The sequence below is a fragment of the Pseudomonas sp. NBRC 111123 genome (genome assembly GCF_001320205.1).
Lineage (GTDB): Bacteria > Pseudomonadota > Gammaproteobacteria > Pseudomonadales > Pseudomonadaceae > Aquipseudomonas > Aquipseudomonas putida_J.
Genome location: NZ_BCAZ01000001.1, coordinates 169,890 through 261,917 on the forward strand (window position 1 = coordinate 169,890; position 92,028 = coordinate 261,917).

Here is a 92,028-nt window from a genome sequence, read left to right on the forward strand (position 1 = left end):
TCACTGGCGATTGCCATGGCAGCGACCAACTATGCAATTGAAGGGGCGACTGGCGAGTGGTCGGCGGTGGTCTGTGCCGAGGACACCTATGCCCTGGGCTTTCCGGAGGATCAGCGCAAGCGGGCGATGAAGTGGCTGAAGATGCATGCCCAGTACGATGATGCGCACCCGTGGGAGGCGCTGGAGATCATCTGCACCCTGGCCGGCGAGAACCCGACCCTGGGGCTGCGCAACGAGCTGCGCAAGGCGATCTGCAAGAGCTATGACTGCATGTACCTGTTCCTCGAGCGGTGCATGCAACTGGAAGGGCGCCAGCAAGGGCGCCTGCGCCCGGCCTTGGCTGCTGGCTGAAACTTGTACTGGCCTCTTCGCGGGTAAACCCGCTCCCACAGGGATATCACAAGGCTTGAGGGCGGGGATGTTCCTGTGGGAGCGGGTTTACCCGCGAAGAGGCCGGAACGGGCGAAACAAGGCTCACTGAGCGTTGAGCGCCTGCCCGTTCACATCCTTGCTGTCCGGCCCCATCAGGTACAGATAGACCGGCATGATCTCTTCCGGCAGCGGATTGTTCTGCGGGTTTTCGCTCGGGTAGGCCTGCGCCCGCATCGCCGTGCGCGTAGCGCCCGGGTTGATGCTGTTGGAGCGCACTGGCGCCACGCCTTCCAGTTCGTCGGCCAGGGTCTGCATCAGCCCTTCGGTGGCGAACTTCGACACCCCGTAGGCACCCCAGTAGGCACGGCCCTTGCGCCCGACGCTGCTAGAAGTGAACACCACCGAGGCATCTTCGGACAGCTTGAGCAGCGGCAGCAGCGTGCTGGTGAGCATGAAGGTGGCGTCGACGTTGATGTGCATCACACGCATGAAGTTGTCGCCCGAAAGCTGCTCCAGAGGCGTGCGCGGGCCGATGATCGAGGCGTTGTTGAGCAGGCCGTCGAGGCGGCCGAACTGCTCCTCGATCATCACTGCCAGCTCGTCGTACTGGTGGGGCAGGGCGGTTTCCAGGTTGAAAGGGATTACCACGGGCTGTGGGTGGCCGGCGGCCTCGATCTGGTCGTAGACCTCGTTCAGGTTGGCCTCGGTCTTGCCCAGCAGCAGCACGGTGGCGCCCAGTGCGGCATAGGCTTTGGCGGCGGCGGCGCCGATGCCGCGGCCGGCACCGGTGACCAGGATGACGCGGCCGGCGAGCAGGCCAGGGCGGGCGATGTAGTCGAACATGGTACTGTCCTTTGAGTTCGTAAGCGCGACACCGGCCCCTATGGGAGCGGGTTTACCCGCGAATGCGTACGATCAGGCGGCGGTGTTGTCCGATCTGACGCTTTCGCGGGTAAACCCGCTCCCACAGGGGCGTAGTCCGGGGCGTCAATCGGTGTTCAGCAGCCGCACAGGGCGCTGTCGATCACCTTGCGCAGTTCCAGCGGGTGGTCCACCACCACATCGGCGCCCCAGTTGTTCGGGTTGTCCTCTGGATGAATATAACCGTAGCGCACCGCTGCCGTGCGGGTGCCAGCGTCACGGCCGGATTCGATGTCACGCAGGTCGTCGCCGACGAACAGCACGCTGGCCGGGTCCAGGCCCAGGGTCTTGCAGGCGAGGATCAGTGGCTCCGGGTCAGGCTTGCTGTTCTTCACGTGGTCCGGGCAGATGAGCAGGGCCGAGCGCTCGGCCAGGCCCAGTTGCTGCATGATCGGCTCGGCGAAGCGCACTGGCTTGTTGGTCACCACGCCCCACAGCAGGTTGCCCTTTTCGATGTCGGCCAGCAGTTCGCCCATGCCGTCGAACAGTTTGCTGTGCACCGCGCAATCACGCTGGTAGCGCTCGAGGAACTCCAGGCGCAGGGCTTCGAAGCCCTCGGCGTCCGGGCTCATGGCAAAGGTTGCAGCGACCATGGCGCGGGCGCCGCCGGAGATCACGTCACGGATCAGCTGGTCATCGATCGCCGGCAGGCCGCGCTCGGCGAGCATGGCCTGGCAGATGGCGATGAAGTCCGGCGCCGTGTCGAGCAGGGTGCCGTCCATGTCGAAGAGTACCGCTCGCAAACGCATGCTCATTCCTCGCGCAGGGTCTGGATCATGTAGTTGACGTCAACGTCGCTGCTCAGTTTGTAGTGCTTGGTCAGCGGGTTGTAGGTCAGGCCGATGATGTCCTTGACCTCTAGGCCGGCGACGCGGCTCCAGGCGCCGAGCTCGGACGGGCGGATGAATTTCTTGAAGTCGTGGGTGCCGCGCGGCAGCATCTTGAGGATGTACTCGGCGCCGACAATGGCCAGCAGGTAGGCCTTGGGGTTGCGGTTGATGGTCGAGAAGAACACCTGGCCGCCGGGTTTGACCATGCGGTAGCAGGCGCGGATGACCGAGGATGGGTCGGGCACGTGCTCGAGCATCTCCAGGCAGGTGACCACGTCGAACTGCTCGGGCATTTCCTCGGCCAAGGCTTCAGCGGTGATCTGCCGGTACTCGACCTCGACGCCCGATTCCAGTTGGTGCAGTTGGGCTACGGCCAGTGGCGCCTCACCCATGTCGATGCCGGTGACGGTAGCGCCGCGCAAGGCCATGGCCTCGCTGAGGATGCCGCCGCCGCAGCCGACGTCCAGCACTTTCTTGCCAGCCAGGCCGACGCGCTCGTCAATCCAGTTGACGCGCAGCGGGTTGATGTCGTGCAGCGGCTTGAACTCGCTTTCACGGTCCCACCAGCGGTGGGCCAAGGCTTCGAACTTGGCGATTTCGGCGTGATCGACGTTGCTCATTGAACAATCCTCTGGAACTTGCACTTCAAATGGGGCGCAGTATACCCGAGCGTCTGCGGCCGAGGGTCGCTATAATCGCCGGCTTTTGATATCCGAACGACGGGGAGAGGCAATGCGCGAGCGACTTTTGGCGGCGGAGAAGGTGACCGGGATGCGCTGGCAAGGCGGCGCCCTGCACCTGCTCGACCAGCGCCTGCTGCCGTCGGAAGAGCGCTGGCTGACCTGCGACAATGTCGCGCAGGTGGTGGCGGCGATCCGTGACATGGCCGTGCGAGGTGCCGCAGCCATTGGCATTGCCGCGGCCTACGGCCTGGTTCTGGCCCTGGAAGAGCGCCTGGCCGAGGGCGGCGACTGGGAAATGGACCTGGAAGAGGACTTCATCAGCCTGGCCGAAGCGCGCCCCACCGCGGCCAACCTGTTCTGGGCGCTGAACCGCATGCGCGAGCGTCTGCTGCGTGTGCGTGGCGAAGAGGGCGTGCTGGCAGCGCTGGAAGCCGAAGCGATTGCCATCCATGAAAGCGATCGCGAAGCCAACCTGACCATGGCTCAGCATGGCATCGATCTGATCCGTCGCCATCAGGGTAACGCACAGACCTTGCTGACCTACGGCAATGCCGGCGCCCTGGCCAGCGGTGGTATCGGCACGGCCCTTGGGGTGATTCGCGCCGGTTATCTGGAGGGTATGGTCGAGCGGGTGTATGTCGGCGAGACCCGCCCCTGGTTGCAGGGTTCGCGGCTGACGGCCTGGGAACTGGCCAGCGAAGGTATCCCGGTGACCCTGTGCGCCGACTCGGCGCTGGCCCACCTGATGAAGACCAAAGGCATCACCTGGGTGGTGGTCGGCGCCGACTGTATTGCCGCCAACGGCGATGTGGCCAGCAAGATCGGGACCTACCAGTTGGCCGTCAGTGCCATGCACCATGGCGTGCGCTTCATGGTGGTGGCGCCGAGCACCAGCATCGACCTCAATTTGGCCACCGGTGAGGACATCCCGCTGGAAGAGCGTGAAGCCGATGAGCTGCTGGACTACGCCGGAGCCCGCGTTGCGCCGCAGGTCGACGCATTCAACCCGGTGTTCGACGTGACCCCGGCCGACCTGATCGACGTGATCGTCACCGAGCGCGGCATTGTCGAGCGGCCCGATACCGCCAAACTGGCCCAGTTGATGTGCCGCAAGCGGTTGCATTGATCAGGGTGTAGGGCGGAGGATTTTCGGCGCCTGTGAGGTCGAGCGCCGCCCGCGCGGCGCTCGACCTCACAGGCGACACAAAACTCATGGCGAGCCCCCGTGCCAGCTCTCCCCACTGTCCTGCCTTTGTGATAACATTCGGCAGTTTCCAAGACCGCCCATGAAGGCGGCCTTCATTGCGCAAATCCATGCAACAACTCGTTGATTTGTCGTAAGTCGTCGCACCCCTATGCGCTGCGGCGGCGAGCTTCGTTCGGCCCTTGATGGAGCTGCGAAGTTTCACCAGAAAAAGGAATCAGGCTTCTCATGGGCGAACTGGCCAAAGAAATCCTCCCGGTCAATATCGAAGACGAACTGAGACAGTCTTACCTCGACTACGCGATGAGCGTGATTGTCGGGCGAGCGCTGCCCGATGCGCGTGATGGCTTGAAGCCCGTGCATCGCCGCGTCCTCTATGCAATGAGCGAACTGGGCAACGACTGGAACAAGCCGTACAAGAAATCCGCCCGTGTGGTCGGTGACGTGATCGGTAAGTACCACCCGCACGGTGACACTGCGGTCTACGACACCATCGTGCGTATGGCCCAGCCGTTCTCGCTGCGTTACCTGCTGGTCGACGGCCAGGGCAACTTCGGTTCGGTCGACGGTGACAACGCTGCGGCCATGCGATACACCGAAGTGCGCATGACCAAGCTGGCCCACGAGCTGCTGGCCGACCTGCACAAGGAAACCGTCGACTGGGTGCCCAACTACGACGGCACCGAGCAGATCCCGGCGGTCATGCCGACCCGCATCCCCAACCTGTTGGTCAACGGTTCCAGCGGTATCGCCGTGGGCATGGCGACCAACATCCCGCCACACAACCTCGGTGAAGTCATCGACGGTTGCCTGGCGCTGATCGACAACCCGGACGTCACCATCGATGAGCTGATGCAGTTCATCCCGGGTCCGGACTTCCCGACTGCCGGCATCATCAATGGCCGTCAGGGCATCATCGAGGCCTACCGTACCGGCCGTGGCCGCATCTACATGCGCGCCCGCTCCGAGATCGAAGACATCGACAAGGTCGGTGGCCGCCAGCAGATCGTCATCACCGAGCTGCCGTACCAGCTGAACAAGGCCCGCCTGATCGAAAAGATCGCCGAGCTGGTCAAAGAGAAGAAGATCGAAGGCATCACCGAGCTGCGCGACGAGTCCGACAAGGACGGCATGCGCATCGTCATCGAGCTGCGCCGCGGCGAGGTGCCGGAGGTGGTGCTCAACAACCTCTATCAGCAGACCCAGCTGCAGAGCGTGTTCGGTATCAACGTGGTTGCCCTGGTCGACGGTCGTCCGCGCCTGCTCAACCTCAAGGACCTGCTCGAGGCGTTCGTCCGTCACCGTCGTGAAGTGGTGACCCGCCGCACCGTGTTCGAGCTGCGCAAGGCTCGTGAGCGTGGCCATATCCTTGAAGGCCAGGCGGTCGCGCTGTCCAACATCGATCCGGTCATCGCCCTGATCAAGGCCTCGCCGACGCCGTCCGAAGCCAAAGAGGCACTGGTTTCCACGCCGTGGGAATCCAGCGCCGTACAGGTCATGGTCGAGCGCGCTGGCGCCGATTCCTGCCGCCCTGAAGACCTGCCAGAACAGTACGGCCTGCGTGAAGGCAAGTATTACCTGTCGCCGGAACAGGCCCAGGCCATCCTCGACCTGCGCCTGCATCGCCTGACTGGCCTGGAGCACGAGAAGCTGCTGGCTGAGTACCAGGAGATTCTGGAGCAGATCGGCGAGTTGATCCGCATCCTCAGCAGCGCCCAGCGCCTGATGGAAGTGATCCGCGAGGAGCTGGAAGCGATCCGTGCCGAGTACGGCGATGCGCGTCGTACCGAAATCCTCGATGCCCGTCACGACCTCAACTACGGCGACATGATCCCGGAAGAAGAGCGCGTGGTGACCATCTCCCACGGCGGCTATGCCAAGACCCAGCCGTTGTCCGCGTACCAGGCCCAGCGCCGTGGTGGCAAGGGCAAGTCGGCAACCGGCGTGAAGGACGAGGACTACATCGAGCACCTGCTGGTCGCCAACAGCCATGCCACCCTGCTGCTGTTCTCCAGCAAGGGCAAGGTGTACTGGCTGAAAACCTACGACATCCCTGAAGCGTCGCGCGCCGCCCGCGGTCGCCCGCTGGTCAACCTGCTGCCGCTGGAGGAAGGTGAGCGCATCACCGCCATGCTGCAGGTCGACCTTGAGGCCCTGCAGCAGAACGCCGACCCTGAAGAAGAGCTGGAAGACGGTGATGACGGTGTCATCGAAGGCGAAATCGTCGAAGCAGAAGAAATCGACGAGGAAGACGGCGACACCCCTGAGTGGGTGGCCGAGCCTACCGGCGCCTATATCTTCATGGCGACTGCTTCCGGTACCGTCAAGAAGACGCCGCTGGCTCAGTTCGCCCGCCCACGCTCCAGCGGCCTGATCGCCCTGAAGCTGAAGGAAGGCGACACCCTGATCGCCGCGGCGATCACCGACGGCGCCAAGGAGGTCATGATGTTCTCCGACGCCGGCAAGGTGATCCGCTTCGCCGAAAGCGTGGTCCGCGAAATGGGCCGTACCGCCCGTGGTGTGCGCGGCATGAAGTTGGGCAAGGGTCAGCAGATCATTTCTATGCTGATTCCGGAGTCCGGTGCGCAGATCCTCACCGCTTCCGAGCGTGGTTTCGGCAAGCGTACCCCGCTGTCCAAGTTCCCGCGTCGCGGGCGTGGCGGCCAGGGCGTGATCGCCATGGGTACCAAGGGGCGCAACGGCCTGCTGATCGGCGCCATCCAGGTGCAGGAAGGCGAGGAGATCATGCTGATTTCCGACCAGGGTACCCTGGTGCGCACGCGGGTTGGTGAAGTGTCGAGCCTGGGCCGTAACACCCAGGGTGTTACGCTGATCAAACTGGCCACAGACGAAACCCTGGTTGGCCTGGAGCGTATCCAGGAGCCATCCGAGGACGAGCTCGATGATGTGATCGAGACGGACGAGGAGGGCGTCGAGGCGGATGCGCCGGATGATGAAGCTGCAGGCGCCGAAGAGGCTCCGCAGGAATAAGCAAGCGTGAAACCCGAGCGGGGCGACCAAGGTCGCCCCGTTTGACTGATTAGGCCGGGCAATGCCTGGCCCTGTGGGAGCGGGCTTGCCCGCGAATGAGGCACCGCGGTGCATGGCACCGGCTTTGCCGGTGTTCGCGGGCAAGCCCGCTCCCACAGGGTTCCCGCAGAACTAGCTGTTTAGATCTATTAGAGCGAGAGTGGATGTGAGCAAACGAGCCTTTAACTTCTGCGCAGGCCCTGCCGCGCTTCCTGACGCTGTGTTGCAGCGTGCCCAGGCCGAGATGCTGGACTGGAACGGCAAGGGCTTGTCGGTGATGGAAATGAGCCATCGCAGCGACGACTACGTGGCCATCGCCGAAAAGGCCGAGCAGGACCTGCGTGACCTGCTGTCCGTCCCCTCCAACTACAAGGTCCTGTTCCTGCAGGGTGGTGCCAGCCAGCAATTCGCCGAAATTCCGCTGAACCTGCTGCCGGAAAACGGCACGGCCGACTACGTCGAAACTGGCATCTGGTCGAAAAAGGCCATCGAGGAAGCGCGCCGCTTCGGCACCGTCAATGTCGCCGCCAGCGCCAAGCCCTACGACTATCTGGCCATTCCTGGCCAGAACGAGTGGAAGCTGACCAAGAACGCGGCCTACGTGCACTACGCGTCCAACGAGACCATCGGTGGCCTGCAGTTCGACTGGGTTCCAGAGACCGGCGAAGTACCGCTGGTGGTCGATATGTCCTCCGACATCCTCTCGCGCCCGATCGACGTTTCGCAGTACGGCATGATCTACGCTGGCGCACAGAAGAACATCGGCCCGAGCGGCCTGGTGGTGGTGATCGTCCGTGAAGACCTGCTTGGCCGCGCGCGCAGCAGCTGCCCGACCATGCTCGACTACAAGGTCGCGGCTGACAACGGCTCGATGTACAACACCCCGGCCACCTATTCCTGGTACCTCTCGGGCCTGGTGTTCGAGTGGCTCAAGGAGCAGGGGGGTGTCGAGGCCATGGAGCAGCGCAACCGCGCCAAGAAAGACCGCCTGTACGGCTTCATCGACGCCAGCGCGTTCTACACCAACCCGATCAGCCCCAACGCCCGTTCGTGGATGAACGTGCCATTCCGCCTGGCTGACGAGCGCCTGGACAAGGCCTTCCTGGCCGGTGCCGACGCCCGTGGCCTGCTCAACCTCAAGGGCCACCGTTCGGTCGGCGGCATGCGCGCCTCGATCTACAACGCCCTGGGCCTGGAAGCGGTAGAAAGCCTGGTGGCTTACATGGCTGAATTCGAGAAGGAGCACGGCTGATGTCCGAACAGGAACTCAAAGCCCTGCGCGTACGCATCGACAGCCTCGACGAGAAGATCCTCGAGCTGATCAGCGATCGCGCCCGTTGCGCTGAAGAAGTGGCGCGGGTCAAGACCGCCTCCCTGGCTGAGGGCGAAAAGCCGGTGTTCTACCGCCCTGAGCGTGAAGCCGCCGTGCTCAAGCGCGTGATGGAGCGCAACAAGGGGCCGCTGGGCAACGAAGAGATGGCGCGGCTGTTCCGCGAAATCATGTCGTCCTGCCTGGCCCTGGAAGAGCCGCTCAAGGTTGCCTACCTCGGCCCTGAGGGTACCTTCACCCAGGCTGCGGCCATGAAGCACTTCGGTCATGCCGTGGTCAGCCGCCCTATGGCGGCCATCGATGAAGTGTTCCGTGAAGTGGCGGCCGGTGCCGTCAATTTCGGCGTGGTGCCGGTGGAAAACTCCACCGAGGGTGCGGTCAGTCATACCCTGGACAGCTTCCTCGAGCACGACATGGTGATCTGTGGCGAAGTCGAGCTGCGCATCCACCATCACTTGCTGGTGGGTGAGAGCACAAAGACCAACAGCATCACCCGCATCTACTCCCACGCCCAGTCCCTGGCCCAGTGCCGCAAGTGGCTGGACGCGCACTACCCGAACGTTGAACGCGTTGCTGTTTCGAGCAATGCCGAGGCGGCCAAGCGGGTCAAGGGCGAGTGGAACTCGGCGGCGATCGCTGGCGACATGGCGGCCAACCTGTATGGCCTGACCCGCCTGGCTGAAAAGATCGAAGACCGCCCGGACAACTCCACGCGCTTCCTGATGATCGGTCAGCAGGAAGTGCCGCCGACCGGCGATGACAAGACCTCGATCATTGTTTCGATGAGCAACAAGCCAGGTGCGTTGCACGAGCTGCTGGTGCCGTTCCACGAGAACGGTATCGACCTGACCCGTATCGAAACCCGCCCGTCGCGTAGTGGTAAGTGGACCTACGTGTTCTTCATCGACTTCGTTGGCCACCACCGCGACCCGCTGATCAAGGCGGTGCTGGAGAAGATCAGCCAGGAGGCTGTGGCGCTCAAGGTGCTGGGTTCCTATCCAAAGGCAGTGCTTTGATTTGAGAGGGTTGGGGCCGCATCGCGCCCCATCGCGACACAAGGCCGCTCCTACAGGTATTGTGCAGGCCTCGAAACTGTACTGGCCCCTGTAGGAGCGGCCTTGTGTCGCGATGGGCTGCAATGCAGCCCCAATGGGCCTCCCGGACTGCCTAGATTTCAGAACAGGGTTCGCAACAGTGGTAAATGCAGCAAAAACCAAACCCGCGCCAATCATCGATCGCCTGGTCGTGGTCGGTCTCGGCCTGATCGGCGGCTCCTTTGCCAAAGGGTTGCGTGAAAGCGGCCTGTGCCGCGAAGTGGTCGGTGTCGACCTCGATGCCCCGTCGCGCAAGCTGGCAGTGGACCTGGGCGTGGTCGATCGCTGCGAAGCCGACCTCGCCGCCGCTTGTGTCGGCGCCGATGTCATTCAGCTCGCCGTGCCTATCCTTGCTATGGAAAAGGTCCTGGCCCGCCTGGCTCAGCTCGACCTCGGTGACGCGATCATCACCGACGTCGGTAGTGCCAAGGGCAATGTCGTGCGTGAGGCGCGTGCCGTCTTCGGCGAACGCCTGCCGCGCTTCGTTCCCGGCCACCCGATCGCCGGCTCCGAGCAGAGTGGGGTTGAGGCCGCCAATGCCACCCTGTTCCGTCGTCACAAAGTCATCCTCACGCCACTGGAGGAAACCGACCCGGCCGCCCTGGCCCTGGTCGATCGCCTGTGGCGCGCGCTGGATGCCGATGTCGAGCACATGCCGGTGGAGCGCCATGACGAAGTGCTGGCCGCCACCAGCCATCTGCCGCACCTGCTGGCCTTCGGTCTGGTCGATTCGTTGGCCAAACGCAATGAAAACCTCGACATCTTCCGGTACGCTGCGGGAGGTTTCCGCGATTTCACGCGAATCGCCGGTAGCGACCCGACCATGTGGCACGACATCTTTCTCGCCAACCGCGAGGCTGTCCTGCGCACCCTCGACACATTTCGCAGCGACCTCGACGCCTTGCGCGACGCGGTCGATGCTGGGGACGGGCACCAGCTGCTGGGTGTTTTCACCCGTGCACGGGTTGCCCGCGAGCATTTCAGTAAAATCCTGGCCCGCCGGGCCTATGTGGACGCTATGAACGCCAACGATCTGATTTTCCTGGCCCAACCGGGTGGCCGCCTGACCGGGCGAATCCGCGTACCGGGCGACAAGTCGATTTCCCACCGCTCGATCATGCTCGGCTCGCTGGCCGAAGGCACGACCGAAGTCGAAGGTTTCCTCGAGGGCGAGGATGCCCTGGCGACCCTGCAGGCATTCCGTGACATGGGTGTGGTCATCGAGGGCCCGAACCACGGCCGCGTGACCATTCATGGCGTCGGCCTGCACGGCCTCAAGCCGCCACCAGGCCCGCTGTATGTCGGCAACTCTGGCACTTCGATGCGCCTGCTCTCCGGCCTGCTGGCTGGCCAGCCGTTCGATGTCACCATGACCGGCGACGCCTCGCTGTCCAAGCGCCCGATGAACCGTGTGGCCAACCCGCTGCGCGAAATGGGTGCCGTGGTGGAGACTGGCCCGGACGGCCGTCCGCCGCTGACCATTCGCGGTGGTAGCAAGCTGAAAGCGCTGACTTACACGCTGCCGATGGCCAGTGCCCAGGTCAAGTCCTGCCTGCTGCTGGCGGGCCTGTACGCTGAAGGTAAGACCACCGTCACCGAGCCGGCGCCGACCCGTGACCACACCGAGCGCATGCTGCGTGGCTTCGGCTACTCGGTCGAAAGCAACGGCCCGGTCGCTTCGCTGCAGTCTGGTGGCAAGCTCACCGCCACCCGCATCGAAGTGCCGGCGGACATCTCTTCGGCTGCGTTCTTCCTGGTTGCTGCATCGATCGCCGAAGGCTCCGAGCTGGTGCTCGAGCACGTCGGCATTAACCCGACCCGTACCGGCGTCATCGACATCCTGCGCCTGATGGGCGGCGACATCACCCTGGAAAACCAGCGTGAAGTCGGCGGCGAGCCAGTGGCTGACTTGCGTGTGCGGGGCGCCAAGCTCAAGGGCATCGACATCCCTGAAGAACTGGTGCCACTGGCCATCGACGAGTTCCCGGTCCTGTTCGTGGCGGCCGCCTGCGCCGAAGGGCGTACCGTGCTGCGCGGTGCCGAAGAGCTGCGGGTTAAGGAATCCGACCGTATTCAGGTGATGGCTGATGGCCTGATCACCCTGGGTATCAAGTGCGAGCCGACTCCGGATGGCATCATCATCGAGGGCGGCCAGATCGGCGGTGGCGAAGTGCACGGTCATGGTGACCACCGTATCGCCATGGCCTTCAGCGTTGCTTCGCTGCGTGCCAGCGCGCCGATCCGCATCCATGACTGCGCCAACGTCGCCACTTCGTTCCCGAACTTCCTCAAGCTGTGCGCCGATGTCGGTATCCGTGTCGCCGAAGAGGGCAAGTCGTGAATTCGCAAGCACCGGTCATCACCATCGACGGCCCAAGCGGCTCGGGCAAGGGTACCGTTGCCGGCATCCTCGCTCGCGAGCTGGGCTGGAAGCTGCTGGATTCCGGCGCGCTTTACCGTTTGCTGGCGTTCAATGCCAGCAACCACGGGGTCGATCTGACCAACGAAGAGCTGCTCAAGGCCCTGGCCGCCCATCTGGATGTGCAGTTCATCGCCGCCGAGCCGGGTAAGCTTCAGCAAATCATCCTCGAGGGCGAGGACGTCAGTAACGTCATTCGTACCGAGACGGTCGGCGCCGGTGCGTCGATGGTGGCCTCGCTGCCGGCGGTGCGTGAAGCATTGCTGCAACGTCAGCGCGCCTTCCGTGAAGCGCCAGGCCTGATTGCCGACGGCCGCGACATGGGTACCGTGGTGTTCCCGGACGCGCCGCTGAAGGTCTTCCTCACCGCCAGCGCCGAGGAGCGTGCCCGTCGCCGCTACCTGCAGTTGAAGGGCAAGGGTGAAGATGTTAGTCTGTCGAGTCTGCTAGATGAGATTCGTGCGCGCGATGAGCGTGATACCCAGCGTGCAGTGGCCCCGCTGAAACCAGCGGCCGATGCCATTCAGCTGGACTCTACCGAGTTGTCCATCGAGCAGGTGCTGCAACGTATCAGGAGCGAGCTCGCCCAGCGCGACTTGGTCTGATAGCCAGGAGAGCAGGCAGGGGCACCAGTCAACGTCCTGCCGGCTTTCCTTTACTTAAAACAAACCCACATTGTCTGGAATGTGGCGAGGGGCGTCTGTTTCGCCCGAATCTACAGGAATTAAAATGAGCGAAAGCTTTGCAGAACTCTTTGAAGAAAGCCTGAAAACCCTCAATCTTCAGCCGGGTGCCATCATCTCCGGTATCGTTGTCGACATCGACGGCGACTGGGTTACCGTACACGCTGGCCTGAAGTCCGAGGGCGTCATCCCGCTCGAGCAGTTCTACAACGAAGCTGGCGAGCTGACCATCAAGGTCGGTGACGAAGTTCACGTTGCGCTGGACGCGGTCGAAGACGGCTTTGGCGAAACCAAACTGTCCCGTGAAAAAGCCAAGCGCGCCGAGTGCTGGATTGTTCTGGAAGCAGCTTTCGCCGCCGAAGAAGTGGTCAAGGGCGTTATCAACGGTAAGGTTAAGGGCGGCTTCACTGTCGACGTTAACGGCATCCGTGCGTTCCTGCCGGGCTCCCTGGTTGATGTCCGCCCAGTGCGCGACACCACCCACCTGGAAGGCAAAGAGCTGGAATTCAAGGTCATCAAGCTGGACCAGAAGCGCAACAACGTTGTCGTTTCCCGTCGCAGCGTGCTGGAAGCCGAGAACTCCGCCGAGCGCGAAGCCCTGCTGGAAACCCTGCAGGAAGGCCAGCAAGTCAAAGGTATCGTCAAGAACCTCACCGACTACGGCGCATTCGTGGACCTGGGCGGTATCGACGGCCTGCTGCACATCACCGACATGGCTTGGAAGCGCATCAAGCACCCATCGGAAATCGTTAACGTTGGCGACGAAGTCGACGTACGCGTTCTGAAGTTCGACCGTGAGCGCAACCGCGTTTCCCTGGGTCTGAAGCAGATGGGCGAAGATCCGTGGGTAGCTATCACTGCACGTTACCCAGAAGGTACTCGTGTACAGGCTCGCGTTACCAACCTGACCGACTACGGCTGCTTCGCTGAGCTGGAAGAAGGCGTTGAAGGTCTGGTACACGTTTCCGAAATGGACTGGACCAACAAGAACATCCACCCGTCGAAAGTCGTTCAGGTTGGCGACGAAGTGGAAGTCATGGTTCTGGACATCGACGAAGAGCGTCGTCGTATTTCCCTGGGCATCAAGCAGTGCAAGTCCAACCCATGGGAAGACTTCTCCGGCCAGTTCAACAAGGGTGACAAGATCACCGGTACCATCAAGTCGATCACCGACTTCGGTATCTTCATTGGTCTGGACGGCGGCATCGACGGCCTGGTTCACCTGTCCGACATCTCCTGGAACGAAACCGGCGAAGAAGCCGTACGTCGTTTCAAGAAGGGCGACGAGCTGGAAACCGTCATCCTGTCGGTTGACCCAGAGCGCGAGCGCATCTCCCTGGGCATCAAGCAGCTGGAAGACGATCCGTTCTCCAACTTCGTTGCTGTCAACGACAAGGGCGCTATCGTCAAGGGCATCGTGAAAGAAGTTGACGCCAAAGGCGCCATCATCACCCTGGCCGACGACATCGAAGCCACTCTGAAAGCTTCCGAAATCAGCCGTGACCGCGTTGAAGACGCGCGTAACGTCCTGAAGGAAGGCGAAGAGATCGAAGCCAAGATCATCAGCGTTGACCGCAAATCGCGCGTCATCAGCCTGTCGATCAAATCGAAAGACGACGCTGAAGAGCGTGAAGCCATCCAGAGCCTGAAAAACGCTCCGGAAGCGGCTGCCGACACCACCATGGCTGCGCTGCTGCGCGAAGCAATGGCCAAGCAGAACTGAGTTCTGTTTGATCGGTAAAAAAAGGGTGGCCTTCGGGCCACCCTTTTTTTTGCCTGCGATTACAGTTGAGTCTTACAGTTTCTGTGGGAGGGGCAGGCGTCGAGCCGCTGTGAGCGTACGCGAAGCCCGCTCTCACCTCAGGTCAGCGAACGGACGATTGTCCCGGTGGGGTTCCGGCTGCTGAGTTCATTCCCAGTGTTTTGAGGTCCGCTGCCGAGGGAGTGAACGTCACGGTGTAGCGACTCAGGTCGCTTTCGTTTCGCTGGAAATGTACTGCAACTCGTTTGCCTTCCCATGAGATGGTCTTCATTTCATAAGATGCGCCCGAGCTTAGCTGGATTCGACGGCTCAAGCTTGAGCCAGGTTGCCCGAGGGTATCGGTCAAGAAGTCATCGACCAGTTCGAGGCTGTTGGAGTTACCGGTCAACATCAGTTGGCTGATTGCGCCATCTTTCAGGGCTGCGAAAAGCTGATACCCCGAACTGATCGGAAGGTATGGCAGCCCATGAATCTCATAGCGGTCAGGGTCCGCGGTGCTGGTGCGGCACAGTGTTGGCTGGCGTGAGCTGCCGTTGCTGTCGGGGCATTCAGGGACCTGGGCTTTGAAATCGCCCTGAAAAGGAACGCCTAGAAACTCGGACGGTTCATTGTCCCAGGATTGGCGGACGGATTGAGCAAAGGTGCCAGTGGCGGTTACCAGAGTCGCCAGGGCGAGCGAAAGGGGGATTGTTCGCATAAACAGTCCTTGTGAGTACGACTCAACGAGCAAGGTAATTAAGCAATTTGCAATCTGCTTTAGGTCAGATCAAAGCAGATGCGTCCTACTCGCGATTATGACAAATCCTACAAGACTTAGGTGCGTCGCGGTGGCGACTTTTATGTATACGCCAACTAGCTTGCGGGTTTGTGACATGGCGGGCACCTGCGATAAAAGGCGGTGCCATGCCTTGGGGCCGGCTTCCGGCTCTTATTTCTTAACAATCCCTTCTTGAATTTTTTTATTAAGTCAAGAACCACCCTGTTCAAATCCTTCCGAGCGTGCTACAACCTGATTAAGCAATGATCTAGCTGCTTGATAACGAAGGGAAAAATATGACGAAGTCGGAGCTGATCGAACGTATTGTCACCCATCAGGGGCTGCTCTCGTCCAAGGACGTGGAGTTGGCCATCAAGACCATGCTTGAACAGATGTCCCAGTGCCTGGCCACCGGAGATCGCATCGAGATCCGCGGTTTCGGCAGCTTTTCCTTGCACTACCGCGCTCCGCGGGTAGGTCGCAATCCCAAGACCGGCCAGTCGGTGGAGCTCGAAGGCAAGTTCGTGCCGCATTTCAAACCAGGCAAAGAGCTGCGTGATCGGGTCAATGAAGAAGAGCACGAGCACACTTGAGTCAGAAGGAGCAGTCTGATGCGTAACCTGAAGCGCGCCCTGGCGGCGTTGTTCGTGCTGCTGCTGGCGGCTGTAGTGCTGTTCTTCGTGCTGGAGAATCAGCAGGCCGTATCGCTGGTACTTTTCGGATGGTCGGCTCCGGCCTTGCCGGTGGCGGTGCCAGTGCTGGCGGCGCTGGTGGTGGGGTTGGCTGTTGGTCCGCTACTTGGTGCTTATGGCGTGCAGCGTAGCAAGCGCAAGATTCGCGCATCGGCACGCCAGGCGGTGCTTAATAGCAATTGATGAAGGCGCCTACAGCTTTGTAGGAAGGCTTCACCTATGCACGCAGTCGGTGAAATGGAGTAATAGGCATTCATTCAGCAGCCCGGGCGAGCGTGCAGCACTATGCAATTTCCCAGTATTTCCCATCACGGCGGCACCCGCAGCGTAACCGGGTCCTGTCACCAGCTTCATCTGGATTCAACTACAAGCCTGCTAATTGATTGCGGCCTGGAGCAGGGCGCCGAGGCGCCTCCGGGAGAGGGCTTGCTGCCTCCCGATTTTGCAGTTCAGGGTATCCAGGCCCTGGTGATCACGCACGTGCATATCGACCATGTCGGGCGAATCCCGGCACTGCTCGCTGCGGGTTATCGAGGCCCGATCCTTTGCAGTGAACCATCGGCAAAGTTGCTGCCGCTTGTCCTGGAAGATGCCTACAAGCTGACCATTAGCAGCGAGCCTGCTCAGGTGGCGCGATACCTTGAGATTATCGATGGCCTCGTTGTGCCCGTTCCCTTTGGGCATTGGTACTCAGTAGTCGAAAAAACCGAACTCAAGTGCATGATCCGCTTGCAGCGTGCTGGGCATTTGCTGGGCTCCGCTTATGTGGAGTGTGATGTCCAGGTGGCGGGCATCGATCAGCGTATCGTTTTCTCCGGTGATCTTGGTCACGAAGGTAATCCACTGCTGTGCCAGGTACAGCCGCCGGAGCGGGCAGATGTACTGGTGCTGGAAAGCACCTACGGTGACCGCCTTCATCCGGATCGCAGTGATCGCCAGCAGCAGCTCGAGCGGGTCATCGATCGCGCGCTGCAGGATCGCGGCACCATCCTCATTCCCGCATTCAGCCTGGGCCGCACTCAGGAGTTGCTGTTCGAACTCGAAGATATCCTTCACCGTAAGAAATTGCTTGGTGATCCCCCTGTCGTGCAGGGCGAAGACACCTATGCATGGTCGCAGCTACCCATTATTCTCGACTCGCCGCTGGCTCAGCGTATAACGGGTGCATACCGGCAGTTGCATGACTACTGGAATGACGAGGCCAATGCGCGGGTGAGCCAGGGGCGCGATCCCTTGGGGTTTGGTCAGCTGGTGTGCGTCGATACGCACGCCCGCCACCGGCAGGTGGTGAATTACCTGAAAAGCACGGGGCGGCCGGCTATTGTCATTGCTGGTAATGGTATGTGCTCTGGAGGGCGGATTGTCGGCTATCTCAAGGCGATGCTGCCGGACCCGCGGCATGAGGTGGTGTTTGTTGGTTATCAGGCCAAGGGCACTCCGGGAGCTGTGATCCAGGCTAGCGAAGGGGCGGAAGGGTTTGTGCAGATTGATCTGGATGGTGAGCTGTATGAGATCCGGGCCAAGGTGGCTTCGCTTGGCGGCTATTCAGGGCATGCGGATCAGGCGGGGCTGGTGAGATTTGCGCAGGGTTGTCATGCACGGCAGGTGGTTTTGGTGCATGGAGAGGGGCGGGCGAAGCAAGCGCTGGCACGCGTGCTTCGCGAAACGTTCGCGCAGGCGGGAAATGAGGTAAGCGTCACAATTGCAGAATGACCGTTGGGCGGGAATCGCGGAGTCTGGCAAAACGTGAGGAACTTCTATCGGTAAGGTCTCTCTACTACCGATTAATGCGAAGTGATTGAAGGATCGCAAGCAGGTTGGCAAATTGCCGCTACGCTTGACCCGAGAAGGGGGGGAGGGTCTCATGGCCTGGAGGAGGCCCCTCTGTTGACGCAATCAGACGGACCCAAGGAAAAAAAGACTAAATGCGCAATGAACGCGAGCGCCTGAGTGGTGGTGATGAGATTGACCTGGTTGAGCTTGTGCAGGGGATTTGGCGGCAAAGGGTTTGGATGGCGCTGGTTGCGATACCGGTTATTGGCGTTGGGTTGGCTTATGTAATGCTTGCTGCGCCTGTGTATGAGGCGAAACTCTACATCCGGCCGCCCACCCAGAATGAGATTGCGCAGCTCAATTTCGGTCGTGGAGAAGGTACGGGGCTCCCGGCATTAAGCGCAAAGGATGTGTACAGCGTTTATCTCAGGTCGCTTCAGTCGGAGGCGGTACGTGACAAGTTTTTCCGAAACGCCTTCCTGCCAACCTTGACGGAAGATGCTCGCAAGGGTTCGCGTGATGACTTGTATGCCAAGTTCAATGGCATGCTCGGCGTTGCTCAGGCATCCAAGGATATGTCTGATCGATATGTCATTACCGCAAGTGTCGAGGATCCGCGACTTGCAGCGGTCTGGGTCTCGAATTACGCGGAAATGGCTGCGGACCGGGCGAAAGACGAGCTGCTTGGTGGTACACGTAGTGACATATCGATCATGGCGGATAACCTTGAGCAACAAATTCGGGCCTCGCGTGCCAGTGCGGGTAATCAGCGTGCAGACCAGATTGCCCAGCTCGGCGAGGCGTTGCGGATTGCTAAGTCGATAGGTCTGGAAAAGCCGCCAATCATCTCCAATACGTTGTCGAGTGAAGTGTCCGCCGGTATGGGGGGATCTCTCACCTACATGCGTGGCACAAAGGCGCTGGAGGCGGAAATAGCTAACCTTGAATCCCGTCCATCGAATGATCCGTACATTCCAAATCTCCGTGAGCGGCAGGAACGGCTGAATTTTCTACGCAACCTGAAGATCGACCCCTCGCTGGTCGCGATGTATCAACAGGATGGAGCGGTTTCCCCGCCAGACAAACCGATCAGGCCGCGCAAGGCGATGATCATGGCGCTTGCAGTGTTGGCCGGTGTGGCACTGGGGGTATGTGCCGCCTTGGGTCGTGACCTGTGGCTGAGGCGGCGAAGCAGCATTTGAAGGAGCTTTGCTTTCTGAGGTTGGTCGACAAGCGTTGTTGTCAGGTTCGGAAGGTGCAACAATGCACCTTCTACGCCGATGACATGGATAGCTGGAAGAAGGTGCACGAAGCGCTTGCCGACCCTGCCTGTCTTGGGTGTCACCACCGCTAGCAGGCAGGCAAACACAGTGAACATTGATCCTCGCGGCCCCTACATGGCCGCTACTGGTGAAGTAGACCTCTTCGATCTTCTCCGGGCTATCTGGCGCAGGCGCGCGTTTGTCGCTCTCGTAGGCGCGGTCTTTGCGATTTTTGGCGTCGCGATTGCCTATCTGACGCCCTCTGAATATGAAGCCTCCACTACCTTGCGGCCTGTTGAGATCAATCAGCTGGACGCATTGAACCGATCTAAAATCTACTCCCTTCCTCCAGCAGAAGCGCTGAGGAGAGTGGGCGCACGGTTGGATTCCTACAGCGCGCGGCTGGAATATTTTCGTTCCAGGCCAGAACTTGTCGAGGCCTTCCGAAATGAGGGGCAGAGTTTTGAGCAGGCATTTCAGGATTTCAACAATACTGCGCTTAGTGTAGTTCAATCGGATCCGAAGAAGGCCAATCTGTTAAGTGACTTCATCGGCTTGAAAATGCGATACGGGCAAGATATCAATGGGGCGGCTGTCCTTAATGACTTCGTTGATTATGCGATGGAACGGGAGCGTGTCCAGCTTTCAAAGGATATGCAGATTATCCTTGCAAACCGCCTGGCCGAAGTAGATGCGAAACTGAACTCGGCACTCACTGAATATCGTGCAGGGAACGAAGGGCGTATCGCGCGCCTTGAAGAAGATGACGCCATCAAGCGGGCGCAACTGGGTGACGAGCTCAAGGCATTGCGGGTGCAGTTGAAGTTGCAGCGTGAGGCGCGCTTGACAGAGCTCGATGAGGCGATTGCTATTGCCCGTAGCCTGGGGTTGAAAAAACCATCGACACCATCGCAGATGGCTGATGAGAATTCGGGCAATGGCAACATCATTCGCACTGAAGTAAACGGCAGGCCGGTTCCGCTTTACTTTATGGGGACTGAGGTGCTCGAAGCTGAGCGTACGGCCCTGCGTAAGCGTGCCTCTGATGATTTTATAGAGCCAAGAATTGGCCAGATTCGTAAAGAGCTTGTGCTGCTTTCCAATAACCGCAGTGTCGAGGCTATCAAGGCCCGGGCCAATGATCAGGCTTTCCTGGAGGGTGTTGAAGCACTGCGGATTGAGCGGGAACGCTTGAAATCTATTGATACCCAATTGCAAGGCTTGCAGTTGGTGAGTATCGACCAGCGGGCGGTAGCTGCCGCCAAGCCACTGAAGCCGCGCAAAGCGTTGATTGTCATGGCTGCAACAATCGCTGGACTGCTGCTAGGTGTCGTCGCCGCGCTCGTGCGTACGGCGTTCAAAAAGCATCTGCGCCGTTTGCAGGTAGTCGAGGTTAGGGGTGGGGTAGCGCCCGTTTTGCCAGAGAACCTATCGCGCCAGGTAAATGTGGTGTCGCCAGAGGTGCAGGTTAAGGTTGCAAGAGAGTGATATTGTTTTGATTGCTTATAGGCTGGTACCGGCTGAAAACTCTTATGGTGTGTCACAGCTGAAGAGCCTATGATTGTGGCGCCGCGCGTTCCTGGCTGGCCAGCAGGTGCCGGGCCAGGGAAGTGGAATGCGTAGCGCCGATCAGATGGATTTGAGGCGGCTGTCAAATTCGAATAAGGTGGCGTTTCCAGGTCGTGTACCGGGCAGTGGGGCGGTCTCATCATTGGAATTGCCAACTTGATGCTGCGGTAAATGCCTTCGGCTAATGGGTACCGCTCGAGCTTTATGCAAGTTAAGTTGTTTCATGCGCAGGGAAAAAGTTTTTAGAGTCGGTGGGTTCGGTGTGGGTTGGCGAGGTCTTGTGGTAAATCCCGATTTTACCTGGCTTTTTGATCCGGTGTTGCTAACGCTCACGCCAATTGTCGAAATTCATTCTATTTAAAAATGGTAGTTGCATGGCGCTCAAAGTATTAAGCGTATTTGGTACTCGACCCGAAGCAATCAAAATGGCTTCGTTGGCTTTGGGGTTGCAGGCTGATGACCGCTTCGAGGCGAAAATCTGCGTGACCGGTCAGCATCGGCAGATGCTGGATCAGGTGCTTGACCTGTTCGAGCTTACTCCCGATTACGATCTCGAAATCATGCGGCCGGGGCAGGACCTTACCGACGTGACCGTGGCGATTCTGCAAAAGTTGAAGGTCGTGCTAGCTGAATTCAAGCCGGATATCGTGCTTGTTCACGGCGATACGGCAACAACTTTTGCTGCGTCGCTGGCAGCCTACTATCAGCAGATACCCGTTGGGCATGTGGAAGCAGGGCTGCGAACGGGTAATCTTTACTCCCCATGGCCCGAAGAAGCCAATCGCAAGCTGACGGGGGCATTGGCCCATTTGCACTTTGCTCCTACCAGCCAGTCGCAGTCCAATCTCCTGGCTGAAGGGGTGCCGGAGGGGCAGATACATGTCACCGGCAATACGGTTATTGATGCCTTGCTCGAAGTCGTTCGCAAGTTGCAGCGACCCGATTTGGCGAGCGCCCTTGCGGACCAGTTCTCCTACCTCGACCCCTCCCGGCGACTGGTGCTTGTCACTGGGCATCGTCGTGAAAGCTTCGGTGATGGATTCGAAAGGATCTGCCAGGCATTGGTGCAAATTGCCAATGACTGTTCAGATGTGGAAATTGTCTATCCCGTGCATCTGAATCCCAATGTGCGTGAGCCGGTCAATCGCTTGCTTAAAAACGTCAAGAACATTCACTTGATCGAGCCGCTGGACTATTTGCCCTTCGTCTATCTCATGAATCGTTCCTATCTGATTCTTACCGATTCAGGGGGAGTACAAGAAGAAGCGCCTTCCCTGGGCAAGCCCGTTCTGGTCATGCGTGACACGACGGAGCGCCCTGAGGCGGTGAAGGCCGGGACTGTGCGACTGGTGGGAACAGACCTGCAGGCGATCATCGACAATGTTGAAGAATTGCTCGGAAATCAGGACGCCTACCAGTGCATGAGCATTGCTCACAACCCATATGGAGACGGGCAGGCGTGTGCCCGTATCATTGAAGTTCTTGCCAATTTCAAAACAAGGTAGTGCTATGAGTATTTCCAAGGTATCCGTCGTTGGGTTGGGTTATATCGGCCTTCCTACCGCCGCAGTATTTGCCTCTCGCAAAATTGAAGTCATTGGCATCGATGTCAACCAGCACTGCGTTGATACCATCAATCGTGGTCAAATCCATATCGTCGAGCCCGATCTGGATATGGTCGTGCATGCTGCGGTGACAGAGGGGTACTTGCGAGCCAGTACCAAGCCGGAGCCTGCAGATGCGTTTCTCATTGCAGTGCCGACACCTTTCAAGGAAGGCTTCAAGCCGGACCTCAGTTACATCAAGTCGGCAAGTGAAGCGATTGCGCCCGTGCTCAAGGCTGGCGATCTGGTCATTCTGGAGTCCACCTCTCCGGTGGGGGCCACTGAACAGATGGCCGCGTGGCTCGCCGAGGCCCGCCCTGACCTCAGCTTCCCGCAGCAGTCCGGCGAAGGGTCTGACATTCGCGTTGCGCATTGCCCGGAGCGAGTGCTTCCTGGCCATGTTCTGCGAGAGCTGGTACAAAATGACCGGGTCATTGGTGGCATGACCGAGCGATGCTCGCTGGCTGCACGTGCCCTGTACAAGACGTTTGTGGAAGGGGAGTGTGTACTGACCACTGCCCGTACAGCCGAAATGTGCAAGTTGACCGAGAACAGCTTCCGGGATGTCAACATCGCCTTTGCCAACGAACTGTCGATCATCTGCGAAGAGCTCAAGGTCGATGTCTGGGAACTGATTCAGCTGGCCAACCGTCATCCGCGTGTAAACATCCTCCAGCCTGGCCCAGGCGTAGGCGGGCATTGCATCGCAGTCGATCCGTGGTTCATCGTTGACTCCGCCCCAGAACAGGCGCGAATCATCCGCACAGCCCGGGAAGTTAACGACTCCAAACCAGCCTGGGTTATCGACAAGCTCCATGCTGCCATCGGTGAGCATCTGAGCGAGAATCCCGGCAAAACCGCCAAGGATGTCGTCGTCGCGTGCTTTGGCCTGGCTTTCAAACCGGATATCGACGACTTGCGCGAGAGCCCGGCACTGGAGATTACCAAAGAAGTCGGCAAGCGCCATGCTGGCAAAGTGATTGTGGTCGAGCCGAACATCAAGGCACTGCCTAACGCATTGGAAGCGGCGGAACTGTGCTCCGTGAGCCAGGCAATCGAGCGGGCAGATATCCTGTTGCTGCTGGTGGATCACAAGCCGTTCAAGGAGGTCCCGGTACAAGCGCTGCAGGGCCGGAAAATAGTTGATACCCGCGGAATCTGGCGCGTATGAATATTCTCCCGGTAATCATGTCCGGGGGTTCGGGGACGCGTCTCTGGCCACTCAGTCGGACGCTCTATCCGAAGCAATTCCTGGCTATCTTCGGTCGTGAAACCCTGTTTCAGCAGGCTATTGATCGGTTGATGAAGGTCCAGCCGCCAGGTTGCAAATTGTTGGCACCGTGTATTGTCGCCAATGATGAGCATCGTTTTTTGTGCCTGGATCAACTGCGTGAGATCAAGGTCGAGCAGGGCGCGCTTATTCTCGAGCCGGCAGGTCGTAACACCGCGCCGGCTTTGACACTGGCAGCACTGCATGCTCGGGATTCGGTCGAGCCCGGGGCTGATCCGGTGCTGGTGGTCATTCCTGCGGACCAGACCATTCATGATGTAGGGACTTTCACCAAAGTGGTGGAAAAGGCGGTAGAAGCGGCCAGCCAAGGTGCGATTGTCACCCTCGGTATTCAGCCAGACCGCCCGGAAACCGGGTATGGGTACATTCATTCAACGGATGCGACCGAAGTCAAAAACGTCGATTCATTCGTTGAAAAACCGGACCTGGCCACTGCCGAACGATACTTGGCGGCTGGTAGCTATTACTGGAACAGCGGCATCTTCATCTTGCGCGCATCGGTATGGCTACGTGCTCTGGGGCATTATCGTAGCGATATCCTCGAGGCTACCGAGAAGTCCTGGGCTGAACGAACTGCCGACAATGGTTTCGTGCGGCCGCAGGTACAAGCCTTTGAGGCCATTCCGGCGGAGTCCATCGATTATGCAGTAATCGAGCATTGCACGCGTTCACCTTTGGAAGGGTTGGAGCTGAAAATGCTGGCGATGGATGCTGGCTGGTCCGACCTTGGGGCATGGGATGCGGTTTGGCGGTCCGGTGACAAGGATGCCAATCATAACAGCACTCACGGTGACGTTATCCTCGACTCCAGCAACGACACACTGGTGTACGCCTCCCATCGGCTGGTGACAGCAGTGGGCCTGGATAACATGGTCATTGTCGAGACACCTGACGCCGTATTGGTTGCAGACAAGGCGAAATGCCAAGGGGTCAAGGCTATCGTGGAGGCGCTAGGCCGCGATACGCGCAGCGAGTCGAGGCTTCACCGGCGTGTCCACAGGCCCTGGGGATGGTACGACAGTATCGACAGTGGCTCGCGTTTTCAGGTGAAGCGGATCTTGGTCAAGCCTAAGGCAACCCTTAGCTTGCAGAAGCATTACCACCGTGCCGAGCACTGGATCGTCGTATCCGGCACAGCCGAAGTGACGTGCGAAGACCAGGTTTTTCAATTGAACGAGAACCAAAGTACCTACATACCGGTAGGCCATGTCCATCGTCTGGCAAACCGTGGCACCATCCCTCTTGAGATCATCGAGGTGCAGTCGGGGAGCTATCTGGGCGAAGACGATATTGTCAGGTTCGATGACACCTATGGCCGTGTATAAGGCTTGAATTTTGGAGTGGCAAATGCAAAAGAGTGCGCTGGTTACGGGTATCACTGGGCAGGACGGGGCTTATCTCGTCGAGTTGCTGCTCGGCAAGGGTTACAAGGTCTACGGCACCTACCGCCGGACCAGTTCGGTTAATTTCTGGCGCTTGCAGGAACTGGGCGTGCTGGGCCACGAGAACCTGCACCTGGTCGAGTTCGACCTGACGGACCTGGCGGGTACCATCCGCCTGTTGCAGAAGGCTCAACCGGACGAGGTCTACAATCTTGCCGCGCAGAGTTTCGTCGGTGTCTCCTTCGATCAACCGATCACGACGGCGCAGATCACTGGTGTGGGGGCGCTGAACCTGTTGGAAGCCATTCGCCTTGTGAATCCGGGCATTCGCTTCTATCAGGCATCCACGTCTGAGATGTTCGGGTTGGTACAAGCTGTGCCTCAATCCGAATCCACGCCGTTCTATCCGCGCAGCCCCTATGGCGTTGCCAAGCTTTTCGCGCACTGGACGACGATCAACTACCGAGAGTCCTACAATATTTTTGCTACCAGCGGCATCTTGTTCAACCACGAGTCTCCGCTGCGCGGCAAAGAGTTTGTCACGCGCAAGATCACCGACGCGGTGGCCAACATCGAGGTCGGTAACCAGCAGGTGCTCGAGCTCGGCAACATGGATGCCAAGCGTGACTGGGGTTATGCCCGTGAGTATGTCGACGGTATGCACCGGATGCTGCAGGTCGATAAACCGGATACGTTCGTGCTGGCGACCAACCGCACCGAAACTGTCCGTGACTTTGTCAGCATGAGCTTCAAGGCGGTGGGCGTCGACCTTGAGTGGCGCGAAACCGGCGAGAAGGAGTTTGGTGTAGATCGACGTACGGGAGTGACCCGCGTCAAGGTCAACCCGCAGTTCTACCGCCCTGCAGAGGTCGAGCTGCTGATCGGTGATGCCTCTCTGGCCAAGGAACGTCTTGGCTGGCAGCCTGATACCACACTTGAACAACTGTGCCAGTTGATGGTCGAGGCCGATCTGAAGAGGGCCAAGCATGGCACGTCGTTCTGACAAGACTGTCCTGATCACTGGCCTTTCGGGTTTCACTGGTGCGCATCTTGCGCACCGGCTTGCCAGCGACGGCTGGCGTATCGCGGGGCTCGGCGGTCGTCGCCTGGACTGCGAGGTGGCACACCTGGAGGCGGATCTCAACGATACCGCGCGCTTGACCGAGTGGATCCGTGAGGTCGAGCCGACCCATGTAATCCATCTTGCAGCGTTGGCGCATGTCACGGGTAGCGATGCACTTTCCTACTATCGAGTAAACGTACTTGGTACTGAAAGCTTGCTCACGGCCCTGCAGGACAGTGGCGTTGCGCTGCAGAAGGCGATCATTGCCAGTAGCGCCAACATCTATGGCAATGCTCCGTCTTCACCCATCGTCGAAAGTAGCGAACCTCGGCCGATGAACCACTACGCGTTGAGCAAGTTGGCCATGGAAGCGCTGGTGCGCAAGTGGTTTGCACGCTTCCCGATACTGGTGACCAGGCCGTTCAACTATACCGGTCCCGGGCAATCTGAATCCTTTGTTTTCGCCAAGATCGTCGCGGCATTTGCTCGCCGGCAGGATGAGTTGAGGCTCGGCAACCTGGATGTATCGCGCGACCTTTCCGATGTGCGTTACGTCGCTGAAGCCTACGCTCGCTTGTTGGAGTGCGAGTCTGAAGGGCAGTTTGTGAATGTCTGTTCGGGCCGCAGTGTTTCCCTGCTCCAAGTCATCGATGCGATGGCCGGTATCGCCGGTTATCGCCCGCAAGTGCAGGTGGATCCTGCGTTCGTGAGGGCTGACGAGGTCAAGGAGCTTTATGGCAGCCCAGCCAGGCTGTACGAACTCGTAGGGAACATCGCAGTGCCCGACTTGAGTGAAACGCTGCTGTCCATGTACGAACGGAACCTTCAGGCTCCAGGTAAGTGACTTTCAACGGATTGGTATAACTGTGCGCATTTGTTTCTTTGCCAATATGTCTGCTCACGCCAACTGGCGTGAGATGTTCGACAAAGTCGAGTTCTATCGCGTTGATATCAGGATACTCAAGGAACTGGGGCACGAAGTGGTGCTTTCCGGCTCTCCCTCGACACTCGACTGGAGGGCAGACCTCTACTACTGCTGGTGGTGGGGGCACTCGCCTTTCCCGCTATTGGCAGGCAAGTTGCGGCGCAAGCCGGTAGTAGTGACGGGTGCGTTCGACTACTCGACATGCCGGAAGGAAATTCCAGGTATGTGCTACCTGGACCGGCCGCTTTGGCAGAAACTGGTGTTGCGGGCGTCGTTGCGGATGGCCGACCGGAACCTGTTCATTTCCAGGTCCGAGTATGACGAGGTTACAGGTAACCTTGCAGTTCGAAACCCTGTTTACGCCACCTTGGCCGTGGACACCGATTACTACTCGCCAGTGGTGCAGGCGCAGGAACCATCTGACTACTTTTTCACGGTAACCTGGACCAGCCGCACCAATGCGATTCGCAAAGGATTGATCCCGAGCATCGAGGCGTTCGCCCGCTTCGCCAAGGATAACCCAACGATTCGTTTTGTCATTGCGGGGAAACATGGGGACTACCTGCCTCAACTGCAGGAGCTTGCTCAATGCTTGGGTGTGGCTGAAAAGGTCCAGTTCGTCGGGATGATTTCCGATGAGGAAAAGCTCAATCACTACCGCAATTGCCTGGCTTATGTGCAACCGACTCTTTATGAGGGGTTTGGACATGCCATAGGTGAGGCCTTGGCATGCGGCGCACGGGTGATCACCTCACCACGCGGGGCAGTGCCGGAAGTAGCGGGTGCATTCGCCAACTGGGTCGAGCCCGACAGCCCGGCGGATATCGCCGCTGCAATGAAGCAGGTGTTGAGCACGCCGTCGAGTCACGAAGACGCCATGGACCGACACCGCTGGATTTCCGGGAACTACTCGATCAACGCGCGCCGCCAGGCACTCAAGCGCATTCTCGATTCTCTGGCCTGACCCGAGAACGGTGTTGAGCGAAAAAACAATTAGACAAGGTGGAACCGTGTGTTAGCTCGCCTCATCAGAATTTTCGAGAGCTCGAGGTTGTTGCAGCTGTTCGTTGTCACCGCCTGCATCCAGGGTGGTGTGATCATCAGTCAGTTTCTCATCGCACCGTTTGTCGAGCCTGCTGTAGTCGGTGTTGTCCGATCGTTGGAAACCATTGTGGCATTGGTCGTGCTGGCCGGTAGCCTCGGTATGCAAAGCATCGCCATCCGCGATACCGCAGCCTGTGCTGAACCGTCCGCGCAGCAAGCGGTGCTGCGCGGGGTGTTCGTGCTGGTCGGTATCACCTCCGCAGTGGTCATACTGGGTATCTTCCTGGCGCACGAGTTCGTGCTTACGACGGCCATCAGCTCCTATGTGTTCGTGACCTGCGGGCTGGTGTTGATAACCAACCTCCTACGTGTCACTACGGGTTATGCGCAAGGAGCGAAAGTAATCAACGAGATTTGCTTCGCGCTGATGTTCGCGACCGGCGCGGGTGTGATATTGACCGTGGCATTGACCCGGCAATACGGAATCCAGGGCTGGATGGCTGCGCGCTATATCACCGAGGCAGTATGCTTGGCGGCTGTCTGGTGGCGCCTGCGGGGCCATGTCGGGCCCGCCTTGCAGGTGTTCAAAGTCAACCGCAGCGAGTTGCTTGCCACGGCAGGCTCCGGGGTGACCATCAATGCCAGTCTGTTTGTGCGATTGTTGGTGGACAGCCTGCCAATATTGATGTTGACGGCGCTCCATGTCAGAACCGAAGAGATTGGTTTCTTCGGTCTTGCGAACCTCAGCCTGGTTCTGGGCCTTCTGCCTCTGGCGATCATTGCCCAGCGCGCAATACCCGATCTGGTCGAACTGCTGGATGACGCGGCAGCACTGTCCGCCAAATTCAATTCGTTCATCAAGTCGATGTTGCTTGTCTCATCAGCAATGGCTGCGGCCCTGGTGATCGCTGCGGGTGGCTGGTTGTTGCTGATTGGTGGTCAATATGAAATGGCAGCCAAGTATGTTGTCGTTCTGGCGCTGAGCCTGCCGTTGAAGGCAGTAGTGCTGGCGTGCGGTACCATGCTGGTCGCGCTTCGGGTCTTTGGTTTGAGTCTCAAGGTCAATATTGTCGAGGGGATACTCGTATTACTGGTCCTTTACTTCGGCATTCCTGAATTCGGTGGGTGGGCTGGCGTCGTTGCTTACGTGGCGGGAACGGTGCTGTCCCTGACGTTGCTGCTGTCAGCGGTGAAGATCCGTATTGCCAACCTCCAGGGAGACGGCGACGATGCAGGCAGGTAATGGCTCGGAACAATGGCAGGCGACACCTGCAAGGAAGAAAGCAGGCTTTGATTGTTTTTCGGCCAGCTTTTTTTTCTTCGTAATCTGGTGTGTGGGTGTGCTGGTACCGCTGTACCCGTTCCTGATGTCGATTGACGGTTTCAGCTTGTTCTGGGACTTCAGCTTTGTCGACAAGGACGGTGCGGTAAACGAGGCACTGTTGATCTATGGCGCAGCCTTGCTGTTTGTGCTTGCGGGTGCCAGCCTGGGACGCAGGTCTCAGCTCAACTTCCCCAGCCGTTCAAGGCTTATCGTAAGGCCGCGCTTTCTCATGCAACGTTCGCTGCTCCTGACGCTCGCGGGGTTGCTGGCGTTCGGGATGATCCTGGTCGTGCTGGGTGGTCTTTCGGGGCTGCTCCAAGGCGCCAGTGACAGGATCAGGGCGTTTGCCGGGCTCAACGGCCTGTTCCTGCTGCAGAACCTTCTGTTGTCGGTTTCGTTGGCATGGTACATCCGCCTTACCGGCGAACAGAAAAGAGCCCACGGCGAGCGACTGATGTTCTGGGCCTATTTTCTCGGCGCGTTGTTTGTCTGTGCGTTGCAAGGACAGAAGTCGACGATATTCATTGCTGTGTTGTCGTTGATGGTCATTCGGCATTACCGGGTCAAGCGAATCAACCTGATCAAGGGTGCGATTCTGGGTGTGGTAATGTTTGTCTCTTTGATGGCATACCACGTGTTCAAGCAAGAATACCTGGCCACTGGCAAGTTCTTTTTCCTCAAGGACGACCAGGGTGTTTTGCTGTCGTTCTTCAACTTCCTGATCACCCAGTTCACCGGCAATCTGATGCAGCTGCAGACCATGACCGTGCTGGTGGACGCCATGCCTGATGGCCTGCCTTGGCAGAATGGATCGACCTTGCTCATGATCGTGCTGATCCTGATTCCGTCGACGCTGTTTCCAGATAAACCGTTGACTGCGGCGGGTGTGTTTACAGGGGCATTCTGGCCCGACAAGTGGTTGCTGGAAGGCACGACGTTGCCGCCGGGAGTATTTGGCGAATTTTACATGAACTTCGGTATTGTCGGGGTTCTGCTGGGTGGTTTGGTACTCGGTTTCGTCTGGGGGCGCCTGTATGGGGCGGTCATCAACAATCCGCTCAATGACCGGGCACTGGGCGCCTATGCGTTGGCAATCGCCTCCATGCTCCATTTATTCCGCGGGGAACTTTCCTCCGTGCTGCTACTGGTGGCCTCCATCTGGCTGCCTTTCCTGCTTTTGAGCTCCAGGCGCAAGGCGCCTGTCAATCACCCGAACTAGAGATACAGGCATGTGCGGAATTTTGGGTTATTTGCATAATGGAACGAAGACGTCGATCGATTTTTCGTCGGCGCTTTCATTCATTCGACGTCGCGGGCCGGACGACCAGGGAATATGGTCCGATACCGACGTTGGCGTATGGTTGGGGCAGGTTCGCCTGTCCATCCTCGATACCACATCGGCGGGGCACCAACCAATGCTGTCCCTCGATGGCCGGGTGGTGATGGTTTTCAATGGCGAAATCTACAACTTCCGCGAACTGCGTGCCGAACTTGAGGCTCAAGGCGAAACATTTACCAGCCAGTCCGACTCGGAAGTGCTGTTGGCACTGTTCTGCCGAGAAGGCATCGCCTGCCTAAACCGCCTCAACGGTATCTTCGCCGTGGTGTTCTGGGAGCGTGATACCCAGACGCTCTGGGTCGCGCGCGACCAGCTCGGGGTCAAGCCGTTGTACGTCTACAATGATGGAGGCTGTTTCGCATTTTCCAGCGAAATGAAAGGCTTGATCAGAGGTGGTTTCATCACCCCCGAGATCGATCCACATGCTGTCTTGGCGCATTTGGGTTACCTGTGGTCGCCGGGCGAGCGCACCATAGTGCGCGACATCAGCAAGGTGCTGCCGGGCCAAGTACTTTGTGTGCGCAATGGCCGCGTAGAAGAAAAATCGTTCTACTACCAGCTGCCGATCAGTGAGCAGCCGTTGACTGAGACGGTCGAGCAGACCGCGGTTGCGGTTGCCGATGCGGTACGAACGGCTGTCAAACGTCAGTTGGTTTCCGACGTTCCACTGGGCTCGTTCTTGTCGGGGGGGCTCGATTCGAGTGCTATCGTTGCCTTCGCCGCCGAAGAAATGCGCGACAAGGAGCGGCTGCAGTGTTTCAGCATCCGTGTGGACAACGGTTCCACCGCCAATGAAGGCTTCGCCGACGACTTGCCCTATGCCGAACGGGTAGCCAAGCACTTGGGTGTCGATCTGCATGTTGTCGGCGTAGGCGACGAGATGATGGATCGCCTGCCGGAAATGGTCTACCTGCTGGATGAACCTACTCCGGACCCGGCTGCCCTGAATGCATTGTTCATATCCGAGCTGGCGAGTCAGAACGGCATCAAGGTATTGCTGTCGGGCGCTGGCGGCGATGACATCTTTACCGGTTACCGCCGGCACTTCGCATTGTCCCAGGAGCGCTGGTGGGGTGGTCTGCCTACGCCTTTGCGCAGTGTTCTGGCCGGCAGCGCCAACCTTCTTCCGGCGTCATCGCCGCTGTCTCGCCGGCTGGGCAAGGCGTTCCGCTACGCGGATCTGCCCGCAGATGACCGCCTGATCAGCTATTTTTTCTGGCTCGAGCCGGAACAAGCTCACGGCCTGCTGGCGCCTGAACTGCGTCGCCAGTTAGCGGCGGACGAGCTGTTCGCGCCATTGCGCGAGACCTTGTCAAGGGTGCCGGCAGGCGCAACACCGCTGGACAAGATGCTGACGCTTGAATGTAAGCACTTCCTGACTGACCACAACCTCAACTACACCGACAAGATGGGCATGGCCACTGGTGTTGAGGTACGGGTACCACTGCTGGACATGGACCTGGTGCGCCTGGCTGGCAAGCTGCCGTCCGAGGTCAAGCAGAAAGGGCGAGAAGGCAAGTGGATCTTCAAGAAGGCCATGGAACCCTACCTGCCACACGACATTATCTACCGTCCAAAAACCGGATTTGGCGTGCCATTGCGCAACTGGCTGCAGGGGCGCCTGAAACCGCTGGTCGACGAAGTCCTGTCGCCTGCATCGCTGCGCAAACGTGGCATTTTCGACCCAGAAGCGGTTGCCCGTCTGATCGCCGCCGACCGTGCAGGGCGCATCGACGCGGCATACACCTTGTTCGGCATCGTCTGCATGGAGCTGTGGTGCAAGCAGTACCTGGACGGCAATTTCGCGCTTGACGGCTAAGGTAGTCGCGCCAGGTCCAGGCAGGTTGAGCACATACGTGCACCCTGCCAAGGGCCATGGCCTCAGGTGCTGTTTTTTTCAACTTTATTGGTGGCATTTCATGAAGCAAGTTGTTCAGAACATGGCGAGCGGCGAGACATCCCTGGTTCAGGCCCCGGTGCCTGGCGTTCGCAGTGGTGCGCTGCAGATCAATACCAGCCGCACGCTGATTTCAGCCGGTACCGAGCGGATGCTAGTAGGTTTCGGCAAGGCCAACTGGATCGAAAAAGCGCGCCAGCAACCCGACAAAGTGCGCATGGTGCTGCAAAAAGTGCAGACCGATGGCCTGGCCACGACTATCGAAGCGGTGCAGTCCAAACTGGCCCAGCCGCTGCCTCTGGGCTACTGCAACGTCGGTGTCGTTGCGGCGACCGGAGCGGGCGTTTCGGGCTTCAAGGCAGGCGATCGTGTCGTTTCCAATGGGCCGCACGCTGACGTTGTGGTGGTGCCGAAGAACCTTTGCGCGCTGATTCCGGATTCCGTAAGCGATGAGGCTGCATCGTTCACAGTCCTTGCCAGTATCGGCCTGCAAGGGATTCGGCTGGCTCAGCCGACTCTGGGTGAGGCGTTCGTCGTCACCGGCGTTGGCTTGATCGGCCTGGTCACCGTGCAACTGCTGCGGGCGCAGGGTTGCCGCGTACTGGCCATCGATTTCGATGAGCAGAAGCTGGCGCTGGCGCGCAACTACGGTGCCGAGACCTGCAACCCAGGCAAGGGCGAAGATCCGGTAGCTGCAGGCATGGCTTTCAGCCGGGCACGAGGGGTTGATGGCGTCATCATCACAGCCTCCACGAAATCGTCGGACCCGGTTACCCAAGCGGCGAACATGTGCCGCAAGCGCGGCCGCATCGTGCTGGTAGGGGTGACGGGCCTGGAGTTGAATCGAGCTGACTTCTACGAGAAGGAGCTGTCTTTCCAGGTTTCGTGCTCCTACGGTCCGGGCCGCTACGATCCTACTTACGAGGAGCAGGGTAATGACTTCCCCATTGGCTTCGTACGATGGACCGAACAGCGCAATTTCGAGGCCGTTCTGGACATGCTTGCCAGTGGCCAACTGGATGTCGGGCAACTGATTTCCCACCGCTTTGCCTTTGAAGATGCGGCGGATGCATACCAGACGCTGACCAGTGAAAACTCGGCCCTGGGTATCGTACTCGAGTATCACTCGGCTCCCCAGGAGCGGCACGTAAAAGATGTCACCCTGGTGCCTCAGTCGAACATCGCTTTCGACCCGGTCAAACCAGTGGTCGGATTCATCGGTGCTGGCAACTATGCATCGCGGATGCTGATTCCGGCGTTCAAGGCCGCCGGTGCACAATTCCATACCATTGTCACCGCCGGTGGCCTCAATGGCGTCATTCACGGCAGCAAGGCCGGTTTCGCCCATGCCTCCACGGATGTCGGCGCGATGTTGGCCGACCAGACCATCAACACCGTGGCTATCGTCACCCGGCACGACAGCCATGCACGCTTCGTGTCCCAAGTGCTGGAAGCCGGCAAGCACGTGTTCGTCGAGAAGCCTCTGGCAATCGATGAGCAGGGCTTGGCTGATGTGCAGGCCGCGTACGACCTGGCTGTGCAGAAGGGGCTCAAGCCGCACCTGATGGTGGGCTTCAATCGCCGCTTCTCGCCTCAGGTGCAAAAAATGAAGGCGCTTCTGACTGCGGTAAAAGAGCCCAAGTCGCTGATAATGACCATGAACGCGGGTGCCATTCCTGCGGATCACTGGACTCAGGACGAAGCTGTGGGCGGCGGGCGGATCATAGGCGAAGCCTGCCATTTCATCGATCTGATGCGCTTCCTGGTGGGCAGCCCGATCGTTTCGATCCAGGCACGCCGCATGGGCGACTCGCCCGCAGTGGCCGTCACCGAAGACAAGGCATCGATCACGCTAGGTTTCGAGGATGGCTCGTTTGGCACCATCCATTATCTGGCAAACGGCGCTGCGAGCTTCCCCAAGGAGCGCGTAGAGGTGTTCGCTGCCGGGCGCGTGCTGCAACTGGACAACTTCCGCAAACTCAAGGGCTTTGGCTGGCCAGGGTTCAGCAAGCTCAATCTGTGGAAGCAGAACAAGGGCCAATCCGAATGTGCCGCAGCGTTCCTCGCGGCGGTAGGGCAGGGCAAGGCAACGCCAATCCCGAGCGATGAAATCTTCGAAGTGGCGCGGGTGAGTGTCGAAGTGGCGCGGATGCTTCGCGCGCAATGAGTCTGTTCATCGTAAAAGCTAGAACCGCGCTGGCGCTTGGCCCCGGCAATCTTTGCCGGGCGCTGGGATACCGTCTGGGGGTGAAAACCGGGCTCAACCCTGTGCGCCGGCTTACCGCCGAAGTGCCCTCGGGGCCATTCTTCGCTCAGCCCTTGCGGCAGGTAGAAAACCTGCCGGGCAGCGGACAATGGGCGCGCGAGATCCGCTACTATGGCCTGTGGCCCGTCACCGTGGGCGAGGCTCCGCCGGACTGGCACCTGAACCCCCTGACCGGGGTTCGGGTACCTTCCCCGGAACGTGAGTGGTGGCGTATCGCTGATTTCGATCCCGCTGTCGGCGACATCAAAAGCATCTGGGAAGCTTCGCGACTCGACTGGGTACTGGCTTTTACCCAGCGCGCTTGCAACGGTGACAATGCAGCCATTGCACAGTTGAACCAATGGCTTGCGCATTGGTGCGAGCACAATCCGCCTTATCATGGGCCGAACTGGAAGTGCGGGCAGGAGGCGTCCATTCGTGTCCTGCACTTGGCCATGAGCGCTGTCATGCTCGATCAGCACGAGCAGATTCAGCCGGGCCTGGCGGCCATGATCGAAGTGCATCTGAAGCGGATCAAGCCCACCATCAGCTACGCCATGGCCCAGGACAACAACCACGGAACCTCAGAGGCAGCGGCGTTGTACGTCGGTGGTAGTTGGTTGATGAAGAACAATCACCCCGCCGGTGAGCGTTGGTACCTGGCCGGGCGCTGCTGGCTGGAGAATCGGGCTGCGCGCCTGATCGAGCTTGATGGCAGTTTCAGCCAGTATTCGGTCAATTACCACCGGGTGATGCTCGATACCTTTTCAATGGTCGAGGTTTGGCGACGCAAGCTCGAACTTCCGGCTTTCAGTGCTGATTTTCAAGCAAAGGCGCGGGCTGCGGCGAACTGGCTGTTCACCTTTGTCGACGAGGCTAGCGGTGACGCTCCCAACATCGGGGCGAATGATGGCGCACGCTTGCTGCCTTTGACCGACACTGACTACCGCGACTTCCGCCCTTCGGTGCAATTGGCAATGGCGCTGTTCTGCGGTCAGCGTGCCTATGCCGAGGCCGGGCCTTGGGACCTCCCGCTGCAATGGCTGGGCCTGCAGGCACCCTTGGCGCAAGCCGAGCGACCAGGTAGCCAGCAATTCGATCAGGGCGGCTATGCCGTGCTGCGCCAAGGCGGCAGTACAGCAGTGTTGCGTTATCCGCGTTTTCGCTTCCGGCCTGGCCAGGCTGACGCCCTGCACTTGGACCTTTGGCGCAACGGGCGAAACCTGCTGCGCGATGCTGGCAGTTTCAGCTACAACGTCGAGGCCAAGTGGCTACGTTACTTCCCAGGCACTGGAAGTCATAACACGGTGCAGTTCGATGACCGTGACCAGATGCCCAAGCTCAGCCGGTTCCTGTTCGGTGACTGGCTGCAGACCTGTCGCCTTGATCCGCTGGCCCGCGGGGATGGCTTTACGACCTGCACTGCCGCCTACCGGGATGGCAAGGGCGCCGAGCATTCACGCCATATCAGTCTGGGAGATGACGGCTTGCAGGTGCGTGATCGGGTGGCTGGTTTCGCTTCCAGGGCCGTCTTGCGCTGGCGGCTGGAACCGGGAGACTGGGTGCTGCAGGAAAACGCTGTAAGTAACGGTTCGCAGCGGCTGTCGGTGACAAGTGACGTGCCTATCGTGCGCTGTGAACTGGTGGAAGGGTGGGAGTCCCGTTACTACCTTGAGAAAACACGTGTACCAGTGCTTGAAGTCGAAGTGGCAACAGCTGGAGTCTTGATTACGGAGTATCACTGGTAACCATGAGAATTCTCTATTTTCATCAGCATTTCTCGACCCCCAAGGGCGCCACGGGAATTCGCTCCTACGAGATGGCCCGACGCCTGGTTGCCCAGGGTCATCAGGTGACCATGGTCTGCGGCAGCTATGGTGGCGGTAATACCGGGCTCAGTGGGCCTTTCCTGTCCGGTAAGCGTCAAGGCCAGGTTGAAGGCATCGATGTCATCGAGTTCGACCTCGCTTACGCCAACAGTGATGGTTTCCTCAAGCGTGCTGTCAGTTTCCTCAAATTTGCCCTGCGCAGCATCGGGGTGGCGCTGACTGCCAAATATGACCTGGTCTTCGCGACCACTACGCCACTGACGGCGGGTATTCCAGGTATCTTCGCACGCTGGCTGCGCAACAAGCCCTTTGTCTTCGAAGTTCGCGACCTGTGGCCTGAATTGCCAAAGGCCATGGGGGTGATCCGCAATCCCCTGGTGCTCTGGGGCATGTCGTTACTTGAGTGGGCCAGCTATCGCTCGGCACATCGCCTGGTCGGCTTGTCGCCCGGCATTGTAGAAGGCATCGTTTCGCGGGGGGTCGACCCTGCCAAAGTGGCGATGATACCTAACGGCTGTGATCTTGAAATCTTCGATGCCCCGGCCCAGCCATGGCGTCCGCAAGGTGTTGACGACAGCCATCTCATGGCGGTTTTTGCCGGTACCCATGGCATGGCCAACAAGCTCGATGCGGTGCTGGATGCTGCTGCACGGTTGAAAGCCCGCGGCCGTGACGATATCCGCCTGGTATTGATTGGCCAGGGCAAGCTCAAGCCGGCGCTGGTGAGCCGAGCCAAGGCCGAAGGCCTGGACAACGTGGTCTTCCATGACCCGGTGAACAAGGAGCGGCTGGCCGGGTTGATGGCCAGCGCCGATCTGGGGCTACAGGTACTGGCCAACGTGAAGGCGTTCTACTTCGGGACTTCGCCAAACAAGTTCTTTGACTACATTGCCTCGGGCCTGCCGGTGCTCAACAATTATCCAGGTTGGCTTGCTGAGATGATCGTCAGCGAGGACTGTGGATTCGCGGTTGCGCCCGAAGATCCGGATGCGTTCGCCGATGCCCTGGAGCAGGCGGCATCTGATCGCGGAGCACTCAAGGCCAAGGGCGAGCGAGGCCGACAGCTGGCGGCGCGCAGCTTCGATCGCAAGCTGCTGGCCGGGCAGTTTGTCCAGTGGCTGGAAGGAGTCAAGTAATGTTGAAACGTCTCTTCGACCTGACAGCCGCTGCCGTTGCCTTGCTGTTGCTTTCGCCTGTCATCGCCTTGGTGGCGTGGAAGGTACGCAAGAACCTGGGCGCGCCCGTGTTGTTCCGCCAACAACGCCCCGGGCGTGATGGCAAACCGTTCGAGATGGTCAAGTTCCGTACCATGCGCGATGCAGTCGATGCACAGGGTAATGTTTTGCCTGATGCTCAGCGCATGACGCCGTTCGGTGGCTTCCTACGGTCGTCAAGCCTTGATGAGTTGCCGGAGCTGTGGAATGTGCTCAAGGGCGAGATGAGCCTGGTCGGTCCCCGGCCGCTGTTGATGGAATACCTGCCACTGTATTCGCCTGAACAGTACCGCCGCCATGAAGTGCGCCCAGGGGTGACAGGTTGGGCGCAGATCAATGGCAGAAATGCCCTTGGCTGGGAGGACAAGTTCAAGCTCGACGTCTGGTATGTGGAAAACCGAAGCTTCTGGCTGGACCTCAAGATTCTTTTCCTCACGGTAAAGAAAGTCGTGAAGAAGGACGGCATCAGTGGTGATGGCGAGGTTACCATGAGTAAGTTCACCGGGAATCGGCCATGAGGCGTCTGGCGATCCTGGGGGCCAGCGGGCATGGCAAGGTACTGGCCGACATCGCCGAGCTGTGTGGTTGGCCTGAAGTCGTGTTCTACGACGATGCCTGGCCGGCGCGGCAGGTTAACGGCCATTGGCCCATTGTCGGTGACAGCGCTGCGCTGCTTGCGCAGCTGTCGAGTGTCGAGGGGGTCATCGTCGGCATCGGCAACAATCAGGTTCGCCACGACAAGCAGCGCCAGCTCGCGGCGGTCGATGCGCCGATTGTCTCGTTGATCCACCCGCAGGCGGTCATCAGCCCGCGCAGTGCGATAGGCATCGGTAGCGTGGTTATGGGCGGTGTCGTGGTCAACATCGATTCACGTATAGGTGATGGCGCCATCCTGAATACAGGCTGTAGCGTCGATCATGATAATCTGCTGGGCGATTTCGTTCACTTGAGCCCCGGTGCTCGCCTGGCGGGTGGTGTGACCGTAGGCGATCTCACTTGGGTCGGCATTGGTGCCTGCATCCGTCAGATGATCCAGGTTGGATCTCGCGTGGTGATCGGTGCCGGTGCTGTAGTCGTCAAACCTGTAGCCGACGGCATCACTGCCGTGGGCGTTCCCGCACGTTCGCTGGCCAGCTCGAGCTGAGCGTGCCGATGCTGACCGAATAATGGACTTACTGCTATGTTGAATACCGCTTTTTCTCCGTGGCCATCCTTCACCGAAGAAGAGGCCAATGCTGTTCGTGACGTGATTCTTTCCAACAAGGTCAACTATTGGACCGGGCAGGAGTGTCGGGAGTTCGAACGGGAATTCGCCAAGTGGGCGCAGTGTGAGCATGCCGTTGCCGTCGCCAATGGCACGGTCGCACTGGACCTTGCGCTCAAGGCACTGGGTATCGGGACTGGTGACGAAGTGATCGTCACTTCCCGTACCTTCCTGGCTTCGGTCTCGTCGATCGTCAATGCCGGTGCCGTGCCGGTTTTTGCCGATGTCGATCGCGATTCGCAGAACATCACCGCCGAGACGATTCGTGCCGTACTGACCGAGCGCACCCGCGCGGTCATTTGCGTGCATCTGGCAGGTTGGCCATGTGATATGGACCCTATCATGGCGCTGGCCACGGAAAAGGGGCTCAAGGTCATCGAGGATTGCGCCCAGGCCCATGGCGCGCTGTACAAAGGTCGCTCGGTCGGCTCGATTGGGCACGTGGGCGCCTGGTCCTTCTGCCAGGACAAGATCATGACCACCGGTGGCGAAGGTGGCATGGTAACCACCAATGACAAGGCTTTGTGGTCTGCCATGTGGTCTTACAAAGATCATGGCAAGAGCTGGGAGGCAATTTACGAGCGCCAGCACGCGCCAGGCTTCAGATGGCTGCACGAGAGCTTCGGTACCAACTGGCGGATGCTCGAGGTCCAGGCAGTAATCGGCCGGCTGCAATTGCAGCGGATGCCACAGTGGCAGGCACAGCGCAGTGAATATGCTCAGCGCATTGAGGCAACGGCCGCTCGGCTGCCGGGCTTGCGCGTGCCACAGGTTCCTCACGACATTCGTCATGCAGCCTACAAATGTTACGTTTTCGTTGAGCCGCAAGCGCTCGCTGAAGGCTGGAACCGCGATCGTATTGCCCGGGAAATCAACGAGGCCGGTGTGCCTTGCTACTCCGGGTCCTGCTCCGAAGTTTATCTTGAGAAAGCCTTCGACGGTACTGGATGGCGTCCGGAGCAGCCGCTGCCGATCGCCCATGAGCTGGGCGAGACCAGTCTGATGTTCCTTGTCCATCCGACCCTGACCGGCCGAGAGGTTGAACTGACCTGCGAAGTCCTGGCCTCGGTGATGGGGCGAGCGGTGGCTCGTTGATTCACAAAGTGCCAAGGTGTGGAATGCTATTGAGGGATATATGGACAAGATTCGCTCAGGGTTGCTGAACCTGAACCGCAGCCAGAAGCGGCTGCTTCAGGTGGCTACCGATGTGATGCTGGTATGGATTGCCCTTTGGTTGGCATTCGCCGTCCGGCTCGGGGTCAGTGAAATGGACAATCCGATCACGGAGCATCCGTGGTTGTTCTTGAGTGCGCCATTGACAGCCATTCCTTTGTTCATCCGCTTTGGCATGTATCGCGCAGTGATGCGCTATCTGGGCAATGATGCGTTGATCGCCATCGTCAAGGCCGTGACGCTTTCGTCGCTGATACTTGGCCTAGTGATTTTCTGGTACAGCAATCACCGCCCCCTGGTGCCGCGCTCGATCGTATTCAACTACTGGTGGCTCAGCCTGATCATGGTCGGAGGCTTGCGTCTGGCCATGCGTCAGTACTTCCTCGGTGACTGGTTCGGTATGCCACCGCATGCACCCTTTGGAACCCGCGACAATGGTTTACCCAAAGTGGCCATCTACGGTGCGGGTGCGGCAGGCAATCAGCTGGTTGCGGCATTGAGGATGGGCAAGGTGATGCGACCGGTTGCGTTCATCGATGATGACGCCAGTATCACTGACCGAGTGATCTCTGGCCTGCATGTCTACAGCCCTGCCCAGATTCAGCAGATGATCGAACTGACTGGCGCCGAGGAACTGTTGTTGGCGTTGCCTTCTGTGAGCCGCGCCCGCCGACGCGAGATTCTTGGTTTCCTTGAAGGTTTGCCGCTCCATGTGCGCAGTGTGCCCGGGTTCATGGACCTTGCCAGCGGGCGGGTCAAAGTCGACGATATCCAGGAGGTCGACATTGCCGACCTGCTTGGCCGGGATGCGGTTCCGGCGCAGAAGGACCTGCTGTCTCGATGTGTGCACAGCCAGGTGGTGCTGGTAACCGGTGCGGGAGGCTCGATCGGTTCGGAACTGTGCCGGCAAATTCTTACGCTCAAGCCCCGCGTACTGCTGTTGCTTGAGCACAGTGAGTTCAACCTTTACAGCATTTTGTCAGAGCTGGATCAGCGCGTGGCACGAGAGTCGTTGTCGACCAAGGTGCTACCGATCCTCGGGTCGGTACGCAATCCGCACCAGTTGCTTGACGTCATGCGTACTTGGCACGTTGATACGGTTTATCACGCGGCAGCCTATAAGCACGTGCCGATGGTCGAGCACAACATTGCCGAAGGCATCCATAACAATGTCTTCGGCACCCTAAATACCGCGCAGGCTGCGGTTCAGGCGGGTGTGCCCAACTTCGTGCTGATTTCCACCGACAAGGCGGTGCGCCCGACCAACGTAATGGGCAGTACGAAGCGTTTGTCGGAGATGGTGCTGCAGGCCCTGAGCAAGGAAATCGCTCCGGTACTGTATGGCGACAACGGCAACGTTGCCCAGGTCAACAAAACCCGCTTTACCATGGTGCGTTTCGGCAACGTGCTCGGCTCCTCGGGTTCAGTCATCCCGTTGTTCCATCGGCAGATCAAGGAAGGTGGTCCGGTCACGGTCACGCACCCGAAGATCACCCGCTATTTCATGACAATTCCCGAAGCGGCGCAACTGGTTATCCAGGCCGGGTCGATGGGGCAGGGGGGGGATGTCTTCGTTCTGGATATGGGCGAGCCTGTGAGGATCGTGGAGCTGGCCGAGAAAATGATTCACCTGTCCGGCTTTAGCGTGCGTTCGGAGCGCAGCCCACACGGCGACATCGCCATCGAGTTCACCGGCCTGCGCCCAGGGGAGAAACTCTACGAGGAGCTGCTGATCGGTGACAACGTGATACCCACAGAGCACCCGATGATCATGAGTGCTGCCGAGGACTTCCTGCCGTGGGATGCGCTCAAGGAGGCTTTGAAACAATTGCTTTACGCTGTAGAAGACGATGACTTCGCGAGAGTGCGGCAATTGCTGCGGGAAACCGTAATTGGTTATATGCCTGAAGGTGAGATTGTTGACTGGATTTATCAGCAGCGTCGCTTGGAGTTGTGAGGGGTAGACGCTAAGCAGCTTAAATAAAGGTTCTTGCTGCGGTAAGGGCCTTTATTTTTATACTGGGAATAATTCGGTTTCCTGATAATCCGCAAATTATGGGGTTGTAAAATCCCGCTCAAGGTAGCGACAGAAGGCCCGTTAGAGGCAGCTGATGAGTGTCGCTGGAACGTTTAAATAGGGCAGTTCAGGCATGAAGCAAGAAAGAAGTCACGCTTTTTTTGCGCCTTTGGAGTCGGCGCGTGGTTTGGCAGCAATATTGGTAGCCGCATTTCACATAGGACAGGCACTCTTCCTGACTGAGTATGGAGTGCGTGACCAGCTAATCAGCAGCAACGAGCAGTCAGGTGGTTGGCAGTCGTGGTTATCTTATTTTTATGGGGTTTTTGCCGCAGGTGGCCCGCTGTCGCCGCCGGTACTGTTCTTTTTCGTGTTGAGCGGTTTTGTTCTGAGCTACTCGCTGGATAGGAGTGGTATTTCAGGTAAGCACGCAATCGAGTTCTGCATTCGACGTGTTTTCAGAATATACCCTGCAGCCATTGCCACTGTTATTTTGTTCTGGCTGCTGAATAGCGTGTTCGGCATGCGTCTATCATTGGACTTCGGTTTAACTGAAGTCATTCAGAACTCCTTGTTGCTGGACGTCTCCATCAATGGTGTGATGTGGACGTTGCAGACTGAACTGATAGGTGGGCTATTGGTGCTCTTAGCCATGGCCGTAGTTTCTCTAGTTGGTCGGCGTAGTATGCTTTTGATGTGTAGCGCTTTTGCTATGCTTTCATTGTTCAGTTTCTGGTACGAATATGACCCATTCGGCACCTCATGGTCGAGAACCGCTTATCTGCATACGTTCCTTTTCGGCTCACTTGCCTTCTTATATGGCAGAGATATTCTTCGAGCTGTCAAGTGTCATGGTGCAATGCTGATAATAGCGGCTTTGATATTTTTCTTCGCTATTCAGTTCATAGTAGGTACGCAAAATCCGATTCCTTACAGGAGCTCGTTGATATCCTTTGCAATCATCGTTCAGGCTGCTGCTGCGGCAATGATTGTCGTGATTCTGGCATATGCCGATGTTAGCGCCACGCGGTTCCTGAGTTCCCGCGTACTCACCTTTTTCGGGCGGATCTCATTCAGTCTATACCTTCTGCATCCCATGACACTGATGCTGGTCTGGTCTTCCCCGGACTCAACAGATTACGCACCAATGTTGATCGGCAAGCTGATTGCATTTGGATTGCCTAACGCAGTGGTTGCCATGATACTCGCGGTGCTCAGTGTTCTGTACATTACGCCGTTGGCCTATCTGTTCTGGCGTTACATCGAGATGCCGGTCAGCGAGTTTTGCAAGCGCTGCTTGGATGGTAAGGGACTCAAAGATGAGTCGCTCAGAAAAAAAATGCACCATGCCGTTCCTGCGCAAATATTCGCGAGTGCTGTCGTGATTTTCATCACCTTCAGTGCTACAGCGGTTTACGCGTTTGCGAGCGGCAGTAAGCCGGCGTCCAGTTGTGCAGATGATTTCTCTCTAGCTACGACTATAAGCGGGGAGGCCGGAATAGCAGTAGGCAGCACTGAAAGGGCGACCAGTCAAGTGGGGGAGTTGGGGCATGTGCCATTTTCCAAACCTTACCATTCTGTTTGGTGCAAATGGACTGCACCTGCCAGTGGTCTATATGCCTTCGAGACAACGGGCTCTGACTTCGATACGGTGTTGGCTGTTTATGCAAGCACCAGTATGAACTCCATGCCGGTCATTTTTGCCAATGACAATAGGTCAGAAACCGATTTTACGAGCCGTGGTGAGTTCAAGGCGGAACAGGGTACGACCTACTCAATTGCCGTGGATGGCAGCCAGGGCAGTCAAGGCGCGTACGTCCTGAAATGGTCGAAGGTGGACAAGTAGTCAGGACCGCTCCTGTTTAGGATGAAATCACCGATAGCCTTCCAACAAAGGCTATCGGTCTATGACCTGGGCAAAGATTAGTGTAGTCCCGAGTTATGGCTAGTTTACAAAGTGACGTACCGATAGTCCGTTCCAGGCCAAAAAGCTAAAGTTTATAAAAACTCATGACGTCCATGGTTGTACGTCGATCATATAGCAGTCAACACATTCTGGGGTAATGACTGTATTGACAATCACTGGGCGACTGGCTTTGGGGCGAAGGAAGCCTGAGCGGAGTGAGGCAGTATGCACCCCAACGTTGACGGTGTTCTTAGAACCGCGAGCATCAATGGATATCGTGTCGATGCAGTAGTTCATGCCCATGCCTTCGCCGCACAGTTCGCCACCAGAGTTGATGATTCGAGTGGAGTCCTGACCTTCGACAACAACTCCCCAGGTGTTTTGTTCTCCGCCGATTCCGGGCTCAACTCCAGTGCAATAGCTGTCGATGATGGTGTTATACGAGCCACCATTGTCAATCAGCAGCATGCATCGCCCCCGCCAATTTGAGGAAGTGATGCGCTCCACTGTGCAGTGCTGCGCATAATGCATGTGAAGGCCGATGGTGCTATTTCCGGTAAATTCCAGATCGCGAATGTAGACGTTCTGGATAGGCCGGCAAGTAGCAACAACTGCGTTCTTCGGAGTGTCGCGCTTGAGCACCCGATCAAGCGTCAAGCTGCTGCCTCCACGCGCGATAATCTGGCGTACCTCCATCGGGCCATCAGTCGGAAGAGACTGAGTAGCGAAGTCGGTGTTTGCGCTGGAAATTACAATCCATTGCCCGTTAGAGTACTGGGTGATGTCCGCGACATCAATCATGTACGAGCCGGCAGGCGCAGCAGCGGTCATATAACTTGCCGGCCTTACCCATCCCTCGTAATCGATAGCTGCATAACTTGGATTGGTTGGGTCCGTTGGGCTCCTGCCAACGCCACTGGAGTCAATTGTTACTTTGGAAATTCCGGGAGCTGGTTCAATGATTACGCCATGGTAGGGTTGGCCATCGGTATCATTCAAGTCCACTCGTGTACCGATTGGGCAACTCGTCCCGTTAATCTGGATCCAGCGATAGCCGTCTTTCAATGCATTGATAATTGCGGGGCCGTTGTCCTCACTTGGATCGGGCGTAATTACAAACGGCGAAGCAGGGTAGATACTCATAACAATCCATAAGTCAAATTCTATTGAAGGTCAATACAGCCGATGTTGGTAAGGAAACAAGATGAATAGGCGCCGCAGTGGGCTTGCCCTCATCAAGACTGGCACAGCGCCGTATTCCTTAATGCCGCATGTGGACAACAGCACTTGATCTGAACATCTTGGAGTTATCAGGCATCAACAAGAAACATCTTGCTTCCATGGTTTAGCGTCGGCAGTAGCACTGTACATGCATACAGTCTTTCTGCAAAGTGGAATTTGCAAAATCTGAAAATGGCCACCTGACTGTTGATTTGTGGTGCCTTACTATCAGCTGCGGGGTTGAGTCTGTTAGGCGCAGCGTGTCACCTTACAGCAAGCCCGCTTGTACGCTGACCAGGGCAGAAGGGAGTTAACGTCGCCCCAGCTTTGCAAGTTCTTTAAGGAGGCTTGAGGTAGTCGCAATCGCGTTTACACTATTGCTATCCCTATACGCCCCAATTTTTGGACTGACCAGCCCCATGACAATCCTGGTAACCGGCGGAGCCGGCTTCATTGGCGCGAATTTCGTGCTCGACTGGATGAGTCAGTCGGATGAGACCCTCATCAATCTAGACAAGCTGACGTATGCAGGCAACCTGCAGAGCCTGGTGAGCCTGGAAGGCAACCCACAGCACGTATTCGTACACGGCGATATCGGCGACGGTCAGCTGCTGCGGCGCCTATTTGTCGAGCACCAGCCACGTGCAGTACTCAACTTTGCCGCCGAATCCCATGTCGACCGATCAATCCATGGCCCGCAGGCATTCGTCGAAACCAATGTGGTAGGTACTTTCCAGCTACTCGAGGCGGTGCGTGAGCACTGGCAGTCGCTGAACGAGCCGGGCCGCTCGGCTTTCCGCTTTCTGCACGTATCGACCGATGAGGTATATGGCTCGCTCGCCGCTGACGAACCGGCGTTCACTGAAACACACCAGTACCAACCCAACAGCCCCTATTCAGCCAGCAAGGCCGCCAGCGATCACCTGGTTCGCTCCTACCACCACACCTACGGCCTGCCGGTGTTGACCACCAACTGCTCGAACAACTATGGCCCACTGCATTTCCCCGAAAAACTGATCCCATTGATGATCGTCAATGCTTTGGCCGGCAAAGCGCTGCCGGTGTACGGCGACGGTCAGCAAATCCGCGACTGGCTCTACGTCAAGGACCATTGCAGTGCCATCCGCCGTGTCCTCGAAGCAGGCCGGGTAGGTGAGGTGTACAACGTCGGTGGCTGGAACGAAATGCCCAACCTGAGCATCGTCCATCACGTCTGCACCTTGCTCGACGAGCTGAGCCCTCGTGCAGACGGGCAGCCCTATGCCAGCCAGATCAGCTTCGTCACTGACCGGCCTGGCCATGACCGCCGATACGCCATCGACGCGCGCAAGCTTGAGCGTGAATTGGGCTGGAAACCCGCGGAAACCTTTGAAACCGGTATCCGTAAAACTGTCCAGTGGTACTTGGACAATCAGCAATGGGTCCAGGATGTGCTGTCGGGTAGCTATCGCGAATGGGTCGAGAAGAACTATGCCGGGCGCTCCGCATAACGGGCGCATCTGAATGCCTTATCTATAATGGCAAAGAGGTGGCAATTAAATGGCCGCGCGCCTGACTGAGATTTACACGATATGAGCACATTCAACCGTAAAGGCATCATTCTCGCTGGTGGCTCCGGTACGCGCCTGCACCCGGCCACATTGGCGATCTCCAAGCAATTGCTGCCGGTCTACGACAAACCGATGATCTACTACCCGCTGACCACGCTGATGCTGGCGGGTATTCGTGACATCCTGATCATCTCCACCCCGCAGGACACGCCGCGCTTCGAGCAGCTCCTCGGTGACGGCCACAAGTGGGGCATCAACATCACCTATGCCGTGCAACCGTCACCCGATGGCCTGGCCCAGGCCTTCATTATCGGTGAGGACTTTATCGGTAACGACCTGTCGGCACTGGTATTGGGAGATAACATTTACTACGGCCACGACTTCCAGGCGCTGTTGCTCGATGCCATGGGCCGTAACGAGGGAGCAAGCGTCTTCGCCTACCACGTTACCGACCCAGAGCGTTACGGTGTGGTCGAATTCGACAACCGCGGCAAGGCCATCAGCCTGGAAGAGAAGCCGCTCAAACCCAAGTCCAACTATGCGGTCACCGGGTTGTATTTCTACGATCAGGACGTGATCGAGATGGCCAAGGGCCTCAAGCCTTCGCCTCGCGGTGAGCTGGAGATCACCGACCTCAACCGCCTGTACCTCGAGCGTGAGCAGTTGTCTGTCGAGGTGATGGGGCGGGGGTATGCCTGGTTGGATACTGGCACCCATGATTCGCTGCTCGAAGCCAGCGGTTTCATCGCCACCATCGAACGCCGGCAGGGCCTGAAAGTCGCGTGTCCTGAAGAGGTTGCCTACCGTCAGCGCTGGATCGACGCTGAACAACTGGAAAAGCTGGCCGCGCCGCTGATGAAGAACGGCTATGGGCAGTATCTGCAACGAGTGCTACACGACACTATCTTCTGAATTTGAAGGGCCTGTGCACGCCTGCTGTGGGATATTTCACCAGTCGGGCGTGCAACATCCAGTGACGTCTAATCTGGTAACCATTCCCTTGCGGCAAACGCTGGGAGAATGGCCTGTGAGCCGCTAGCTTGAGTGTGCAGCCAAGGATCTTGCTGCGTTCCAACTCAACTCACAGGAGTGATTGCCATGCGAAATACCGTTCTCAATTATCTGCTATTGCCGCTCTTTGCCGGCTTGTCCTTTTCGCTCAGCGCCGCGCCAGCCACTGCCACTGCACCAATGGAACCGGTGCCGATGGTAAGTCAGGTGCAGGCGTCATCCGGCATGTTGAACCTGAATACCGCAGATGCACTGACCTTGCAAAAAGAGCTCAATGGCATTGGCAAAGCGAAGGCCGAAGCAATCGTGGCTTATCGGGAGGCCAACGGGCCGTTCGCTTCAGTTGATGAATTGCTGGAGATCAAGGGAATAGGCAATGCGCTGCTTGAGCGTAACCGTGGCAAGCTGGTAGTGGAGTAGGGAAACTGGCCGGGGCTGGCCTCTGTCTGCCCCGGCGTCATCGCTGGCAATCTACCGATCCTGCGCATCCTTGGCATCCGCCTCGGCATTGCGTTCATGCACCTTGCGCAGCTGTTCTTCCGTCAGCGGCAGCTTCTTCGCCGTATCGCGCAGCATCATCAGCCCGCCCACGATCGAGCCGAGGGCTATGATGAGTATCAGCCAGGCATACCAAGGCATTGTCGTTCTCCTATGGGCTTTGGGGGCTTCGCTTGTATAAAATTTGAGCGATGGCCTTATCCGTTGGTTCAATTATAGGAGCCGTAACCGCTTGGGCCAATTCTGATGGTCCGTGGGCCCCAAGGCATGCTCACTTCGTTTACAATGCGCGCCGTTTACGAATTACCAAAGAGACCTTGACCATGTCCGCCTGCCAGACGCCCCTGATCGTCGCCCTGGATTTCCCCACCCGTGACGCCGCCCTCAAGCTGGCCGACCAGCTCGATCCTGCCCTGTGCCGGGTGAAGGTGGGCAAGGAGCTGTTTACCAGCAGTGCTGCAGGCATCGTCGAGACCCTGTGCGAGAAGGGCTTCGAGGTGTTCCTTGACCTCAAGTTCCACGATATCCCAAACACCACTGCCATGGCCGTGAAGGCTGCCGCCGAAATGGGTGTGTGGATGGTCAACGTCCATTGCTCTGGCGGCCTGCGCATGATGGCGGCCTGCCGTGAAGAGTTGGCCAAGCGCAGCGGCCCACAGCCGTTGCTGATCGGGGTCACCGTGCTGACCAGCATGGAGCGTGAAGACCTGGCGGGTATTGGCCTTGACATCGACCCACAGGACCAGGTGCTGCGTCTGGCGGCACTGGCCGAAAAGGCCGGTATGGACGGTCTGGTGTGCTCGGCGCTGGAGGCGCCGGCGTTGAAGGCTGCGCACCCTGGCCTGCAACTGGTGACTCCAGGCATTCGCCCTGCTGGTAGCGCGCTGGATGACCAGCGCCGCATCCTGACGCCGCGCCAGGCGCTGGACGCTGGTTCGGATTACCTGGTGATCGGCCGCCCGATCAGCAAAGCGGCGGACCCGGCTCAGGCGCTAGCAGCTGTGGTGGCAGAGATCCGCAGCTAATTTGGCTGAAGGGCTGTTGTGCGCAGCCCTTGCTTAGTGGGCGATATCCATCGCGCCGGCTTTTGTCGCGCGGATGAGCGCAACGTCAACGTGATAAGTTGCGAAATCGCTGGACCGAATGTTGGTCCCGAGCGAGGCGCTCAGCACCACATCGTGCTGGCGCTTGATGTCTTGCAACGTGCTGGTGAACTGGTGTTCGCTCGTCAGGATCAGCAGCGCGCAATCTGCACCTTCGACGAAGTGCTGCTGCAACTCTTTAAGGTTGAAGGCCAGTGTCACACCACGCTGATAGGCTTCCACCAACTCATAGGTGCTGGTGACATTCAACTTCGGTGCACCTTGCGAGGTGCGAGGTTGGGCTATTTTCGCCAGTGTCATGACATGGGCGCAGGCCTGCAGAAACAACGATTCGTACCACTCCACAACGATCTCCTCATGAAAGCGCGCACATCATTACCTGAGTTTGAGCGCGAACGCTACTTCGCTGCGTTGAACGGCATGGGCTTTGAGGCTTCAGAGGGGATGTAACGGAATGAACGCGGGTCTGTATGGCTCTTCCTACTGTATTTTCAGAAGGGTCCTACAAGTTGAGGCTGGCGGCATGATGTGGCTGGAAATATCCTACAAGCCCTGTCGACTCGCGTCTGATTGTTCCTGAATACGCTGCCCTTTAGCCTCTCTGGGTCGCTGGCAGTTCAGCGATCGGGTGTGGAAACCCGCATCAAGCATTTTGGGTTTGTCGTTAATGGCGGCTGTACCCGGAAGGCCTGTGCCTACCGAGTTTTCCTGAATGCACTCGGGTTTCCACTCCGTGTACAGCTGCCACCCTTCCTGTGGAAACGGAAGCGGCAGTCCCAAGCGTTCAGGAGTCTTTATGAAAAAAATCGTCCCCGACCCACCCCATCATTTCGACCTACCCTCCGACAAGACCCTCACCAACGCCGTCAGCGAAGGCATCGTGCCCATCGATCAAGTGGTGATGGACGTCACCCACTACCTGATGCTCGCCTACAACCATTGCCACCGAATCCTTGACGCCATCGAAGATGACAGCACCCGGGATTCGCTGGTGAATGGGCTGCGCGCCATGCAGATTGCCTGGGGGCAGGCAGATGCGCTGTCACTGGCCCTGGAGCGGAGTAGCAGCCTGCATTGAGGTTGGATTTGTTGGCCTATTCGCGGCGGTTCGACGCCTCGATGAACCCGCTCCCACAGGGACATAACAGATCTCAAAATTTGCACATCACCTGTGGTAGTGGGTTTACCCGCCTGAACAGGCAATCGAAACATATCAGGAGGGCATTCGATGAGCACAGACGACACCCAATTCACTGTCGGCAAAACCACCTTCTTCCAGGGCGAACACCAGACTCATCCCCTGTTCCGCATCGAACCAGGCATTCCCTGCCGGGATGCCCGCGAGCAAGCCTCGGAATTGATGGGCTATGTCCGCGAACTGACCATCATCGGCCTGATGGATGAAAAGGCAATGATGATCTGGGCCTCGCACTACCTGAGCGCGATGGCCAAGGCACTGATGGATGATGCTGAGCTGGGCATGGCCCGATGACGCGATCTTTCAGAGGCTGAAAAAAAGGGCCGGTATGCAGTGCATGCCGGCCCTTCTTGCATTGCGCAACGTTGAATCAGGCAATAACCAGCGGCTGGAAGCCTTTGACCAGGTCATCGAGCGCCTTGATCTGCGCCAAAAACGGCTCCAGCTTGTCCAGCGGCAGGGCGCTTGGGCCATCGCACTTGGCCTGGTCCGGATTTGGGTGGGCCTCCAGGAACAACCCAGCCAGGCCAACTGCCATGCCGGCACGGGCCAGGTCGACCACCTGTTCGCGACGGCCACCGGAGGCTGCACCGGACGGGTCGCGGTTTTGCAGGGCGTGGGTGACGTCGAAGATGATCGGCAGGTTGTCGCAGGTGCGCTTCATCACGCCGAAGCCGAGCATGTCGACCACCAGGTTGTCGTAGCCCATGCAGGTGCCGCGGTCGCAGAGGATCAGCTGGTCGTTACCGGCTTCCTTGAACTTGTGCACGATGTTCTGCATCTGCGAAGGGCTGAGGAACTGCGGCTTCTTGATGTTCACCGGTTTGCCGGTCTTGGCCAGGGCCACAACCAGGTCGGTTTGGCGGGCGAGGAAGGCTGGCAGTTGCAGCACGTCAACCACTTCGGCTACTGGCGCGCACTGGTAGATTTCATGCACGTCAGTGATGATCGGTACGCCGAACTCGGCCTTCACCTTCTCAAAGATGCGCAGGCCTTCTTCCATGCCCGGGCCGCGGTAGGAGTGGATCGAGGAGCGGTTGGCCTTGTCGAAGCTGGCCTTGAATACGTAAGGGATGCCCAGCTTTTCGGTAACCCGAACGTACTCGGCGCAGGCGGTCAGGGCCAGGTCCTCGGATTCGAGCACGTTGATGCCGCCGAAAAGGACGAACGGGGCGGTGTTGGAGCACTCGATGGTGGGGGTGATCTTGATCATGGTCATCTCTGCAAATCCCTGTCACTGGTTTCAGTGGCGAAGGGGAATCTTACAAGATCTGCGTTGCCTGTGCCGGCCCTTTCGCGGGGCAGCCCGCTCCCACATGATCCCCGCAACAGTGAACTTTGCACCGTCCTGTGGAAGCGGGCTTGCCCGCGAAAGGGCTGGCACAGGCTTGATCCAATTTCAGACTTTCAACACCAACTTGCCGAAGTTCTCGCCGCTGAACAGCTTGAGCAGCGTCTCAGGGAACGTCTCCAACCCCTCGACCACATCCTCCTTGCTCTTGACCTTGCCCGTGGCCAGCCAGCCGGCCATCTCCTGCGCAGCCTTGCCATAGTCCTTGGCGTGGTCCATCACCACGAAGCCTTCCATGCGTGCGCGGTTCACCAGCAGCGCCAGGTAGTTGGCCGGGCCTTTTACGGCTTCTTTGTTGTTGTACTGGCTGATGGCGCCGCAGATGACGATGCGCGCCTTGAAGTTGATGCGGGTGAGCACGGCGTCGAGGATTTCGCCACCGACGTTGTCGAAGTACACGTCGACGCCTTTGGGGCATTCGCGTTTCAGGCCGGTCAGCACGTCTTCGGCCTTGTAGTCGATGACGCCGTCGAAGCCCAGTTCGTCCTTGAGGTACTGGCATTTTTGCGCGCCACCAGCGATGCCGACCACATGGCAGCCCTTGAGCTTGGCGATCTGGCCGACGATGCTGCCCACCGCGCCGGCCGCGCCGGAGATGACCACGGTGTCGCCGGCCTTGGGCTGGCCAACCTCGAGCAGGGCAAAGTAGGCGGTCATGCCGGTCATGCCCAGGGCCGAGAGGTAACGGGGCAGTGGGGCGAGGTTGGGGTCGATCTTGTGCAGGCCCTGGGGTTCGCCGGTGAAGTAATCCTGCACGCCGAGGGCGCCGCTGACATGGTCGCCGGGCTTGTAGTCCGGGTGGTTGGAAGCGACCACTTCGCCGACGCCCAGTGCACGCATCACCTGGCCGAGAGCGACGGGCGGGATGTACGACTTGCCTTCGTTCATCCAACCCCGCATGGCCGGGTCAAGCGACAGGTAAAGGTTGCGTACCTGGATCTGGCCGGCGGCGGGGGCCTCGGCAGGTACCGTCTCGAAGGTGAAGTCGTCACGGCGCACGGCGCCGACCGGGCGTTTGGCAAGCAGGAAGCGGCGGTTGGTCTGGGTCATGGCAGGTCCTTGTGGGCGATGAGGCACAGCGGTCAATTTAACCTGCTGATGCAGGTTGATCGGCAAAATCACTGGCAAGCATGATAGCCCAACCGTTGCCCTGATGATGCTGCCCAGCCGGGCGGCGGGCTGACTAGACTCTGCCCACGGATTTGAAAGCCGCCGCACCCTACCTGTGGGAGCCGCGCGCTCCTGAACTGATGATTGGAGCAGACGATGAGCATGACCTTTTCCGGCCAGGTAGCCCTGGTCACCGGCGGTGCGGCAGGTATCGGCCGGGCGACGGCCCTGGCCTTTGCCCGCGAAGGCCTGAAGGTAGTAGTGGCCGATCTCGACGCGGTCGGTGGCGAGGCCACGGTGGCCTTGGTTCGTGAAGCGGGTGGCGAAGCGCTGTTCGTGGCCTGTGATGTGACCCAGGAGGCCCAGGTGCGGCAGCTGCATGAGCGCGCCATCGAGGCCTATGGCCGCCTGGACTACGCCTATAACAATGCCGGCATTGAAATCGAAAAAGGCCGCCTGGCCGAGGGCAGCGAGGCGGAGTTCGACGCCATCATGGGCGTCAATGTCAAAGGTGTGTGGCTGTGCATGAAGTACCAATTGCCGCTGCTGCTGGCCCAAGGTGGTGGGGCGATCGTCAACACCGCCTCTGTGGCGGGTCTGGGCGCGGCGCCGAAGATGAGCATCTACGCCGCCTCCAAGCATGCGGTGATCGGCCTGACCAAATCGGCGGCCATCGAATATGCCAAGAAAGGTATCCGCGTGAATGCCGTGTGCCCGGCGGTGATCGACACTGACATGTTCCGCCGCGCCTATGAGGCAGACGCTCGCAAGGCCGAATTTGCCGCTGCGATGCACCCGGTGGGGCGTATCGGCAAGGTCGAGGAAGTGGCCAGCGCGGTATTGTATCTGTGCAGTGACGGGGCGGCGTTCACGACCGGTCATAGTCTGACTGTGGATGGAGGGGCGACTGCGATCTGAGCCGCAGGTTACACGCCCGAGCATAGTTGGTTAGCTGATTAGCTGTGTATAATCACGCTCTTCAAATTTTGGAAAGCGACATGGAGACAGTCAGCGCCCAAAAGCCCGGCTGCCAAGCCTCGATATCGGATTTCGGGGCGTGCCGGGGTATCGCCGAAGGGCCGGTGTTCATCGTTGCCTCGGGAGCCTCTGCCAAGGATTTTCCACTGCAGCGTTTCGCGGGCGTGCCGATGATCACCGTCAACGGCGCGATCTCGATGTTCGCGGAACAGGGTGTGCGCCCGTATTTTTATGTGTGCACCGACACCGGGTTTGCGCACCAGCAGCCTGAGCTCTACGCCAAGGCGGTACGGCTCAGCCAGCGCCTGGCGATCTGGCCTAGTGAGGTCGAGGGGTTGCCGGTAACCTGCAAGGCGCAGATCTTCCCGCTGGCCAAGGCGGCTCGCTCGGGCCTGTACGACGCGCTGTTCAACCCCGATCCTCAACTCGTGCGCAGCCGGGCAATCTGGGGTAGCCGCTCGCGTTCGGTGGGCTTCAGCAAAGACCTGTCTCAAGGGTTTTTCGATGCGCGCACGGTGGCCTATGCGGCTATTCAACTTGCCTGTCACTTGGGTTTCAATCAGGTTTTTTTGGTGGGTGTGGACCTCGACCAGTCGGTGGGGCGGTTCTACGAGGCCCCCGGCCAAACGGTGTCGCGCTGCCATCTGGATGAAGCCTTTGAGCGACGCATCCTGCCCTCGCTCAAGCTGATGGCGGACCGGGTTGTCGATGAGCATTTCGCCGTCTACAACCTATCTGCGACCTCGAAGATCCCGCACACCGTCATCCCCAAGGTCACCCTCGACCAGGCCCGGGCGATGATCCTGGGTAACGCGCCTCAGGCCTTCATGTGCAGCCACCCCGCGTAACGGTTTTCTGCCTTCAGCACGCAGGGCGACCTTCAGCTAGCTGAAAGCGACAAGCTCATAGCTATTTGACACCATTTTGGCGCCAGCCCCTTGTTAGCAGGCCGGTAACGTTGCCACGCTTGGCCCTTGGCTAAACCTTGCACGGTGAAGGGGATCGGCGATGGCGGCGAGCAGGCACGGTGTTTTGGCCAACCTGGGCATGGCCCGCAAACTGGGCCTGGGGTTTGCCCTGGTGTTGCTGCTGACCGTAGCGGTGGCAGCCATCGGCATTGCGGCGCTGCATGGCGTTGGCCAGCGTTTCGACGGCCTGCGCCAACTGGGCCAATTCAATACCGACCTGCTGCGGTTGCGCCAGCACGAGCAGGCGTTTGCCTTGCGCTCCGACATCAAGGAGGCCGAGGCTTTGCGCAGCGGCTTGCAGAACCTTGCCGAGCGCGCCCGCAATCTGCCGGCGCTGCTTGCGGCCGAGGCTGATCTGTCGGCTTATGGCCAGGCCTTCGAGGCTTTCGTCGAGGCGGTACAGGCCAAGGAGCTGGCGCTGGACATGGCCAGCTGGTCGGTGTCCAGCGTCGCTAACAACCTCGATGTGCTGCAGGCCGGTCTGGCCGACGATGCCGCCTACACGCTCAAACAGTCCCAGGGCCAGCAAGGGAGCGAGTTCCTTGAGCAGGCCGGGCAGGTGGCGCAGGTGTCGCGGCTGATGCTGCAGGCCATGGACGAGGCACGGGTGCGCCTGGACAAGAACCGCAAGGGCGAGGAGGGGGAACAAGGCCGTATCGCCCAGACGGTTGAAGCGGCGCAGTTGGTCGAGCAGCTCAAGGCCGGTGTCAGTGACGCGGGTTACCAGAGTGTGCTCGGCGAGGTGGCCGGGCACATTGCAAGCTTCTCCGACAAGCTCGACGAATACACCGACCTCCTGGGCAAGGAGCAAGGCATCAAGGCTCAGTTGCAGGCGCGTGCCGAGCAGGTCACTGGCCGGGTCGACCAGGCCTATGCCGTCGATCAGCAAGCCATGCAGGCTGAACTGTCGCGCAACCGCGTGGCCATTGCGCTGGCAACCGGGCTGGCGTTGCTGGTGGGCATCCTCGCTGCCTGGCTGATTACCCGAGCTGTAGTTGGCCCGCTCAAGCGCGTGATAGGCCGTGCCCAGCGCATCGCCGCTGGCGAGTTGGGCCTGGAGCACGAAGCGCCGCGCACGGACGAAGTCGGCCAGCTGATGCAGGCCATGCAGCAGATGGCTGCCGGGTTGTCTGGCGTGGTCAGCGGCCTGCAGCAAGGTATCGAGCAGCTGGCGGGCAGCGCCCAGGCGTTGTCGGCAGTGACCGAGCAGACCAACCGTGAAGTCGGCAGCCAGAAGGAAGAGACAGAGCAGGTGGCCACTGCCATGCAGCAGATGACTGCCACCGTGCACGACGTGGCGCGCAATGCCGAAGAAGCGGCGCAGGCGGCACAGGCGGCCGATGACAAGGTCGACGCCGGCCAGCGCGTGGTGCGCGAAAGCATGCAGCGCATCGAGCAACTGGCAACGGCTGCGGACACAGCCAGCGCCGGCATCGACAGCTTGAGTGCCGAGATCCACACCATTGGTGATGTGCTGGAGGTGATCAAGAGTGTTGCCGAGCAGACCAACCTGCTGGCGCTCAACGCGGCCATTGAAGCGGCCCGGGCGGGTGAGCAGGGGCGTGGTTTTGCGGTGGTGGCCGACGAAGTACGGGCGCTGGCCCGGCGTACCCGGCAGTCGACCGAGGAAATCGAGCAACTGGTGGCCAGCTTGCGTGGCAATGCCCAGCAGTCGGTGGCGCAGATCCGTGGCAGTACCGAGCTGGTGCGCCTGGCCGTGGCCGATGCGCTACAGACCGAAAGCGCGCTGGGCAGCATCGCGGTGGCGGTGTCGTTGATCCAGCAGATGAACCAGCAGATTGCTGCAGCGGCCGAGCAGCAGAGTTCGGTGGCCGAGGAAATCAGCCGCAGCGTGACGCAGATCCGTGGCAGTGCCGACCAGGCGGCGTTGGCCATGCAGGATAATGCCCGGTCCAGTATTGAGCTGGCTCAGCTGGGCAGTGACCTCAAAGGCATGGTCGGCCACTTCAGATTGTGAGGGGCTGGCGCAAGAATTTGCGGGGGGTGAGATCGAGCGCCGCCCGCGCGGCGCATCGCGGATGAATCGGCTCCTACATCTTTTTCGGGCCCATCGCGCCTGTGAGGTCACCGCTGTCCGCGTGTTCGTTCCTTTCAATATCGAGGTGGCAGCCCCTCTGGCACAGGACACACTGGCACGAAACAGATGCAGGAGCGGATTCATCCGCGATGCGCCGCGCGGGCGGCGCTCGGTCTCAATCGCGACACCGATCTACTGCCGAACACCTCGCGGATTGAGGATCAACAAGGTCAGCACCCCCGCCACGATCCCCCAGAACGCCGAGCCGATCGAGAACAGGGTCAACCCCGAAGCCGTCACCATGAAGGTGATCAGCGCCGCTTCCCGCTCCCGTGCCTCACTCATGGCAACGGTCAACCCGTTCATGATCGAACCGAACAACGCCAGCGCCGCAATCGACAGCACCAGCTCCTTCGGCAACGCGGCGAACAATGCCGCCAGGGTGGCACCGAAGGTGCCGGCAATACCATAGAAAATCCCGCACCACACCGCCGCGGTATAGCGCTTGTTCGGGTCTTCATGGGCATGCGGCCCGGTGCAGATCGCCGCACTGATGGCCGCCAGGTTGACCCCGTGCGAGCCGAACGGTGCCAGCAGCAGCGAGGCGAATCCGGTCGCTGAAATCAGCGGCGAGGCGGGCACCTGGTAACCGTCAGCACGCAGCACGGCCACGCCAGGCATGTTCTGCGAAGTCATCGCCACCACGAACAGTGGAATGCCGATGCTGATGGTCGCGGCCAGCGAAAAGCTTGGCGTAGTCCACACTGGTGTAGCCACCTCCAGCTTGAAGCCGCTGAAGTCCAGCAGGCCGAGGGCGCCGGACAGTGCCGTGCCCACCAGCAATGCGGCCAGTACGCAGTAGCGCGGCGACAGGCGCTTGACCAGCAAGTAGCTGAAGAACATGCCCAGTACCAGCAGGGTACGGTGCTGGGCGGCAACGAAGATTTCGCTGCCGATCTTGAACAGAATGCCGGCCAGCAAGGCCGATGCCAGGGACGCCGGAATGCGCTTGACCAGCCGCTCGAAGCTACCGGTCAGGCCACAGATCACCACCAGCAGCGCACAGGTAATGTAGGCACCGATGGCTTCGCCGTAGCTGACTCCGCCAAGGCTGGTAATCAGCAGTGCGGCACCCGGGGTCGACCAGGCCACGGTGATCGGTGTGCGGTAGCGCAGCGACAGGCCGATGCTGCACACCGCCATGCCGATCGACAGCGCCCAGATCCACGAAGAAATTTGCGCGCTGGTCAGGCCGGCTGCCTGGCCGGCCTGGAACATCAGTACCAGCGAGCTGGTGTAGCCGGTGAGCATGGCGATGAAGCCGGCGACCACCGCGGACGGTGAGCTGTCTGCCAGGGGCCGCAGGCGTGCGGAGGTGGCATCGGTCATTGGGTTGGGTCCTTGTCCATGTGTAAGCAGTTTTTTCAGACTAACGCGGGCCGGATTGATCTTTGCCATACAGCAGGCATTGCTTTTAGCCGTACAGTCGCCAACTATTTGGCAAGTTCGCGTAACTGCATGGGAGGGGAGGGTCGATGTTCAAGGTGTATGGTGACTACCAGTCGGGCAATTGCTACAAGGTCAAGCTGATGCTCAGCCTGCTCGACCGCCCGTATGAATGGCAGGCGGTGGATATCCTCAAGGGCGAGACCGAGACGCCTGAGTTTCTGGCCATGAACCCCAACGGCAAGGTGCCGGTGCTCAAGCTTGAGGACGGAACCTGCCTGTGGGAATCGAACGCCATCCTCAACTACCTGGCCGATGGCAGCGAATTTCTGCCCAGCGAGCCGCGCCTGCGAACCCAGGTGCTGCAGTGGCAGTTTTTCGAGCAGTACAGCCATGAGCCATACATTGCCGTGGCGCGTTTCATCCAGTTCTACCTGGGGCTGCCGGACGAGCGCGTGGAGGAATACCGCAAGCTGCACAAGGGCGGCTACAAGGCGTTGAGGGTGATGGAGCGGCAGTTGCAGATGACGCCGTATCTGGTCGGGGACCAGTACTCGATCGCTGATGTGGCGTTGTATGCCTACACCCATGTGGCGCATCAGGGTGGCTTTGACCTGACGGATTACCCGGCAGTGCGCGAGTGGCTGGCGCGGGTGGCCAGCCATCCTCGGCATGTGCCGATGGTCGAGTAAGGCAGGACCGCCTTCTGTGGGAGCGGCCTTGCCGGGGCGCCGGACCGGTCGGAAAGCGCCGCACAGCGACCCCGGAATGTCAGCGACGGTGCCACTATTGCTGGGGCTGCCTTGCAGCCCTTTCGCGACGCAAGGCCGCTCCTACAAGGGCCGCGCAGGGCTTACGCGAAGCGCTTGTCCAGATAGGCAATGATGGCCTTGGATTCATACATCCAGGTCACCTTGCCTTGTTCCTCGATGCGCAGGCACGGCACTTTCACCCGGCCGCCACCTTCGAGCAACGCCTGGCGATGTGCGTCGTCATTCTTGGCATCACGCAATGCCACCGGCACGTTCAGGCGGTGCAGGGTGCGGCGGGTCTTCACGCAGAACGGGCAGGCATGGAACTGGTACAGCGCGAGGCCCTTGGCCTCTTGCTCGACACGCGCCTGGGCCGCCGCATCACGCTTCTGCTTGGCCGGGCGGCTGATCCAGTCGCCGAAAACGATGAGCTGGCCGAGGCCGACCCGCAGGGCTTTGACGATCATGGGCTACTCCTGAAATGAAAAAGCCGACCCCTGGGGGCCGGCTCGGGACACGCGCCGATCACTTGATCAGGCTGAGGAACTCGCCACGAGTCGAGGCGTTTTCACGGAACTCACCCAGCATCACCGAAGTGAGCATGGTCGAATTCTGCTTTTCAACGCCGCGCATCATCATGCACATGTGCTTGGCTTCGATGACCACCGCCACGCCTGCGGCGCCAGTCACTTGCTGCACGGCCTCGGCGATCTGGCGGCTGAGGTTTTCCTGGATCTGCAGGCGGCGGGCGAACATGTCGACGATGCGTGCGACCTTCGACAGGCCCAGGACCTTGCCCTTGGGCAGGTAGGCCACGTGGGCCTTGCCGATGAAAGGCAGCATGTGGTGTTCGCACATCGAGTACAGCTCGATGTCCCGGACCAGCACCATCTCACTGTTGTCGGAGGTGAACAGCGCGCCGTTGGTGACTTCTTCCAGCGTCTGCTCGTAACCGCGGCAAAGGTACTTCATCGCCTTTGCAGCCCGTTTGGGCGTGTCGAGCAGGCCCTCACGGGAGACGTCCTCGCCGAGTTGGCTGAGGATCTCGGTGTAGTTCTGTTCCAGGGACATGTATCTACCTGTGGGTAAAAATCGCAAAAATGAAGGGTACGGCGGAGCGGGCGGCGCTGCAAGCACGGCGTTACTCGTCGCGGCCTTCCATCATGGTTCGCTTGAGCATTACATACACCGCGCCGGTGCCGCCATGGCGGGCCTGGCACGAGGTGAAACCTAGCACTTGCGGGTGCTGGCGCAGCCAGGTGTTGACGTGGCTCTTGATCATCGGGCGCTTGCCGTCCAGGCGTGCGGCCTTGCCGTGGGTCACCCGCACGCAGCGTACTTCGAGTTTGGTGGCTTCGGCGATGAAGGCCCACAGGGTTTCCCGGGCCTTCTCCACGCTCATGCCATGCAGGTCGAGGCTGCCCTCGAAGGCGATCTGGCCGAGCTTGAGCTTGCGGATCTGGCTTTCCTGCACACCATCGCGGCGCCACATCAGTTCGTCTTCGGCACCGACGTCGATCACGAACTGGTCGGACAGGCCGTCGATGACCAGTGCCTGGTCACTGCGGATGGTTGCCGCCTGGCGCAGGCCGGCCAGTTGCTTGCGGTCAGTTTTCGGCTTGCCCACATCGGCGCGGTCGTGCTTGATCGGCTTGACGCCGCGCACTTCGGCACTGAACAGGGAAAAATCGTCGTCTTGCATGCTGCCTCCACGTGGGCGGCGTAGTTTACGCGATCAGCCTTGTGTCGTCAGTACCGGCCTCTTTGCGGCGTTTCGACGTCTCGATAAACCCGCTCCCCTGTACTTGTGGGAGCGGGTTCACCCGCGAAGCGCTCAGTGGCACAAACCACTAGTCGTGCTTCTTCATCAGGTGTGGCGACAGGTTCAGTTCGCGCCCGCGGCGCAGGCGAATGCGGCTGCGCCGCCAGAAGCGCACGCCAAGATACAACAGCAACAGCCCGACCACCGCCAGGATGCTGGCCAGCGGGCGGTTGGCATTGAGTTCGGCCAGGGCGGTGTAGTTGCCGATCAACCCGGCGATGCCGGCCATGGCCAGCAACACGCCGAGGGTGGCGATCAGGGCCGACAGGCCGGCGGCAATGCGCGCGCCCCAGTTACGCGGTTCCCGCGGGCGCAGACGCTTGGCGTCGAAACTGCCTTTGAGCTTCATTCCAGTTTCCTCTGTGGACATCCGGAATTTGACCTGGGCGCGGCCCTCGGGTTCCGCCCGGCTGCCGGGCGGTCATCGTAACGCCAGCTCAGATCAGGCTGGCGGTAGGGGCGACACAGGCGAAGTTGTCGGCCATCACGGCCATTTCGCACGCGTGGATCTGCGCGGCGGGGATGACCTGATCCTTGAGCGCCAGGTCGCGTGTTGCCGAGGCGTCTTCCACCAGGGTGCAACGATAACCATAGTCCTTGGCGCGGCGCACGGTGGTGCTGACGCTGGAGTGGCTCATGAAACCGCACACGATCAGATCCAGGTGCCCCAGCTCCTGCAGGGTGTCGTGCAGCTTGGTGTTCTTGAAGGCGTTGGGCATGCGCTTTTCGATGATGATTTCACCTTCGCGCGGCTCCAGGCCCGGGATGAACTGGCCGGCCGGGCCCTGCGGGTCGAAGCGCCCACCAACGGTACCGAGGTGGCGAACGTGGATGATCGGACGGCCGGCCTTGCGGGCGGCGTCGAGCAACCGGGCGATGTTGGCCACGGCCTCGTCCATGCCCGACAGTTGCAGAGGACCGCTCAGGTATTCCTTCTGCGCATCGATGATGATCAGGCTGGCTTGGCTCAGCTTGGCCGGCGGATAGTCGCGGCCAGTGAGGCGGAACATCGTGGTTGGAACGGACATCAAGGGCTCCTTGGGTAGGGCTTTTGTATACCTATTCTCCCTTGCCTTGGCGCCAATGGGAATGGTTGACATCGCAAGCAGCGTGGTTACTGGCCTGTGGCCTGCCGTTGGGGCATCGGGAGGAACAATTGTGCGGGTTGGGCTGTTAGACTTTTGTACGGTCTGAATAGGAGTACCCCGTGATCACATCTCGTCTGCGCACGTTGCGCGACCATATCCGCTGGGCGGTCAGCCGCTTCCACGAACACGAGCTGTTCTTCGGCCACGGTGCCGACAATGCCTGGGATGAAGCCCGCCTGCTGGTGCTGGGCGCGGTGCACCTGCCGTGGGAAATCGCCGACAGCTACCTGGACTGCCAGCTTGAGGACGACGAGCGGGTACGCCTGCAGCACCTGCTCAAGCGCCGCATCGAAGACCGTGTACCAACCGCCTACCTGCTGGGTGAGGCCTGGTTCTGCGGCATGTCGTTCATCGTCGACGAGCGCGTGCTGGTGCCCCGTTCACCGATCGGCGAGCTGATCGAAAAACGTTTCGAGCCGTGGCTGGCGGCCGAGCCGGCCCGTATCCTCGATCTGTGCACCGGCTCTGGCTGCATTGGCATCGTGGCTGCTGAAGTGTTCCCCGAAGCCGAAGTGGTGCTGGCCGACCTGTCGTTCGACGCGCTGGAAGTGGCCAACCAGAATATCGAGCGCCACGGCCTCGACGAGCGCGTGTTCACCGTGCAGGGTGACGGCTTCGCCGGCCTGCCGGGGCAGCGTTTCGACCTGATCCTGTCCAACCCGCCGTACGTAGATGCCGAGGACTTCGGTGACATGCCGGCCGAGTATCACCACGAGCCAGAAATGGGCCTGGCCTGCGGCAACGATGGCCTGGACCTGGTGCGGCGGATGCTTGCCGAAGCGGCGGATCACCTGACCGAAAAGGGGCTGCTGATCGTGGAGGTTGGCAACAGCCAGGTGCACGTCGAGGCGCTGTACCCGGAGGTGGACTTCGCCTGGCTGGAGTTCGAGCGTGGCGGGCATGGCGTGTTCATGCTCACCGCCGAGCAGTGCCGTCAGCACCAGGAGCTGTTCAGGGCTCGCGTCTGACGTGGGCCTGCCGGGGCTGCTTTGCAGCCTTTTCCGATCGGCCCGGCGCCCCGCTCCTTACCGGGTAGCGATCCAGATCAGCAACCCTGCCTGGAAAACGGCAAACGCCACCAGGCAGGTGATGGTAAAGCGCAACCCGCTGTCTTCACGCCGGTACTTGGCCACCCGCTCATCGCGCTCGCGCAGCTGGCCCTCTTTTTCCAGCAGCTGCTGCTCGGCCTGCTGCAGCATGCCCGCAGCATCGAGCATGCTCACCTGCTGCACCTTTTCGGTATTCCAGCCGCCCTTGAGCTGGCTTACCGTGGTATCGAGCGTACGGCCCTTGAGGTGCTGCGGGTCGGCGTATTCCACTTCCAGGCCGGTGGCGGTGATGAAGCGGTCGCGGCGCAGGCGGGTGTCTTCGTTGAGCGCATCCTTGTTCGGCAGGGCCATGCCTTCGACCCGGTAGTTCGACCAGCGCCGCTGCAGCCACTGCACGGCCTGGCCCAGCATGAAGCGGCCGATGCCGCGATTGAGCGGCTCCAGTTGCAGGCCGCTGTCACTGCCGAGGGTCACCAGGCGTTCCGCGTGATCCACCCGCACATCCAGCCGGTTCTGCTCCTTGCGAACCTTCTGCCCGGGCAGGCGGATTTCCATGCGCAGCAGGCTGTGGGCCTTGTCATGGCGCTCGGCATAGGCGAATTCGACGAAGCGCAATGGCCGTGCACCACTGTTGCGGTCGGTGGGCAAGGGCGCCAGGCGCAGCAGCTGGAAGTGCTCGACAGCAAGGTCGGCCCAGGGCAGGGCGGCGGGTTCCGTGGCGTGCGGCTCTTCGGCTGGCTCTACGGCGGCAGGGGCATCGGTCATCAGGGTGTTTCCTCGGATACGGGCTTGCACTGACCGGGGCTGCTTTGCAGCCCACCGCCGGCAAGCGCGACTCCCGTAGGGTCAGCACAGGCCTGGATCCTGTACACACCCTGAAGGGGCCGCGCTTGCCGACGATGGGCCTTAAAGCGGCCGCAATCAACACCAATACCGCGTTATCGGCAGGTTTTGCCGATGTTTGAGGGTCAGGCCGATGGCAGTTGGTGAATGAAGCTGACCACCCGCTCGCCCAGTTCCCTTGCCAGTGGCAATTCCGGGTTGAGGTAGCTGTCACGCTGCAGGTGCATGTCCTTGGGGCTGATGCGCAGCATGTGGTTCATGCCGTCGATCAGCACCAGCTGGGCGTCCGGCTTGGCCGCCTTGAGGCGTTCTGCGTCGGCCACGTCGACCTGAACGTCGTTGCGGCCCTGCACGATCAGCGCCGGCATCGGCAACCGGGCGAAGGCCTGCGCCGGGTCTTGCTGGAGCAGGGTGATCAGGTAGGGCTGCACGCTGGGGCGAAACACCTGGCGCAAGGGGGCCGGCACGTCCAGGCTGGTCTGCCCGGCTTGCAGGCGGTCGAGCAAGGCACTGCCTTGGGCCATCTGTGCCGGTGGCATGCGCTGGGCCAGTTGCTCGCGCAGTACGTCCGCCAGTGGCCGGCCCATGCCGGCCAGGGTGATCACTGCGCTGGCGCCCGCGCGTTCAGCGGCCAGGCTGGCGATCAGCGCACCTTCGCTGTGGCCGACCAGGATCAGCGGGCCGAAGCGTGGGTCTGCCTTGAGCTTGCGGCTCCAGGCCACCACGTCGTCGACGTAGCGTTGCACGCTAAGGTCGCGCTCATCGGGGGTGGCCGGCTGGCTGGCGGCCACTCCGCGTTTGTCGTAGCGCACGCTGGCGATGTGCTCGTTGGCCAGCACCAGCGCCAGGCGCTTGAGGTTGTCGATGCGCCCAGAGGCCGGGTTGTTGCCATCGCGATCGGTCGGGCCGGAGCCCGCGATGATCAACACCACTGGCGGCGGTGTGGCCTGTTGCGGCAGCAGCAGGCTGCCATGCAGCACACCCTGGCCGGTGTCAAGGTCGATGGGGCGTTGCAGCACGGTGGGTGCAGCGGCCTGGGCCAGGCCCGTGCACAGCAGGAGGAAAAAGGCGACAAGGCGCGACATCATGCGGTACTACATGGAGAGATGACGGTTTGACCCAATGTTTGCGGGAAGGTTCGATGGCTGATACGGCAGGTCTGGCCTGTTCGGGGCGGTTCGACGCTTCGATGAACCCGCTCCTGCAGGCTTGGCGCGGCCCCTGTGGGAGCGGGTTTGCCCGCGAAGAGGCCAGCACAGGCTACCAAAGCATCTGTATACTGCCCGCTTTCGTTCATCTCAGGCAGATTTCGCGGAGCGTCCATGTCCGGCAATACCTACGGCAAGCTGTTCACTGTCACCACCGCAGGCGAAAGCCATGGCCCGGCGTTGGTCGCCATTGTCGATGGGTGCCCACCTGGCCTGGAAATCTCCCTCGCCGACCTGCAGCACGACCTCGACCGGCGCAAGCCTGGCACCAGCCGGCATACCACCCAGCGCCAGGAGGCCGACGAAGTGGAGATCCTCTCTGGTGTGTTCGAAGGCCGTACCACGGGCTGCTCGATCGGCTTGCTGATCCGCAACACCGACCAGAAGTCCAAGGACTACTCGGCGATCAAGGACCTGTTCCGCCCGGCCCACGCCGACTACACCTATCACCACAAATATGGCGTGCGCGACTACCGTGGCGGCGGCCGCAGTTCGGCCCGCGAAACTGCCATGCGCGTGGCTGCTGGTGCCATCGCCAAGAAATACCTGGCCACCCAGGGTATCCAGGTGCGTGGTTACATGAGCCAGCTGGGCCCGATCGAAATCCCGTTCAAGAGCTGGGACTCGGTAGAGCAGAACGCCTTCTTCAGCCCCGACCCGAGCAAGGTGCCGGAACTCGAGGCCTACATGGACCAGCTGCGCCGTGATCAGGATTCGGTCGGCGCCAAGATCACCGTGGTCGCCGAAGGCGTGATGCCCGGCCTGGGCGAGCCGATTTTCGATCGCCTCGATGCAGAACTGGCCCATGCGCTGATGAGCATCAACGCGGTCAAGGGCGTGGAAATCGGCGCCGGTTTCGCCAGCGTTGCACAGCGTGGCACCGAGCACCGTGACGAGCTGACCCCGGACGGCTTCCTCAGCAACAATGCCGGCGGCATTCTCGGTGGCATCAGCTCGGGCCAGCCGATCGTTGCCCACCTGGCGCTGAAACCGACCTCCAGCATCACCACGCCGGGCCGTTCGATCGACGTCGATGGCAACCCGGTCGACGTCATCACCAAGGGCCGCCATGACCCGTGCGTTGGCATCCGTGCCACGCCGATCGCCGAAGCGATGATGGCCATCGTGCTGATGGACCACCTGCTGCGCCACCGTGCGCAGAATGCCGATGTGAAGGTCAACACCCCGGTGCTGGGCCAGCTCTGACTTAGCCAGGCCTGGCCTCTTCGCGGGTGAACCCGCTCCCACAGGCACTTCACTGAGCCTGCGGGCAGCGGGGCCTGCGGGAGCGGGTTTACCCGCGAAAGGGCCGGCACAGGCATACCACAAGGCCCATCCCATGCCCCCGATTCCCTACTGGCGCCTGTCCAGCTTCTACCTGTTCTACTTCGCCCTGCTGGGCTCCACTGCCCCGTTCCTGGCCTTGTACTTCGACTACCTGGGTTTCTCCCCGGCACGCATCGGCGAGCTGGTGGCCATCCCCATGCTGATGCGCTGCATCGCCCCGAACCTGTGGGGCTGGCTTGGAGACCGCAGCGGCCAGCGCCTGCTGATCGTGCGCCTTGGCGCCTTGTCGACCCTGGCCACCTTCTCGCTGATCTTCTTCGGCAAGAGCTACGCCTGGCTGGCGTTGGTCATGGCCCTGCACGCGTTCTTCTGGCACGCAGTGTTGCCGCAGTTCGAAGTCATTACCCTGGCCCACCTGCATGGGCAGACGTCGCGCTACAGCCAGGTGCGCCTGTGGGGCTCGATCGGCTTCATCCTCACCGTGGTCGGCCTGGGGCGGCTGTTCGAATGGCTGAGCCTGGACATCTACCCGGTGGCGCTGGTGGCCATCATGGCCGGCATCGTTGCCGCCAGCCTGTGGGTGCCCAACGCCCAGCCGGTAGAGCAGGGCGAGCGCCGTGAATCAGGCGGCTTCCTGCGCCAGCTCACTGCGCCGGGGGTGATTGCCTTCTACCTCTGTGTGGCGTTGATGCAACTCAGCCACGGCCCGTACTACACCTTCCTCACACTGCACCTGGAACACCTGGGCTACAGCCGCGGTGCCATCGGCTTGCTGTGGGCGCTGGGGGTGGTCGCCGAAGTGCTGATGTTCATGCTCATGAGCCGCCTGTTTGCGCGCTTGAGCGTGCAGCGGGTGCTGCTGGTCAGCTTCCTGCTGGCGGCGCTGCGCTGGCTGCTGTTGGGCAACCTGGCGGATGAACCGGCCGTGCTGATCTTCGCCCAATTGCTGCACGCGGCCACATTCGGCTGCTTCCATGCCGCTTCCATCGCGTTCGTCCAGGCCAGCTTCGGCGCCCGTCAGCAAGGCCAGGGCCAGGCGCTGTATGCGGCTCTGTCGGGTACCGGTGGTGCACTGGGCGCCTTGTATTCGGGCTACAGCTGGAAACTGCTGGGGCCGACCTTCACCTTTGGTATGGCCAGCGCCGCAGCGTTGGCCGCAGCCGTTATCATTGCCACTCGTTCTAAATCGATCAGGACCCGCAGCCGATGAGCATCCTCTGTGTTTTCCACCCATCCAGCCCGGACCTGCCGAACAAGGTGCTGACCCACCACGATGACATCGCCGCGACCCTGGCCGAGCAGGGCGTGCGCTTCAGCCACAGCCCGCTGGCGCTGCGTGTGCGCCCGGGCGGCAGCCAGGCTGAAGTGCTCGACGCCTGCCGTGAGCACCTCGACCAGCTGATGACGGCCCAGGGCAGTGTGGCGTTCACGCTGCTCAACCGTGATGGCCTCGCCCCGATGCAAATTGATGTGCGTGATGAACATGTACACGACAGCGACGAAGTGTTCGCCGTGGTAACCGGCCGCGCGCAAGTCGGCCTGCGCCTGGGTGAGTACGTGTACGCGGTGCTGTGCGAGAAGGGGGATCAACTGGTGGTGCCTGCGGGGACAGGGCGCTGGGTGGAGCTGGGGGACAATCCGTTCTGCCTGGCATTACGCCTGTATGCCAATGAGCAGGGTGTGGAGCCGCGGTTTACCGGTGATGCGACCGCTCGGGCGTTTCTTGGGATCGACGAGCTTTAAAGCCTGACCGGACCTCATCGCGGATAAATCCGCTCCTACAATCAGGTACCCCGCCATCCCTAGGGGCAATGCAGTACCTGTGTAGGGGCGGACTGATCCGCGAGAGGCCGGTACAGACAAACCTCAGCGGTAGGTCGGCAGCGCAAACCGCTGCTGACTCTGCAGCATGGAAATGACCGGCAGTTCACTGGCCTGCTCGGCCAGGTCACGGCGAATTGCACTGATCGCCCAGGACAGTTGCTCGGCACTGTGCAATTGGCCGTAGGTCAGCACGCGGCGGGTAACCTTGCCGTCGGCAGCGCGCAGCGTCAGCAATACGCCACCGTCAGGGCGGGGCTGGGTGGCAACCTGGTAGGCCGAGAACACCGAGACGAATTTTTCCTGGATGAGGTCCATATCAACTCCTGACTGTTGTGTGGGCAGACTTGAGTTGATCGTTGCAGTGACCGTGCCAGAACGCAGGTGGCGAGAAAACCCAGTAAATACAGGGTGTTATGAGGCTTTTTCAGAAGGGGCATCGTGCAGGCTGCATGGTCGTGCATTTTGCCCAGTGCATTTTGCACGGCTCAGGCTTTGCCTATCGACCTTATAGAATCTGAACCTTTGACCGAACTGGCATGCCTGACAAAGACTTGGGCAATCATTTATGCCAGGAGGTTCCTGATGTCCGCTCAACCCACCGCAACCGCCATGACCGATGATGAGACCGCTGCCTTTGCCGAGCAGGTATTCGAGCGTGCCCGCCAGGGCGACGCCGAGATGCTCGGGCGCCTGCTGGCCAGCGGCCTGCCGGCCAACCTGCGCAATTACAAGGGCGACACCTTGCTGATGCTGGCCAGCTACCACGGCCAGCATGAAGCGGTACGCGTGCTGCTGGCCAACGGTGCCGACCCGCTGATCGCCAACGACAATGGCCAGCTGCCCATCGCTGGTGCGGCATTCAAAGGGGACCTTGCGATGATCCGCCTGTTGCTGGACAGCGGCGTTCCGGTGGATGCCGCCGCGCAGGACGGGCGTACCGCGTTGATGCTGGCGGCGATGTTCAACCGCGTCGAGATTGTCGACTTCCTGCTGGCCCAGGGCGCCGACCGGGCGCACCAGGATGCCCGTGGCGCCACGGCGCTGATGGCGGCGCAAACCATGGGCGCGGTGGACGCCGCCGCGCGCCTGCAAGCGCTGGTCGGCTAACCGCCCGGGGGCATTTGCGGCTATCCTTGGCGACTTTTCACCCGCCGCAGGCCCCCGTCATGAAAAACCAGTTGCTCGAATTCATCAGCCTTATCGGCGCCGGCTGCATGCGCGATGAGGAAATCGAGCGCATCGCCGACGAGGCCGCCCAGGCCTACGCCGACTCCGCCGCCTTCCTGGCCGCCAACCCCGATATCAATTACGACGACAGCTTCCCGATCCCGCTGGGTGAATGGGTAGTGCTCGGCAGCCTGCCAGACACCGTGGTGTTCCAGGCCGACAGCTATCAGGAGCTGTTCCAGCACATCAGCGATTCGTTCGACCAGAGCGTGCCGTTCACCCTCAAGCCCAAGCAGCTGGCGCGCACCGAGCCACTGACCGCGCTCAACCGCATCCAGGTGCAGATGGGCGCGTTGAACAAGGAAGCCGGTGGCTACGTGCTGCTCAACTTCAGCCAGCTGCTTGATGACGAACTGCAGATGGTGATGGTTGGCCAGCACGACCTGGCGCGGGTGCTGGAGCTGGGGGCAGAGCTCGGGATCAAGGTGGAACCGGCGCTTGAGGCACTGAAGGTCGCGGTTCACATCTGACAGCATTGTTTGCTTTTTCGTGGGCAAGCCCGCTCCCACAGGATCTCCACCCTCTCGAATAGAGTGCGGTCCCTGTGGGAGCGGGTTTACCCGCGAAGAGGCCAGTACAGGCTAACGGTTGTTCCTAGCCCAGCGCGGTGTCGAGAAACATCATCACCGCAAACCCTCCCATCAACCCCAGGGTCGCCGATGTCTGGTGCCCGTTACGGTGGGTCTCGGGAATCACCTCGTGGGACACCACGAAGATCATCGCCCCTGCCGCCAGCCCCATGCTGATCGGGTAGGCCAGGGCAAACCCGGTGGAAATGCCAAGGCCGATCACCGCGCCCAAGGGTTCCATCAGCCCCGAACCAATCGCCACCAGCGCAGCTTTCAGGTTCGACAGCCCGGTCGCCCGCAAGGCCAGGGCCACGGCCAAGCCCTCGGGGATGTCCTGGATGGCAATGGCGCTGGTCAGCGGCAGGCCGATGTTCATGTCGCCATTGGCAAAGCTCACGCCGATCGCCATGCCCTCGGGCAGGTTGTGCAAGGTGATCGCCAGCACGAACAGCCATACCCGGTTGATGCGCTCGGCCTCCGGGCCACAGGGGCCAGTGCTTTCATGCTCGTGCGGGGTGAAACGGTCGAGGCCGAGCATCAGCAGTACGCCCAGGCCCATGCCCAGCACCACGGTGAACGCGGCCGCCGGGCCATTGCCAGTGATCGCGCGGGCAGCATCCAGGCCCGGCAAAATCAGCGAAAACGAACTGGCAGCCAGCATCATGCCAGCGGCAAAGCCGAGCATCACATCCTGACTGCGCGCGCTGACATCGCGCAGCACCACGGCCAGTACCGCACCCAGGGCGGTGGCGGCAAAACCGGAAAGCCCGCCGAGCGCAGCCAGGTGCAGGTTGTCGGCATGGTCGCCGTTTATGGCGTTCCAGAAGCTGGCTGCCAGCAGCACGATGACCGCCAACAAGCTCACGGCCAGGCCTGCGCTGAGCCATGGCGTGCTGAGCGCTTGCTGGCGCCAGGCGCTCAGCAGGGAGGGTGGGTTGGCGCTTTGGCTGTGAGCGGGGGGCATGTGAACCTCGGATCCATGAATGGTTGCAGTTTATCCAGTGACCCGCGTGGCAGGCCAAGGATTCCCTTCTATGGCCTTGATAGAGGACTATGCTCAGCAACAGCCTTTCAAGGAGAACGTGGCAATGGGCTCTACTTTCAATGGCCTGGTCGGCCTGATCATCCTTGCCCTGGATATCTGGGCGATCCTCAACGTGATCAAGAGCGGTAGCGAAGTGGGGATCAAGGTGCTGTGGATTCTGCTGATTGCCCTGCTGCCGGTGATCGGCCTGGTGATCTGGGCGATTGCCGGGCCGCGGGGCAATGTCCGCATATGAAAGCCGCGTCCCAGACAAAATCAGCAACAGGGTCGTGACAAAATTTTCACATTGGTTTAAACAGAATCCGCACCCGCATAATGCTGCGTTGGGCCAGCCCCATCGCCATCTCCGCAAACCGCAATCCTAGGACTTTCCCATTCATGGCTAACACGGATGCCTTGAAGCAACAGGGCGCGCGAGCTTTCACGCCGACCTTGAAATCGCACCTGGCCTACACGCTGCTCAGCGGCCTGGTGATCATGTTGATGCTCAGCCTGGTGCGCCTGGCGCTGCTGGTCTACAACAGCGACATGATCGGCGACACCCCTTACTCGACCGTCGCCGAAGGCTTCCTCAACGGTTTGCGCTTCGACCTGCGGGTGGTGGTGTACCTGAGCATTCCTCTGCTGCTGGCCATGCTGAGTCCCTGGCTCATGGCTCGGCGCGGGCTGTTCCGCTTCTGGCTGACCCTCGCCTCGAGCGTGGTGATGTTCCTCGGCCTGATGGAGATGGACTTCTACCGTGAGTTCCACCAGCGCCTCAACGGCCTGGTCTTCCAGTACATCAAGGAAGACCCGAAGACCGTGCTGAGCATGCTCTGGTACGGCTTCCCGGTGGTGCGCTACCTGCTGGCCTGGGCCTTCGGCACCTGGCTGCTGAGCCTGCTGTTCAAGGGTATCGACCGCCTGACCCGCGGTACCGGCGAGCAGCGCGTGGCGCCGTGGTACAACCGCCTGGCGGTGTTCATGGTGGTCCTGCTGGTAGCCGTGGTCGCCGCCCGCGGCACCCTGCGCCAGGGCCCGCCGATGCGTTGGGGTGATGCTTTCACCACCGACTCCAACTTCGTCAACCAGTTGGGCCTGAACGGCACCCTGACCTTGATCGATGCCGCCAAGAGCCGTTTCGGCGAAGACCGCGCCAATATCTGGAAGCCGGTGCTCAAACAGGAGCTTGCCACCGAGACCGTGCGCAAGCAGCTGCTGACCGCCAATGACACCCTGGTCGATGCCGACGAGGCTGCCGTGCGCCGCGATTTCGTGCCGCCGGCCGACCGCACCCTGCCGATCAAGAACGTCGTGGTGATCCTCATGGAAAGCTTCGCCGGCCACTCGGTAGGCGCCCTGGGTAGCCCGAACAACATCACCCCGTACTTCGACAAGCTGGCCAAAGAAGGCCTGCTGTTCGACCGCTTCTTCTCCAATGGCACCCATACCCATCAGGGCATGTTCGCCACCATGGCCTGCTTCCCCAACCTGCCAGGCTTCGAGTACCTGATGCAGACCCCTGAAGGCGGCCACAAGCTGTCGGGCCTGCCGGCGCTGCTCAGTGCCCGCGACTACGACGACGTCTATGTCTACAACGGCGATTTCGCCTGGGACAACCAGTCCGGTTTCTTCGGCAACCAGGGCATGACCACCTTCATTGGCCGTAACGACTTCGTCAACCCGGTATTCTCCGACCCGACCTGGGGCGTGTCCGACCAGGACATGTTCGACCGCGGCAACGAGGAACTGGCCAAGCACGACGGCAAGAAGCCGATCTACGCGCTGCTGCAGACCCTGTCCAACCACACCCCGTACGCGTTGCCTGCCAACCTGCCGGTCGAGAAAGTCACGGGTCAGGGCCGCCTGGACGAGCACCTGACCGCCATGCGCTACTCCGACTGGGCGCTGGGCCAGTTCTTCGAGAAGGCGCGTAAAGAACCGTACTTCAAGGAGACCCTGTTCGTCATCGTCGGCGACCACGGCTTCGGCAACCACCAGCAGGTCACCGAGCTGGACCTGGGCCGCTTCAACGTGCCGCTGCTGCTGATTGCCCCGGGCATCCAGGAGAAGTTCGGTGCGGTCAGCCACACCGTGGGTACCCAGGTCGACATCGTGCCGACCATCATGGGCCGCCTGGGCGGCGAGACCCGTCACCAGTGCTGGGGCCGCGACCTGCTCAACCTGCCTGAGGGCGACCCGGGCATGGGCATGATCAAGCCGTCGGGCAGCGAGCAGATCGTCGGCCTGGTCAAGGGCGATCACTTGCTCATCGAGTCCAAGGACATGAGCCCGCGCATGTACCGCTACCAGCTGGGCAGCGAGTTCAAGGCCGAGCTGATCGAAAGCCCTGAGCAGCCGCAGATGCTGCAGCAGCTCGAAGCCTTCATCCAGACGGCGACCAAGAGCTTGCTGGACAACACGGCTGGTGTGGTTCACGGCACGCCCAAGAAGTAACCACTAAACAGCCAGCACCAGACAGAACGGGCCGCATTGCGGCCCTTTCTGTTGCAGGAACGAATCGCCAGGTCCAAGGTCTGCATCTACAGGCGTCACTGACCGGGTCTTCTTTGACTGAGGGCAATTCAATGAAAGAGTGGGAAGTCATCTTTGCCGACCAGAAAGGCGAGCCAACCACTTTGCTGCTGCACGGTGAACAGTGCCCCAGCGAAGAAGAGGCGGCCCGTGCCATTCGTTCGCACCTGTTTCCGGTCATGGATGAGCTGGACCTCAACGACTTCCAGGACCGCGCCCCATCCCCTACCGCACGCTGGCTCAAGGAGCAGAACGGCGTGATCATCACCAGCATCCACGAAGCGCCTTGATCACAGGTTGGCGTGGTGCCTGCGCAGGCACTACGCTGGTGGGAGGTGCCGGCCTTTTCTGCGGGCCTGCATCCATTCAATTCGCGTCTTGCATCAGCTCGATCTGCTGGCAGTGCCGGCAGGTGCGTAGTGCACGGAAAGTCTATCCATCGCATTATTCGGGAGGACGATTCATGAGCAGCCTGAACGACGATATCAGCAGTAATGTCCTGCGCCAGATGAAAGCTGGCGGTTTCGACTTCACCCGCATCCACCCCATCGAGTTCTATGCGGTATTTCCAGATGAAGCCGGCGCGCGAAGGGCAGCCGGGCAGTTTCGCGGCGAATCGTTGAATGCTCAGGTGCGTGAACGGGACGATGGTGCTTGGCACCTGGAACTGAGCAAGGTCATGTATGCCACCTACGGTGGGATTGGTGACTTCGAGGAGGCTTTCGAGCAGGTCGTGTCACCCTATGGCGGCGAAGTCGAAGGGTGGGGCGTCAAGCAGGAAAGGCCAATCGCCTGAGTTTTTGGGGCCGCTCTGCGGCCCATTGCAGGCAAGCCAGCTCCCACAGGATTTCTACAGCACTCAGGGCTTGCAATGCCTCTGTGGGAGCTGGCTTGCCTGCGATGGGCTGCGCACCAGCCCCAACCATCTCAAAGCTTTCGCCCGGCCATATGCGCCAGATAAGCGAGCAGCTCATCCAGCTCCTGTTCACTCAGCACACTCTCGGCAAACCCCGGCATCCGCGCCTGCGGCCATTGCCGCAAGCTCTGCGGGTCTCGAATGTACTTGCGCAGGTATTCAGGCCGGAAATACTCGGTCGGGTTGTGCGGCACGTTCAAGTCCGGCCCGAACTGCGCATCCCCTGCGCCATTGAGCCGATGGCACGCCAGGCAATTCTGCTGGAACAGGGCAAAGCCCTGGCGCACCGGGTCATTGGCCGGCAGCCTGGGGTCGGGCAGCAGCGCCGGAAAACGCTGTTCTACCGGCGCCAGGCGGCGGATCGTGGCGACCTGGAAGGGCCATTGCTCGGGGCGGATGCCGCTTGCCTGTGGGTTGCTCCAGACCAGGTAGAACGGCCCTGCGCTGGGTTTGCTGTTGCCTAGCGCCGGCCACGGCCGAGCCGGGTCCTCGATGGCCAGCCAGGCGCGTGCCGGGCCTTCTTGCAGCAACGGCCCAGCCGGCATTTCGGCGGCAAAGCCATCCAGCGCCACTGCCTGCAGGTGGTCATCGGCCATGACCCCTTCCAGCAGGGTTGCCAAAGGCACGGCGCGAAAATGCATGGGCCGCTTATAGGAAACGTCCTGTTCGATATCGATGTCGCGGGCCTGAGGGTGCTTGAGCAGTTCTTCAGTGGACCACTGCCGGGCGCTGTCGCCCAGCTCCAGGTGCAACTGCGCCGCCGATAGCGGCAGGCTCAACAACAGGGCTAGCGCGGCAAGGCCATGGCGCATGGGCAATCTCCGACCATAAAGCCGGAAGATTAACCCAAGCGAAGCATTGGCGCTGTTAGCCGAACAACCGCGTAAGGTTGGGAAGAATCAGCAGCAAAGTCGTGGCGAAGAGAATAAGCCCGGCTTGGCGAAGTTTCGATTGTCTGAACATGGCGGACCGCCTTCTTGTTGTTATTCCTGAATACCCGGTGGCTTCCTTGTCGGGTCTGCTTGCCTCATGTATGTGGATATAAACCACCCGCAGGCCGAGCGTTATCCATTATTGAGAACCCTTTGTTCTAAGCGGTTAACTGATCAAGCACCATTGGCTATGAGGCCAGTGGCCATAACGCTGGCAAGCTCCGCCTAGACAGCCGCGTATCCACCAGCGTCTCTCCGACACAATGTGACCGTTCGTCAGTGCAGCCTACTTGCTTGTACGTGGCTTTCGCGGCAGTCTCTACAAGAGATTCCCACCCATGTCGTTCAGGACTATCCCTATGTCGTTACGCATCTGCATCCTTGAAACCGATGTCCTGCGACCGGAGTTGACCGCGCAGTACCAGGGCTACGGAAGGATGTTCGAGCAGCTCTTCTCGCGTCAGCCGATCGCAGCCGAGTTTCGCGTCTACAACGTGATGAACGGCGACTACCCGCCCGACGGCGAACGCTTCGATGCCTATCTGGTCACGGGCAGCAAGGCTGATTCGTTCGGTAGCGATCCATGGATCCAGACGCTCAAGGCTTACCTGCTCAAACTCTACGAGCGGGGCGAGAAGCTGCTGGGGGTGTGCTTTGGTCATCAGTTGCTGGCGCTGACCCTGGGTGGCAAGGCCGAGCGCGCCGACAAAGGTTGGGGCGTAGGTGTTCACCGCTATTCGCTGGCGGCGCATGCGCCGTGGATGGACCCGGAGGTTTCCGAGCTGACCTTGCTGATCAGCCACCAGGACCAGGTCACCGAGCTGCCCGAAGGCGCCACGGTAATTGCCTCCAGCGACTTCTGCCCGAATGCGGCGTATCACATCCGTGACCAGGTGCTGTGCTTCCAGGGCCACCCAGAGTTCGTTCATGACTACTCGCGGGCGCTGCTCGATGCGCGTCAGGAATACCTGGGTGACGAGGTGTACCACAAGGCCATTGCCAGCCTGGCCACCGAGCACCAGGGCGACCTGGTAGGCGAGTGGATGATGCGCTTCATTCAGCAGCCGGCCAAGGCCAGCGACAGCGCCGCCTGATCAATAGCTGGGGGCGCAAGCGCCCCCGGCAAACTAAAGCCAGCCGGATTTCTTGAAGCTGGCAAAGAGCCCGGTACACCCCAGCACGATCACACCCAGCACCCCGAAGTAGCCATAGTGCCACCCCAGTTCCGGCATGTTCTGGAAGTTCATCCCGTAGATGCCGGCAATCGCCGTGGGGAAGGCCAGGATCGCTGCCCAGGCGGCAAACTTGCGCTGTACGATGCTCTGCCGTGACGACTCCAGCAGCATGCCGATCTCGATGGTCTGGCTGGCAATGTCGCGGATCCCGGCCAGGTCCTCCATCTGCCGCGTGACGTGGATCTGCACATCACGGAAATACGGGCGCATGTTCTTGTCGATGAACGGGAAGCTCAAGCGCTGCAGTTCCTCGCTGACTTCCACCATCGGTGCCACGTAGCGGCGCAGGCGCAGGATATCGCGGCGCAGGCTGTGCAGGCGCTGAATGTCCTCTTCCTGCAACGAGTTGCTCAGTACGCTCTGCTCCAGCTCCTCGATTTCACCATGAATGGCCTCGCTGACCGGCTGGTAGTTCTCTGTGACGAAGTCGAGCAGGGCGTACAGGACGAAGTCTTCGCCATGTTCGAGCAGCAACGGGCGCGCCTCGCAGCGCTGGCGCACCAGTGCGTAGGATTTCGAGTGGCCGTTGCGGCAGGTGATGATGTAGCCATTGCCGGCGAAGATGTGGGTTTCGATGAACTCCAGCTTGCCTTCGTGGCGCACCGGCGAGTAGGTGACGATGAACAGCGCGTCACCGAAGGTTTCCAGCTTGGGCCGGCTGTGCTTTTCCAGCGCATCCTCGATGGCCAGTTCGTGCAGGTTGAACTGGCACTGCAGGTTGGCCAGTTCCTCGGCATTGGGTTCTTCCAGGCCAATCCACACGAAGTGCCCCGGCTTGCGCGCCCACTCGCTGCCTTCGTCGATGCTGATGTTGGTGACCTTTCTGCCAGCGGCATACACCGCCGATGCCACGACTCGACCCATGGTTATCCACTTTTTCGGTTGCACACGGGTTACAGCTTGGGCTGTAGTTGGCCGCAGAGCAACCTAGTGCTGGGCGAGTTCACCTTCCATATGGTCGATGCACTGCTGCATCTGCGTGCGGCACTGCTCGATCAGTGCCGGCACATCCTGCTGGCTGAGGCCGCTGGTGGCGATCGGTGGCAGTGAGCGCACGATCACGGTACGCCGCCGCCAGCTGTTGAGGCTCAGGCGCCGGGCATAGCGGCTGACGCACACCGGGACGATGGGCACGCCGGCTTCGATGGCCATGTGGAACGCCCCTTTCTTGAACGCCAGCAGCTGTTCTGCCGGGTTGCGCGTGCCTTCCGGGAAGATCCAGATCGAAGTGTCGTCACGCAGGATGCGCGTGGTGGTCTGCATGGCCTTGCGCGCCTGGTAGGCGTTCTTGCGGTCGATCAGCACATTGCCGCCGAGCCAGAACAGCTGGCCGAACAGTGGAATCCAGCCAAGGCTCTTCTTGCCGATGGCAACGGTGCGTTGCGGCACCACATGGCCAAGGATGAACAGGTCGAAGTTGGACTGGTGATTGGCGACGATCACGCAGCCGGGCGGCTGGTCCCACAGGGGGCCGACTTCAGCCTTGACCTTGATGCGCATCAGCCAGGTGGCCGGCAGGCTGTAAAGGCGGGCAAAGAGGCGGCTGTTGTCGCGGTTGAAGGGGCGCAGCAGGCCGATCAGCAAACCAACAGCGCCAACCAGCAAAAAGTGCAGCGCCAGCAGGAGCATGCGAAGGGAGTAAAGCATGGTACGACTCACACCAGACAGTCGCGGCGCAGTGTACGGCTGTGCACTGGCCGGGGCAAACCTTGGTGTGAGTCGGTGCAGTCAGCCCATGTGGCCCTGATCGAGCAGAATGGCTTCGTCCAGGGTATCCAGCAGCCCCTTGCGCACTTTCAGCTTGGTGTTCTTGTGCGCCAGCATGTTTAGCTTCTTCAGCTCTCGGGCAACGCCTTGGGCGACTTCAAGCAGCTGCTCGGCCGGTACCACCTGATCGAGGAAGCCGGCGTCCAATGCGTCCTTGGGCTCGAACATTTCGGCATTGATCACCGAGCGGTGGAAGGCCGAGCGACGCAGGCGGTCGCGGGCCAGTTCGATGCCTGCGTGGTGCATGGTCATGCCGATCTGCACTTCGTTCAGGCCGATCTTGTAGGGGCCTTCGACGCCGATGCGGTAATCCGCCGACAACAGCAGGAAGGCGCCCTTGGCCACGGCATGGCCGGGGCAGGCGACGATCACCGGGAACGGGTGCGACAGCAGGCGGCGCGCCAGGGTGGACCCGGCAGTGACCAGGGCCACGGCTTCTTTGGGGCCGGAGGTCATTACCTTGAGGTCGTAACCGCCGGAGAGGATGCCCGGCTGGCCGGTGATGATCACCACGGCACGTTCTTGCGTGGCGCGGTCGAGGGCGGCATTGAAGGCTGCGATGACGTCTGGCGAGATGGCATTGACCTTGCCGTTGTTCAGGGTCAGGGTGGCGATGCCGTCTTCGGCGTGGTAGGTAATCAGCTCGCTCATGGCGGAATCCTTTGGGTGGCGTGGCGACGACGTTACCCAGCACGGCGGGCCAGGTAAAGCAGCAAGGCTGACCGGCCAGTCAGCGCCAGGGCGCGACGCCTTGCACGGCGAGGGTAGGGCGCTGGCAGGGGGGAAAAGCGCTGGCGAGATTGGCAGCTTTGCCCTGGCAGCCTCGGTTTTTCAGTGGGTTGGCTTAAATGCATGAAAAATTTGAAAAAAATGCTTGCCAAAGAAAAGCTCTTCTACTAAATTAGCGCGCCTCGACGGGGTGAAAGCCTTGAAGAGAAAACGGTGAAGTGTCCGAGTGGTCGAAGGAGCACGCCTGGAAAGTGTGTATACGAGAAATCGTATCAAGGGTTCAAATCCCTTCTTCACCGCCACATTCTGCGAAAGCCCCCGAGCTGAGAAGTTCGGGGGCTTTTTGCATTCTGGGCCTTTGTAGGAGCGGCCTTGCGTCGCGAAAGGGCCGCGACGCGGCCCCACGGTTTCAGCATCCCAGCCGATATTGCCGGGGCTGCTCTGCAGCCCTTTCCGACCGGTCCGGCGCCCCGGCAAGGCCGCTCCCACAAAGTGCCACCGGCTCATCCCAGGGTTTAAAAACTGACGGAAGCCAACAACCGCGCAGTCCGCGGCGCCCCCTGGAACAGGTAGTTGTCGCCCAGGTAATCTCCCACATCGCGCCAGTAGCGCTTGTCGAAGACGTTATCCACTGTCAGCCGCAGCGTCGTGTCGTAGCCGCCAATGCGTGTGTGGTAACGGCTGCCGATGTCGAACACGGTATACCCGCCCACCTCCACATTCCCCGCCTGGCTCGCATACTTGCTGGCGCTGTAGCGTGCCCCGGCGAGTAATGCCAGGCCGGGCAGCGGCAGGCTGTACTCGGCATGCAGGGCCGCGCGCAAGCGCGGTACGTTGATCGCTTGATGGCCTTCATAGGCGTCGGTGTCACTGCCCTGCACACGGGCACGAATTGCTGCGGCGCTGGCCTGAAGCTGAAGGTTCGAGGTTGCCCAGCCGCTGGCGCTCAGTTCCAGGCCAATGTTCTTCTGCTGGCCTTGCTGCACATAGGTGAAACTGCCGTCGCCTTCCGGGCGTGCATATTGGTACGCCTGGCGAATCTGGAACAGCGCGGCGCTGAAGCTCATGCCCTGCCAGTCGCGCTTGATGCCGAGTTCCAACTGGTGCGAGAGGGTGGGGGCGAGCATTTCCGCCGCGTTGCTGGCATACCATGGCGCTGTGCCGCCAGCTGACAGCCCCTTGGCGTAGCTGGCATACACGGTGGTGTCGGGGCGTGGTTTGTAGATCAGCGCGGCATTGGGCAACAGCTGGTATTGCCGGGTATGCCGCCCGGCCACGCCGCGCTTGTCCCAGGTTTTCTCATCCAGGCGCACTTCGCGTGCGCCAATCACGGTCTGCCATTGCTCGTTGAAGCTGATGCGGTCGCTGACGATCAGGCCGTACTGGCGGCTGTCCAGGCGTTTCTCGCTGGCGCCGACCGGCCGCTCTGACGGCTCCACGGCCGGTGCGCCGGTGTAGATATTGCCGCTGCCAACCCGTTCGTTGTAGTAGGGCCGCTGGTCGAGCGTGCGGCGTTGGGCGCTGCTGCCCACGGTCAGGTCGTGCTGCACGCCCAGCGCCTCGAAATGCCCACTGAGCATAGCCTGGGCCTCATCGGTGCGGCGGGTGTCGTCGGGGCTGCGGAAGTCATAGATGTCGTAGTCGCCTTCGGGGCTGAAATGCGACTGCCAGCCGTCCTCGCTGCCCCAGGCGAACGCGCTGTAGTCATCGATCACCACCTTGCTGCGCGACGCACTCAAGGTGCCGGTCCAGGCCTCGTTGAAGCGGTACTCGAAGCGCCCAGCGAGGTTCAGCGAGTCGTTCTGCACCGGCTTGGCCCAATGTTGATAGGCCAGGCGGTCGCCCGGGTCGATGCCGTGGGGCAGTGCGTTGCCGCCCAGCAGCTGGTAGCCCGGCACCGAGCGCTGTTCGCGGTGCTGGTACTCGGCATCCAGCTGCAAGGTGGCATCGGGGCTGATCTGCCAGTCGAAGGCCAACGAGGCGAAATCGCGCTTGCCGTCGGCGTGGTCGACGTAGGAGCGGATGTCCTCGTGGGCCAGGTTGGCGCGCAGGCCGAACTGGCGCTCGCTGCCGAACCAGCCGCCGAGGTCGGTGGCAAGATAACGCTCGCCTTGCGCGTTGGTCGAAACCGTAACGCTGCGTACGTCTGCGGCGCGCTTGGTCACATAGTTGACTAACCCGCCCGGCTCCGACACGCCGCTCTGCAGGCCGGACAAGCCCTTGAGCAACTCGACCTGCTGCTTGTTCTCCAGCGCCACGTTCTGCTCGCCGGCGATGGTCTGCCCGTTGATACGGTAGCTGCTGGCGGCGTTGAGCTCGAAGCCGCGCACGTTGAAGTTTTCGTAGTAGCCGATCGGGGCATAGCTTTCGCCCACCGAGGCATCGCTTTGTAGTACTTCGCTGAGCAAGCGGACCTGGCGGTCTTCCAGCAGTTGCTGGCTGAACACGCTGACCGAGGCGGGGGTGTCGAGCAGCGGTGCGGGCTGGAAGCCGCCGACCGAAGCCTCGCGCACCTGGTAGCCCTCATCGCCGTAGGTATCGGACACTTGCACCGGGGCCAGTTCGAGGCTGTTCTCGGCCAGGCCCTGGGGGCTGTGCAGGGCCAGGCCCAGGCTGAGCAGGCTCAGGGGCAGGTGAGGGCGAAGCAGGGGCATGCGGGGGCGTCCTTGGGGCAAGTACTGCGCAGGCCTTTTCGCGAGCAAGCCCGCTCCCACGTGTATTGCACTGCCCACGAGAGCAGTGCAATACCCGTGGCAGCGGGCTTGCCGCGAAAGGGCCGGAGCAGGCGAAAAAAGGGCCGCTATCTTAGCAGGGCCATGCCCCGCTGGGGCTCAATCGGCAGGTGCCGGGCGGCGATGCTGGCGCCAGGTGTCGTCGATCTTTGACCAGGTCTTGCCGTCGGTGATGGCCATCAGCTTGCGGCCATCCTTGAAGGTGGCCAGGAAGGTGGCTTCTTCCTCTTTGCCGCCCAGCCAGAGCCCGGCAAGCAAGCCCACGGGGCCAGCCACCAGTGCCCCGGCAACGCCCCAGCCGAGCGCAGTACCGAGGCTGCGGCTGGATTCCAGGCTGGCCAGGCGCAGGTCAGCGATGCGCGCGAGTGAAATGCGTTCGCCGGGTGAAGGGCTGCGCGGGGTCTTGAGAGTAAGCGATCCATTGCGAAACTCGCCTTCACCTTGCAAGAAATCGCCGGATTGCACCGTGAGTCTTGTCATTGGTTCGTCCTGTCAGTGAAAGGTCCTTGACCAGCGCCTACTGAGCGCCGCCGGGGCAGGCAAGTCAACGGCCAGGCGACGGAGGGTAATGCACCGGTTTGTCGCACTCGATGGTGGCTTCAGGCTAGCTGCGCGGCGGCCTTGCGCTGCGCCACGCCCCATACCACCAGTGCCAGCGAGCCGATCACCAGGCCTGCCACCACGATGCCCATCCACCCTTGCCGCTGGAACAGCTGCGTGCCCAGCAACGAGCCTAGCGCACCGCCAATGAAGTAACAGGTGATGTAGCCGGCATTCAATCGCGTACGTGCTTCAGGTCGCAACGCGATCACCGCATTCTGATTGCTCACGTGCACCAGCTGCACGGCCAGGTCCAGCACCAGCACGCCTGCCAGCAAGGCCGGCAGCGAGTGTTCGGCAAAGCCCAGCGGGACCCATGACAACAGCAGCGCCACCAGCCCAACGGTGGTGCCCAGCGAGCCGTGGCCACGGTCGGCCAGGCGCCCGGCCCAGTTGGCCGCCAGTGCACCAGCCGCGCCGGCCAGGCCGAACAGCCCGATGGCGGCATCGGAGTAGTGGTAGGGCTCGCGCGCCAGCAGGAATGCCAGCGGCGTCCAGAACAGCGCGAACAGGCTGAACGCCAGCAGGCCTAGCAGCGAGCGCAGGCGCAGCACGGGCTCTTCGATGAACAGGCGGAACACCGAGCCGATCAGCGCCGGGTACTTCAAACCGGCATGGCTGTTGTGCTCGGGCAGGTTGCGGTACAGCGCCAGCGCCGCAAGCGCCATCAGCACTGCGGCCAGCACATAGATGCTGCGCCAGCCGCCCAGCTCGGCCATGAAGCCAGCTGCGGTGCGTGCCAGCAGGATGCCCAGCAGCAACCCGCTCATCAAGGTGCCCACCGCGCGGCCGCGCTGGTGCGGCTCGCTCAGGGTGGCGGCCAGCGGCACGAGGATCTGCGCCACCACCGAGAACAGGCCGGTGAGCGCGGTGCCGAGCAGCAACCAGGGCAGGCTCGGGGAGCAGGCGCTGATCACCAGGCCCAGGGTGGAAATGGCTGTCATCACCACGATCAGCCGGCGCTGCTCGAACAGGTCGCCCAGTGGTGCCAGCAGCAACAGGCCGGCGCCATAGCTCAGCTGCGCGGCGATGACGATGCTGCCGGCGCTGGCGGTACTCAGGCCGAACTGTTGGGCGATGCTGTGCAGCAGCGGTTGGGCGTAGTAGTTGCTGGCCACGGCCAGGCCGGTGGCGGTGGCCATCAGCAAGATCAGGGCGCGGCTGAGCGTTGGGGATCTCATGGGGCTCTCGTGTTCAATGGCAATCTGGGGGCGCAAGGCCCCAGTTTATCAGGCGGCAAAGCCACCATCGGCGGTCAGGCTGGCGCCAGTGATGTAGCCAGCCTCGGGCCCCGCGAGGTAGGCGACGAAGCTGGCAATCTCATCGGCCTGCCCATACCGCCCGATCGCCATCAGCGGTATCAGGCTATCGGCGAACTCGCCACTGGCCGGGTTCATGTCGGTGTCCACCGGCCCCGGCTGCACGTTGTTCACGGTAATGCCCTGCGGCCCCAGGTCACGGGCCATGCCCTTGGTCAGGCCGACCAGCGCCGACTTGCTCATGGCATACGGGGCGCCACCGGCGAACGGCATGCGTTCGGCGTTGGTGCTGCCGATGTTGATGATGCGCCCGCCCTGGCCCATGTAGCGCGCAGCCGCCTGGCTGGCGACGAACACGCTGCGCACGTTGATCGCCAGCGTGCGGTCGAAGTCGGCGAGGTCGAACTCCGCGAGCGGCGCCACGGCCAGCACGCCGGCGTTGTTGACCAGGATATCGAGGCGACCGAATGCCTTCACGGCATCGTCCACCGCCAGTTGCAGTGCGGCGGCGTCGGCGCTGTCGGCGCGCAGGGCCAGGGCCTGGCCGCCAGCCGCCTTGACCTCTTCGGCCAGCGCTTCGGCCGGGCCGGCGGAGCTGATGTAGGTGAAGGCCACGTGGGCACCTTCGCGGGCCAGGCGCCGCACGATGGCCGCACCGATACCGCGTGAGCCGCCTTGGACGAAGGCGACTTTGCCTTCGAGGGTAAGTTGCTTGGACATGCTGATCTCCTGCTGGAAGCAAGGCCGGATGCCTTGGATGGACGCAGTATCGACCGATGATTACCTGCTGATAAGATGGCAATCACTATCAGCAGAGTAAACCTTTGGTTGGCAATCATGGCCATGGAGTCTTTCAACGCCCTCGAATGCTTCATCCGAAGCGCCGAGGTGGGCAGTTTCGCCGAGGCAGCCCGGCGCCTGAGCATCACCCCGGCAGCAGTGGGCAAGCACGTCGCCCAGCTGGAAGCGCGCCTTGGGGTGCGGCTGTTCCAGCGTAGTACGCGCAAGCTGACCTTGACCGAGGCGGGGCAGCGTTTTCTTGGCGAGGTGAGCGACAGTTTTCGGACTATCCAGTACGCCGTGGCCAACCTGGCCAGCGCCGAGGGCCAGCCGGCCGGGCTGCTGCGGGTGAGCATGGGCACCGTGTTCGGTCGCCTGTACGTGCTGCCACTGCTGGGTGAGTTTCTGCGCCGTTACCCGGCGATTACCCCCGACTGGCATTTCGATAACCGCCAGGTCGACCTGATCGGCCAGGGCTTCGATGCGGCCATTGGGGGTGGTTTCGAGCTCCCGCTTGGGGTTGTGGCACGCAAGTTGACCCCGGCGCATCGGGTGCTGGTGGCGGCGCCCTCGTACCTGAGCCGGCATGCCACCATCGAAGACCCGCAGGTGTTGCAGGGCCATCACGGGATTCTGATCCGCTCGCCGCAGACCGGGCGGGTCCGTTCCTGGCCATTGACCAGTCGCTGGCAGGCGCAACAGCCATTGATGCTGCGCCAGGCAATGACCATGAGCGATTCGGATGCGGCATGTGCAGTGGCGCAGCAGGGCTTGGGGATTGCCTTGGTCAGCTTGCCGTTCGCCGTGCCTTATCTGGAGGCGGGGCAGCTGCAGCGGGTGCTGCCGGACTGGTATGTGGATGATGGGCATATCAGCTTGTATTACGCCGAGCACAAGCTGTTGCCGGGCAAGACCCGGGCGTTCATCGATTTTGTGGTGGAGCAGTTTGCCGAACGGAGGTTGGCGGAGCGCTTCGATGCCTTGGCTTAGAAATCTGTCGCCTGACCTGGCCTCTTCGCGGGTAAACCCGCTCCTACAGGTACGGCGCTGTGCTCAGGGGCGGTGATGAACCGGTGGGGGCGGGCTTGCCCGCGCAAGGGCCCTGTCAGGCAACATCAATGATGTAGAACAGTTGCGAGCCCAGGCTCACCTCGTCATCGGTCTTCTTGCCCGCCAGTTGCTGCCCTAACGGCGAACGAGGGGTGATCACGGTCACCAACTCATCCCCCTCGCCAATCTTCAATCCCGCCGCCTCAGGCCCGAGGAACAGCAGGCGCTGCCCGCCGTGTTCATCTTCCAGGGTAATCAGGTTGCTCACCTGCACCCCTCGCGCCGGGTCGTAATTGCGCAACAGCAATTGCTGGTAAGTCAGCAGCGCCTGGCGAATTTCAGCCGTGCGCCGCGCCTGCCCGGTGGCCAGGTACGACGCCTCCAGCCCCAGGGTGTCGTACTTGTTCTCGGCGATGTTCTCTTCGGCGGTGGCCGCCTCGTAGGCGGTCTGCGCCGCACGGCGCAGTACCTCCATGTCGGTTTCCAGGGCCGTGACGATGCGGCTTAGCAGGAAGGCCTTGTCCATGGTCAGTAACAGAACTCCAGAACGTTGGCCTGGCTCTTGTCGGTCGGCGCGGTGCGGTTCTGCGCAAGCCAGAACTGGCACTTGGGGCTGCCGAGGTTGCGCGGGTTGCCTTGGGCGGCTTCGGCGGCCTGCTGGGCTTCCTGTTTGCGCAGGGTATCCTTGTAGCGCTCGAACATCTCGTCCTGCGCGTGCGCCGGTTGCGCGGGCGCCGTTGCAGGTGCCGGCTCGCGGAAGACAGCTGGCGGCAGTTCGGGCTCAAGCCGTTCGGGCCACAGGCCCAGGGCCAGCCACAGGCTCAGGCCAATTGCCAGGGCGCCGAGCCATAGGCCTAAGGCTATGCATAAAACCAGTTGCAGCGGTTGCAGGGTGATCTTTAGTTCACGGGGGCGGGGCATGGTGGCCTCCTGGCAGGGCGGGCGAGGGGCCATTGTCGCATGGCGCTGGCGCTTTTTTCCGTGCGGTGCTTTTGTCGGCGACAATTTATCCGCAGAATTCGCGGTTTTTGCGCAGGGCGAGGCAGGGCACATGAAAACCACCTGGGACATTTTCTGCAGCGTCGTCGACAACTATGGCGATATCGGCGTGACCTGGCGCCTGGCCCGGCAACTGGTGGCCGAGCACGACCTGGCGGTGCGCCTGTGGGTGGACGACCTGAATGCCTTCGTGCCGCTGTGCCCGGGCGCCGATGCCGCTGCCGCGCAGCAATGGCAACAGGGTGTCGATGTGCGCGCCTGGCCCGCCGAATGGCAGCCCGCGGCGCCTGCGGATGTGGTGATCGGTGCCTTTGCCTGTCAGTTGCCGGCTGCCTACGTCGAAGCGATGCGCGCACGCGCGGTGCCGGTGCTGTGGCTGAACCTGGAGTACCTCAGTGCCGAGGACTGGGTGGAAGGTTGCCATGGCTTGCCATCGCCCCAGCCCAATGGCCTGCGCAAGGTGTTTTTCTTCCCGGGGTTCACGGCCAGGACCGGCGGGCTGCTGCGCGAGGCCAGCTTGCTGCCGCGCCGGCAGGCGTTCGAGCAATCGGCCGAGGCGCGCGCGGCGTTCCTGCAGGGCCTGGGTGTGCATCCGCAGCCCGGTGCGCTGCTGATGTCGCTGTTCGCCTACGAAAACGGGCAACTGGGCCGGTGGCTCGATGCACTGGTCGAAGACACCGACCCAGTTCACTTGCTGGTCCCGCAAGGACGCATTCTTGGCGACCTGGGCAGCTGGCTGGGTGAGCAGCAGTTGCACGCCGGCGCTGTGTACCCGCGCGGCACGTTGACGGTGCAGATTCTGCCGTTCGTCAGTCAGGACGATTATGACCGCCTGCTTTGGAGCTGCGATTTCAACGCGGTGCGGGGGGAGGATTCGTTCGTGCGCGCCCAATGGGCCGGCCGGCCGATGCTGTGGCACATTTATGTGCAGGACGAAAATGCCCACTGGGAAAAGCTCGAAGCCTTCCTCGGCCATTATCGACAGGGCCTGTCGGACCCCGCCTGCGAGGCGCTGATGGCCTTGTGGCGTGCCTGGAACATGGACCGCGACATGCACGCGGCCTGGCGAGGTGCCCGCAAACACTGGGCAGAACTGCAGCAGCACGCCGCTGATTGGGCGGCGGCTCAGGCCGCTCGGCCGGACCTTGCCAAGGCGCTGGTACAGTTTTACCGAAATTGGCTATGATATGCGGCCTCGATTTTTATAAATCCATCCAGATTCGGATACTTCGTAATGAAAACTGGTAAAGAACTGAAACCCGGTACCGTACTGCGGATCGACAACGACCCGTGGCTGGTTCAGAAAGCCGAGTTCACCAAGTCGGGTCGCAACAGCGCGATCATGAAGACCAAGCTGAAAAACCTGCTGACCGGCTACAAGACCGAAACCGTCTACGGTGCAGACGACAAGCTGGACGACGTAATCCTGGATCGCAAAGAAGCGACCCTGTCGTTCATCAGCGGTGACTCGTACACCTTCATGGACACCACCGACTACACCATGTACGAACTGAACGCCGAAGACATCGACGCCGTTCTGCCGTACATCGAAGAAGGCATGGAAGACATCTGCGAAGCCGTGTTCTTCGAAGGCCGTCTGGTATCGGTTGAACTGCCGACCACCATCAGCCGTCAGGTTGTCTACACCGAGAACGCTGCTCGCGGCGACACCTCGGGCAAGGTCATGAAGCCTGCCAAGCTGAAGAACGGTACCGAGATCTCGGTTGCCGACTTCATCCAGATCGACGAGTGGATCGACATCGACACTCGCGACAACAGCTTCAAAGGCCGCTCCAAGAAGTAATCCTTCTTGCGAAACGCAAAAAACCCGGCCTTGGCCGGGTTTTTTTATGTGTCCAGAAATGTACGCGTTTTTTGTAGGAGCGGCCTTGTGTCGCGAAAGGACCGCAGCGCGGTCCCAGCGATACTGCGACGTAAGCGAGATCTTGGGGGCGCTTCGCACCCCTTTCGCGACACAAGGCCGCTCCTACATGGACCGTGGGCTTCAGACGGTCACGTGCAACCGGACGTCTACATTGCCGCGGGTGGCGTTGGAGTACGGGCAGACCTTGTGGGCCTTTTCCACCAGCCCTTCGGCGTCGGCCTGGGCCAGGCCCGGCAGGTTGATGTGCAGGTCGATATCCAGGCCGAAGCCACCGGGGATCTGGCCGATACCGACCTTGGCGGTGATCGAGGCATCCGCAGGCAGGGCTTTCTTTTCCTGGCCGGCGACGAATTTCAGCGCGCCGATGAAGCAGGCCGAGTAGCCGGCGGCGAACATCTGCTCAGGGTTGGTACCGTCACCACCGGCACCGCCGAGTTCCTTGGGGGTGCTCAGCTTGACTTCCAGCTTGCCGTCGCTGGAGCGGGATTTGCCGTCGCGACCGCCGGTGGAAGTGGCTTCTGCGATGTACAGCGGAGTGACCTTTTGCATCTTGAGCCTCGCTAGTGTGCTGTGCGCCCCTGGTGATCAGGTGGCGTCGTGTGGGTGCGGGATTTAAATTAGCGCGCAATTAGTTAGTGCGCAAGATAAATCTTTGCCGCTCATCCGAACGGCCATCACATAGCGTAGCCGTCAGAGATTTTTTTGCAGGCTGTCGCGCAGTTCCAGCAGGTCGGCCTGCAGCTGTTGCAGGCGTTCGAGGCTGCGGCCGCTGGCCTTGAGGATGCACTGCGGCACTTCCCGGGCTTGCTGCTGCAAGGCGCGGCCCTTGTCGGTCAGTTGCACCAGTACCACCCGCTCATCTTCGCGGCTGCGGTTGCGCTGTAGCAGGCCTTCGCTTTCCAGGCGCTTGAGCAGGGGCGTGAGCGAGCCAGGGTCGGTCAGCAGGTGCTGGCTGATTTCACCGACAGTAAGGCCGTCCTGCTCCCACAGTACGAGCATTGCCAAGTACTGCGGGTAAGTCAGGCCCAGCGCTTGCAGCAGCGGCTTGTAGACCTTGGTCATCAGCAACGAGGTGGAGTGCAGGGCGAAGCAGACCTGGTTGTCCAGCAGCAGCTCGTCACAGGAAGCTTGGGTGTTGGCGTTCATGCAGGTCCTTGAATGTCATCAATGGAGAAATCTAGCACGCTGAAGGTTGGTGCGCTTACTACCAGCGCAGCTCACCGCGCAGCGCCAGGCACCTGGGTGGAACCGAGCGCAAGCGGCTCTTGAGAAATTCGAGCAGCAAATGGCTGCGAGAGTTCGTTTCATGTTCAAGGCGCAGTGCATAATTGCCACTGGTTTCAGCTTCGGGTGGGCTGTTGTCGCAGAACAGCGGTATTCGTTGGCCGCGCAGCAGACAAACCGCCAGTTTCCAGCATGTCGAGGAACAGGCTCAGCGTGGCGGGCAGGGTATCGGGGCTCATGGCCACTTTGCTTTTGCGAAGCGCGGGTAGCCATTGTGTGTCGTGGTGAGTTTCCCTGCCAGCGCGCAATCGTTAGCATGCTCGCATTCCAAACAGGCGGGTGAGACCCTGATGATCGAGTGGTTGTTGTATATCGTGCTGGGCGCTGCCCTGGGCACCATGGGTGGGTTGTTCGGCATCGGTGGCGGGCTTATCGCCATCCCGGCGCTAGGGGTGTTGTTCGGCCTCGATCAGCAACTGGCCCAGGGCACGGCGCTGGTGATGGTGGTGCCGAACGTGCTGCTGGCGCTGTGGCGCTATCACCAGCGCAACCGTATCGAGTTGCGCCATGCCTTGCCGCTGTCACTGTGCAGCTTCCTGTTCGCCTGGCTCGGGTCGATCTGGGCGGTGGGCATCGATGCGCATGCCATGCGTTTGGGGTTTGTCGGTTTCCTGGTGGCGCTGGCGGTGTGGAACGTGGCGCGGATGTTTCTCAAGGGGGCGCCGCCCTCTGCCGAGCTGCGCCATGCCTGGCCGTGGCTGGGTGTGCTGGGCAGTTTTGCCGGGACCATGGGCGGCCTGTTTGGCGTGGGTGGGGCGGTGGTAGCCACGCCGATTCTGACCAGTGTGTTCGGCGCTACCCAGGTGGTGGCGCAGGGGCTGTCGCTGGCGCTGGCGGCACCGAGTACCTTGGTGACGCTGGTGACTTACGGGGTGCATCACAGTGTCGACTGGAGCGTGGGTATTCCGTTGGCGGTCGGTGGGCTGCTGAGTATCAGCTGGGGCGTGAAACTGGCCCATGCGCTGCCCGAGAAGGTACTGCGGGCGATGTTCTGCGTGTTTCTGGTTGTGTGTGCCGTGATGTTGACGTTTGAACTGTAAGATCGCCGGGGCCGCGTAGCAGCCCCAAATTATTGGAATCCTTCGACAATGTAATCGGCCATGCAGTCGGTAATCGGCGATTGGCTCTGGCTGTTGCGCAGCAGCATCACGTTGGCCACTGGCAACTGCGGTAACCCTTCGCTCTCGCCAAGAATGCGGATGTTGCCACCCACAAGGCTCTGCAACTGTGCCGTCACCGCGAGCCCCGCGGTGACGATGGCAAAGATCGCCGCCAGGCTGGGGCTGGTGTAGGCGATGCGGTAGTCGATGCCTTGGGCCTCCAGGGCATTGCAGGTCCAGGCGCGGCAAAAGCAGTCGGTGTTGAACAGCGCCAACGGCATGGGCCGTTGTTCCTGCGGGCAGAAGCCTTCGGCGGCAGCCCACACCAGCCGCTCCTGGCGCAACAGTTGGCCAACCTCGTTACCCGGCTCGCGGGTGACGATGGTCAGGTCCAGATCCTGGCGCAGCATCAGCTGCTTGGACGAGTCGCAATGCACCTCCACCTGCACCAGCGGGTAGGCCTGGGCGAAGCTCGAAAGGATGGTTGGCAGAAAGCGCATGGCGTAGTCATCCGGCGTGCCGATGCGCACCATCCCGACCATGTGCGGCATGCGCAGGGTGTTGAACACCTCCCCATGCAGTTTGAGGATGCGCCGGGCATACCCCAGCAGCACCTGGCCCTCGGCGGTGAGCCTGACCTGGCGGCCTTCGCGCTCGAACAGCTGGCGCTGCAGGATGTCTTCTTCCAGGCGTTTCATCTGCATGCTCACCGCCGACTGGGTGCGGTTGACCACTTCGCCGGCGCGGGTGAAGCCGCCTTGCTCGGCGATGGCGACGAAGGTGCGCAGCACGTCGGCATCGAGGCTCTGGTACTGGGACATTGCATCAATCTCCGAGATGCATGGCATCAGAAACATTCGTTGGATTGATCTTAAGCCCAAGCAGAAACTGGAGCCATCAACACGGAGGGCTTCACGATGAAAGGTCATGTCAGCAGCATCCAGCAACCTGCCTTTTCCCTGAACCACCTGTGGCATGTGGCCCTGGACCGTCCGGCCCGGTGGCTGCAGCTGTACCGCCAGCGCCAGGAACTGGCCAGCCTTAGTGATGCGACCTTGCATGACCTGGGCTTGAGCCGGGCGGACATCCAGCAAGAGGCCGG

At 60.7% G+C, this 92,028-nt stretch carries 89 protein-coding genes, 1 tRNA gene and 2 pseudogenes (1 of these 92 cut by a window edge); 58 read left to right on the forward strand and 34 right to left on the reverse strand.

Translation table 11 applies throughout. The features are described from left to right. Positions 1–351: the final stretch of a TenA family transcriptional regulator gene (locus tag APH27_RS00765; protein ID WP_060483736.1), read on the forward strand. 435 nt of this gene lie to the left of the window's left edge; only the last 351 of its 786 coding nucleotides appear in the window; the start codon falls outside the window, past its left edge; its stop codon occupies positions 349–351. 123 nt (positions 352–474) lie between these two features. Here the strand turns inward: APH27_RS00765 and APH27_RS00770 are convergent, their stop codons facing one another. The 3 genes from APH27_RS00770 to ubiG all read right to left on the reverse strand — a co-directional run bounded on the left by APH27_RS00770 (position 475) and on the right by ubiG (position 2,743). Next, a complete protein-coding gene (locus tag APH27_RS00770; protein WP_027918177.1) occupies positions 475–1,215 on the reverse strand; it encodes a YciK family oxidoreductase in 741 nt (246 codons plus the stop codon). Positions 1,216–1,370: 155 nt separating this feature from the next. Next, entirely contained in the window at positions 1,371–2,042 is a 672-nt protein-coding gene (gene mupP, locus APH27_RS00775; protein WP_027918178.1) for an N-acetylmuramic acid 6-phosphate phosphatase MupP, read from the reverse strand. A gap of 2 nt (positions 2,043–2,044) precedes the next feature. After that, on the reverse strand, positions 2,045–2,743 hold the full coding sequence (gene ubiG, locus APH27_RS00780; protein ID WP_027918179.1) for a bifunctional 2-polyprenyl-6-hydroxyphenol methylase/3-demethylubiquinol 3-O-methyltransferase UbiG: 699 nt from the start codon (positions 2,741–2,743) through the stop codon (positions 2,045–2,047). A gap of 112 nt (positions 2,744–2,855) precedes the next feature. Here ubiG and mtnA point away from each other — a divergent pair, with 112 nt between their 5' ends. From mtnA to rpsA, 7 genes are all read left to right on the forward strand, one after another. Beyond that, complete coding sequence (gene mtnA, locus APH27_RS00785) at positions 2,856–3,932, forward strand: S-methyl-5-thioribose-1-phosphate isomerase (protein WP_027918180.1); 1,077 nt, start codon at positions 2,856–2,858, stop codon at positions 3,930–3,932. A 306-nt stretch (positions 3,933–4,238) separates the two neighbouring features. Then, positions 4,239–7,001, forward strand: a complete 2,763-nt coding sequence (gene gyrA, locus APH27_RS00790) for a DNA gyrase subunit A (protein WP_027918181.1) — start codon at positions 4,239–4,241, stop codon at positions 6,999–7,001. Positions 7,002–7,206: 205 nt separating this feature from the next. Continuing rightward, positions 7,207–8,292 (forward strand): 3-phosphoserine/phosphohydroxythreonine transaminase, encoded by a 1,086-nt coding sequence (gene serC, locus APH27_RS00795; protein WP_060483786.1) that lies wholly within the window; start codon positions 7,207–7,209, stop codon positions 8,290–8,292. Further along, on the forward strand, positions 8,292–9,386 hold the full coding sequence (gene pheA, locus APH27_RS00800) for a prephenate dehydratase (protein WP_027918183.1): 1,095 nt from the start codon (positions 8,292–8,294) through the stop codon (positions 9,384–9,386). Before serC ends, pheA begins: the two co-directional genes overlap by 1 nt. A gap of 211 nt (positions 9,387–9,597) precedes the next feature. Further along, positions 9,598–11,805 (forward strand): bifunctional prephenate dehydrogenase/3-phosphoshikimate 1-carboxyvinyltransferase, encoded by a 2,208-nt coding sequence (locus APH27_RS00805; RefSeq protein WP_256250542.1) that lies wholly within the window; start codon positions 9,598–9,600, stop codon positions 11,803–11,805. Further along, positions 11,802–12,488, forward strand: coding sequence for a (d)CMP kinase (gene cmk / locus APH27_RS00810; protein ID WP_027918185.1), 687 nt, complete (start codon positions 11,802–11,804; stop codon positions 12,486–12,488). The genes APH27_RS00805 and cmk overlap by 4 nt, the downstream gene beginning before the upstream one ends. 124 nt (positions 12,489–12,612) lie before the next feature. Further along, positions 12,613–14,289, forward strand: coding sequence for a 30S ribosomal protein S1 (gene rpsA / locus APH27_RS00815; RefSeq protein WP_027918186.1), 1,677 nt, complete (start codon positions 12,613–12,615; stop codon positions 14,287–14,289). Between the two features lie 142 nt (positions 14,290–14,431). Here the strand turns inward: rpsA and APH27_RS00820 are convergent, their stop codons facing one another. Beyond that, positions 14,432–15,025 (reverse strand): hypothetical protein, encoded by a 594-nt coding sequence (locus APH27_RS00820; RefSeq protein WP_027918187.1) that lies wholly within the window; start codon positions 15,023–15,025, stop codon positions 14,432–14,434. Positions 15,026–15,381: 356 nt separating this feature from the next. On the opposite strand from APH27_RS00820, the gene ihfB reads away from it, so the two are divergent. The 22 genes from ihfB to APH27_RS00930 all read left to right on the forward strand — a co-directional run bounded on the left by ihfB (position 15,382) and on the right by APH27_RS00930 (position 43,838). Continuing rightward, on the forward strand, positions 15,382–15,678 hold the full coding sequence (ihfB, locus tag APH27_RS00825; RefSeq protein ID WP_054886605.1) for an integration host factor subunit beta: 297 nt from the start codon (positions 15,382–15,384) through the stop codon (positions 15,676–15,678). Between the two features lie 18 nt (positions 15,679–15,696). Beyond that, positions 15,697–15,960, forward strand: coding sequence for a LapA family protein (locus APH27_RS00830; RefSeq protein ID WP_060483738.1), 264 nt, complete (start codon positions 15,697–15,699; stop codon positions 15,958–15,960). Positions 15,961–16,062: 102 nt separating this feature from the next. Continuing rightward, positions 16,063–17,490, forward strand: coding sequence for an MBL fold metallo-hydrolase RNA specificity domain-containing protein (locus APH27_RS00835; RefSeq protein WP_060483739.1), 1,428 nt, complete (start codon positions 16,063–16,065; stop codon positions 17,488–17,490). 212 nt (positions 17,491–17,702) lie between these two features. Continuing rightward, entirely contained in the window at positions 17,703–18,752 is a 1,050-nt protein-coding gene (locus APH27_RS00840) for an LPS O-antigen chain length determinant protein WzzB (protein WP_060483740.1), read from the forward strand. Between the two features lie 168 nt (positions 18,753–18,920). Continuing rightward, on the forward strand, positions 18,921–20,300 hold the full coding sequence (locus APH27_RS00845; protein WP_256250538.1) for a Wzz/FepE/Etk N-terminal domain-containing protein: 1,380 nt from the start codon (positions 18,921–18,923) through the stop codon (positions 20,298–20,300). 455 nt (positions 20,301–20,755) lie between these two features. Further along, positions 20,756–21,886 (forward strand): non-hydrolyzing UDP-N-acetylglucosamine 2-epimerase, encoded by a 1,131-nt coding sequence (gene wecB / locus APH27_RS00850; protein WP_060483741.1) that lies wholly within the window; start codon positions 20,756–20,758, stop codon positions 21,884–21,886. 4 nt (positions 21,887–21,890) lie between these two features. Continuing rightward, the gene (gene wecC / locus APH27_RS00855) at positions 21,891–23,156 is read left to right on the forward strand and encodes a UDP-N-acetyl-D-mannosamine dehydrogenase (protein WP_060483742.1); all 1,266 of its coding nucleotides are present in this window, start codon (positions 21,891–21,893) and stop codon (positions 23,154–23,156) included. Then, a complete protein-coding gene (locus APH27_RS00860; RefSeq protein WP_060483743.1) occupies positions 23,153–24,601 on the forward strand; it encodes a mannose-1-phosphate guanylyltransferase/mannose-6-phosphate isomerase in 1,449 nt (482 codons plus the stop codon). Before wecC ends, APH27_RS00860 begins: the two co-directional genes overlap by 4 nt. 22 nt (positions 24,602–24,623) lie before the next feature. Beyond that, the gene (gmd, locus tag APH27_RS00865) at positions 24,624–25,661 is read left to right on the forward strand and encodes a GDP-mannose 4,6-dehydratase (RefSeq protein ID WP_060483744.1); all 1,038 of its coding nucleotides are present in this window, start codon (positions 24,624–24,626) and stop codon (positions 25,659–25,661) included. After that, the gene (locus APH27_RS00870; protein WP_060483745.1) at positions 25,645–26,565 is read left to right on the forward strand and encodes a GDP-mannose 4,6-dehydratase; all 921 of its coding nucleotides are present in this window, start codon (positions 25,645–25,647) and stop codon (positions 26,563–26,565) included. The genes gmd and APH27_RS00870 overlap by 17 nt, the downstream gene beginning before the upstream one ends. 73 nt (positions 26,566–26,638) lie before the next feature. Beyond that, complete coding sequence (locus tag APH27_RS00875; RefSeq protein WP_256250539.1) at positions 26,639–27,610, forward strand: glycosyltransferase; 972 nt, start codon at positions 26,639–26,641, stop codon at positions 27,608–27,610. 87 nt (positions 27,611–27,697) lie between these two features. Next, a complete protein-coding gene (locus APH27_RS00880) occupies positions 27,698–28,933 on the forward strand; it encodes a lipopolysaccharide biosynthesis protein (protein ID WP_256250540.1) in 1,236 nt (411 codons plus the stop codon). Next, a complete protein-coding gene (locus APH27_RS00885; RefSeq protein ID WP_060483747.1) occupies positions 28,920–30,233 on the forward strand; it encodes an oligosaccharide repeat unit polymerase in 1,314 nt (437 codons plus the stop codon). The genes APH27_RS00880 and APH27_RS00885 overlap by 14 nt, the downstream gene beginning before the upstream one ends. A 10-nt stretch (positions 30,234–30,243) precedes the next feature. Further along, entirely contained in the window at positions 30,244–32,172 is a 1,929-nt protein-coding gene (gene asnB, locus APH27_RS00890) for an asparagine synthase (glutamine-hydrolyzing) (protein ID WP_060483748.1), read from the forward strand. 100 nt (positions 32,173–32,272) lie between these two features. Further along, positions 32,273–34,417 (forward strand): bi-domain-containing oxidoreductase, encoded by a 2,145-nt coding sequence (locus APH27_RS00895; protein WP_060483749.1) that lies wholly within the window; start codon positions 32,273–32,275, stop codon positions 34,415–34,417. Beyond that, positions 34,414–36,243, forward strand: a complete 1,830-nt coding sequence (locus APH27_RS00900) for a heparinase II/III-family protein (protein ID WP_060483750.1) — start codon at positions 34,414–34,416, stop codon at positions 36,241–36,243. The genes APH27_RS00895 and APH27_RS00900 overlap by 4 nt, the downstream gene beginning before the upstream one ends. A 2-nt stretch (positions 36,244–36,245) precedes the next feature. Further along, positions 36,246–37,460 (forward strand): glycosyltransferase family 4 protein, encoded by a 1,215-nt coding sequence (locus APH27_RS00905; RefSeq protein WP_060483751.1) that lies wholly within the window; start codon positions 36,246–36,248, stop codon positions 37,458–37,460. Next, a complete protein-coding gene (locus tag APH27_RS00910; protein WP_060483752.1) occupies positions 37,460–38,056 on the forward strand; it encodes a sugar transferase in 597 nt (198 codons plus the stop codon). The genes APH27_RS00905 and APH27_RS00910 overlap by 1 nt, the downstream gene beginning before the upstream one ends. Continuing rightward, entirely contained in the window at positions 38,053–38,682 is a 630-nt protein-coding gene (locus APH27_RS00915) for an acetyltransferase (protein ID WP_060483753.1), read from the forward strand. Before APH27_RS00910 ends, APH27_RS00915 begins: the two co-directional genes overlap by 4 nt. A 36-nt stretch (positions 38,683–38,718) precedes the next feature. Continuing rightward, positions 38,719–39,897 carry a DegT/DnrJ/EryC1/StrS aminotransferase family protein gene (locus APH27_RS00920; protein ID WP_060483754.1) on the forward strand — a complete coding sequence of 393 codons (1,179 nt, stop codon included), beginning with the start codon at positions 38,719–38,721 and terminating at the stop codon, positions 39,895–39,897. 40 nt (positions 39,898–39,937) lie between these two features. After that, positions 39,938–41,932 (forward strand): nucleoside-diphosphate sugar epimerase/dehydratase, encoded by a 1,995-nt coding sequence (locus APH27_RS00925; protein ID WP_060483755.1) that lies wholly within the window; start codon positions 39,938–39,940, stop codon positions 41,930–41,932. A gap of 193 nt (positions 41,933–42,125) precedes the next feature. Continuing rightward, on the forward strand, positions 42,126–43,838 hold the full coding sequence (locus APH27_RS00930) for an acyltransferase (protein ID WP_060483756.1): 1,713 nt from the start codon (positions 42,126–42,128) through the stop codon (positions 43,836–43,838). 162 nt (positions 43,839–44,000) lie between these two features. On the opposite strand, the gene APH27_RS00935 is transcribed toward APH27_RS00930, so the two are convergent. Beyond that, a complete protein-coding gene (locus APH27_RS00935) occupies positions 44,001–45,041 on the reverse strand; it encodes a hypothetical protein (protein WP_060483757.1) in 1,041 nt (346 codons plus the stop codon). Positions 45,042–45,538: 497 nt separating this feature from the next. Here APH27_RS00935 and rfbB point away from each other — a divergent pair, with 497 nt between their 5' ends. From rfbB to APH27_RS00950, 3 genes are all read left to right on the forward strand, one after another. Beyond that, the gene (rfbB, locus tag APH27_RS00940) at positions 45,539–46,609 is read left to right on the forward strand and encodes a dTDP-glucose 4,6-dehydratase (RefSeq protein ID WP_060483758.1); all 1,071 of its coding nucleotides are present in this window, start codon (positions 45,539–45,541) and stop codon (positions 46,607–46,609) included. Positions 46,610–46,690: 81 nt separating this feature from the next. Then, on the forward strand, positions 46,691–47,581 hold the full coding sequence (rfbA, locus tag APH27_RS00945; RefSeq protein ID WP_060483759.1) for a glucose-1-phosphate thymidylyltransferase RfbA: 891 nt from the start codon (positions 46,691–46,693) through the stop codon (positions 47,579–47,581). 186 nt (positions 47,582–47,767) lie between these two features. Next, on the forward strand, positions 47,768–48,100 hold the full coding sequence (locus tag APH27_RS00950) for a ComEA family DNA-binding protein (RefSeq protein ID WP_060483760.1): 333 nt from the start codon (positions 47,768–47,770) through the stop codon (positions 48,098–48,100). A 51-nt stretch (positions 48,101–48,151) separates the two neighbouring features. Here the strand turns inward: APH27_RS00950 and APH27_RS25490 are convergent, their stop codons facing one another. Next, positions 48,152–48,319 carry a DUF2897 family protein gene (locus APH27_RS25490; protein WP_003252762.1) on the reverse strand — a complete coding sequence of 56 codons (168 nt, stop codon included), beginning with the start codon at positions 48,317–48,319 and terminating at the stop codon, positions 48,152–48,154. A 182-nt stretch (positions 48,320–48,501) separates the two neighbouring features. Here APH27_RS25490 and pyrF point away from each other — a divergent pair, with 182 nt between their 5' ends. Then, complete coding sequence (pyrF, locus tag APH27_RS00955) at positions 48,502–49,203, forward strand: orotidine-5'-phosphate decarboxylase (RefSeq protein WP_060483761.1); 702 nt, start codon at positions 48,502–48,504, stop codon at positions 49,201–49,203. Positions 49,204–49,236: 33 nt separating this feature from the next. Here pyrF and APH27_RS00960 read toward each other — a convergent pair whose 3' ends face one another. Further along, entirely contained in the window at positions 49,237–49,626 is a 390-nt protein-coding gene (locus APH27_RS00960) for a hypothetical protein (protein ID WP_060483762.1), read from the reverse strand. Between the two features lie 451 nt (positions 49,627–50,077). Between APH27_RS00960 and APH27_RS00965 the strand changes: the two genes are divergently transcribed. After that, entirely contained in the window at positions 50,078–50,359 is a 282-nt protein-coding gene (locus APH27_RS00965; protein ID WP_060483763.1) for a hypothetical protein, read from the forward strand. 150 nt (positions 50,360–50,509) lie between these two features. Continuing rightward, entirely contained in the window at positions 50,510–50,773 is a 264-nt protein-coding gene (locus APH27_RS00970; protein WP_060483764.1) for a DUF3077 domain-containing protein, read from the forward strand. 76 nt (positions 50,774–50,849) lie between these two features. Here APH27_RS00970 and kdsA read toward each other — a convergent pair whose 3' ends face one another. Both kdsA and APH27_RS00980 read right to left on the reverse strand, forming a co-directional pair. Beyond that, positions 50,850–51,692, reverse strand: coding sequence for a 3-deoxy-8-phosphooctulonate synthase (gene kdsA, locus APH27_RS00975; RefSeq protein ID WP_060483789.1), 843 nt, complete (start codon positions 51,690–51,692; stop codon positions 50,850–50,852). A gap of 186 nt (positions 51,693–51,878) precedes the next feature. Continuing rightward, positions 51,879–52,880: an NADP-dependent oxidoreductase gene (locus APH27_RS00980; RefSeq protein ID WP_027919532.1), complete on the reverse strand. Its 1,002-nt coding sequence runs from the start codon at positions 52,878–52,880 to the stop codon at positions 51,879–51,881. A 216-nt stretch (positions 52,881–53,096) separates the two neighbouring features. Between APH27_RS00980 and APH27_RS00985 the strand changes: the two genes are divergently transcribed. From APH27_RS00985 to APH27_RS27040, 4 genes and pseudogenes are all read left to right on the forward strand, one after another. Beyond that, positions 53,097–53,858: an SDR family oxidoreductase gene (locus APH27_RS00985; RefSeq protein WP_060483765.1), complete on the forward strand. Its 762-nt coding sequence runs from the start codon at positions 53,097–53,099 to the stop codon at positions 53,856–53,858. Positions 53,859–53,938: 80 nt separating this feature from the next. Continuing rightward, positions 53,939–54,766, forward strand: coding sequence for an LPS biosynthesis protein (locus APH27_RS00990; protein ID WP_027919530.1), 828 nt, complete (start codon positions 53,939–53,941; stop codon positions 54,764–54,766). Positions 54,767–55,778: 1,012 nt separating this feature from the next. Further along, positions 55,779–56,003, forward strand: a pseudogene (locus tag APH27_RS27035) (HAMP domain-containing protein); the annotation flags it as partial. Beyond that, entirely contained in the window at positions 56,001–56,864 is an 864-nt protein-coding gene (locus tag APH27_RS27040) for a methyl-accepting chemotaxis protein (RefSeq protein WP_371262680.1), read from the forward strand. The pseudogene APH27_RS27035 and the gene APH27_RS27040, both read left to right, overlap by 3 nt. 252 nt (positions 56,865–57,116) lie before the next feature. Here APH27_RS27040 and APH27_RS01000 read toward each other — a convergent pair whose 3' ends face one another. After that, positions 57,117–58,313 (reverse strand): benzoate/H(+) symporter BenE family transporter, encoded by a 1,197-nt coding sequence (locus APH27_RS01000; protein ID WP_060483767.1) that lies wholly within the window; start codon positions 58,311–58,313, stop codon positions 57,117–57,119. A 146-nt stretch (positions 58,314–58,459) separates the two neighbouring features. Here APH27_RS01000 and APH27_RS01005 point away from each other — a divergent pair, with 146 nt between their 5' ends. Continuing rightward, positions 58,460–59,062: a glutathione S-transferase family protein gene (locus APH27_RS01005; protein ID WP_027919527.1), complete on the forward strand. Its 603-nt coding sequence runs from the start codon at positions 58,460–58,462 to the stop codon at positions 59,060–59,062. Between the two features lie 161 nt (positions 59,063–59,223). Here APH27_RS01005 and APH27_RS01010 read toward each other — a convergent pair whose 3' ends face one another. From APH27_RS01010 to APH27_RS01030, 5 genes are all read right to left on the reverse strand, one after another. Continuing rightward, positions 59,224–59,589: a glutaredoxin gene (locus tag APH27_RS01010; protein WP_027919526.1), complete on the reverse strand. Its 366-nt coding sequence runs from the start codon at positions 59,587–59,589 to the stop codon at positions 59,224–59,226. Between the two features lie 58 nt (positions 59,590–59,647). Further along, the gene (gene folE / locus APH27_RS01015; RefSeq protein WP_027919525.1) at positions 59,648–60,193 is read right to left on the reverse strand and encodes a GTP cyclohydrolase I FolE; all 546 of its coding nucleotides are present in this window, start codon (positions 60,191–60,193) and stop codon (positions 59,648–59,650) included. A gap of 70 nt (positions 60,194–60,263) precedes the next feature. Further along, positions 60,264–60,824, reverse strand: a complete 561-nt coding sequence (locus APH27_RS01020) for a Smr/MutS family protein (RefSeq protein ID WP_027919524.1) — start codon at positions 60,822–60,824, stop codon at positions 60,264–60,266. Positions 60,825–60,972: 148 nt separating this feature from the next. Further along, positions 60,973–61,293 (reverse strand): hypothetical protein, encoded by a 321-nt coding sequence (locus APH27_RS01025; protein ID WP_027919523.1) that lies wholly within the window; start codon positions 61,291–61,293, stop codon positions 60,973–60,975. Between the two features lie 88 nt (positions 61,294–61,381). Next, entirely contained in the window at positions 61,382–61,972 is a 591-nt protein-coding gene (locus tag APH27_RS01030) for a cysteine hydrolase family protein (protein WP_027919522.1), read from the reverse strand. A 179-nt stretch (positions 61,973–62,151) separates the two neighbouring features. Here APH27_RS01030 and prmB point away from each other — a divergent pair, with 179 nt between their 5' ends. Then, entirely contained in the window at positions 62,152–63,060 is a 909-nt protein-coding gene (prmB, locus tag APH27_RS01035) for a 50S ribosomal protein L3 N(5)-glutamine methyltransferase (protein WP_060483768.1), read from the forward strand. A gap of 57 nt (positions 63,061–63,117) precedes the next feature. Here the strand turns inward: prmB and APH27_RS01040 are convergent, their stop codons facing one another. Next, entirely contained in the window at positions 63,118–63,906 is a 789-nt protein-coding gene (locus APH27_RS01040; RefSeq protein WP_027919520.1) for a hypothetical protein, read from the reverse strand. A gap of 203 nt (positions 63,907–64,109) precedes the next feature. Further along, positions 64,110–65,072 carry an alpha/beta hydrolase gene (locus APH27_RS01045; protein WP_027919519.1) on the reverse strand — a complete coding sequence of 321 codons (963 nt, stop codon included), beginning with the start codon at positions 65,070–65,072 and terminating at the stop codon, positions 64,110–64,112. 234 nt (positions 65,073–65,306) lie between these two features. On the opposite strand from APH27_RS01045, the gene aroC reads away from it, so the two are divergent. The 3 genes from aroC to APH27_RS01060 all read left to right on the forward strand — a co-directional run bounded on the left by aroC (position 65,307) and on the right by APH27_RS01060 (position 68,222). Continuing rightward, positions 65,307–66,398 (forward strand): chorismate synthase, encoded by a 1,092-nt coding sequence (gene aroC, locus APH27_RS01050; protein WP_027919518.1) that lies wholly within the window; start codon positions 65,307–65,309, stop codon positions 66,396–66,398. Between the two features lie 133 nt (positions 66,399–66,531). Next, the gene (locus APH27_RS01055; RefSeq protein ID WP_027919517.1) at positions 66,532–67,689 is read left to right on the forward strand and encodes an MFS transporter; all 1,158 of its coding nucleotides are present in this window, start codon (positions 66,532–66,534) and stop codon (positions 67,687–67,689) included. Further along, positions 67,686–68,222: an oxidase gene (locus APH27_RS01060; protein WP_060483769.1), complete on the forward strand. Its 537-nt coding sequence runs from the start codon at positions 67,686–67,688 to the stop codon at positions 68,220–68,222. The genes APH27_RS01055 and APH27_RS01060 overlap by 4 nt, the downstream gene beginning before the upstream one ends. Before the next feature lie 123 nt (positions 68,223–68,345). Here APH27_RS01060 and APH27_RS01065 read toward each other — a convergent pair whose 3' ends face one another. Beyond that, on the reverse strand, positions 68,346–68,618 hold the full coding sequence (locus tag APH27_RS01065) for a DUF3509 domain-containing protein (protein WP_027596016.1): 273 nt from the start codon (positions 68,616–68,618) through the stop codon (positions 68,346–68,348). Positions 68,619–68,885: 267 nt separating this feature from the next. On the opposite strand from APH27_RS01065, the gene APH27_RS01070 reads away from it, so the two are divergent. Next, positions 68,886–69,410, forward strand: a complete 525-nt coding sequence (locus APH27_RS01070) for an ankyrin repeat domain-containing protein (RefSeq protein ID WP_060483770.1) — start codon at positions 68,886–68,888, stop codon at positions 69,408–69,410. 59 nt (positions 69,411–69,469) lie between these two features. Further along, positions 69,470–70,000, forward strand: coding sequence for a hypothetical protein (locus APH27_RS01075; RefSeq protein ID WP_060483771.1), 531 nt, complete (start codon positions 69,470–69,472; stop codon positions 69,998–70,000). 124 nt (positions 70,001–70,124) lie between these two features. Here APH27_RS01075 and APH27_RS01080 read toward each other — a convergent pair whose 3' ends face one another. After that, positions 70,125–71,063 (reverse strand): ZIP family metal transporter, encoded by a 939-nt coding sequence (locus APH27_RS01080; RefSeq protein WP_027919513.1) that lies wholly within the window; start codon positions 71,061–71,063, stop codon positions 70,125–70,127. 124 nt (positions 71,064–71,187) lie between these two features. Between APH27_RS01080 and APH27_RS01085 the strand changes: the two genes are divergently transcribed. The 4 genes from APH27_RS01085 to APH27_RS01100 all read left to right on the forward strand — a co-directional run bounded on the left by APH27_RS01085 (position 71,188) and on the right by APH27_RS01100 (position 74,454). Beyond that, complete coding sequence (locus tag APH27_RS01085; protein ID WP_027919512.1) at positions 71,188–71,379, forward strand: PLDc N-terminal domain-containing protein; 192 nt, start codon at positions 71,188–71,190, stop codon at positions 71,377–71,379. 143 nt (positions 71,380–71,522) lie between these two features. Continuing rightward, positions 71,523–73,580 carry an LTA synthase family protein gene (locus APH27_RS01090; RefSeq protein ID WP_060483772.1) on the forward strand — a complete coding sequence of 686 codons (2,058 nt, stop codon included), beginning with the start codon at positions 71,523–71,525 and terminating at the stop codon, positions 73,578–73,580. A 131-nt stretch (positions 73,581–73,711) separates the two neighbouring features. After that, complete coding sequence (locus tag APH27_RS01095; protein WP_027919510.1) at positions 73,712–73,948, forward strand: hypothetical protein; 237 nt, start codon at positions 73,712–73,714, stop codon at positions 73,946–73,948. Between the two features lie 173 nt (positions 73,949–74,121). Further along, positions 74,122–74,454 (forward strand): ribonuclease E inhibitor RraB, encoded by a 333-nt coding sequence (locus APH27_RS01100; protein ID WP_027919509.1) that lies wholly within the window; start codon positions 74,122–74,124, stop codon positions 74,452–74,454. 131 nt (positions 74,455–74,585) lie between these two features. Here APH27_RS01100 and APH27_RS01105 read toward each other — a convergent pair whose 3' ends face one another. Beyond that, a complete protein-coding gene (locus tag APH27_RS01105; RefSeq protein WP_060483773.1) occupies positions 74,586–75,386 on the reverse strand; it encodes a cytochrome c in 801 nt (266 codons plus the stop codon). Between the two features lie 479 nt (positions 75,387–75,865). On the opposite strand from APH27_RS01105, the gene APH27_RS01110 reads away from it, so the two are divergent. After that, positions 75,866–76,600, forward strand: a complete 735-nt coding sequence (locus APH27_RS01110) for an amidotransferase (RefSeq protein WP_027919507.1) — start codon at positions 75,866–75,868, stop codon at positions 76,598–76,600. 33 nt (positions 76,601–76,633) lie between these two features. Here APH27_RS01110 and APH27_RS01115 read toward each other — a convergent pair whose 3' ends face one another. The 3 genes from APH27_RS01115 to APH27_RS01125 all read right to left on the reverse strand — a co-directional run bounded on the left by APH27_RS01115 (position 76,634) and on the right by APH27_RS01125 (position 79,159). Continuing rightward, positions 76,634–77,605, reverse strand: coding sequence for a magnesium and cobalt transport protein CorA (locus APH27_RS01115; RefSeq protein WP_027919506.1), 972 nt, complete (start codon positions 77,603–77,605; stop codon positions 76,634–76,636). A 63-nt stretch (positions 77,606–77,668) separates the two neighbouring features. Further along, a complete protein-coding gene (locus APH27_RS01120) occupies positions 77,669–78,388 on the reverse strand; it encodes a 1-acyl-sn-glycerol-3-phosphate acyltransferase (RefSeq protein WP_027919505.1) in 720 nt (239 codons plus the stop codon). Between the two features lie 81 nt (positions 78,389–78,469). Next, positions 78,470–79,159, reverse strand: a complete 690-nt coding sequence (locus tag APH27_RS01125; protein ID WP_027919504.1) for a crotonase/enoyl-CoA hydratase family protein — start codon at positions 79,157–79,159, stop codon at positions 78,470–78,472. Between the two features lie 290 nt (positions 79,160–79,449). On the opposite strand from APH27_RS01125, the gene APH27_RS01130 reads away from it, so the two are divergent. Next, a tRNA-Ser gene (locus APH27_RS01130) sits at positions 79,450–79,539 on the forward strand. Between the two features lie 213 nt (positions 79,540–79,752). On the opposite strand, the gene APH27_RS01135 is transcribed toward APH27_RS01130, so the two are convergent. The 4 genes from APH27_RS01135 to APH27_RS01150 form a co-directional block, all read right to left on the reverse strand. Continuing rightward, positions 79,753–81,891: a TonB-dependent siderophore receptor gene (locus APH27_RS01135; RefSeq protein ID WP_060483774.1), complete on the reverse strand. Its 2,139-nt coding sequence runs from the start codon at positions 81,889–81,891 to the stop codon at positions 79,753–79,755. A gap of 177 nt (positions 81,892–82,068) precedes the next feature. Beyond that, positions 82,069–82,449: a hypothetical protein gene (locus APH27_RS01140; protein WP_060483775.1), complete on the reverse strand. Its 381-nt coding sequence runs from the start codon at positions 82,447–82,449 to the stop codon at positions 82,069–82,071. A 119-nt stretch (positions 82,450–82,568) separates the two neighbouring features. Then, complete coding sequence (locus tag APH27_RS01145; protein ID WP_060483776.1) at positions 82,569–83,750, reverse strand: MFS transporter; 1,182 nt, start codon at positions 83,748–83,750, stop codon at positions 82,569–82,571. Between the two features lie 48 nt (positions 83,751–83,798). Continuing rightward, positions 83,799–84,548 carry a 3-oxoacyl-ACP reductase family protein gene (locus tag APH27_RS01150; protein ID WP_060483777.1) on the reverse strand — a complete coding sequence of 250 codons (750 nt, stop codon included), beginning with the start codon at positions 84,546–84,548 and terminating at the stop codon, positions 83,799–83,801. A gap of 117 nt (positions 84,549–84,665) precedes the next feature. On the opposite strand from APH27_RS01150, the gene APH27_RS01155 reads away from it, so the two are divergent. Beyond that, on the forward strand, positions 84,666–85,598 hold the full coding sequence (locus APH27_RS01155; protein WP_060483778.1) for a LysR family transcriptional regulator: 933 nt from the start codon (positions 84,666–84,668) through the stop codon (positions 85,596–85,598). A 115-nt stretch (positions 85,599–85,713) separates the two neighbouring features. Here the strand turns inward: APH27_RS01155 and APH27_RS01160 are convergent, their stop codons facing one another. Together APH27_RS01160 and APH27_RS01165 are read right to left on the reverse strand one after the other, a co-directional pair. Next, positions 85,714–86,184: an elongation factor GreAB gene (locus APH27_RS01160; protein WP_027919498.1), complete on the reverse strand. Its 471-nt coding sequence runs from the start codon at positions 86,182–86,184 to the stop codon at positions 85,714–85,716. A gap of 2 nt (positions 86,185–86,186) precedes the next feature. Beyond that, complete coding sequence (locus APH27_RS01165; RefSeq protein WP_027919497.1) at positions 86,187–86,579, reverse strand: hypothetical protein; 393 nt, start codon at positions 86,577–86,579, stop codon at positions 86,187–86,189. Positions 86,580–86,709: 130 nt separating this feature from the next. On the opposite strand from APH27_RS01165, the gene earP reads away from it, so the two are divergent. Both earP and efp read left to right on the forward strand, forming a co-directional pair. Continuing rightward, complete coding sequence (earP, locus tag APH27_RS01170; protein ID WP_060483779.1) at positions 86,710–87,843, forward strand: elongation factor P maturation arginine rhamnosyltransferase EarP; 1,134 nt, start codon at positions 86,710–86,712, stop codon at positions 87,841–87,843. 48 nt (positions 87,844–87,891) lie between these two features. Continuing rightward, a complete protein-coding gene (gene efp, locus APH27_RS01175; RefSeq protein ID WP_060483780.1) occupies positions 87,892–88,461 on the forward strand; it encodes an elongation factor P in 570 nt (189 codons plus the stop codon). Positions 88,462–88,662: 201 nt separating this feature from the next. Here efp and APH27_RS01180 read toward each other — a convergent pair whose 3' ends face one another. The 4 genes and pseudogenes from APH27_RS01180 to APH27_RS27045 form a co-directional block, all read right to left on the reverse strand. Continuing rightward, positions 88,663–89,091, reverse strand: coding sequence for an organic hydroperoxide resistance protein (locus APH27_RS01180; protein ID WP_023632623.1), 429 nt, complete (start codon positions 89,089–89,091; stop codon positions 88,663–88,665). A 141-nt stretch (positions 89,092–89,232) separates the two neighbouring features. Next, positions 89,233–89,688 carry a MarR family winged helix-turn-helix transcriptional regulator gene (locus APH27_RS01185; protein WP_027919493.1) on the reverse strand — a complete coding sequence of 152 codons (456 nt, stop codon included), beginning with the start codon at positions 89,686–89,688 and terminating at the stop codon, positions 89,233–89,235. Between the two features lie 58 nt (positions 89,689–89,746). Beyond that, positions 89,747–89,941, reverse strand: a pseudogene (locus tag APH27_RS26730) (LysR family transcriptional regulator); the annotation flags it as partial. Next, positions 89,883–90,005 carry a hypothetical protein gene (locus APH27_RS27045; RefSeq protein WP_371262679.1) on the reverse strand — a complete coding sequence of 41 codons (123 nt, stop codon included), beginning with the start codon at positions 90,003–90,005 and terminating at the stop codon, positions 89,883–89,885. The gene APH27_RS27045 and the pseudogene APH27_RS26730, both read right to left, overlap by 59 nt. 111 nt (positions 90,006–90,116) lie before the next feature. Here APH27_RS27045 and APH27_RS01190 point away from each other — a divergent pair, with 111 nt between their 5' ends. Then, a complete protein-coding gene (locus tag APH27_RS01190; RefSeq protein ID WP_060483781.1) occupies positions 90,117–90,866 on the forward strand; it encodes a sulfite exporter TauE/SafE family protein in 750 nt (249 codons plus the stop codon). 29 nt (positions 90,867–90,895) lie between these two features. On the opposite strand, the gene APH27_RS01195 is transcribed toward APH27_RS01190, so the two are convergent. Further along, positions 90,896–91,747: a LysR substrate-binding domain-containing protein gene (locus APH27_RS01195; protein WP_050437248.1), complete on the reverse strand. Its 852-nt coding sequence runs from the start codon at positions 91,745–91,747 to the stop codon at positions 90,896–90,898. Positions 91,748–91,843: 96 nt separating this feature from the next. On the opposite strand from APH27_RS01195, the gene APH27_RS01200 reads away from it, so the two are divergent. Then, positions 91,844–92,028 (forward strand): DUF1127 domain-containing protein (locus APH27_RS01200; protein ID WP_060483782.1); only part of this gene is annotated, 185 nt, incomplete at its 3' end.

Coding starts and splice junctions, on each gene's coding strand:
- APH27_RS00770 (WP_027918177.1), bottom strand. CDS start 1,215: ATGTTCGACTACATCGCCCGCCCTGGCCTGCTCGCCGGCCGCGTCATC.
- mupP (WP_027918178.1), bottom strand. CDS start 2,042: ATGCGTTTGCGAGCGGTACTCTTCGACATGGACGGCACCCTGCTCGAC.
- ubiG (WP_027918179.1), bottom strand. CDS start 2,743: ATGAGCAACGTCGATCACGCCGAAATCGCCAAGTTCGAAGCCTTGGCC.
- mtnA (WP_027918180.1), top strand. CDS start 2,856: ATGCGCGAGCGACTTTTGGCGGCGGAGAAGGTGACCGGGATGCGCTGG.
- gyrA (WP_027918181.1), top strand. CDS start 4,239: ATGGGCGAACTGGCCAAAGAAATCCTCCCGGTCAATATCGAAGACGAA.
- pheA (WP_027918183.1), top strand. CDS start 8,292: ATGTCCGAACAGGAACTCAAAGCCCTGCGCGTACGCATCGACAGCCTC.
- rpsA (WP_027918186.1), top strand. CDS start 12,613: ATGAGCGAAAGCTTTGCAGAACTCTTTGAAGAAAGCCTGAAAACCCTC.
- APH27_RS00820 (WP_027918187.1), bottom strand. CDS start 15,025: ATGCGAACAATCCCCCTTTCGCTCGCCCTGGCGACTCTGGTAACCGCC.
- ihfB (WP_054886605.1), top strand. CDS start 15,382: ATGACGAAGTCGGAGCTGATCGAACGTATTGTCACCCATCAGGGGCTG.
- APH27_RS00830 (WP_060483738.1), top strand. CDS start 15,697: ATGCGTAACCTGAAGCGCGCCCTGGCGGCGTTGTTCGTGCTGCTGCTG.
- APH27_RS00835 (WP_060483739.1), top strand. CDS start 16,063: ATGCAATTTCCCAGTATTTCCCATCACGGCGGCACCCGCAGCGTAACC.
- APH27_RS00840 (WP_060483740.1), top strand. CDS start 17,703: ATGCGCAATGAACGCGAGCGCCTGAGTGGTGGTGATGAGATTGACCTG.
- wecB (WP_060483741.1), top strand. CDS start 20,756: ATGGCGCTCAAAGTATTAAGCGTATTTGGTACTCGACCCGAAGCAATC.
- wecC (WP_060483742.1), top strand. CDS start 21,891: ATGAGTATTTCCAAGGTATCCGTCGTTGGGTTGGGTTATATCGGCCTT.
- APH27_RS00860 (WP_060483743.1), top strand. CDS start 23,153: ATGAATATTCTCCCGGTAATCATGTCCGGGGGTTCGGGGACGCGTCTC.
- gmd (WP_060483744.1), top strand. CDS start 24,624: ATGCAAAAGAGTGCGCTGGTTACGGGTATCACTGGGCAGGACGGGGCT.
- APH27_RS00870 (WP_060483745.1), top strand. CDS start 25,645: ATGGCACGTCGTTCTGACAAGACTGTCCTGATCACTGGCCTTTCGGGT.
- APH27_RS00875 (WP_256250539.1), top strand. CDS start 26,639: ATGTTCGACAAAGTCGAGTTCTATCGCGTTGATATCAGGATACTCAAG.
- APH27_RS00885 (WP_060483747.1), top strand. CDS start 28,920: ATGCAGGCAGGTAATGGCTCGGAACAATGGCAGGCGACACCTGCAAGG.
- asnB (WP_060483748.1), top strand. CDS start 30,244: ATGTGCGGAATTTTGGGTTATTTGCATAATGGAACGAAGACGTCGATC.
- APH27_RS00895 (WP_060483749.1), top strand. CDS start 32,273: ATGAAGCAAGTTGTTCAGAACATGGCGAGCGGCGAGACATCCCTGGTT.
- APH27_RS00900 (WP_060483750.1), top strand. CDS start 34,414: ATGAGTCTGTTCATCGTAAAAGCTAGAACCGCGCTGGCGCTTGGCCCC.
- APH27_RS00905 (WP_060483751.1), top strand. CDS start 36,246: ATGAGAATTCTCTATTTTCATCAGCATTTCTCGACCCCCAAGGGCGCC.
- APH27_RS00910 (WP_060483752.1), top strand. CDS start 37,460: ATGTTGAAACGTCTCTTCGACCTGACAGCCGCTGCCGTTGCCTTGCTG.
- APH27_RS00915 (WP_060483753.1), top strand. CDS start 38,053: ATGAGGCGTCTGGCGATCCTGGGGGCCAGCGGGCATGGCAAGGTACTG.
- APH27_RS00920 (WP_060483754.1), top strand. CDS start 38,719: ATGTTGAATACCGCTTTTTCTCCGTGGCCATCCTTCACCGAAGAAGAG.
- APH27_RS00925 (WP_060483755.1), top strand. CDS start 39,938: ATGGACAAGATTCGCTCAGGGTTGCTGAACCTGAACCGCAGCCAGAAG.
- APH27_RS00930 (WP_060483756.1), top strand. CDS start 42,126: ATGAAGCAAGAAAGAAGTCACGCTTTTTTTGCGCCTTTGGAGTCGGCG.
- APH27_RS00935 (WP_060483757.1), bottom strand. CDS start 45,041: ATGAGTATCTACCCTGCTTCGCCGTTTGTAATTACGCCCGATCCAAGT.
- rfbB (WP_060483758.1), top strand. CDS start 45,539: ATGACAATCCTGGTAACCGGCGGAGCCGGCTTCATTGGCGCGAATTTC.
- rfbA (WP_060483759.1), top strand. CDS start 46,691: ATGAGCACATTCAACCGTAAAGGCATCATTCTCGCTGGTGGCTCCGGT.
- APH27_RS00950 (WP_060483760.1), top strand. CDS start 47,768: ATGCGAAATACCGTTCTCAATTATCTGCTATTGCCGCTCTTTGCCGGC.
- APH27_RS25490 (WP_003252762.1), bottom strand. CDS start 48,319: ATGCCTTGGTATGCCTGGCTGATACTCATCATAGCCCTCGGCTCGATC.
- pyrF (WP_060483761.1), top strand. CDS start 48,502: ATGTCCGCCTGCCAGACGCCCCTGATCGTCGCCCTGGATTTCCCCACC.
- APH27_RS00965 (WP_060483763.1), top strand. CDS start 50,078: ATGAAAAAAATCGTCCCCGACCCACCCCATCATTTCGACCTACCCTCC.
- APH27_RS00970 (WP_060483764.1), top strand. CDS start 50,510: ATGAGCACAGACGACACCCAATTCACTGTCGGCAAAACCACCTTCTTC.
- kdsA (WP_060483789.1), bottom strand. CDS start 51,692: ATGATCAAGATCACCCCCACCATCGAGTGCTCCAACACCGCCCCGTTC.
- APH27_RS00980 (WP_027919532.1), bottom strand. CDS start 52,880: ATGACCCAGACCAACCGCCGCTTCCTGCTTGCCAAACGCCCGGTCGGC.
- APH27_RS00985 (WP_060483765.1), top strand. CDS start 53,097: ATGAGCATGACCTTTTCCGGCCAGGTAGCCCTGGTCACCGGCGGTGCG.
- APH27_RS00990 (WP_027919530.1), top strand. CDS start 53,939: ATGGAGACAGTCAGCGCCCAAAAGCCCGGCTGCCAAGCCTCGATATCG.
- APH27_RS27040 (WP_371262680.1), top strand. CDS start 56,001: ATGGCTGCCGGGTTGTCTGGCGTGGTCAGCGGCCTGCAGCAAGGTATC.
- APH27_RS01000 (WP_060483767.1), bottom strand. CDS start 58,313: ATGACCGATGCCACCTCCGCACGCCTGCGGCCCCTGGCAGACAGCTCA.
- APH27_RS01005 (WP_027919527.1), top strand. CDS start 58,460: ATGTTCAAGGTGTATGGTGACTACCAGTCGGGCAATTGCTACAAGGTC.
- APH27_RS01010 (WP_027919526.1), bottom strand. CDS start 59,589: ATGATCGTCAAAGCCCTGCGGGTCGGCCTCGGCCAGCTCATCGTTTTC.
- folE (WP_027919525.1), bottom strand. CDS start 60,193: ATGTCCCTGGAACAGAACTACACCGAGATCCTCAGCCAACTCGGCGAG.
- APH27_RS01020 (WP_027919524.1), bottom strand. CDS start 60,824: ATGCAAGACGACGATTTTTCCCTGTTCAGTGCCGAAGTGCGCGGCGTC.
- APH27_RS01025 (WP_027919523.1), bottom strand. CDS start 61,293: ATGAAGCTCAAAGGCAGTTTCGACGCCAAGCGTCTGCGCCCGCGGGAA.
- APH27_RS01030 (WP_027919522.1), bottom strand. CDS start 61,972: ATGTCCGTTCCAACCACGATGTTCCGCCTCACTGGCCGCGACTATCCG.
- APH27_RS01040 (WP_027919520.1), bottom strand. CDS start 63,906: ATGACCGATGCCCCTGCCGCCGTAGAGCCAGCCGAAGAGCCGCACGCC.
- APH27_RS01045 (WP_027919519.1), bottom strand. CDS start 65,072: ATGATGTCGCGCCTTGTCGCCTTTTTCCTCCTGCTGTGCACGGGCCTG.
- aroC (WP_027919518.1), top strand. CDS start 65,307: ATGTCCGGCAATACCTACGGCAAGCTGTTCACTGTCACCACCGCAGGC.
- APH27_RS01055 (WP_027919517.1), top strand. CDS start 66,532: ATGCCCCCGATTCCCTACTGGCGCCTGTCCAGCTTCTACCTGTTCTAC.
- APH27_RS01060 (WP_060483769.1), top strand. CDS start 67,686: ATGAGCATCCTCTGTGTTTTCCACCCATCCAGCCCGGACCTGCCGAAC.
- APH27_RS01065 (WP_027596016.1), bottom strand. CDS start 68,618: ATGGACCTCATCCAGGAAAAATTCGTCTCGGTGTTCTCGGCCTACCAG.
- APH27_RS01070 (WP_060483770.1), top strand. CDS start 68,886: ATGTCCGCTCAACCCACCGCAACCGCCATGACCGATGATGAGACCGCT.
- APH27_RS01075 (WP_060483771.1), top strand. CDS start 69,470: ATGAAAAACCAGTTGCTCGAATTCATCAGCCTTATCGGCGCCGGCTGC.
- APH27_RS01080 (WP_027919513.1), bottom strand. CDS start 71,063: ATGCCCCCCGCTCACAGCCAAAGCGCCAACCCACCCTCCCTGCTGAGC.
- APH27_RS01085 (WP_027919512.1), top strand. CDS start 71,188: ATGGGCTCTACTTTCAATGGCCTGGTCGGCCTGATCATCCTTGCCCTG.
- APH27_RS01090 (WP_060483772.1), top strand. CDS start 71,523: ATGGCTAACACGGATGCCTTGAAGCAACAGGGCGCGCGAGCTTTCACG.
- APH27_RS01095 (WP_027919510.1), top strand. CDS start 73,712: ATGAAAGAGTGGGAAGTCATCTTTGCCGACCAGAAAGGCGAGCCAACC.
- APH27_RS01100 (WP_027919509.1), top strand. CDS start 74,122: ATGAGCAGCCTGAACGACGATATCAGCAGTAATGTCCTGCGCCAGATG.
- APH27_RS01105 (WP_060483773.1), bottom strand. CDS start 75,386: ATGCGCCATGGCCTTGCCGCGCTAGCCCTGTTGTTGAGCCTGCCGCTA.
- APH27_RS01110 (WP_027919507.1), top strand. CDS start 75,866: ATGTCGTTACGCATCTGCATCCTTGAAACCGATGTCCTGCGACCGGAG.
- APH27_RS01115 (WP_027919506.1), bottom strand. CDS start 77,605: ATGGGTCGAGTCGTGGCATCGGCGGTGTATGCCGCTGGCAGAAAGGTC.
- APH27_RS01120 (WP_027919505.1), bottom strand. CDS start 78,388: ATGCTTTACTCCCTTCGCATGCTCCTGCTGGCGCTGCACTTTTTGCTG.
- APH27_RS01125 (WP_027919504.1), bottom strand. CDS start 79,159: ATGAGCGAGCTGATTACCTACCACGCCGAAGACGGCATCGCCACCCTG.
- APH27_RS01135 (WP_060483774.1), bottom strand. CDS start 81,891: ATGCCCCTGCTTCGCCCTCACCTGCCCCTGAGCCTGCTCAGCCTGGGC.
- APH27_RS01140 (WP_060483775.1), bottom strand. CDS start 82,449: ATGACAAGACTCACGGTGCAATCCGGCGATTTCTTGCAAGGTGAAGGC.
- APH27_RS01145 (WP_060483776.1), bottom strand. CDS start 83,750: ATGAGATCCCCAACGCTCAGCCGCGCCCTGATCTTGCTGATGGCCACC.
- APH27_RS01150 (WP_060483777.1), bottom strand. CDS start 84,548: ATGTCCAAGCAACTTACCCTCGAAGGCAAAGTCGCCTTCGTCCAAGGC.
- APH27_RS01155 (WP_060483778.1), top strand. CDS start 84,666: ATGGCCATGGAGTCTTTCAACGCCCTCGAATGCTTCATCCGAAGCGCC.
- APH27_RS01160 (WP_027919498.1), bottom strand. CDS start 86,184: ATGGACAAGGCCTTCCTGCTAAGCCGCATCGTCACGGCCCTGGAAACC.
- APH27_RS01165 (WP_027919497.1), bottom strand. CDS start 86,579: ATGCCCCGCCCCCGTGAACTAAAGATCACCCTGCAACCGCTGCAACTG.
- earP (WP_060483779.1), top strand. CDS start 86,710: ATGAAAACCACCTGGGACATTTTCTGCAGCGTCGTCGACAACTATGGC.
- efp (WP_060483780.1), top strand. CDS start 87,892: ATGAAAACTGGTAAAGAACTGAAACCCGGTACCGTACTGCGGATCGAC.
- APH27_RS01180 (WP_023632623.1), bottom strand. CDS start 89,091: ATGCAAAAGGTCACTCCGCTGTACATCGCAGAAGCCACTTCCACCGGC.
- APH27_RS01185 (WP_027919493.1), bottom strand. CDS start 89,688: ATGAACGCCAACACCCAAGCTTCCTGTGACGAGCTGCTGCTGGACAAC.
- APH27_RS27045 (WP_371262679.1), bottom strand. CDS start 90,005: ATGAGCCCCGATACCCTGCCCGCCACGCTGAGCCTGTTCCTCGACATG.
- APH27_RS01190 (WP_060483781.1), top strand. CDS start 90,117: ATGATCGAGTGGTTGTTGTATATCGTGCTGGGCGCTGCCCTGGGCACC.
- APH27_RS01195 (WP_050437248.1), bottom strand. CDS start 91,747: ATGTCCCAGTACCAGAGCCTCGATGCCGACGTGCTGCGCACCTTCGTC.